The sequence below is a fragment of the Pseudomonas baltica genome (assembly GCF_031880315.1).
In the GTDB taxonomy this organism is placed as follows: domain Bacteria; phylum Pseudomonadota; class Gammaproteobacteria; order Pseudomonadales; family Pseudomonadaceae; genus Aquipseudomonas.
In genome coordinates this window covers 2125948-2240549 of the sequence record NZ_CP134771.1, presented here as the reverse complement: position 1 = coordinate 2240549, position 114602 = coordinate 2125948, and the positions used below count along the sequence as shown (strand labels likewise).

Here is a 114602-nt window from a genome sequence, read left to right as displayed (position 1 = left end):
TCGTCGGCCAGCAGCGGGTTGCCGTTGACCGGCGGCTCGACGCTGAGTACGTCGGTGGCAGCGCCGCCCAGTTGGCCGCGGCGCAGCGCGTCGGCCAGTGCTTGCTCATCGATGATGCCGCCGCGGGCAGTGTTGACGATAAAGGCGCCGGGTTTCATCAGGTTCAATTCACGGGCGCCGATCATGTGCCGGGTATGTTCGTTGAGCGGGCAGTGCAAGGTCAGTGCATCGACCTGGCCCAGCAATTCATCGAGCGGCATGCGGTCGGGGCGTGCCGGGCGGCCGGGAATCTGCCCGGGCAGCACGCGCATGCCGAAGGCTTCGGCCAGCCGCGCGACGGCGCTGCCCAGTTCGCCTTGGCCGAGCAGCCCGAGGGTCTTGCCTTCGAGCTCGACGATCGGGAAGTCCAGCAGGCAGAACTGCCTGGAGCGCTGCCACGCACCCGCAGCGATGGCCTGCTGGTAGTCGCTGACGCGGGTGGCCAGGGCCAGCAGCAGCATCAGGGTGTGCTGGGCCACCGACGGCGTGCCGTAGCCCTGGCAGTTGCTGACGCTGACACCTTGGGCGCGGGCCGCCGCCAGGTCGACGTTGTTGGTGCCGGTGGCGGCGATCAGGATCAGCTTGAGGTCGGGGCATGCCTGGAGCACAGTGGCATCGATCACCGCCTTGTTGGTGATGGCCACGCTGGCGCCTTGCAGGTGCGCGATGGTCTGCTCGGGTAGGGTGCTGGCGTGCAGCTGCAGATCGTCGAAGGCTGCATGCAGCGGGGCGAAATCGAGATCGCCCAGATCCAGTGTGCTGTAGTCGAGAAAAACCGCGCGGCGAAAATTGCTCATCAACTGTACCTGTCCTGATCCGTGGTGGAGCTTCTATGATCGTGTAACGAGGAGGCTTGGCCCTCGCTACAGGGTGTTCGAGATGGGTCATCCTACAAGAATTGTTTCTGAATGAATCGTGAGGTAGTGGCATGTATTGGGCAGAGTTTTTGACCGTGGCGCTGATTCACCTGCTGGCAGTGGCCAGCCCCGGTCCGGATTTCGCCGTGGTGGTGCGCGAAAGCGTAGCCCACGGTCGACGCGCCGGCACCTGGACCGCACTGGGCGTGGGCTCGGCGATTTTCCTGCATGTCGGCTATTCGTTGCTGGGCATCGGCCTGATCGTGTCGCAGTCCATCGTGCTGTTCAACCTGCTCAAATGGCTGGCAGCGGCCTATTTGCTGTACATCGGTTTCAAGGCCTTGCGCGCCAAGCCGGCAGTTGCGGGCGCAGAAACCGTCGCCGCGCTGCCGGTCGAGCGTTCAGCGGGCGCGGCCTACCGTGCCGGTTTCATGACCAACGGCCTGAATCCCAAGGCCACGCTGTTTTTCCTGTCGCTGTTCACCGTGGTGATCAACCCCCATACGCCGCTGGCGGTGCAGGCCGGTTATGGCGTGTATCTGGCGGTGGCCACGGCGGCGTGGTTCTGCCTGGTGGCGCTGTTGTTCAGTCAGCGGCGGGTGCGAGCCGGTTTCGCGCGCATGGGCCATTGGTTCGACCGCACCATGGGGGCTGTGCTGATTGCGTTGGGCGTGAAAATTGCGCTGACCGAGATGCATTGAGCGAGTCAGTTAAATTTGCGTTGGTGCCGATGGCCTCTTCGCGAGCAAGCTTTGCTCCCGCAGAGCAAACAGCACGAGAGTCGAACACCTGTGGGAGCAAGGCTTGCCCGCGAAGAGGCCGGTTCAGACACCATTGTCAGACAGGTCCTACGGGCGAAATTGGCATGCAGTGCTAGGGTAATCATCAGACTCTCGCACTTAGCCAAAGGACTCCCGAGATGCAGACTCGCGTTATTCCACCCGCTGACGGTGCCTATACCTTCCCCCTGCTGATCAAACGCCTGCTGCTGTCGGGCAGCCGCTACGAGAAAACCCGCGAAATCGTCTACCGCGATCGGGTGCGCTACAGCTACCCGACCCTCACCGAACGCATCTCGCGCCTGGCCAACGTACTGGTCGCCGCCGGGGTGCAGCCGGGCGACACCGTGGCGGTCATGGAGTGGGACAGCCACCGCTATCTGGAATGCATGTTCGCCATCCCGATGATCGGCGCGGTGATCCACACCATCAACGTGCGCCTGTCGCCCGAGCAGATCCTCTACACCATGAACCACGCCGAGGACAAACTGGTGCTGCTCAACAGCGAGTTCGTGCCGCTGTTTCAGGCGTTGGCGGGCCAATTGACCACGGTGGAGAAAACCCTGCTGCTGACCGATGGCAGCGAAAAGACCGCCGCGCTGCCCAATCTGGTGGGTGAATACGAGCAACTCCTCGCGGGCGCCAGCAGCCGGTACGACTTCCCGGATTTCGATGAAAACTCGGTGGCCACCACGTTCTACACCACTGGCACCACCGGCAACCCCAAGGGGGTGTACTTCACCCATCGTCAGTTGGTGCTGCATACCCTCGCAGCGGCCACCATTACCGGCAGCATCGACAGCGTACGGCTGATGGGCACCGATGACGTCTATATGCCGATCACGCCGATGTTCCATGTGCACGCCTGGGGCATCCCGTACGTGGCCACCATGCTGGGCATCAAGCAGGTCTACCCCGGCCGCTACGAGCCGGACATGCTGGTCAATCTGTGGCGCACGGAAAAGGTCAGTTTCTCCCATTGCGTGCCGACCATCCTGCAGATGCTGCTCAACGCCAAGGGGGACACCGATTTCGGCGGCTGGAAGATCATCATCGGTGGCAGCGCTCTCAATCGCGGCCTCTACGAAGCGGCCAAGGCTCGCGGTATTCAGCTGACCGCCGCCTACGGCATGTCGGAAACCTGCCCGTTGATCTCCTGTGCGCATTTCAACGAAGAACTCCAGGCCGGCACCGACGAGCTGCGCGTCACCTACCGGATCAAGGCCGGGGTGCCCGTGCCGCTGGTGGATGCCGCCATCGTCGACAGCGACGGCAACTTTCTCCCGGCCGATGGCGAAACCCAAGGTGAGCTGGTACTGCGTGCACCTTGGTTGAGCATGGGGTATTTGCGCGAGCCGCAGAAGGGCGCCGAGCTATGGGACGGCGGCTGGATGCACACCGGTGACGTCGCCACCCTGGACACCATGGGCGTGATCGATATTCGCGACCGTATCAAGGACGTGATCAAGACCGGCGGCGAATGGGTCTCGTCGCTAGAGCTCGAAGACTTGACCAGCCGTCATCCCGGCGTGCGCGAGGTGGCGGTGGTGGGCATGGCCGATGCGCAATGGGGCGAGCGGCCCTTCGCATTGCTGGTGCTGCGTGACGGTCAGACACTGGATGCGCAATCGCTCAAGGCGCACTTGCTACCGTTCGTCGAATTGGGCCTGATCAACAAGTGGGCCATCCCGAGTCAGATTGCGGTGGTCGGCGAGATCCCCAAGACCAGCGTCGGCAAGCTCGACAAGAAGCGAATCCGGGTTGAAGTCCTGGCCTGGCAGGCCGATAACAGTCCGTTCCTGTCGTCATTGTGAGCGATGCAGGTGAGGACCTGATGGCCGTGAAAACTCTTCATTGAGGACCTGCCTTCCTGCATATGGCTTGTTACAATCCCGCTTTCGGGCTTGTCATCGCTTTGACGTTGGCCAAATGACATTATCCGTGGGAGAGGGCCAATGGCCTCAGCACCTTCACTTTGGCAGCTGGCCAAGCTGCCATTGGCCATCGGCTTCGCCTCTTCGCTGGCGGCGCCGGCGTATGGCATCGCGTTCAACGTTGGCGATGTCGAGGGGCAGTTCGATTCCTCGCTGTCGATCGGCTCCAGTTGGTCGACGCAGAACCCTGATCGCCATCTGATCGGCGCCAACAATGGCGGCGTGGGGTTATCGCAGTCCGCAGACAACGGCCGCTTGAACTACAAGGCCGGCGACGCCTTCAGCAAGATCTTCAAAGGCGTGCACGACCTCGAGCTGAAATACGGCGACAGCGGCCTGTTCGTCCGCGGCAAGTACTGGTACGACTTTCAGCTCAAGGACGAAAACCAGCGTTTCGCCGATATCAGCGATTCCGGGCGCGAACAGAGCGCTCGCTCGTCGGGCGCCGAGTTTCTCGATGCCTTCGTCTACCACAATTTCGCCATTGGCGATTTGCCGGGCACCGTGCGCCTGGGCAAGCAAGTGGTCAACTGGGGCGAGAGCACCTTCATCGGCGGCGGCATCAACAGCATCAACCCGATCGATGTTTCGGCGTTTCGTCGTCCCGGCGCCGAGATCAAGGAAGGCTTGATCCCGGTCAACATGTTCTACCTGTCCCAGAGCCTGACCGACAACCTCACCGCCGAGGGCTTCTATCAAATCGGCTGGAAGGCGACGGTCAATGACAACTGCAGCACGTTTTTCTCGCAGTCCGATGTGATCACCGGCGGCTGCAACGACAACCTCGGCGTGCTCGGCACCCAGAGCGCCACGCTGGCGCGCCTGCCTGCCGGGCAGCGCACCGCTGCGGCAGCTGCCCTGGCGGCTCAGGGAGTCAGCTATGGCTCGCCGGACGAGGGCGTGATCGTGCATCGCGGCGCCGATCGCGATGCCCGCGACAGCGGTCAGTTCGGCCTGGCCCTGCGTTACCTCTATGACCCGCTCGACACCGAGTTCGGCGCCTATTTCATGAATTACCACAGCCGCCTGCCGATGTTCAGCGGCCACGCTGCGCCGGCCAGCGCCTACTCCAGCGCCAGCGCGTTGCAGGCCGCCGGGCTGTCGCCGGCCGCGGCCCGGTCGCTGGTGCCGACGGTGGTCACGGCCAACTCCAATTACTACCTCGAATACCCCGAGGACATTCGCCTGTACGGCTTGAGTTTCGCCACCACGCTGCCGTCGGGTACGGCCTGGAATGGTGAAGTGAGCTACCGGCCCAATGCGCCGATCCAGATCAACACCACGGATATTCTGTATTCCGGTCTGGCAGTGCCCGGCGTCTCGCAGTTGACCGGCACGCCGGGCAGCGATCAGCAGGGTTATCGCCGCAAGGAGATCACCCAGGTGCAGACCAGCCTCACGCATTTCTTCGATCAGTTGATGGGCGCCGACCGCCTGACCCTGGTGGGTGAAGTCGGCTGGACCCACGTCGGTGGACTGGACAGCACCTCCAAGCTGCGCTACGGCCGCGACGCCAGTTACGGCCCCGGCCCGCTGGGCAACGGCACCTGTCAGCGCCTCAACAGCGCGACCCTGGCCGGCACCGGGCAGAACGGAGTCAGCCGCTATTGCGAGAACGACGGCTACACCACCACCGATTCCTGGGGCTACCGGGCGCGGGCGATCTGGGAGTTCAACAACGTGATCGCCGGGGTCAACCTCAAACCCAACATCGCCTGGTCTCACGACGTCGACGGTTACTCGCCGGGCCCGGGGGGCAACTTCGAAGAGGGCCGCAAAGCGGTCAGTCTCGGGCTCGATGCCGAATACCAGAACACCTACACAGCGAGCCTGTCGTACACCAATTTCTTTGATGGCAAATACAGTACGGTCGATGATCGGGACTTCGCTTCACTGAGTTTCGGTGTGAATTTCTAGCGCCCGGGGGCTTGATTCGATGAACGCTACCAAAGTCCTGTTACAGATCGGCATCCTCAGCCTGGCCCTGTTCGCCGCTGACGTGTTGGCAGAGGTGTCCGCCGCCGAGGCCAAGCACCTGGGTGCCAACCTGACGCCGATGGGGGCCGAGCGTGCAGGCAATGCCGATGGCTCCATCCCGCCCTGGACGCCGATGGCGAAGACCGCCGCGCCAGTCGACAACCGTGGTTTTCTGGGCAATCCGTACGCCAACGAAAAGCCGCTGTTCGTCATCACCGCGCAGAATGTCGAGCAGTACAAGGCCCGGCTGACCCCAGGCCAGATGGCGCTGTTCAAGCGTTATCCGGACAGCTATCGGATGCCGGTCTACACCTCCCATCGCGGCGCCACGGTGCCGGAGGAGATCTTTGCCGCCATCCGCCGCAACGCGACGCAAACCACACTGGTATCCGATGGCAACGGCTTGCAGGACTTCAGCAGTGCAGTGCCTTTCCCGCTGCCGCACAACGGCCTGGAAGTGATCTGGAATCACATCACCCGTTATCGCGGTGGCAGCATCAAGCGTTCGATCATCCAGGCGATGCCACAGCAAAACGGCTCGTTCAGCCCGGTATCGCTGCAGGAGCAGTTAGTGTTCCGGGATCGCATGAAGGATTTCGATCCGGCCAATCCGGGCAATGTGCTGTTCTATTTCAAGCAGGAAGTCACTGCGCCTGCACGTCTGGCAGGCAGCGTGCTGTTGGTCCACGAGACCTTGGACCAGGTTGCCGAGCCTCGTGAAGCCTGGCTCTACAATGCCGGCCAGCGCCGCGTTCGACGGGCTCCGCAAGCAGCTTATGACGCGCCTGGGACCGCCGCCGACGGTTTGCGCACCTCCGACAACCTCGACATGTTCAATGGCGCCCCGGATCGCTACGACTGGCAATTAGTGGGCAAGCAGGAGTTGTACATCCCGGAGAACAGTTATGCGCTGGATTCGCCCAGCTTGAAATATGCAGACATACTTCAGGCTGGGCATATCAATCAGGATTTGGCGCGCTACGAGCTGCGCCGGGTCTGGCACGTGGTCGCCACACTCAAGCCCGGACAGCGGCATGTGTACGCCAAGCGTGACTTCTACTTCGACGAAGACACCTGGCAAGCGGCGATCATCGATCACTACGATGGCCGCGGGCAGCTGTGGCGGGTGGCCGAAGCCCATGCCGAAAACTACTACAACAACCAGGTGCCCTGGTATGCGTTCGAGGTGCTCTACGACCTGCAGGCCGGGCGCTACGTGGCCTTGGGCCTGAAGAACGAAGAGGCCCGTGGCTACCAGTTCGGCGTGCCGGCCAGCACCAGCGAGTTCACGCCTGCAGCGTTGCGTCAGGAGGGTGTGCGCTAGCAGGCCCGGCCCCTTCGCGAGCAAGCTCGGCTCCCACAGAGGCGGTGTCGTACTCAGGTGCGAGCAAGGCTTGCCCGCGAAGGGGCCGCAACGGACACCCTGATCCTCCATCCATAAATATTTTTTTACCTGCCCGACCCCTCTCCATAGTGGCACCCCGCCCACTGTCACAAAAGCATTCGACTGACTGTCATCAAACTTACACATTCAAAGCATTAAATCTGCAACGTCTTCTCCAGTGGGCTTTCCCACAAATCCCTTGACTGAGGTGTTGCCGTGATTCTGCTGACCAAAAATCGTCTCTCGATTTTGCTGGCTTCGTTGTGCCTGAGTGGCATGGCGCATGCGACTGATGTAACGGGTGCAGGTTCGAGCTTCGTATTTCCGGTGGTGTCCAAGTGGTCCCAGGACTACAGCAAGGCATCGCCTAACCGCATCAACTACCAGTCCATCGGTTCGGGTGGCGGTATCGCGCAGATCAAGGCAGCCACGGTCGATTTCGGTGCTTCCGACGCGCCGTTGTCGGCAGAGGACCTTCAGGCCGCCGGCCTGGGTCAATTCCCTAGCGTCATCGGCGGTATCGTACCGGTCGTCAACATCGAAGGCGTCGAGCCGGGCAAGTTGAAACTGGACGGCCCGACCCTGGCCAAGATTTTCATGGGCGATATCAAGAAGTGGAACGACCCTGCCATCGTCGCGCTGAACGCTGGCGTGACGCTGCCTGACCAGGCCATCACCGTCGTGCACCGCTCGGACGGCTCGGGTACCTCTTTCAACTTCACCAACTACCTGTCCAAGGTCAGTCCCGAGTGGAACGAAAAGCTCAAGTTCGGTACCACCGTGCAGTGGCCAGCGGGTGTGGGCGGCAAGGGTAACGAAGGTGTTTCGGCCTACGTGAAGCAGATCAAGGGCTCGATCGGCTATGTCGAATTCGCCTATGCACTGCAGAACAAAATGGCTCACACCCAGCTGAAAAACGCTGCGGGCAAGTTTGTCGAACCTAGCGCCAAGGCGTTCGGTGCCGCTGCCGATACCGCTGACTGGGCGAGCGCCAAAGACTTCAACCTGATCATGACCAATGCCCCGGGCGAGGCCGCATGGCCGATCACCGCTACCACCTGGATCATCATGTACAAGACGCCGAAGAACGCCGAGCAAAGCAAGGCCGCTTTCGACTTCTTCAAATGGTCGCTGGAAAACGGTCAGGAACAAGCCGCTTCGCTGGACTACGTGGCCCTGCCGAAGTCGCTGGTCGCGAAGATCGAAGGCTACTGGAAATCCGATTTCAACAAGTGATTCGATCCCGTTGAAATCCAAGACTGTAACGCTCTTTCCGGGTGCCCCCACGGGGGTATCCGGATCGGGCTTTTTCTGCGAGTGGACCTGACATGACCGAAAACACTCAATACCTGTCCACTGCGATCTCCAAGAGCGACAGTCCGGGCGACAAGCGTGCCGCCCGCGACCATCGTCATGACGTCTGGTTTCGCCGTACGATGCAAGGCGCTGCCATGCTGGTGCTGTTGTTGCTGGCCAGTATTGCCGGATCGACCCTGTGGGGTGGATTCGAAGCGTTCAAGACCTTTGGCTTCGGGTTTCTGACCAGCACCGAGTGGGACGTCGTAGGCGGCCATTTCGGCGCTGTAGTGCCTATCTACGGGACCCTGGTGACTTCTTTTCTTGCCCTGTTGATCGCCGTACCGGTCAGCTTCGGCATCGCGATTTTCCTTACTGAAGTAGCGCCGCCCTGGTTGCGCATGCCGATCGCTTCGGCCATCGAACTGCTGGCGGGCATTCCATCGATCATCTACGGCATGTGGGGCCTGTTCATCTTCGGCCCGTTCATGGCCGAGTACATGGCCCCCTGGATCAACGACAACCTCGGCGCACTGCCGCTGATCGGCAGTCTGTTTCAGGGCCCGCCACTGGGGATCGGCATGCTCACCGCCGGTATCGTGCTGGCGATCATGATCATTCCGTTCATTACCTCGGTGATGCACGAGGTGTTCCGCACCGTGCCATCGGCGCTCAAGGAGTCGGCCTACGCCTTGGGCGGCACCACGTGGGAAGTGGTCTGGGACATCGTCCTGCCATACACCCGCACCGCAGTGGTCGGCGGTATTTTCCTGGGGCTCGGCCGGGCGCTGGGGGAAACCATGGCAGTGACCTTCGTGTTGGGTAACGCTCACCAGTTCTCTTCTTCGCTGATGATGCCCAGCAGCTCGATTGCCTCGGTGATCGCCAACGAGTTCAGCGAGTCGTATACCGACCTCCACCGCTCTTCGCTGATTGCCCTGGGCTTCCTGCTGTTCGTCGTGACCTTCGTCGTGCTGGCCTTGGCGCGATTGATGCTGATGCGCCTGTCGCGCAAGGAGGGCCTGTGAGTAACGAAAGCATTTATCGCAAGCGCGCGTTGAAGAACCGCCTTGCGATGGTCCTCAGCTGCGCCGCCACGCTGTTCGGCCTGTTGTGGCTGGTGTGGATTCTGCTGACCACCATTATCAAGGGCGCCAGCGCGCTCAATCTCGCCCTGTTCACCGAAATGACGCCGCCGCCCGGCAGCGCCGGTGGCCTGGCCAACGCCTTTTACGGCAGCGCCCTGATGTCGCTGATCGCCTTGCTCATCGGTACGCCGATCGGCCTGGCGGCCGGTGTCTGGCTGGCGGAGTTCGCGCGCCACAGCAAGCTGGGCAATACCGTGCGCTTCATCAACGACATCCTGCTGTCGGCGCCGTCCATCGTGCTGGGGCTGTTCGTGTACACCGGGGTGATTCTGCCGATGAGTGCCTTGAGCAATCATCAGATCGGTTTCTCGGCCTTCGCCGGCTCGCTGGCTCTGGCGCTGCTGGTCATCCCGGTGGTCGTGCGGACCACCGACGAAATGCTCCAACTGCAACCTTCCACCATGCGCGAAGCAGCCCTGGCATTGGGTGTCCCGCAATGGAAGCTGACCTTGCAGATCGTTCTGCGGGCGGCCAAGGCCGGGGTGGTGACGGGGGTGATCCTTGCTCTGGCGCGTATTACCGGTGAGACCGCGCCGCTGCTGTTCACCGCGTTCGGCAACCAGTTCTGGAGCAGCAATCTGCTCAAGCCGATCGCCAGCGTGCCGGTGGTGGTGTTCCAGTACGCCATGAGCCCCTACGACGACTGGCACTCGCTGGCCTGGGCCGGTGCGCTGGTGCTGACCCTGTTCGTGTTGATGCTCAGCTTGCTCTCTCGCCTAATCCTTTTGCGCAATAGGTCTCACTGATGAATGTTCTTCCTGCGGCTCCGCAAACCAAGATTCAGGTCCGCGATCTGGAGTTCTACTACAACGATCAGCGTTCGTTGAAGAAGATCAACATGGACATCCCGGAAAAGCACGTCACCGCCATCATCGGCCCGTCGGGCTGCGGCAAGTCGACCCTGTTGCGCGTGTTCAACCGCATCTACGCCATGTACCCCAAGCAAGAGGCGCGCGGCCAGGTGCTGCTCAATGGCGAAAACATCCTCGACTCGCACTACTCGATGAACCGCCTGCGCAGCAACGTCGGCATGGTGTTCCAGAAGCCGGTGCCGTTCCCGATGTCGATCTATGACAACATTGCCTACGCCGTGCGCCATCACGAAAAGCTCTCGCGCCGCGAGATGGACGAGCGCGTCGAACAGGCTCTGCGTGGCGGCGCGTTGTGGGATGAGGTCAAGGACAAGCTCAAGCAAAGCGCCCAGAGCCTGTCGGGTGGTCAGCAACAACGCCTGTGCATTGCCCGCACCATCGCCTTGCGCCCGCAGGTCCTGCTGCTCGACGAACCGACCTCGGCGCTGGACCCGATCTCTACCGGCCGCATCGAGCAACTGATCACCGAGCTCAAGGAGCAGTTCACTGTGATCATCGTCACTCACAACATGCAACAAGCCGCGCGCTGCTCGGATTACACCGCATTCATGTTCATGGGCGAGCTGATCGAGCATGGCGACACCGACACCATCTTCACCAAACCCAGCAAGACTCAGACCGAGGATTACATTACCGGGCGCTTTGGTTGATGGCGCGGCCTGCCTGGCAGGCCATTCGCAATATCCGGTTAAAAATCTTGTCACGGAATTTTTCTTCACAAATGGGTCAAACTCCAAGCAGAGTTGTGCAGCATCTGTCTTCTGCCTTTCGAATTACTGCCCAGGAGTTTTCCATGTTCACCTCGCATCGCTTGTTGATCGCCGCCACCGCCGTTGCCATGCTGTCGGGCTGTGTTTCGCAGGGCAATCCCTATGACAATCAGGGCCAGGCTCAGCAGGGCGGGGGCGTGAGCAAGACCGCCAAGTACGGTGGCCTTGGGGCGCTGGCAGGGGCTGTAGCGGGTGCGGCGATCGACCATAACAACCGTGGCAAAGGCGCGCTGATCGGTGCGGCGGTGGTCGGTGCCTCGGCGGCCGGCTATGGCTATTACGCCGACCGGCAAGAGAAGGCCCTGCGTGCGAGCATGGCCAATACCGGCGTCGAGGTGCAGCGCCAGGGTGACCAGATCAAGCTGATCATGCCCGGCAATATCACCTTCGGTACTGATTCTTCCGCGATCGCCAGCAGCTTCTATGCGCCGCTCAATAATCTGGCCACCTCGTTCAAGCAGTTCAACGAAAACACCATCGAGATCGTCGGCTTCACCGACAGCACCGGCAGTCGCCAGCACAACATGGACCTGTCGTTGCAGCGCGCCCAGGCGGTCAGCACCTACCTGACCTCCCAGGGCATCGATGCCTCGCGCCTGTCGGTGCGCGGTGCCGGGCCTGATCAGCCGATCGCCAGCAACGCCGATGCCAATGGCCGGGCGCAGAACCGTCGGGTCGAGGTCAACCTCAAGCCGATCCCCGGTCAGCAGTACCAGCAGGCGCCTCAGCAGTAATCGCCGCATCCCAGAATCCCGCTTCCGGCGGGATTTTTTGTGGGCGTGTGGATTATCCGTCGCTGGTTTTCAGCGTGCGTGCGGCCGACGAAAAAGTGCGACAATAGCCCATCTATCTGCTCTGGCCCCGAGCCCCGTGCTGGCCTTGAGCTGCGCCTGCCGAAATGGCACCGCGACCGTCCCTGGAGGCAACGTTCCATGAAAATCCTTGTGGTTGAAGACAACCGCGACATCCTCGCCAACCTGGCCGATTACCTCGGGCTCAAGGGTTACACCGTGGATTGCGCCCAGGACGGCCTGTCGGGCTTGCACCTGGCCGCCACCGAGCATTACGACCTTATCGTCCTCGACATCATGTTGCCGGGTATCGATGGTTACACCCTGTGCAAGCGCCTGCGTGAAGATGCCCGCCGCGATACCCCGGTGATCATGCTCACCGCCCGCGATCAACTGGATGACCGCCTCCAGGGCTTCCGCTCCGGGGCCGACGATTACCTGCTCAAGCCGTTCGCCTTGTCGGAGCTGGCGGCGCGTATCGAAGCGGTCATGCGTCGCGCCCAGGGTGGCGGACGACGCAACCTGCAGGTCGGCGATCTGGTCTACGACCTCGATACCCTCGAAGTGACCCGCGATGGCCGCCTGCTCAAACTCAACCCGGTAGGCCTCAAACTGCTCGCCGTGCTGATGCAGAAAAGCCCCCACGTGTTGCGCCGTGAAGTGCTCGAAGAAGCCTTGTGGGGCGACGACTGCCCAGACAGCGACAGCCTGCGCAGCCATGTTCACCAATTGCGTCAAGTGATCGACAAGCCCTTCGACAAGCCGCTGCTGCACACGGTACACGGCGTGGGCTACCGCCTGACCGAGGGGCGGGATGGAGTTTAAACAAAGCCTCTCCCAGCGCATCATCATCGCTTTCGGCTTGATGAGCGCACTGGTAGCGGGGGCCTTTGCAGGCGGCATCGTGTTGACGGTTCACCTGGTGGAAGAGCGGTTGATCTCCACCGAGCTGGGCGGGGACCTGCAGCGGCTGCTGGCAGCTGACACGCTTGAGGATTGGAGCCATACCCCCGAGCCCAACCAGCTGTTCTACTTCAGTGGCGGCGAGGGCGAGTATCGCCTGCCCCACGACCTCAAGCACCTGTCCACCGGTTTTCACGAAGTGTTCCGCGGCCCGCTGTCCTATCACGCGATGGTGAAATTCGTGGACGGGCGCCGCTACGTGCTGTTGCAGGACCAGAGTGATTTCGAGGACCGCGAGCGACTGCTGTTCGCCGTGGTATTCGTGGGCTTCGTCCTGAGTTTAGGCGTGGCGGCGCTGCTGGGCTGGCTGCTGGCGCGGCGGGTCATGGCGCCGGTCATTCGTCTGTCGCGCCAGGTCCGCCATCGTGATCAGTTGCTGGGGCTGGCACCGCCACTGGGGCCCGACTACGCCGGCGATGAGGTCGGGCAACTGGCCGTAGCCTTCGATGCCGCCCTGGGTCGGCTGCGCCATGCCTTGACCCGCGAGCGGCTGTTCACCAGCGATGTCAGTCACGAACTGCGCACACCCTTGATGGTATTGGCCGGCTCGTGCGAGTTGCTGCTGGAATACCCGATGCTGGATGAGGCTTCGCGCAGCCAGGTGTTGCACATTCGCCATGTCAGCGAGGAAATGCGCGAACTGGTGCAGACCTTCCTGATGCTGGCCCGGGCCCAGAGCAACGAAGGTGTCAGCACCAAGACCAGCCTGGTTCGGGTGGCCGACGATGTGGCCGCGCTGTGGCGGGTACCCGTCGAACGCAAGGGGCTGCAGTTGGTCTACGAGCGGATCGATGTTGACGACACCCACTACAGTTCGACCTTTCTACACGCGGTCATGGGCAACCTGTTGCGCAACGCCTTGCATCACACCGAGCAGGGCATGATTCGCCTGCAGGTTCGCACGCACAGCTTCGTGGTCGAAGATGTCGGCGCCAATGTGGCCGAGTCGCAGCGCGATCTGCTGCTCTCCCAGACGAGCGCTCTGCCCATGGAACGTATGGGTTTGGGGCTGTCGCTGGTGCAACGCATCTGCGCCGACCAGGGCTGGCGCATCACCTTGACCCCACTTGCGCCCGCGGGCTGTCGTTTCCAGGTTGATTTGGAACCGCTGCACTGACATCTGCGTACTGCCTCGCTCAACGAAACTTTCACATAGGCATCACTGCGCTATCACTTCGGCGCGCCTATCGTCGGCCGGCATCATCAAGGACCCGTGGCAGGTGTGGCACCATTCGTCGCTCAGGGCTGCGTCGCGATAGGAATTAATCTACTTTTATCGGACGGCGTTTGGCAGCGTTGTCAAAGGGTTGCAGTCATGAAGCTAGAAATCGCTCGAAGTTTGTTCCTGGTAGCAGCGCTAGCGGTCACTTCGGTCGCCATGGCGGCGTGGCAGGAGCCACGTTCGCAGGTGCTGAGTGCCGAAGACGGTGAAGGAATCGGTGGGATGTCCAAGGCACCAAAAGCCCAGACCACCGAGCGGCCGGATCATAGTCTGCTGCTCCTGATGTTCGGTCTGGCGCAAGGCAAGAAGGCAGGCTGACGTGCTGTAGTCGATGCAACAACTAAAAGGCCCCGGGATGGGGCCTTTTTGCGTGGGGTCAATCACCTGTCGATCTGATCATTCGACCCGGCGGGGCGCGAACTCCAGGACTTTGTCAGGGGCGATGCTCACCACCGTGCCATTGCTCAACTCGGATTGCCCGACGGTGACCACGCGATCGCCTGGCGCCAGACCATCGTTGACCACCACCAAGCCTTCACGTGTTTCGCCGGTATCGATCGAGCGGCGCTCGACGATGTGCATCGGCTGATCGTTGCTGTCAGCTTTGTCGATCACCACGTAGACCGAGTCACCCGACAGGGTATACGCGATCGCACTTTGCGGAACCACGATCTGGCGGCCCTGCCACTGGCGTTGTTCGACGGTGGCGACACCCACGCTGACGGGGGCCTTGAAGGCACTGAACCGCTGGATCTGATGGTAGACGGTAAGGCCCTTGTAGCCTGCGAGGGCCAGCACCAGCAACAACACCACGGCCAACATGATCAGCAAACGCCGACGGAGCATATCCGCTTCCTTGGAAAGACTTTGAAAAACAACACTGCACATTATGCGCGATGAGCAAGGGTTTCCAGTAGCCCGTGTTGCTGGATATGAAACAAGGTCTGTCAGCGCAAGGCGTGCAAGTGGTTGTCCCACCAGCCTGAAGGCAGCGTGAGCGCAGTTGCGATCGGTGTATCCGGCCGGCAATCGTAATAGCGACAGCGACCCTGCCCAGAGGTCACCACAAAGCCGTCATGCACCGCGGCCACCCCTGCACAATCGGGCAGAGGCGCATCCAGGCGCACGGCTGCGGTGTCCAGGTCCCAGATAAAAAAGCGGTTGGCCCTGGGCGCTGTCAGTGCCACCAGGCGCTGGCCGTCATGCACGGCGACGCTGGCGGTGTAGTGAGCCATGGACTGCAGTTGCGCGTCGGCCACGGCAAAGGCGGCGAAGGCGGCGCCCGGTCGCTTGATCGCTAGCAGCGGTGCGACTTCTCGGGCATCGCCCATGAATTGCTGGCATGTGAGAATCGTGCCGTCATCGGCGATGGCCAGGTGGCGCACGCTGTTCATGACCTGAGGCAGGGCTTCGTGGCTGATGAGGGTACCGTCGCGGCGCATCAATACCAGGCTGGGCTGCATGGCGTGCAGGTTCATGTCCACCCGGCTTTCGGCCTCGGTGCGAATGCCGCCATTGGCCACGACCAAGGTTTCGCCATCCGGCAGCCACGCCACTTGATGAGGGCCAATACCATGGGTGGCGATTTCGCCCGTGCGTTGCAGGTGGGGCCCGTCGAAACGGTAGACGCCCAACAGGCCGCGCCCGGGGTCGGTGGTGTCGTTCTCGGTGGTGTACAGCCATTCGCCGCCTTTGTGGATCACGGCATGGCCATAGAAGTGCCGATCGGCGGGTGTGTGCAGCGTCTGCAGCAGGCGCCCGTCGCGCAGGTCCAGCAGATAGCTTTCGGTGCCTGGGCGACGGGCGACGAACAGTGCGATGGGCTGGCTGGGGTGATGGATGATGTCGTGGCACCGCTGGCCGACCTCGGTAGCGAATACCTGCCGGCCGTCCAGCCGATAGCCGACGGCGTAGTGGCGGCCGTCGCTGTCGTCCCGTGCCGACAACAGCAATGGCGACGCCTGGCGGCCCTTGAACAGTTTCCAGCCGCCGAGGGTCACCGCGCTCAGCAACGCGCTGCCCAAAGTGAGACGCTGAGGGATGGCCATATCAGTCACCGTCGTTGGCATTGAAGCCCAGTTGAATGTTCAAGGCCTTGGCCAGTTCGTTCTGGTGCAAGCGATGGACGCCATCGAGGCGCGCGTAGATATCGTCGAGCACTGGCTTGCCGGCGGGGTCCTCCAGCAGCGCGGTGAGCGAGCGGCTGTTGGCATCCAGCGCGTGCAGGGCGGCGGCGTAGGCGCTATCGATTTTTTCCGCCAGCGCTTTTTGATCCGCTGGCAGCAGGCCGCGCAAGCCCTTGCCATCGACCCCCAGCCACACGCTCTGGGCCGCCAGCAGCGAAGCCTGCAGGCTTTTCAGCGATGATTGGCTGCGCCATGCCTCGGCCTGATACGGCTGCGGCACGCCTTTGCTCTGGCGGCCCATGGGCGTGCCGAGTTTTTTCTTGAGGGTGTCGAGTGCAGTCACTTGTACGCGCAAGACTTCGGCGATGGCCTCGTGGGAATCGGCGTAACGCTGGTTGGGGAATTTCGACATCTGCGCGAGTACGCCGTCGGTGCCGGTCCAGCCCGCGAGAATGGCCTCGGCGAGGTGTTTCTGCCGTTCGCCAATGGCTACCAACAGTGGGCAGTAGCTGGCCTTGCGCGTCGCATCGGCCAGTTCCGGTTTGCTGTCGAAAAGGATGTATTCGTAAGCCGACAGGCCCTGGACCACCACGCTGGCGGTGGTCAGGGACTGGGCGTCGATGGGCTGCCCGGCGCTGATCAGCGCCTCGACCTGGCGCCCCACCAGGTTCTTCTTGTCTGGCCAGAACTGCACCGACCAGGCGCGGTTGCCCTCGGCCAGGGGGCCGATCAACAGCGGCTGCAAGGCGGCCCAGGCCTTCTGTGCGTGGAGAAAGTCAGCGCGAGCTGTGGTCAGGTCGGCGGTGCCGGCGCAGAAGGCGAGGGCGCTGATCGCCAGTTGCCGATCGGCCTCGACCCAGCGGGAGTAGGTGGGCAGGATCACCTGATTGGCGATGGCGGCACTGGTGTCGGCCTGTGGGTCCTTGGCCTGTGGCGGCGAACAGGCGCCCAGCGCCAGCGCGGCGAGGGTGGTGAACAAGAGCTTGGGGCGCAGTAACAATTTGTGTGGAGGCATGGAATGGGCGCTCGTGCGGATCACAGTGAATTGAGGAACGCCAGCAGGGCATCGCGCTGCTCGGCATTGAAGGTCAGGACGTGGCGCTTGGCGGGCTCGGCCTCGCCGCCGTGCCAAAGCACTGCTTCGAGCAGGTTGCGGGCACGGCCGTCGTGGAGGAACTGGCTGTGGCCACTGACTGTTTCGCTCAGGCCTATGCCCCATAGCGGCGGCGTGCGCCAGTCGCTGGGGCCGGCCAGGAACTCGGCACGGCCGTCGGCCAGGCCGGGGCCCATGTCGTGCAGCAGCAGGTCGGTGTAAGGCCGAATGATCTGGTTCGCCAGGGCAGGATCGTCGGCGTCGCTGGCGGTGGTGTACTGCGGCACGTGGCAGGCCTGGCAACCGGCCTCATAGAACAGATTCTTGCCGGCGAGCACCTGCGGCGCGGCGACATCACGGCGCGCCGGTACGCCCAGATGGCGGGTATGGAACTGCACCAGGCGCAGGATGTTGTCGCTCACTTCCAGACCGCCGTCCGGCGCGTTGCCATTGGCCGCAGCAATGCAGGCGGTTTGCGCGGCCGTACAGTCATCGGCCGGTTTGAGGCGGCTGGTCAAGCCCATGTCGCCTGCAAAGGCGTGGGCGTTCTGCTGCAGGAGGCTCGGTTGCCCGGCCTTCCAGCCGAAGCGTCCGAGTACGGTGCTGCCCAGGGTGTCGTCCCACACGCGATTGGCTTTGCCTTGCACGCCGTTACCCTGCTTTGCCTTGCACGCCGTTACCCTGCTTGGCCTGGGTGCTGGCGTTGGCCAGGATCGCCTCTTCAGGGATGGCTTCGAGCAGGCCCAGGCCGATCATCGGCGGTGCGATGCGTGCGGACATCTGTGTGTCGGGATGCAGGGGGCCATAGCCAAGTTGGCTGATCTGCACCTGCGGTTTGCGCAACGCCACTCGAAAACCGTCGTCGAACCACACCTCGACCGCGCTGTACTCGACCCGCACCTTGCCCTCCGCAGGCACCCCGGGGATGGCCATGTCCTGCAATTGCGTGCCATAGGTGGGTTCGGGGATCACGCCGGTGCGTTCCAGCAGCGCTTGCTGGCCGGTCGCCGGGGCGATCGAAAGGCGCACCAGCATCGATACCGCATTGAGCGCCTCGGGCCCTGGTGGATGGCCGCGACCGTCGCGGATATGGCAGTTCTGGCAAGCATTGGTGTTGAACAGCGGCCCCAGGCCATCCCGTGCTGTGGTGCTCGATGGCGCGATGACCCAAGGGTTGCGAAAGAAACTGTTGCCCACGCTGAAATCCAGGCGTTGTTCGCGAGACAGATTGGCTGACGGCTGGGAGTAGGCCAGCCGATCCTGGCGCTTGACCGTCGCCTCCCCGGCCGAACGCGCCTCACCGGGCTCGGGCTCGGTGAAGCGCGGTGGCGCATCGCAGGCGCTCAGGCATGCGCTGAGGGCCAGGGCGAATAGGCGAAACCATGAGGCGTACATCGGCGAGCCTGTTGCCGGATAACCTGTGGGAGCGAGTTCTGCTCGCGAAGCTGGCAAAGGCTTCACGGGCAGCGCCGCTCCCACAGGTATTCTCCTTGCAGGATCAAAACTCGTGATCAGCGGTATCCGGGTTCAGATCCGTGATGCCCAGTTTGCCGGCTGCCTGTTCGATGGCACCGGTCTGCTTCACCAGCGCAGCGATGGCATCGCGGACCACCTGATTGCCGGCACTGTTGCCCGGCGCAATCAACTGGTCGAAATGCTCGCCCTTGTTGGCGTGATCGACGATCACTTGCATACGCGCTTCGGTGTCGGCGAGATCGGCCTGCAAGGTGAGGTCGGTGGTCTTGTCGGCCTTGGCCACCAGCGACGACAGACTGGCGCCTGTCAGTTTGCTGCCATCGACGCGGGTGTATTCGCCCAGGTAGATATTGCGGATGCCCTTGGCGTTATAAAACGCCGAGTTGTGGGTGTTATCGCTGAAGCAATCGTGCTCGTCTTCCGGCGAGTTGGCTTCCAGCGCCACCTTCAGGCGTTCGCCGGCCAGCTCACCCAAGGACAGGCTGCCGATGCCGAACAGCATCTTGCGCAAGCCCGCGTCGACGGGTTCCTTGGCCAGGGTGGCGCGGTAGTTGTCGGCCACATTGGGCTGCCATTGGCCGACCATTTCCTTGAGGTCGCTGACCAGCAAATCGGTCACAGCCTTCAGGTAGGCACGGCGACGCTCGTTGTGACCGCCGGTGGCGCCAGCGCCTTCGAGGTAATCGGACGCCGGGCGATTGCCGGCCCCCGGGCCGGTACCGTTGAGGTCCTGGCCCCAGAGGAGGAATTCGATGGCATGGTAGCCGGTGGTGACGTTGGCTTCGGAGCCACCCAGCTCGTTGAGGCTGGCGAGTTTTTCAGGGGTGATGTCCTTGACGTCGACTTTGTCTTCGCCCACCTGGATTTCGGTGTTGGCGATGATATTGGCCGTGGCTGCGGGGTTGCCGAGGGCGTGCTCGTAGCTCTTGTCGGTGTAGTCGATCAGGCCCTCGTCCAGGGGCCAGGCGTTGACCTGGCCTTCCCAGTCATCGATGAGGGTGTTGCCGAAGCGGAAGGCTTCGGTCTGCAGATACGGCACGCGGGAGGCTACCCAGGCGTCGCGTGCGGCCTTGAGGGTCGCGTCGCCGGGCTTGGCGAGGAAGGCGTCGACAGCGCTTTGCAGGGTTTGGGCGGTACTCAAGGAATCGCTGAACGCGGCATAGGCCAGCTCGGCGTAGTGGTCGACCACGACTCTGGCGGCGCTTTCGTCGACGTTGACGGACGCTGTGGCGGTGGTCGCAGTGGCGGTGCTTGCAGCGGGTGTCGGCACCTTGTCGGCCGCTTTTTCCTTGTCGCTGCTGTCACCGCAGCCGGCGAGGGAGATGGCAATGGCCAGCAGACTGGCGCTGGCCAGGGGCATACGAATCATGGCGAAATCCTGCGTCAAAAATGGGCTCGACCGCGCGCTGCAGCACGCGAAACGGCGCCATGATGCGAAGGATTTGCATTTGCTGTAAAGGACGAATATTAAAAATATTTCATGTAACTTTATGTTACCAGGCATGTAACTGAATGTTGCAAGTCTTTATCTAAAAAATCCTTAAATTTCAGAGGGTTACATCGTTAAGGATTTCAGTCTGTCAGCCTGTTTCAGAAAGGCCAGTAATTCGCGAGCGGGCAGCGGTTTGCTGTACAGATAGCCCTGACCTTCATGGCACCCTTCGGAAATCACATAGGCTTCCTGGGCGCTGGTCTCCACGCCCTCGGCGATCACCTGCATGCCCAGGCTTTTGCCCAGTTGGATGATGGCCCGCACGATGGTGGTGTCATCGTCGTCCTGAACCAGATCCTGCACGAAGCTCTTGTCGATCTTGATCTTGTCCAGCGGCAACGATTTCAGATAACTCAGGGACGAGTATCCCGTACCGAAGTCATCGATGGCGATCAACGCGCCGGAGCGACGCAGGCTGAGTAGATGCTGGGCGGCGGTGCTGATGTCTTCCATCAGCCCAGTCTCGGTGACTTCCAGCTCCAGGCTGCGCGGCGGCAGACGGTACATTTGCAGGAAGTTGTTGACCACCCGCGGCAGCTCGTTGTGGTGCAGCTGCACGGTGGACAGGTTGACCGCCATGCGCAGGTTGCTGAAGCCCAGGTCGTGCCACTCGCGCAATTGCTTGCAGGACTGGTCGAGCACCCATTCGCCCAGGGCGATAATGGTGCCGTTCTGTTCGGCCAGTGGGATGAACTGGTCGGGCGGGACCATGCCGTGTTCCGGGTGGGTCCAGCGCAGCAAGGCTTCCACGCCGACCACACTGTGATCGCGATAGCTGATCTGCGGTTGGTAGACCAGGTGCAGCTGGTTTTTCGCCAGGGCCTCGCGCAGGTCCTTCTCGAGCTCGCGGCGCCGGCGCATTTCGCTGTCGACGCTGGCGATGTAGAACTGATAACGATTGCGCGAACGGCTTTTGGCCAGGGTCATGGTCTGTTCGGCTTTTTGCAGCAGTTTTTCGGTGCTGTCGCCGTCTTCCGGGAACAAGGTGATGCCGATGGTGGCGCGCAGGCGGATGTCTTCGAGGTCCAGACCAAAGGGCGCCTCAAGGCCGTCGAGTACATTCTGGGCCAGCTCGGCGGCCTCGTAGGGTTGTTCGATGTCGGCCTGGACCAGTGCGAACTGATCGCCGCCCAGCCGCGCCAGCGCCCCGAGACGGCCGCTGTAGCCGCGCAGACGGTCGGCCAATGCCAGCAGCAACTGGTCGCCGGTCTGGTAGCTGAACTGTTCGTTGATGCCCTTGAAATCATCGAGGCCGACGCACAGCACCGCCACCCGCCGTTGCAGGCGGCCAGCGTCGACGAGGATCTTGTCCAGTTGCTCCTGGAACTGCTGGCGGTTCGGCAGGCCGGTGAGAAAGTCGTACTGGGCCATGCGCAGCAGGCTGTTCTCGGCCTCATGGCGCAGGTGGGTGTTGCGATCGATAGAGGCCAGCAGTTGATTGGCGGTATTGACCCACACGCCCAGTTCGTTTTTCTCGTGGCCCTTGAGCAGCGGAATCTGGTGCTGGCTGGGGCGGTCGGGGTTGATCTGGGTCAGGTGCTCGATGATCTTGGACAGCGGCTTGGTCAGCAACCAGTGGTAGATCAGGTACAGCACCAGCGCCAGGGCGAGTGCCCGCAGGACGCCGGAAATGAAAATGATCACCGAGCTGGCGATGAAATCCTCGCCATAGGTGGCAGTGTCGAGGGTGATGCTGAGATCACCGTAATACTCGCTGTACTGGCCCTTGCCCACCAATTGGGTGGTGAAGGTGCGTTCCTGACCGAGGATCAGGTCGGTCATCCAGCGCAGCGGGAATTGCTGCAGCGGCCGGGATTTTTCCGCCAGCATGGTTTCGTTCGGGTGGCCGATGGAGGCCATGCGCACGGCATCGTTCTGGAACAGGCCTTCGATGACCTGCATGCCCATCTCGCGGTCCAGGCTATACACGGCCTGGGTGGAGGGATCGCGGAACATGTCGAGGACACGATTGGCATCGTTGGCCACGGCCTGACGCGTCTTGTGAATATCGAAGACGATCTGCGCACAACTGAGCACTACGCCCACGATCAATGCCGAGAGCAGCACGACCCTGAGCAGCTTGACCGACAAGCTGTGTTTAAGCTCCAGCTTCAATGGGGTATTCCTTGGTGGGTGCGCTTAACATCATTTAGCCATCATCTTTCGCAATCCCCTGCACTACGTCAAGGGATCGGTCAATGAAACCTAGGGGTTTTGCTCTGATGTACTACAAGGCGCAGCATTGGCTGTGTCTATGTGTCGGTCGCCGAGGGCAGAAACTTGAGGAGCCCGGGGGCAATATTGCCACGGGTTGATCTTAGCGTGCTATGAACTTGGGGCAAGCGTTAATTTATGCGGCTCCAGGCATGAAAAAACCCGGACATGCCGGGTTTTTTCAGGGGCTGCATCGTGATGCAGCGACGGCTTACGCCTTGAAAGTCTTGCCTTCGAACTGCTCGGCGACAAACTTCCAGTTGACCAGGTTCCAGAACGCCTCGACATACTTCGGACGGACGTTGCGGTAGTCGATGTAGTAGGCGTGTTCCCAGACGTCGCAGGTCAGCAGCGGGGTGTCGCCGCTGGTCAGCGGGTTGCCGGCGCCGATGGTGCTGGCCAGGGCCAGGTTACCGTCAGCTTTTTTGACCAGCCAGCCCCAGCCGGAGCCGAAGGTGCCGACGGAAGTCTTGGTGAACTCTTCCTTGAACTTTTCGAACGAACCGAACGCGGCATTGATGGCTTCGGCCAGGGCGCCAGTTGGAGCGCCGCCAGCGTTTGGAGCCAGGCAGTTCCAGTAGAAGGTGTGGTTCCAGACCTGAGCGGCGTTGTTGAAGATACCGCCCGAGGAAGAGACGACGATTTCTTCAAGGGTCTTGCCTTCGAACTCAGTGCCTGGGACCAGGCCATTGAGGTTCACGACGTAGGTGTTGTGGTGCTTGTCGTGGTGGAATTCCAGCGTTTCCTTGGAGATGTGCGGCTGCAGGGCATCATGAGCGTACGGCAGCGCAGGTAATTCGAAAGCCATGGTGGTTCTCCTAATCAGGTCAGTTTGCGAGATACGCTAGGCCGATCACGGGCGGCCTGAGTACGCCGGCGAGTTTGTACTCTTTGCGGCGCAAGCCAAGGATCATAGCACCGGCTGTCCGGTAGAACCACGCAACAACTGTGTGGAATAGCCGCTGCAGACACCTCGTCGCCGAAACGGGCCAAGGCACGTCGACGCGTTCAGCCGGCGATCAATTGCCCTGCCACGACGAACATCATGATGGCCACCAGCAGATCGATCAGGCGCCAGGTCGCCGGTCGTGCCAGCCACGGCGCCAACCAGGCTGCGCCGAGGGCCAAGGTGAAAAACCACAGCAGCGACGCGCTGGCGGCGCCGGCCACATAGGCGCTGGGCGCCGCCTGTTGGGCGCCGAGCGAGCCGATCAGCAGCACCGTATCGAGGTACACGTGGGGGTTGAGCAGGGTCACGGCCAGCGCGCTCAGCAATACCGCCTTGAGCGAGCGCACGCCAGTGTTTTGCCCTTCTTGCAAGCTCTGCCGGCTGAGCGCGCGGCGCAGTGCCTTGCTGGCGTACCAGAGCAGAAACGCGGCGCCGCCCCAGCGTGCGATCGACAGCAGTAGCGGGCTGTGCGCCAGCACCGTCGCCAGGCCGAATACGCCGGCGGTGACCAGCAGCGCGTCGCAGACCACGCATAGCGCCGCTACCGGCAGGTGATGTTCGCGGCGCAGGCTCTGCGCGAGCACGAAGGCGTTTTGTGTGCCGATGGCCATGATCAGCCCGGCGGCCACCAGCAGGCCATTGAGATAACTTTGCAGCATGTTGGCAGGCTCCTTTGAATGGGGGCAGTCTGCGCAGATGAGCGGAATAAGAAAAATCAATGTTGCTGATATCTCATTAGAAAATATGATAACGGCGAGAGCGCTGGGCATCTTCGTTGTCATCAAGCATCATTCCCGGCCCGCGGCGCTGTCGACCCAGCGCGAGCGCCGCACTGGGCCAGGCGCTTGCAGATGCAAGCGCCAGCTCGTTGAAATACTGCAACCGAAACACAGGCGGAGCGCTTCATGAAAATTCTGGTCACCGGCGCGAGCGGGTTTATCGGCGGACGTTTTGCCCGTCACGCCCTGGAGCAGGGCTTCGAGGTGCGCGTCAATGGCCGTCGCGCCGAGGGCGTCGCCCATCTGCTGCGTCGCGGTGCACAGTTCGTCGAAGGTGATCTGAGCGATCCGCATCTGGCCCAGCGCCTGTGCATCGGTGTCGACGCGGTGGTGCATTGCGCAGGCGCCACGGGGCATTGGGGGCGCGCGCAGGATTTCCAGCAGAACACGGTGCAGGCCACCGAGAACATCGTCGAGGGCTGCCTCAAGGAACATGTGCGGCGGCTGGTGTACCTGTCGTGCGCATCGATCTATCGCAATGGCCGCTCGCAGCTGGCGATCAAAGAAGAGCCGCTGGCGCGACGCTTTGCCGATGCGGCTACGCGCAGCCGCCACCTGGCCGAGCAGAAGGTGTTCGGTGCGGCGGAGTTCGGCCTCGAAGTGATCGCCCTGCGCCCGGCCACCGTCATTGGGGCGGGAGACGTCAGCTGGTTGCCGCCTTTGATCGATCTGCAAGCCAGGCGGCGCCTGTCGATTGTCGGCAATGGCTTGAACAAGGTCGATTTCACCAGTGTGCACAACCTGACCGAAGCGTTGCTGAGCAGTGTGCTGGCAGACCCTGCTGCACTGGGCAAGGCCTACAACATCAGCAACGACACGCCGATACCGCTGTGGGACGTGGTCAATTATGCCTTGCGCCAGTTGCAGATGAGTCAGGTGACCCGTTATCGGGGGTATCGCTCGACCTGGCTCAAGGGCGCCGTCAACGAGGGTGCTTGTCTGCTTTGGCCGGGTCGCCCCCGGCCGCAGTGGTCGAGGCATGGCGCGCACAGCCTTAATGCGGATTTCACCCTCGATATTGCACGGGCACGGCATTATCTGGATTATCAGCCGCAGACCACGCTGTGGGCGGCTCTGGATGAGTTCTGCGCCTGGTGGCAGGCGCAGTGAACATCGGGTAACCCGAGCGGTTTATACTGGCGCCCCTGTAGCGAGGGGGCTTGCTACCGAAGTAGCGTCAGCACCCTCTATACGGCTGACGTACTGCGATCGGCGTCGCACGCGCAGCCCTCACGCTACCGATGTTATCGTTTGTCAATTTTCCAAAGGGCTTTTTCAATGCGTAACGATGCTCACGACGATTTCGACGACGTACCCAGCTTGAGCGCCAGGCAGGGTGATGACGACGATGACCTCGTGCCGGCTGCGGCCTTGCGCGATCGCAACAGCGTGACGTCCCGCACCACGCCAGTGGTCAAGGTCAAGGCGCCGGCCAGCGGCCCGTTGTGGGCCTTGGTGGTGGCGTTGTTCATCGCTCTGGGCGGCCTGGGTTGGTGGAGCTTCCAGCAGATATCGCTGATGGAGCAGCAACTGGTGGCGACCCAGGAAAGCTTCGCGCGCATCAGCGAAGACGCGGCCGGGCGCCTGCAGGCGATCACTGGCAAGGTGGCAGCCACCGAGAACCTCTCCAGCACCGACAGCGAAGCCATGAAGCTGCAACTCAAGACGCTGCAAACGCGCATGGACGAGCAGACGCGCCAGCAGGCGGGCGTTGGCACGCAGCAGAGCAGCCTGGACAAGCGTCTGGATCAGGTCTTGGCGCAAGCCGCCAACCAGCAGGCCAGTAACGACCAGGTGCAAGCGCAGCTGAAGTCGCTGGCAGCGGACATGAGCAGCCTGAAGGCGGCGCAGGGTGATCAGGCGCGTTTGAGCGCCGACTTGAAATCGCTGTCCACCGATGTGGCCGCGCTGAAGAAGCAAGGCAACAACAATGACCGGCTGAGCAGCGTCGAGCAGGACCTGATCGTGCTCAAGAGCGAGCAGGACAACCGCCCGGCCGCAGCGGCGCAGGCGGGGCCCAGCACGGCAGAGTTCGACAGCTTCCGCGGCCAGACCACTCGCAATATCACTACCCTGCAAAGCCAGATGCAAAATTTGCAGCAGCAGATCAACGCTCGGCAGTGAGCGCTCAGGCAATCCCTGGGGGACCGGGCTGTGCCCGGGAAGAGGCCATCATGAGCGCTGCATCTCCAGCTATATAGCCTGGAGGTGTATTGCGCGTGATGGCCCTTTCGCGAGCAGAACTCGCTCCAACAGGGAGTGTGTTCGCAGTGGAATCTGAATTTACAACGCCGGGTAGTCGGTATAGCCCGCAGGGCCATCGGCGTAGAACAGTTCCGGACGCGCTTCATTCAACGGCGCACCGGCTTGCAGTCGAGCTGGCAGGTCCGGGTTGGCAATGAACGGCACGCCGAAGGCCACGGCATCGGCGGTGCCGTTGGCCAGCGCGGCATTGGCGGTTTCGGCGGTGAAGCGTTCGTTGACGATGTACGGGCCTTGGAATGCGTCACGCAATTGCGCCGCCAGGCTGTCGTCAGCTTCGCGCTCGCGCGCGCAGATGAACGCGATGCCGCGCTTGCCCAGCTCGCGCGCTACGTAGGTGAAGGTCGCCGCCAGGTCTTCGTCGCCCATGTCGTGCAGATCGGCCCGTGGCGACAGGTGCACGCCCACGCGCTGGGCGCCCCACACTCCAATCACTGCATCGGTCACTTCAAGCAGCAGACGTGCACGGTTTTCCACCGAACCGCCGTACTGGTCGGTGCGCTGGTTGGTGCCGCTTTGCAGGAACTGATCCAGCAGATAACCGTTGGCGCCGTGCACTTCGACTCCGTCGAAGCCGGCGGCCTTGGCGTTCTCGGCGCCGGCGCGGTAAGCCTCGACCACGTCGCTGATCTCTTCGGTATCCAAGGCGCGCGGCGTCGGGAAATCGGCCAGCGGACGCACCAGGCTGACATGCCCGGCCGGCTGGATCGCGCTCGGGCCGACCGGCAGTTCACCGTTCAGGTAGCTCGGGTGGGAGATGCGGCCGACGTGCCACAACTGCAGGAAGATGCGCCCACCTGCGGCATGAACGGCGTTGGTGACCTGGGTCCAGCCGCGCACTTGCTCGTCGTTCCAGATGCCCGGGGTGTTGGGATAGCCGACGCCCATGGGCGTCACCGAGGTGGCTTCGGAAAGAATCAGCCCGGCGCTGGCGCGTTGCACGTAGTACTCGGCCATCATCGCGTTGGGCACGCGGCCTTCGTCGGCACGGCAACGGGTCAGCGGCGCCATGATGATGCGGTTGGGCAGTTGCAGGTCACCGAGGGTGATAGGGTCGAAAATCGTGGTCATGACAAGCTTCCTGGGGAATGGACAAGGGTTATCGAGTCGGTGAATCACCTGAGCCAGCTCAGAGCTGCTGGCTCAGGTGTTCGAGAAACTGCCGGATGGCGTCCTCGTTACGTTTGAAAAAGTGCCACTGCCCGACCTTTTGACTGGTGATCAGCCCCGCGCGCTGCAGCGTGGCCAGGTGCGCCGACACGGTGGACTGCGATAAGCCGCAGCGCTGGTCGATCTGCCCGGCACATACGCCATGGTCATGGCCGTAGTACTGCTCGGGGAATTGCTGAAGGGGGTCCTTCAGCCAATGCAGAATGTCGCGCCGCACAGGGTGGGCGATGGCTTTTATTATGTCGTCGAGGGGCATGGCAGTCGGTCTCGGCTGTTTGAGGCAGGAGCGAATAACGTTATATCGCGATAGGGCGAAATATAAATCGGCACTCGACGATATACAAATACCCATCGCTGCTAAGGTCATTCCGTTTGACGCTATAAGGTTCTAAGTGAGGGGTGTGACAGGAATGCTAAGCTCGCCAGCATGAATTATCTCGCGCACCTGCACCTGGGCGGCCAGAGCCCGGATCACTGGCTCGGCAGCCTGTATGGCGATTTCGTCAAAGGCCGTCTTGAAGGCCGTTTCAGCCCTGAGCTGGAGGCGGGTATCCGCCTGCACCGGCAAATCGATGCCTACACCGACAGCCATCCTCTGGTGCTGACCGCGCTGGAACGTTTCCCAGTAGCGCGGCGGCGTTATGCAGGCATCCTCCTCGATGTGTTCTTCGATCACTGTCTGGCATTGCACTGGCGCGATTATGACGATCGGCCGCTCGCCGGGTTCACTTCGCAGGTGTACGCCGTGCTGGCCGCGCAGGACGAACTGCCGGGGCGGCTGGCGGGGGTGGCGCCTTACCTGATTGCCGGCGACTGGCTTGGGTCCTATGCCGAGTTTGCGGTGCTGGAACAGGTGTTCAACGGCATTGCGCGGCGGTTGAGCAAGCCCGAGGGGCTGGCGGGGGCATTTGCCGAGGTGAAGGCGCTGTATGGGCCGCTGACCGAGGATTTTCGGCGGTTTTATCCGGTGTTGCAGCAGTTTGCGCGAGTGCCTGAGTCGAGGTGAGCCGTTGCGGCCTCTTCGCGAGCAAGCGTTGCTCCCACAGTGTGTCCAGTGCCAGAGTCTTACGCTTGTGGGAGCAGGGCTGGCCCGCGAACCTCTTGAGGCCCTGTGGCCAACCGCGGCTCTTCGCGACTGTCACCAAACAACGCCACCCGCACCGCTTCCTGCGCCTTGAACGCCAGGGCCGCGCGCTCAACGGCGCGAGTCTCGATGGGCTCCAGCAGATAGATATCCACTTCCCCGGCATCGGCCCGGAGCAGGCGCATCAGGTGCGACAGCAGGTCGTCGTCGCCAATGAAGGGCGCGATCGGGTCCAGCTTCGTCCCGCGACCATAGCGGATTGCCACCGGCTGCACTGCCACGCCGACATCGGCCGCACAGGCCAGCAGCCGACCATGGAAGGTCCGCAACTGGCGGCCGTCGGTAGTCGTTCCCTCGGGGAAAATCATCAGCGGGCAGCCGTCCTCCAGGCGCAGGGCCATTTCCCGGCGCAGGCGTTGACTGTCGTTGGCGCCGCGGCGGATGAACAGGGTCCCGGCGTGCTGCGCCAGCCACCCGGCGATTGGCCAGTGGCGCACCTCGGCCTTGGACAGAAACGACAGTGGCGCGATTTGCCCGAGCAAGGCGATGTCGGTCCAGGACACATGATTGCTGACCCACAGCATCGGCTGTTGCGGCACCACACCATGGACCCGTACGGTGAACGGCAGGGCGCGCGTCAGGCGGCCCATGAAACTGCGCGTCCAACGCTGGCGCCGAGTCATCGAGCCTGCCAGCCCCAGCCGTTCGCCGACGATAAAGGCCGCCGCCAGCACCAGGCCGTAGGCCACCACCAGCACGATCCGCCCGACCCGCACTGCCAACCGCAGCGCGCGCATCACACGGCCGCCCGGAAGTGACGGGCGTAGCGCGGGCACAGATCGTCGCGCTTTAGCAGGATGAACACATCGGCGACCTGGAAATCCTCGTCCCAGCAGGGCTCGCCGCAGACTTTGGCGCCCAGGCGCATATAGGCCTTGAGCAGCGGCGGCATCTGCGCCGTGACGTTACTCGGGATCTGCGCCGCCGGCAGGGGCTTGCGCGGTTCGGCGCGCAGGTTCTGGGTGCACAGATGGCGCTCGCGCAAGCGTTGCATGATTGCCTCGGCCTGCACGCCGCCGTCCTGCATCGGAATGCTCGCGCAGCCCATCAGGTAGCTGTAGCCGCCTTCGTTGAGGACTTCTGCCAGTTCGCCCCAGAGTACGGCGATGGTGCCGCCGTTGCGGTAGGCGGGATCGACGCAGGTGCGGCCGATTTCCAGCACCGGGCCTTGCAGGCCGCCCAAGCCATGGAGATTGAATTCCTCTTCGCTGTAAAAGCGCCCCAGATAACGCGCCGCGCGATGATCGAGCAGGCGGGTGGTGGCCACCAGACGACCGTTGCTCAGGTCTCGCACGCCGATGTGCCAGCAGTGGCGGTCGTAGTCGTCACGGTCCAGTCCGTCCTCGGCGCCTTGCAGGCAGGCATTGAATTCGCGGCTGAACACCTCGAAACGCAGGGCCTGCGCCTCCTGCAGGGCGCGGCTGCCGAGCAGGCGTTCGGCGACCAGACGGCGCGCTGCGGGGGTGTCGCCTGAGCATGCGATGTGAGTCATTGCGAGTCTCCAAATTCGGACTTGGGGTTGCAGCCAATGAACTTTGTTGTGCAATCTCAGGCTAAGTAGCAGCAGTGTCGTCACCATGACGTTTGGGTGATGCTTGTATGACAGCCTCCGAGGACCACACGCCATGACCTGGCTCACTTTGCTGAACCTGCGTGAACGCCTGCCGGCGGGCGCTGAAAATACCGAACCCGAAGCCCATCTCGCCGGCGGCGCGCTGGTCAGCGGCGGGGGTGTTTCCATCGCCGACACTTATGCCGCGTTGCTGCAACGCTGGGGCAATCGTTCGCCGTTCGAACTGGCGGTGCTGGGCGGGCATCTGGCGAGCACCCCGGGCTTGGCGTTTCTGTTCGGTTATCAAGCGGCCCTGCGCGCGCTGTGGCCCAGCGCGCCGTTGAGCCTGGGGGCGATCTGCGCTACCGAGCAGCGCAGTTTGCGCCCGGCCGATCTCACTACCCGTCTGCACAACCTGCGGTTGAGCGGGCAAAAGGATTTCGTCACGGCGGGCCATGCCGCCGACTGGCTGTTGGTAGCGGCGCGCAGCGAGGCTGTCGGCGAGGCGCCGCGCTTGAGCCTGGCGGTGGTCTATCCCGGCGAGGTCGGGGTGCGCCTCGAGGCCTTGCCCGCGCTGCCGCTGATCCCGGACATCAGCCATTCCCGCCTGCACCTGGACAACGCGGCCTGCGACCTGCTGGCGGGCGATGGCTGGGACGCTTACGTCAAACCGTTCCGCAGCCTCGAAGACCTTTACGTGCTCAGTGCTCTGGTAGCTTGGCTGTATGGCGTCGGTCAGCAACAGCAATGGCCGCACTCCTTGCAACTGCGCCTGCTCGGTCTACTCGGCGGCTGCGCTGAAGCCACCCGCCAGTGCCCCGATGCCGCCGTCAGTCACCTGTTGCTCGGCGGCCTGTTCGCCCAGTTCGACGCCCTGCAGGATGACCTGGGTGTAGCGCTGGCCAGCGGTGAAGCGGCCAGCGCGCCGATGTGGCAGCGTGATCGTGGCGTACTGACCCTGGCGGCCAGCGCGCGACAGCAGCGTCTGGACAAAGCCCTGCAGGCGCTGGGGTACTGATGGCCGGTCCGATTTTTCCATGGCGCAGCACCAACCGTTTTCAACTGCTGGTCGATGGCCCGCAGTTTTTCCCGCGCATGCTGGCGGCGATCGATGCCGCGCAGACGCAAGTCGATCTGGAACTGTATCTGGTGGAGGCGGGGGCCTGCGCCGATGAAGTCGTGGAGGCGCTGGCCAGGGCGGCCGAGCGTGGCGTCACGGTGCGTTGCCTGTTCGACGGTTATGGCAGCCTGGCGTTTGGTCAGGGGCAGCGCGAGCGGCTGCTGGTCGCTGGCGTCGAGTTGCGCCTGTACAACGCTGTGCGTCTGCATCGCGGGCTGCGCAATCTGTACCGCGATCACCGCAAGCTGCTGCTGGTCGACCAAGCCTTGGCGGTGGTCGGCGGCACCGGTGTGACCGATCAATTCTGGACCCCAGGCGAAACGTCCAGCGAATGGCACGAGGTCATGGTCGAGATGCACGGCCCGCTGGTGCTCGATTGGCAGGCGCTGTTCGACCGCCAATGGCGCGCCAACCTGCGCCGCACTGCCTGGCGCCCGGCCACCCATTTCGGCCTGCCGCACCTGCCGCCCACGCCAGTCACCGGCAGTGGCCTGGGCCGCGTGGCCTACGCCGACTCGCGCCAGCACCGCGATATCCTCCGCTCGCTGGTGCGCAATCTCAACAGCGGGCAAAAACGCATCTGGCTGGCGACCCCGTACTTCCTCCCGACCTGGTCGGTGCGCCGTTCTCTGCGCCGCGCGGCCGCGCGCGGGCTGGACGTGCGCCTGCTGCTCACCGGCCCGCGTACCGATCATCCGTCGGTGCGCTATGCGGGGCATCGCTACTACCCGAAGTTGCTGCGCGCGGGAGTGAAGATCTTCGAGTACCAGCCGTGCTTTTTGCACCTGAAGATGGTGCTGGTGGACGACTGGGTGAGCCTCGGCTCGTGCAACTTCGATCACTGGAACCTGCGCTTCAACCTCGAAGCCAACCTCGAGGCGCTGGACCCGGACTTGACCCGCGACGTGGAGGCCAGCTTCGAGCGCGATTTCGCCGCCAGTCACCTGATCAGCCTCGACGCCTGGCACTCCCGGCCACTGTGGTGGCGAGTGCAGCAGCGTATCTGGGGGTGGCTGGATCGGCTGGTGGTCAACTTGCTGGATCGCCGCGGCTGAACGCCAACTGCGGCGCACTGAAGCCTCACCAGCGATAGGTGACCGAGCCGATCAGGCTGCGCTCATCGCCATAGCGGCAGGTGGTGTTGCAGTACAGGTACTTCTTGTCCATCAGGTTCTGGGCCTTGGCCTGCACCTGCCAATGGCTGTCGACGTCATAGCTGATCAAAGCGTCCACCAGCGTGTAAGCGGGAATCTTGCCGTCGTAGGCGCTGGGCGTGGTCCGGGTGGTGCCGGTATAGCGCGCGCCGCCAGCGACTTTCACCGCCGGCAGGCCGAGGGCCGCGAGGCGATAGCTGGCCCACAGGCTGGCACTGTTGTAGGGCACACCCTCGATGCGCTTGCCGACGTTGCTGGCAGTCTGGTCCTGCAGCACGTGGGTGTCGGTATAGGCATAGCCGGCGCTCAGTTGCAGGTTGTCTGTGAGGTTGCTCTTGGCCTCCAGTTCGACGCCCTTGGAGCGTGTCTTGCCGTATTGCACGTAGGTGTTAGTGGCGGCGTCCAGGCTCAAGGCGTTGTCCTGATCCAGGCGATAGACCGCAGCGCTCAGCAGGGTGTCGCTACCGGGGGGCTGATAACGCAGGCCGGCTTCGTATTGTTCGCCTTCCAGCGGCGCAAAGGCATTGCCGAAGGCCGGGTTGCTGACGCTGGCGGGCTGGAACGACTGGCTGTAACTGACGTAGGGCGCCAGGCCGTTGTCGGCCAGATACACCAGACCGACGCGCCCGGTGGCTTTCTGATCGGTGCGGCCGGCGCGGGCACCGCTGGCGAACGTGGTGGTGACGCTGTCGGCCCAGTCCTGACGGCCCCCCAGCAACAGCACCCATTTGTCGTCGAAGGTGATCTGGTCCTGCAGGTACATGCCCGCCTGGGTGCTGTGTAGGTCCGAGCCACTGTCGGCGGCGGTGTTGGCACCGACGCCGGTGTACTGCGGGTTGGCCAGATTCAGCGACGGCGCCAGCTGCGCCACGGTCGAGCTGATATAGCGATGCGAGTCGTAGGTCTTGTGGTAGTAGTCCACGCCCACCAGCAGGTCATGCTGCCAGCGGCCTTGCTCGAAGGTGAAATTCAGATTGTTGTCGGTGGTCCAGCCGGTTGAGCGTTCCTCGCGGGCGCTGTAACGGCGTAGCAGGCGGGTACCGGAGATCGCCTGGGGGATCAGATAGTCCCAGTCGGTATTGGCCTGGAAGTACCGCAGGCTGTGATTGATGCTTAGGTGTTCGTTGAACTGGTGTTCGAACAGATAGCCCAAGGTGTCCATGCGGTTGTTGAAGTGGTCGTAACCGGGCTCGCCGACGAACTGGTCGCGGCCGATCCTGTAGCCGGGCGTCGAGCTGTAGGTACTCATGCCGTAGCTCATGGGCGGGGCGAAGCCTGTGTAGGTGTCCTGATGGCTGGCAAGCACGGTCAGGGAAGTATCCTCATCAGGCTTCCAGGTCAGCGCCGGGGCGATATAGCGGCGATCGTCACCGATATGATCGACCTGAGTGCCGCTGTCGCGCCACAGGCCGGTCAGGCGATAGCTGAACTGGCCTTGATCGTCGAGGGGGCCGCCGAGGTCGACGGTGTACTGGCGCCGATCATAGTTACCGACCTCCACGCCGATTTCGTGCAGCGGCGTGTCGGTGGGCCGCTTGCTGACGGTGTTGATCATGCCGCCCGGCGACAGCTGGCCGTAGAGCACCGAGGACGCACCCTTGAGCACTTCCACGCGCTCCAAGCCATAGGCATCGACACTGCCGTCATAGGGGTTGGATTGCAGCTTCATGCCATCGCGCAGAATTCCGCCTGTGCCGGACCCGACATTGAAGCCGCGCAGCGTGTAATCGTCGGCGGTACGGCTGAAACCACTGGGCTGGCTGCTGAAACCGGGGGTGTACTTGAGCGCGTCGGACAGGTTGTCGCTCTTGCGGTCATTGAGTTCGTCGCGGGTGACCACCGAAACCGACTGCGGTATTTTCACCAGCTCGGTGCGCGTCTTGGTGCCGACGCTGGAGCGGTGGGCCACATAGCCGCTGCTCTGGCTGTCGTCGGTGTTGCCATTGGCGTTGATGCTGGTGGCGTCCAATGTCAGGGCATCGCTGACCACCGGTTGTACGTTGAGCGCACCGCTGGCCGTCTCCCGCAGGCTCAGATTGTTACCGCGCAGGGCCATGCGCACCGCATCGGCCGCACTCAGACGGCCTTGAACGGCGTGGGCCTGATAACCGCTGACATCGCTGGGGATGAATAGCACTTGGCGACCACTGAGCTGGCCGATGGCGATCAAGGTCTGGGCCAGCGGGCCGGGCGCGAGGCTGAAATCCTGGGAGGATTCGGCGGCCATTGCGCTGCCGCTGAGCAGGCAGCTACCGATCAGCAAGGGAAAGATGAAATGGTTGTGCATGGTCAAGGCTCTGTAGGGCAGTCGGGTTTGCACGCTCGGTGCGCTTCTAACTGTTCTGTGAACCGCGGCCGGGATTTTTTCAGGGGGCGGTGAACATATTTATTCGACCTTGGTTCATGCGTGGTCGACCCGTGTCCACCAGCCCAGGTACTGATCGATGCGTAACGGCAGTACATCCTTGAGTGCGGCCAGCGCCTGCTGGCTGTCGTCCAAAGTGAACACGCCGGAAATTCGCAGTCCGGCGGCCCGCGAGGAGACTTGCAACAGGCCCGGATGATAAGGACGCAAGGCATCGATCACGGCAGAAAGAGGCTGGTCGTGCACTTCGAGCAGCCCCGATACCCACGCACGCTGATCGATATAGGCATCAGACAGTGGTTGCCAGCCATTGCCCGAGGTGTCGAAGCCGCGCCCCTGGCCGGCCTTCAGGCGTTGCCGGGTGCCTTGAGCGCGCAATTCCAGTTCGCCCTCCAGGGCCCACACTTGCGCGCTGTGAGGTTGCAGGCTGAGCAGGCAACGGCCGCCGTCGAGCCATACTTCAGCCCATGGGCACTGCACAACGAAGGCGCGTGAGGCTTCTGCCTGAACTTGAGCGAGAACGTCACCGCGTAATAACTGCACGCGTCGTTGCTTGGCGCTGTAATGCAGATCCACGGCGCTTTGCGCGTTGAGCAGCAGGTCTGAACCATCCGCCAGAACGAAGTGCCGACGTTCGGCAGTCGCCGTGCGCAGATCCGCGCCCCAGCGCTCGTGCAGTGGCCAGCCGGGACGGGTCAGCAGGTGGCTGCCCACCGCCAGAGTGCCCAGTCCCAGTGCGCCACGCAGCAAGGCACGACGCTGGCGCCCGGAGTGGCTGAGGGCCTGGCGCGCACCTTGCTGGCGGGCCAGCGGCGCGAGGTTGCGATTCAATTGTTGATTCAGTGCGTGCCAGGCTTCGCGATGGCTAGGGTCCGACTCGAGCCAGCCTTGAAAGCGCTGTTGCGCCTCCTGATTGAAACTGCCGGAGCCCTGCAGCGCGTACCACTCGATGGCTTGGGCGATGGACGGCGGTACCGCGTTCAAGCGGTGGCCCGGTAGCAGGCGGTCAGCCCTTGTACAACGTACTGATGCACACGGGTCACCGATACACCCAACTCCTGGGCGATGTGCGCATAGGTCAGGCCATCGAGCTGGCTGTAAAGGAAGGCGGCGCGGGCCTTGGTCGACAGTCCGTCGAGCAAGCGGTCGATCTCCATCAGCGCTTCCATCACCACCCAGTGTTCCTCGGCGCAAGGGGCCACTGCCTGGGGTTCAGCGGCCAGGGCGTCAAGGTAGGCGCGTTCGATGTCGCTGCGTCGCCAGCGGGCGAAAATCAGGCGCTTGCCGATGGTGCTTAACAAGGCGCGGGGTTCGCGGATGGCATGCGGGTCCGGCAGGGCCACGACCTGAGCGAAGGTTTCTGCCGCCATGTCCGCCGCATCGTCACGACAGCCCAGCCGCGCACGCAGGCGCTCGAGCAGCCAACTGTGGTGCTCGCCGAAGAGGCGGTGAAGAACGAGATTGCGCGAAGCCAGCCCGGATGCGCTTGAGGAAGACGCCGTCATGGCAGTTCCGCTAATGAAAATGATTATCAATAGTGGCGTTTTTGCCGGCGAATAGCAATATACCGTGCAGATGTAGCGAGGGGGCAACGCAACCGCGCCCGCCAGGGCCCGGTCGCGTCGATACAACGCTGTGTTACTTGATTTCGACCGCCAGGCTTTCAGCGATCTTCTTCTGCCAGATCGCAGGACCGGTGATGTGCACCGACTCACCTTTGCTGTCCACGGCAACCGTGACGGGCATGTCCTTGACCTCGAACTCGTAGATGGCTTCCATCCCCAGCTCTTCGAAGGCCACCACGCGCGATTTCTTGATCGCCTGAGCGACCAGGTAGGCGGCGCCACCGACGGCCATCAGGTACACGGCCTTGTAGTCCTTGATCGCTTCGATCGCGGTGGGGCCGCGTTCGGATTTGCCGATCATGCCCAGCAGGCCGGTTTGATCGAGGATCTGACGGGTGAACTTGTCCATCCGCGTGGCGGTGGTCGGGCCGGCTGGGCCGACCACTTCTTCGCGTACCGGGTCGACCGGGCCGACGTAGTAGATGAAGCGGCCCTTGAGGTCCACCGGCAGCTTCTCGCCGCGGTTGAGCATCTCGACCATGCGCTTGTGCGCGGCGTCGCGGCCGGTGAGCATCTTGCCGTTGAGCAGCACGGTCTCGCCTGGCTGCCAGCTTTGCACGTCTTCCGGGGTCAGGGTGTCGAGGTTGACGCGGCGTGCCGATGGGCCGGCTTCCCAGACGATTTCCGGGTAGGCGTCCAGGTCCGGCGCTTCGAGCTCGGCCGGGCCGCTGCCATCGAGCACGAAGTGCGCGTGACGGGTGGCGGCGCAGTTGGGGATCATGCACACCGGCAGGGACGCGGCGTGGGTGGGGTAATCCATGATCTTGACGTCGAGCACGGTGGTCAGGCCGCCGAGGCCCTGGGCGCCGATGCCCAGTTGGTTGACCTTGTCGAACAGCTCCAGGCGGATCTCTTCGATACGATTGGACGGGCCGCGGGCCTTGAGCTCGTGGATGTCGATGGACTCCATCAACACTTCCTTGGCCATGACCGCGGCTTTTTCGGCGGTACCGCCGATGCCGATGCCGAGCATGCCCGGCGGGCACCAGCCCGCGCCCATGGTCGGGACGGTCTTGAGCACCCAGTCGACGATCGAGTCGGACGGGTTGAGCATGGCCATCTTGGACTTGTTCTCGGAGCCGCCACCTTTGGCCGCCACGTCCACTTCCACGGTGTTACCCGGGACGATGGAGTAGTGGATGACCGCCGGGGTGTTGTCCTTGGTGTTTTTGCGGGCACCGGCCGGGTCGGCCAGAATCGAGGCGCGCAGGACGTTTTCCGGCAGGTTGTAGGCGCGACGCACGCCCTCGTTGATCATGTCATCGAGGCTCATGGTGGCACCGTCCCAGCTGACGCTCATGCCGACGCGCACGAACACGGTAACGATACCGGTGTCCTGGCAGATCGGCCGATGGCCGGTGGCGCACATGCGCGAGTTGATCAAAATCTGGGCGATGGAATCACGGGCTGCGGGCGATTCTTCGCGCAGGTAAGCCTCGTGCATGGCCTGGATGAAATCCACGGGGTGATAGAAGGAAATGAACTGCAAGGCATCGGCGACGCTCTGTATCAGGTCGTCTTGTTTGATCACGGTCATGGCGCGCGCTCCTCTTTAAGGCGGGAACATTCATTAAGGTGACTCAGCCAGGGCCGACTCATCCTTCAAGGTGCGCCGACCCCTAGTGGTCAACGCAAAAAGGCGCGGCAGTATACCGCGCATCCATTCGTCGCACACGCGCCTAAGGTCTTGTTGCGGGCGTTTATCGGTCCTGTCGTGAGGGTGTACGGCAGGAGGCAGGGAGCACAGAAGTTGTACAGAAGGTTAAAAATTGGATAGTTATTTTCGGGCCACGGCACTAAAGTGGCATCTGGCCATAAGCCCATCGGCTGCCAATCAGGGATGGAGTCCCTTAGCGTACGGTGAGTCAACGAGTGACCGAAAAAGCCACACAAAAACTACTTCTGAAACGCTTTATCCTTGCCGCAGGCACCTATTGCATGGTGCTGGTGCTGATGTGGGTAGCGATTCTAGGCGATTACTTCCAAGCCGCCATTTTCACTGCCGTTGTGGGCAGCGGCCTAGTGCTGCTCAGCCAATCGGTGCTGCTGGTGTTGTTCCTGCGCGGTGACAACCAGCGTTTCAGCGACCCCAGCCTGACCGAGATCCAAGTGGTCATGGCGGTGTGCTGGCACACCTGGTTCCTGGCCCAGTTGCAGGCAGCTCGGGGTTCGTTGCTGGTGTTCTACGTGCTGATCCTGCTGTTCGGCCTGTTCCACCTCAAGCAGCGGGTGTTCATGCGTTGCGCGGTGTTGGTATTCCTGGCGTTCTCCGGCCTCAACCTGTGGGAAGGCTACGCGGGAAGCCTGGGCGATCCGGGGCTGGCGTCGCTGCAGGTGTGCGTGCTGTTCGTGGTGCTGGTGTGGCTGTGTCTGTATGCCAGCTATGTGCAGGCCTCTCGCCATCGCATGCGCCAGCGTCGCTTTGCCTTGCAGGCTCACCAGGACACCTTGCGCGGCATGATGCGCCAGCTCGAGGACCTGGTGGCCACCGACGAACTGACCGGCCTGTTCAACCGGCGTCATTTTCTGCGTCTGGCGTCCCGCGAGTTGATGCTGTTAAGCAACGGCGCGCGCCACGGCATGGCGCTGATCGACCTCGATCACTTCAAGCGCATCAACGATATGCATGGCCACGCGGCGGGCGATCAGGTGCTGCAGGCCTTTGCCGAGGTCGCCGCGGGCTGTCTGCGCGAAGGCGACATCCTCGCCCGTTACGGTGGCGAGGAGTTCGTGCTGTTGCTGCCCAACTGCGACAGCGCGCACCTGGTGGCCTGCTGCGAGCGGTTGCGGCTGGCCTTTGCTGGCTCGATGCCGCTGGGTGACAAGATCGATGGCTTGAGCCTTTCGGCGGGTATGACGATGCTGGCTCCCGGCGACGATCTTGATGATGCCTTGCAAAGGGCCGATCAGGCGCTTTACCGTGCCAAGCGAGGGGGGCGCAATCGGTGCGCCGCCGCCTGGGAAACCGCGGATGCCTGAATTGAGTGTGGGCCCGCAGCGTTGGCCGGTCGCACCCGGCAGCAACCTGCTCGATGCCCTTAACGATGCCGGCCTGAATGTGCCGTACAGTTGCCGCGCCGGCAGTTGCCACGCGTGTATGGTGCGCTGCGTGGCCGGCGAGCCGCTGGACAGCACCCCTGGGGCGCTGACGGCTGCCCAGCGCCAGGCGGGCTGGCGGCTGGCCTGCCAATGCCGAGTGACGGACGATCTTGAAGTGGCGCTGTTCGACCCACGCCGCGATGGCCTGGATGCCGAACTCATCGCCTGCGACTGGCTCAGCGCCGGGGTGCTGCGTCTTCGCGTGCGCCCGGAACGGCCCTTGCGCTATCACGCCGGTCAGCATCTATTGCTCTACAGCGGCGTGGTGGCCCGACCGTACTCGATCGCCAGCCTGCCCCAGCAAGACGATTTTCTGGAATTCCACCTCGACTGCCGCCGGCCGGGGGCTTTCATTGATCGTGCGCGCAGCTTTCAGGTAGGCGACCACCTGCGCTTGGGTGAATTACGCGGTGGGGCGCTGCATTATGACCCCGACTGGCAGCAGCGCCCCTTGTGGTTGCTGGCCGCCGGCACCGGACTGGCGCCGCTGTGGGGCGTGTTGCGCGAGGCTTTGCGTCAGGAACACCAAGGGCTGATTCGCCTGGTGCATGCGGTGCAGGAGGACGGTGAGTACTACCTGGCCGAACCGCTGCGTGCGCTCGCGGCGCAATACCCACAACTGGAAGTCGAGTTTCACGCTCCGGCAGATCTGCCTTCGGCGCTCAGTCGGCTGCGCTTGCCGTCGCGCCAGACCCAGGCGCTGGTGTGCGGTTCACCGGCCAGCGTCGAAGCCTTTTCACGCAGGCTATTCCTGGCGGGACTGCCCCGTAACCAGTTGCTGAGCGACGTTTTTACCGGCCGAGCCTGAGCGGGGGCTGCAGCCAACAATGGCGGGTGTGGTTTACCTGTCAGTTCTGCTAGTTACGTCGATCTTCCATAGCCGCTTGAATAGACGGGCAATTTCTTGCCCAACTACTCAAGGATTCGACATGACCACTGTGACCGCCCCGCGCTCGAAAACCCGCGCTGATGGAATGCTGCCGATTGACGGCGACATCGTTTCCATTCTGCAACTGCCCGAATCGACTAAAAAAATTCTGGCGATCAATCAGGGCTACGAATATTGCGTAGCCCGCGTCGATGATCAATTGAACCTGGACCCTTCATTCGGTCCCAATGGCACCGGCTTTCTGGAAGACACCTTTTCCCAGGACAGCTTCGGCTTCCCGGCGCTGGCTACGGTCTCTCGGCAAGGCGACAAGTTGCTGGTCGTCGGTGCCTTTTTCGATCTGATGACCTCCCTCGACTGCCTGGCGCTGGCCCGCTATGACAGCGAAGGCAATGTGGATAGCAGCTTCGGTGACAACGGCAAGGTGATCGTCAACCTGCCGCACGCTAGCCGCCGACGTCGACAGGCGGGCGTACAGCGTGCTCCCGGGGTGCAAATCTGCCGAGATCCCGTGGTACAGGCCGATGGCAAGATCGTGTTCTTCTTCCTCGAGGTCAGTGACGAGTACCGCGACGGCCGGGCATTCCTGATTCGCCTGACCGCCGAAGGCGACCTGGATTCAAGCTTCAACGCGCAGGGTTTCACCCATGTCACCTTTGGCGAGGATGAACTCAATCCCAAGGGTGTGTGGGTCCAGGCTGACCAGAAGCTGTTGGTCTACGGTGGAACCCAGCCGGACGCCGGTGGTACCAGCACCGCTATCATCGGTCGATTCAACAGCGATGGCAGCCTGGATCGCACCTTCAATGCTACCGGTTACGTGGCCGTGGGCACGGTGGGCGTCGTCTCGCGCTTCACTTCGCTGCTGATCGACGGCCAGCAGCGAATCGTCGCGATCGGCAATGATGATGATTACCTGCTGATGACGCGTCGTCTGGCCAATGGCCAAGCCGACGGTGACTTCAACGGCGGTGCACCATTGGTGCTCGATCTGCCGATGGCCGTGCAGGCGCTCCCAGGCTTGCTGGAGCAAGACGGTGCGCTACTGGTCGCCGGGACGTGCTCCACCGTCGATGGCCGCGAGGACAGAGGGGTGCTGTTGCGTCTGTTACCGACTGGCGAGCTGGATGGCCGCTTTGCTGACGGCGCAGGCTATCGTATGGCCGAGCAGGAGTCGGAGTGGCTGGATCTGGCCATTGAGCCTGGCGGTAAGATCGTCACTGCTGGCTATGCTTACGAGCAAGGCTATGTCGCGTGGATTCAGCGGGTTGGCAAGGACGGTTGAGCCTGGGCTGGTCGTCGTGAAGATGGCCATGGTTGCAGGGCTTTTTTATCGGCGCATACAGGGTCTGGGGAACTTGAGGAGGCTGGGGTCGCCGCCCCCACCATTGGCCCTTCGCTGACGCTCCGGGTTCCCGCGTGAAGGCACGCTTGCGGCCTGCTGAAAGGGGACGGCGACCCCAGTGGCCGACTCGAAAGCAGAACACCCAAATCCCAAACTCCCAAGCCAGCGGGCCAAAAAGAAAAAAGCCCTGACACTCACGCGTCAGGGCTTCTTTCGTTACAGCATGTGCATCAATCCAACTTGTCACCCACGTGGAGGATCTTCATGCCATTGGTGCCACCGATCGTGTGATAGGTATCACCCTTGGTGAGGATCACCCAATCGCCTGGCTCGACCACGCCACGCTTGAGCAGCTCGTTGACCGCTGCCTGGCTGACTTCGCTGTGGGGCATCGACGACGGATCGAAAGCCACCGGGTACACGCCGCGAAACATGGCCGCGCGGGCCTGGGTGCCACGGAGCGGCGAGAACGCGTAGATCGGCACCGAGGAACGCAGGCGCGACATGATCAACGGAGTGTAGCCGCTCTCGGTCAGGGCGATGATGGCCTTGACGCCCTTGAGGTGGTTGGCCGTGTACATGGCCGCCAACGCGATGCTTTCGTCCGGACGGGTGAACTCGGTGTACAGGCGGTGGCTGGATTTCTTGCCGGTAGGGTGCTTTTCGGCGCCCAGGCAAACACGGGCCATGGCCTGAACCGCTTCGATCGGGTACGAACCTGCAGCGCTTTCAGCCGACAGCATCACGGCGTCGGTGTTGTCCAGCACGGCATTGGCGACGTCGGACACTTCGGCACGGGTCGGCATCGGGTTCTGGATCATCGACTCCATCATCTGAGTCGCAACGATCACCGCCTTGTTGTGGCGACGGGCGTGCTGGATGATCTTTTTCTGGATGCCAATGAGCTCGGCGTCACCGATTTCCACACCCAGGTCGCCGCGGGCAACCATGACCGCATCGCTGGCCTTGATCAGGCCGTCGAGGGCTTCGTCGTCGGCGACCGCTTCGGCGCGTTCGATCTTGGCCACCAGCCAGGCAGTGCCACCGGACTCGTCACGCAGGCGACGGGCGTATTCCATGTCGGCAGCGTCACGGGGGAAGGACACCGCGAGGTAATCGACTTCCATTTCCGCAGCGAGCTTGATGTCAGCCTTGTCCTTTTCGGTCAGGGCGGGCGCGGTCAGGCCGCCACCCCGGCGGTTGATGCCTTTGTGGTCGGACAGCGGGCCGCCGACCAGTACCGAGCAATGCAGGGCATCGCCAGTCGCAGTCTCGACACGCATGACCACGCGGCCATCGTCGAGCAGCAGCTCGTCGCCCACGCCGCAGTCCTTGACCAGGTCCGGGTAGTCGATACCGACGACTTCCTGGGTGCCTTCGGTCAGCGGATGGCTGGTGGAAAAGGTGAACAAGTCACCGACTTTAAGCTCGATCCGCTTGTTGGCGAACTTGGCAATGCGGATTTTCGGGCCCTGAAGGTCACCGAGAATCGCCACATGCCGGCCGTGCTTGGCCGCGATTTCGCGAATCAGGCGCGCGCGAGCCTTATGCTCGTCTGGCGTGCCATGGGAAAAATTCAGACGGGCGACATCCAGGCCAGCCAGAATCAACTGTTCGATCACTTCCGGCGAGTTGCTCGCAGGGCCAAGGGTGGCAACGATTTTTGTACGGCGAACGGTCATGCACTGACTCCTTTATTGAAGCGCAGCGCAAGGCTACTCCTCAATCGCCCTGTAGTCATTGTTGTGCTGCACTACGAGGCATTGATTGTGATGATGGAAGTGGGGCAACGGCAATTGACGAGCCATTATGGCTGAAGTTTTTCCCGGATGAGTCGATACACTGCCAAGTACAGGAGAACCCCCATGCGCCTTTTTCTCGTTTTTGCCGTCACCCTCAGCCTGGTGGGCTGCACCCGCTATGCGATGAACACCCATCTGAACAAAGCCTATCTAGCTTACGACTCGGGTGATTGCGCGACTGTGACACTGGAATTGTCCAAGGTCGACCGCGACAGCCGTGCGCGCCCTTATGTATGGCCGGAGGTGTCGATGCTGCGAGGCCAATGCCTGGAGCGCCAGAACCTGTTCGTCGATGCCGCCCAGACCTATCAATACATCATTACCCAGTTCCCGCAGAGCGAATATGCCTATCGCGCCCAGGCGCGACTGGTAACGCTGGAGCAGCTGGGGCACTATCGTCCTGGCAGCAGCCCGGTACAAGTCCGACCAGTGGCGTACTAGAGAGCTGCATTGGCAGATGGCATTAGGCTAGCTATGCGCTAGTCTCTCTATCAGGATGTATTGACCGAGGTTGCACTTTTCGGTGGGCCGTATGGTCCACTTTACTATTCAGACCCCCAACACAGTGACGCGAGCATGTTTATCGAACGCCGAATCGAACGACATCAGTTGCCGTATTTTCTGAAAGTCTTCAACCGTCATACCGACCAGCCCATGGGCTACCTGGGCAATGTCTCGGAAACCGGGCTGATGCTCATCAGCCAGTTGCCATTGCTGGTAGGGCCCGTGTTCGCCTTGCAGATCAAGGTGCCCGAGAATGATGGCAGCGTGAAGCTCATCGATCTCGATGCCCATTGCCTGTGGTCCCGCGAGGATGCCACGCCTGGCAACTACGACTCCGGGTTCAAGCTGGTCAGCACGCCCCCGGAATACGAGCAGTTGGTCAGCGCCCTGCGCGGGTATTTCAGCTTTCGCCCCATGAGCGCCTCCGCCTGATTGGTGCTTGCCGAGCCGCTATAGCAGTCCGGCTTTCTTCCAGCTCAGATACCGGCTGATCAGTCCAGCCCCCAGCTCGGCTGGTCTGGCGTCCATGAGCGCCACGCCGTGGGCCTTGAGGCTGTCGTTAAGCGTGTCGCGAGTCTGCAGATAATCCACCGCCCCGCAGTAATCCAGTGCCTGCTGCCAGGTGTGCAGTGGCGCTTCCCGGATCTGATCCAGTACGCCTTCGCGCAGGCTGGCGACCAATACTCGATGGTAGCGCCCGATCTGCTTGACGGCGCTGAGCAGTTGTTCGTCGTCTTCGTCACCCAGGTTGCTGACCAGTACCACCAAAGCGCGACGGCGCTGGCGCTGCAGTAACTGGCGAGCGGCTTCGCTGAAGTCGGCCTGGTGCCGAGAGGTTTCGAGGTCGTGGACGGCATCGAGCAGGACGTTGAGTTGGCGTTGGCCTTTTTGCGGCGGTACGAAGCGCCGCGGCTCGCTGGCGAAAGTCAGCAGGCCGACCGCGTCGCCCTGACGCAGCGCCACGTGACTGAGCAGCAGACAGGCGTTGAGGGCGTGGTCGAAATGGCTGAGGCTGTCGTCCTGGCTGCGCATGCGCCGACCGCAGTCGAGCAGGAAGATGATTTGCTGGTCTCGCTCGTCTTCATATTCGCGCACGATCGGTCGGCTGTGCCGCGCCGTTGCCTTCCAGTCGATCTGGCGCAGGCTGTCGCCGTCGCGCAGTTCACGCAGTTGATTGAACTCCATGCCCTGACCGCGGCGCGGTTGCTGGCGTACGCCCAGTTGATTCAGCCAGCTGTCCACGGCTGACAGGCGATCGCCTTGCAGGCCGGCGAAGTCGGGGTACACGCGCGGCTGGTCGGCGAGGGGCAACGCCCGTGCCTGGCGCCAAAGCCCCAAGGGGCTAAGCAGCTCCACCTCGCAGTGGCTGAAAGGCTGGGGGCCGCGTCGTTGTGGGCAGATGCGGTAACTCACGCGAGTGGATTGTTCCGGTTGCAAGGTCACCGCGCGGGGCAAGCCCTCGAACTGCAGGCCGGGGGGCACGTGATCGAAGACGCTGACCTGCAGTGGGCGTTTGCCCGCAGGCTGCAGGGTCAGCTCGACCTCGGCCCACCGCGCCAACGCCAGGCTTGCGGGCAGCCGGCGGGTGGCAAGGGGCGAGGGCAGGCGTGCCAGCCACAAGGCATCGCCCAAGGCCGCCAGCAGCAATAGCACGAGCGCGCTCCAGACGACCGCATCCATGGTGGTTTCGTCCAGCCAGCCCAGGGCCTTGGCGCTGCCTATCGATATCAGCACCAGCAGGGGCACAAGCAGCCAGGCGAGCAGTCGGCGGGCGGGGCGGATCAGCATGGGCGGCGCCTCACACCCGCGGCGCCGGCACTTGGTCGAGCAGCTGTTGCAACAGCTGATCGACTTCCATGCCGTCGATTTCCAGCTCTGCCGACAGCCGCACGCGGTGGCGCAGCACTGCCAGTGCACAGCCCTTGACATCGTCCGGCAGCACGAACTCGCCACCGCGCATCAGCGCCCGCGCCCGCGCACCCCGCACCAGCGCGATGGAGGCACGCGGGCCAGCGCCGAGGATCAGCCCTGGCCAGGTGCGGGTCGCGCGGGCCAGACGCACGGCGTAATCGAGCACGCGCTCGTCCATCGGCAATTCGCTGGCCAGGCGCTGCAGGATGACCACGTCCTTGGCCACCAGGACCTGACGCACCGGCTGCACATCAAGCATGTCGGCACGGGTCGAGCGGGTGACCTGGCGGACCATGGCCAGCTCCTGCTCGGCATCGGGATAGCCCAGACGCAACTTGAGCATGAAGCGGTCGAGTTCCGCCTCGGGCAGCGGATAGGTGCCTTCCTGCTCGATGGGGTTCTGGGTCGCCAGCACCATGAACGGCTGGGCGATCGGCAGGGCCGTGCCTTCCAGAGTGACTTGGCGCTCCTGCATGGCTTCGAGCAGCGCGGCCTGGGTCTTGGCCGGCGCGCGGTTGATTTCGTCGGCCAGCAGCAGATGGGTGAACACCGGGCCCTTGCGCAGGTTGAACTGCTCGCTCTGGCGGTCGTACACGGCATGCCCGGTGATGTCGCTGGGCATCAGGTCGGGGGTGAACTGGATGCGCGCGAAATCGCCGGCGAAGCAGCGCGCCAGGGCTCGTACCAGCAGGGTCTTGCCCAGGCCGGGGACGCCTTCGATCAGCACGTGGCCGCCCGCCAGCAACGCGGTCAGGACGTCATCGATCACCGCATCCTGGCCGATCAGCACCCTGCGCAATTCGTGTTGCAAGGCGTGGATGCGCTTGGTGGCGCGCTGACGTTGTTGGGCGGCATGTTCTTCTTCGGTTTCTGGAGCGGCGGGTTGCGGTGCGGAAGTCTGGTGATCGCTAATATCTGCCGCCTCGGCATCCACGGGCGCAGGTGCCTCATCGACCGCAGGCGCGCCGGACTCGCCGTCCAGATGCGCGTCGGGTGCGGCGACGCTGTGCTCGGGGGCATCCAGGCCGGTGTCGGTCAGGTGTTCGTGGTGCTCGTGTGGCGCATCGCGCTCGCTGGGCTCAGCGTGCTCATCGAGTGGCGGCTTGCGGTCGTCGGTCATAGGGCATTCCTGATGCGTTGCAAATAGCCCACTTGGCGGGTGAATTCGCTTTGGGACATCTTTTGCGCCGGACGCGGGCGCAAGGCCTGGCCCACCGCGCTGGGAGTTTCGCCGGTCAGCCGGGCCAGGACGTGCCATTGCTCGGCGATGGGCAGGCGTTCGAAGCCAGGATGACGCTGGCGCGCGCGGCGCACGATGTCGTGCTGCAGGCTGCGCAGCAGGCGCTGATGGCCACCGTGGCGGAGCATGAATTGGGCGCTGGCGTGCAGGTATTCGCGCAGTTGTCGGCGCGCCAAGGGCGCGGGCTGGCTAACCGGGCCATGGCGCGCGCCGCTGTACCAGGCAAACAGCAGCAGCCACACCAGCGACAGCGTCAGAGCTTGTGGGAAATAGCGCCACAGCTGGTTGGCCAGCGTGTCGTGCTCGGTCTGGTAGATCAGCGCCACGTCGCGGTTCTGGTTCAGGTACCAGAGCAGCCAGGCGTTGTCGTAGCGAATCAGCGAAGAGTTGCGCCATAGATCGGCATCGGTGACCACGGTGATCAGCCCGGCGCCGTAGTCCAGCTGCATCAGGTGGGTGGAATCGCTGCTGTTGGCCCACGAGCGAGTGATGTCGGTGGGGTCTTCGAGGTGGAAGGCCGGATTGAAGCTGAAGTACGCCGGCGCCTCTTCGTTGTCCAGATACAGCTTGGTCAGGCGCGGATAGGGATCGTCGGTCGGCTCGGCGGGCGGCAGCTTGCGGGTCTCATATTGGCGCAGTTGCAGGCGGTCAAGCAGCAGATCGCCGCTGCGGCCCTTGCGCTCGTCCCAGAGCGCTTCGGCGACGAACAGCAGGCGCCCGCCCTGGCGCACCCAGGCGAGGACTTGCTCGGCCTGGCGGGGTGTCATGCGACTGCGATCGCCCAGCAGCAACAGGCTGGTGGTGGCCGCGGGCAGGCGCGGCAGGATGTCGAGGCGGTTGGCCTGATCGACCCGCAAGCCGCGTTGGCGCAGGAAGCTCTGCGCTGCCAGGTACGGGTTGGCGGCTACTGCAGGGGCGGCGCCCTTGTCGACGGTTTCGCTGTAGCGCTCCAGATGCAGGGACAGGTAGATGCCCAGGGCGAGCAACGCCAGGGCAAGCATTAGCGTCACTATCAGATAGCGTGGCTGCGATCGCCAGGCCGAGCTGCTCATGCCTGTACCTTCTTGTCGTGACTCGGCTTGTCGAACAGCGCTCGCCAGTCGGCCAGCAATTGCTGTTGCTGGATGATCGTGACTGGCCGGTGGCCATAAGCGAGGGCCTGCCAATGCTGGGTCAGGCGACGGCTGAAGTCTTCCAGCGCAGGCTGTCGCAGGCGGACGACCTGGGCGAGCACCTGGCCCTCGGTGTCAGCGCTGCGTAGCAGCAGATGATGATCGGTCTGCAGGCGCGACAGCAACCCGCGGTACAACAGGCTCAAGGCTTCCCGTGGCTGGCTCGCCCACAACTGTTCGGCGGTGGCCGCGATGTCCAGGGGCAGCACGCTGTCGGACACGATTGCCTGATGCTGTACCAGACTGGCAACAGGGCGAGGCTTGCGTCCTGCCTGCAGACGGCTGACCAGGGTCGCCAGCCATTCGCGCCGACGCCACACCAGTAGGATCGCCAGCGCCAGCAATAGCCCCCACAGCAGCACCTCGACGACCTTGGCCAGCCGTTGCGGCCAGACGGGCAAGTGCGGTGTCAGCGTTGCCGCGGGCAGGTGGGTGTCGTTGTTGTCGTCGGATTTCCAGCGCCAGCGATTGACGGTCTGCATGTTCTTGAACGGCGGCGCCTGCACGATGGACTGCGCCGTCTGCCGCGCTACCTCGCTGGTCAGCGCCTGGTGCAGCAGGCGCGGGCTTTGCGGGCCAGCGACGGTGTCAGCCGGGGCCAGCGGCGAGGGGGGCAAAGGCACCGTGGTCAGGGGCGTCGGGTTCAAGGGCGTCGGCGCCGCTGCCTGGGAGGGGGCCGTCGACGCTGGAATGGTCATCAGCGGGACGGGTTGCGCCCAGGCTTCGTGGCTAGGATTGGTCAGGGCGGTCAGCACTGCCAGTGTCGCCAGCAGGGCTGGGGTTTTGCCGACGCCGCTGGTGAGGCGCTGGCGCAAGCGCCGGAACTGCAACTCGATGTCCCAGGCTTCAAGTACGGTGCGCCGATTGAGGTAGAGGGTAAAGCCACAGGCCACGTAGATCGGCTCCCAGATCAGCAGGATCACTACATAGAAGGCGTTGCGCAGGTGGATCAGCCAGGGCGCTTCGACATACTTCGCATCGAGTACCAGTTGCTGGTCGGCGAAAGAGCTGAAGGCATGGGGCGTGAGCATGTACAGCAAGCCCACGGCGCCCAGGCTCAGGATCAATTCCAGATGAATGCCCACCAGCGTCAGCCAGCGCGCGGCGCCACCGTTCTGACGGCGTAACACTGCCAGGCGGCGCAAACGCTGTTGGCCGCCCAGGCCTTCGAGTTGCAGCACCGGCAGGGTAAAACTGCGGCTCAGGCTCAAGCGCCGCCAGGTCAGGCTGGCCACCAGTTGCGGGCGCAGCAGGCGCACCCATTGGCGTAAAGCCTGGCGTACGCTGGGCGCGGCCCCGAACAGCGACTGCGCGAGAATGTGCAGCGGCAAGCGCTCGAAAGCGGGCTTGAGCCACCAGATCAGGGCAATGACGATGCTCGGGTGATCCCACAGCAGCAGCGTCAGCAGCGCGAACAACGGCACGGTGGCGATCGCCCAGCTGCTCAGTAACAGGCGCCAGTGCCGCGCCGCGAGCAGTACGCCGAGGTCGATGGCTTCCCATGGATTGCGCGGGCGGATGACCAGGGTGGTTTCATTCAGCTGCATGCTGACCTCGGCCGGCACGGCTCAAGTAAAGCATCAGCAACAGCCACAGCGTGGCCCCTACGGCATATTTCAACGCGGGCGCTATGGCCGTCTTGGCCGACCAGTACGCCTCGACGAATGCTGCGAGCAGGAGCATCAACAAGGCGCCGTAGACCAGCTGCATGCTGGCTTTGGCGGCCACCCGCAATGCCTCGCCGCGGGTAAGCCGCCCCGGGGCGATCAGCGCCCAGCCGATGCCCAGCCCGGCGGCGCCGGCCAACACAATGGCGGGCAGTTCGAACGCACTGTGGCCGATCACGAACGACCAGAAGGTCTGGCCCGAGCCGATGTGGGTGAGATGGCCCGCAGCGGCGCCGATGGTCAAACCATTGAACATCAGGAAAAACACACTGCCCAGGCCCGCGAGCAAGCCGCCGGCGAACGTCTGGAAGGCAATGCCGACGTTGTTCATCACGTAAAAGCCGAACATCTGCCAGTCCTGAGCAGCAGGGCGCTCGGCACCTAGGCCCAGACGACTCAGTTGCGGATCATATTGATGCTCCATGGCGCTGACCTGGGCCGGGTCGAGCAGGCTGTAGACTTGTTCCGGGCAGCAGTAGATCCACAGCGCCGAGCCCAACAGCGTCAGCCCCAGCAGCAGCCCGGCCAGCAGTACCAGGCGCCATTGGCTGCGCACCTGGCGAGGGAAGTCGGCCAGCACGAAGGCGACTATCTGCGTGCCAACCTGGCTGCGGTGGCGGTAGAGCTGGCGATGGCCACGCAGCACCAACTGCTCCAGGTGGTCGACCAGGCGGCTGCTGTAGCCGCGCGAACGGGCCAGCGCCAGATGTTGGCACAGGCGCCGATAGTCGTGGCTGAAACCCTCGCTGTGGGCGGTGCGTGCCTTGCCGCTCTCCAAGGCCTTAAGGCGCAGGCTGAAGGCTTGCCAGAGTGGTTGATGGCGAGTTTCGAAAGGCTGCTGTTTCATGTCGGCCCCAACAAGCCCTGTGCCAGGCTGTCGAGCCGGGTGCGGGCGAGGGACGCCGAGCTGACGCCCAGCGGTTCGGCCAGAATGATTGCCAGTTCATCGGCGCGGGCACGGCTCAGTTGCTCCTGGCGTTCGGCGAAACCCAGGATCGCGCGCTGATCGGCCAGTGTCAGGGTAAAGGTCGGCAGCAGTGGCGCGGCAGCCAGCCGGGGCGGTGCCGGGCTGGGTGGCTGATCCTGGTAGACCACCATACTGCCCGCCGCGAGGTCTCCGAGGCGTCGAAAAGCCGGCTGATACAGGCAGCACAGCGCACCCAGGCAATAGCCGAGGGGCAGCAGGTCGACGACGCGCAGCAGATTGCGAATCAGCGACGCCGACCAGCCCACGGCGGTGCCGTCTTCCATGACCACCGCGAGCTTCATCCATTGCTTGCCCGGTGTACGTCCTTGATTGAGTACTTCGAACAGCACCATGTACCACCAGTTGAGCAGAAACAACAGCAAGGCACCCAGGCCCATGCCAAACTCGCCCAAGGCGTCCAGCAAGAAATACAGGCCGATCAGCAAGGCGCCGCGAATCAGCAGGTCGATGCTGAACGCGATGGCCCGGACCACCAGCCCGGCCGGCCTCAGGATCAAATCGATCCCCTCGGGGGTTTCCACCGCCTGGCGGGTATCCAGGGGCAGCGTTGCATTCCTTGGCGTTGCTGAAGTCTGGGGCATCGGAGTCTTGGCGTCTGCGCAGAGGGCACTCAAGTCACCGACGATACCTGTCTGCGCGCCCGCTGCCCAGCGCCCGCTGGCCCTGTCACCGGGCAAAGCCTAGAATTCCCGCAAACTTTGTACAGGACCACCCCGTGACCACGAGCATTTTCTGGTACGACTACGAAACCACCGGTATCAACCCGCGCAGCGACCGGCCGTTGCAGGTGGCGGGTATTCGTACCGATGTCGACCTCAACGAAATCGCCGCCCCGGTCAATCTCTACTGTCGGCCCAGCGACGACATCCTGCCCCATCCCATGGCCTGCATGATCACCGGTATCACCCCCCAGCGCCTGGCCGAGTCCGGGCTGGGCGAAGCCGAGTTCATGACTCGGGTGCATGCCGAACTCTCGGCGCCGGGGACCTGCGGGGCCGGTTACAACACCCTGCGTTTCGATGATGAGATGACCCGTTACAGTCTTTATCGCAACTTCTTCGATCCCTATGCGCGGGAGTGGCAGGGCGGTAACAGCCGCTGGGACCTGATCGACGTGGTGCGCACCGCTTATGCCTTGCGTCCCGAGGGTATCGAATGGCCGCAGCATGACGGCCGCGTCAGTCTCAAGTTGGAGCTGTTGACGGCGGCCAATGGCCTTGAACATGGCCAGGCCCACGATGCCTTGTCGGATGTTCGAGCGACCATTGCCATGGCGCGACGGGTACGCGATCGCCAGCCGCGGTTATATCAATGGCTGTTCGAGTTGCGCAGTAAACACAAAGTGCAAGAGCAAATACGCTTGTTGCAGCCATTGGTACATATTTCCGGGCGCTTCTCGGCGGCGCGTCATTACTTGGGGGTGGTATTGCCACTGGCCTGGCACCCGCGCAATCGCAACGCCCTGATCGTCTGCGACTTGCACCTGGACCCGCAGGGCATGTGGCAAGACAGCGCCGACTCTTTGAAGGCGCGCTTGTACACCCGAAGCGAAGACCTGCCAGAAGGGCAACTGCCAGTGCCTTTGAAGTTGGTACAGATCAATCGTTGCCCTGTGTTGGCGCCACTCAGTGTGTTGCGCCCTGAAAATATCGAGCGATTGCAACTGAACTTGCCGTTGTATGAAGCACGGGCCGCCGCGTTGCGCGAACATCAGGCTGTTTGGCAGGAGCATCTCGGATTGATTTATCAGGACGAGAAGTTCGATGCGGTCGAAGACCCCGAGCAGCAGTTGTACGATGGATTTATTGGGGATCGTGACCGTCGGCTATGCGAGCAGCTGCGATTGGCTGAACCGGAAACACTTTCTTCGTCGCGCTGGATGTTCGATGACGGGCGTTTGCCGGAGCTGCTCAAACGTTATCGGGCACGTAACTTTGCCGATACCTTGAATAGCGCTGAACATGAGGCATGGCTGGCATTCTGTCGCGATCGCCTGACCCGTCCGCAGGCGGGGGCGCCTCATACGCTGGAGGCGTTCGACCTGGCCATGCTGGAGGCGCTGCCCCGTGCTGATGGCGAGCAGCAGGCTGTATTGCAACAGTGGCAGGCCTATGCCCAGGCATTGCGCACCAAGTTGCAGATATGAACAGCAGTCATTGAGGCAATAAAAAACGCCAGCAAGCTGGCGTTTTTTATCAATTGTAACCAGCTGAATTAACCCAGCAGGTTTGCCCAGCTTTCAACCACATCACCGCCCCACTTGGCTTTCCATTCTTTCAGGGTCTTGTGGTTGCCGCCTTTGGTTTCGATGATTTCGCCATTGTGCGGGTTTTTGTACTGCTTGACCTTGCGCGCGCGCTTGGTGCCAGTGACTTTGACAGCGCCGCTACGGGGTGCCTTGTTGAACTTGGCTTCTGGGTCCAGCAGGGCAACGATGTCACGCAGCGATTTTTGATATTCGCCCATCAGCGTGCGCAGCTTGCCTTCGAATTCCAGTTCGGTTTGCAGTTTGTCGTCTTGCGACAGGTTCTTCAAACGCGCTTGCAGTTCTTTGATGGCTTCTTCTGTGGCGCGGTATTCGTTGATCAGGGACATATTGATGACCTTCGCAATTCAGGGTGGCAGGGAGTCGATGACTCAATAATAGACACTGTATTTAATGAAGTAAACATCCAATCAGCAACGCGACAAAATAAGCTGCCTGCGCTAATTACAGGCGACTCTGCTGAGAAATGAATGTTGCTAAAAAATAATTGCAAAAGGTTTCACGTTGCGAACGGGTTGAAGGGTCGATTAAACAATCTGTTCAGATCGTTTATACGCGCGGCTACCCTTGCAATCAGGTCCGTCCTGCGCATTGATCGCAGCGGGTCGTCGGCACCGCTGGAGTTTTGCCCCGCAGTCGCTAGAATGGCGGCCTTTGCGAAGTTCTGGAGTTTAGCTAATGCGCACTTTTCGGCTGGTCATCGCGTGCCCCGACCGCGTCGGCATCGTGGCCAAAGTCAGTCACTTTCTGGCGTCCCATAATGGCTGGATCACCGAAGCCAGCCACCACTCCGATGATCAGAGTGGCTGGTTTTTCATGCGTCATGAAATTCGCGCCGACAGCTTGCCATTTGGTATCGAGGCATTTCGAGAGGCTTTCGCGCCGATCGCCGACGAGTTCTCCATGGTCTGGCGGGTCACCGATACCGATCAGAAAAAACGCGTGGTGCTGATGGCCAGTCGCGAGTCCCACTGCCTGGCAGATCTGTTGCACCGCTGGCACAGCGACGAACTGGACTGCGCTATCGCCTGTGTGATTTCCAACCACGACGATCTGCGCAGCATGGTCGAGTGGCATGGCATTCCTTACTACCATATTCCTGTCGACCCCAAGGACAAGCAGCCGGCCTTTGCCGAGGTGTCGCGCCGTGTTGCCGAGCATCAGGCCGACGTGGTGGTGCTGGCGCGCTACATGCAGATCCTGCCGCCACAGCTATGCCAGGAATACGCGCAGAAGGTCATCAACATCCACCACAGCTTCTTGCCGTCGTTCGTGGGCGCCAAGCCTTACCACCAGGCGTCGATGCGCGGCGTGAAGTTGATTGGCGCGACCTGCCACTATGTAACCGAAGAGCTCGATGCCGGGCCGATCATCGAGCAGGACGTGGTGCGTGTCAGCCATAGCGACAGCATCGAGGACATGGTCCGCTTCGGTCGCGATGTCGAGAAGATGGTGCTGGCGCGCGGCTTGCGTTATCACCTCGAAGACCGTGTACTGGTGCACGGCAACAAGACGGTGGTGTTCTAACCGATGTGAAGCGAGGAGGTTGCGATGAGTGATCCACGTGACAAGGCAGCCTCCAAAGCCCCACCCACCCTGGGCGAGGGCTGCTTGAGCCGCTACGACCCCGAGGCCCTCTCGGAAGACGACGGCACCGAGTTCCCTGGTGCCGCTGAACTCTGGGAGCGCACCCAGCGTCCCCAGAAGCCTGCCGACTCCGACGACAGCACCGCCTAGCCGCGCTTGCGGCCCATCAATTTACTCAGCAGCGGGCGCCCGAGCATCAGCACGAAGATCGGGCCGCCGACGATCAGATAGAAGTAATAGGTCACGCTGCGCCAGATCAGAATGGCGGCGGCCGCTGTCGATTTGCCGACCATCGGTGCCAGCAGCGCTGCGCTGGTGAGTTCGGCCGTGCCGGCGCCGCCGGGCAGCAGACTGAATTGCCCGGCGCTGAGTGAAAGGATCTGGATCAAAAAGCTCCACGCCCATTGAAAATCGACCCCCAGGCCCTGCAGCGCCAGGTACAGGATGCTGTAGCGCAGCCCCCAGTGCACGCAGGTCAGGCTGAACACCATGATCAGCGTGCTGCGCGGCAGCTTCAGGGCGTTGGTGAACGCCGCGATGAAGCGCAGCCATTTGCGGGTCCAGCGCCAGCGCGTGGAGGATTTGAGCCTTACCCGGCGCATCAGGCGGCCGATCAGCAGCATCACCTGGCGGTGCCAGAGCCCCAGCGCCACGCAACCGACCAGACTGCCCGCAACCAGGCAGGTGCTGATCACCAGCATCATCTGCTGGCTTTGGCTGATGCTATGGGCCAGCGCGTAAAACAGCACGCCGATGAGCGCACAGAGGAAGAACAGCAGATCGCTGAGTTGATCCATGGCGAACACCGCGCTGGCCTGGGCAGGCCGCACGCCATAGCGGCTCAGCAAGGCCATGATGGTCAACGGGCCGCCACTGCCGGCCGGGGTCGCGCACCAGGCGAACTCGGCGGACATCACCACGCCCAGGCTCTGCAGACGAGTGACCTGGTCGCGTTGATCGCCCAGCAGCAGGCGCAGGCGCAAGGTATTGAGGACCCAGCACCCAAGGATGATGCCGATCAGGCCGAGCATCCACGACAATGGAAAACTGCGCAGGCGCGCGAAGATCGCCGTGCCGCCCAGCAGCATGGGGATCAGTACCGCAGCGACGATCGCCACCAATAACCACGGCAGGCGCCTCATGCGAAGGTTCCGGTGATCGACACCGGCCACAGGGCGTTTGGCAGACAGACTGGGCGGGCGGGTAATAGGGGAAGAATCATCAGCACGGTTCGGCAAACTCTCGAGTCGGGGCAGTCCACAGGATTGACCTCCGGCAGACGTACATGTTCGCCATGATACATCGCGCGAGTCTCGGACGACTGCCCGGCTGTGCCTATAATCGGATATCGCTGCAGTGCGCCATTCGTTGGCAAGCGGGTCTTTCAACCGGATACAAGGATTTGAAACATGGCCGATAGCGCACAACTTCTGCTGGGTGCCGACCTCGATGGAACGCCTGTGGCGCAGGCCATGCGCCTGAGCAATCGCCACGGTTTGATCGCCGGCGCGACCGGTACGGGCAAGACGGTCACCTTGCAGCGCCTGGCCGAAGCCTTCAGCGACGCCGGTGTGGCGGTGTTCGCCGCCGACATCAAAGGCGATCTGTGTGGTTTGGGGGCGCCCGGCCAACCCACGGGCAAGATTGCCGAGCGGATTGCCGGCATGCCGTGGCTTGGGTATCGGGCCAAAGCCTGCCCAGTGACGCTTTGGGATGTGCACGGCGAGAGCGGCCACCCGTTGCGCACCACCCTCAGCGAGATGGGCCCGCTGCTGATCGGCAGCCTGCTGGAGCTGACCGACAGCCAGCAGGCGGCCCTGTATGCGGCATTCAAGGTGGCTGATCGCGAAGGTTTGTTGTTGCTCGATCTCAAGGACCTCAAGGCGCTGCTCAATCATCTCAAGGACAATCCGCAGTTGCTGGGCGATGACGCGGCCCTGATGACCACCGGTTCCAGCCAGGCCTTGTTGCGGCGCCTGGCGACGCTCGAGCAGCAAGGCGCCGAAGCGCTGTTCGGCGAACCGGCCTTGCAACTTGAAGATCTCCTGCAACCCGATGCCGACGGGCGCGGGCGTATTCATCTGCTGGACGCCAGCCGCCTGGTGCACGAGTCGCCCAAGGTCTACGCGACGTTTTTGCTGTGGTTGCTGGCCGAGTTGTTCGAGCAGCTCCCGGAGCGGGGCGATGCCGACAGGCCGTTGCTGGCATTGTTCTTCGACGAGGCCCACCTGTTGTTCGCCGATACCCCCAAGGCGCTTCAGGACCGGCTCGAGCAAGTGGTGCGGCTGATCCGCTCCAAGGGCGTCGGGGTGTATTTCGTCACTCAGTCGCCCAGCGATTTGCCCGATGGCATCCTCGCCCAGTTGGGGTTGCGCTTGCAGCACGGCTTGCGGGCGTTCACCGCCAGGGAGCAGAGATCCCTCAAAGCCGTGGCAGACGGCTTTCGACCCAATCCGGCGTTCGACACCCTCACCGTGCTCACCGAACTGGGCATTGGCGAGGCGCTGGTGGGGACGTTGCAGGACAAGGGCACGCCTGCGATGGTGCAGCGCGTACTGATCGCGCCCCCGCAGTCGCGTATCGGCCCGCTGACCGCGGCCGAGCGCTCGGCGTTGCTGGCGAGCTCGCCGTTGCGAGGCCGTTACGACAAGCCTATCGACCGCGAGTCGGCCTATGAAATCCTATCTGCACGCAGGCTGCAGCCGCCCACGGAGGAAGCCAAGGCGGCTGCGGGCGACAGCCTGGTGGACAAGGCCACGGAGTTTCTCGGGACAGCGGCGGGGCAGGCGATCAAGTCGGCGGTGCGCCAGGCTGCCGGGCAGTTGGGGCGGCAGCTGGTGCGTGGTCTGATGGGGTCGTTGCTGGGCGGCAACAAGCGTCGATAGGCGTGAAAAAGCGCCCCGTGGGAGCAAGCCTCGCTCCCACGGGTGTACGGCTCAGGTCCGGATTGTGAAAGCAAGGTTGCGCGTTCGGCGGCGCGGAGGCCAGTCGCATGGATGCAACACCCGCGGCCAGCCATGAAAGCGCCTACGACAGGCCGCGTATCAACCCGAGATCAGGTCCCGAGCACCTTGGAGGCCAGCCAGAACAGCCCGGCCGCCAGTGCCATCGAGGCTGGCAGGGTCAGCACCCAGGCCAGCAGGATGGTCTTGATGGTGCCCCCCTGCAGGCCGCTCTTGTTGGCCACCATGGTACCGGCGACCCCCGACGACAACACATGGGTAGTCGACACGGGGAGGGCGAAGATGTTGGCCAGGCCGATCATCGATGCCGTGACGATCTGCGCCGACATGCCCTGGGAGTAGGTCATGCCTTGCTTGCCGATCTTGGTACCGATGGTCAGGACCACGCGCTTCCAGCCCACCATGGTGCCGATACCCAGGGCCAGGGCGACAGCGACCACCACCCAGAACGGGGCATACTCGGTGGTTCCGGTCAGGTCCTTGCGCAGCTTGTCGAGGTCGGCCTTCTCGCGAGCATCGAGTACCGGCAGCTTGCTGACTTTTTTCGCGGTGTCATCCAGGCACAACAGATAGCGGCGCACTTCGATGCGCTTTTCTGGCGCGAGCGTGTGGTAATCCGCTACGCCCTCGAGGTTGCCCAGCAGCGCGTGGATGGTCGGCTCGGTCTGCTTCGGGTTACAACTGGACTGGGCCGGCAGATCGCTGTCGGACGCCTTGCCGAGGGCCAGAAACTCGCCCAGGGTGGCGCTGTTGCGCTGATAGAACTGGTTCAGGTGCACGGTAGCGTCGCGGGTGCGTTCGATCTGATAGGTGGTGCTGGTGAGGTCCAGCACGAACTGGCTCGGCACGATGCCGATCAATACCAGCATGATCAGGCCGATGCCCTTCTGGCCATCGTTGGAACCGTGCACGAAGCTCACGGCCATCGCCGAAATCACCAGTACCAGACGATTCCAGAACGGCGGGTGCTTCTTGTCGTCGAGCTTTTTGCGCTGGTCCGGGGTCTTGTGCATCTTGGATGCCGGGCGCCATTTTTTCAGGATCAGCAACCCGACGGCCGCGGCCAGGAAGCCGGCCACCGGCGAGAACACCAGCGAAGCGCCGATGTCGATAGCCTTCTGCCAGTTAACGCCGTCGGCCAACGGAATGTTGTTGAGCAAGGCGTTGGCCAGGCCCACACCCAGTATCGAGCCGATCAGGGTATGGGAGCTGGAGGCCGGAATGCCGAAGTACCAGGTCCCCAGGTTCCAGGCGATCGCGGCAGCGAGCAGCGAGAACACCATGGCCAGCCCATGGCCGGTGTTGACGTTGATCAACAGTTCCACCGGCAGCAGATGGACGATGGCATAGGCCACGCCGACACCGCCCAGCAACACGCCGAGGAAGTTGAATAGCCCCGAGAAGAGTACCGCCAGTTGTGGTGGCATGGCCTTGGTATAAATGACTGTGGCCACCGCGTTGGCAGTGTCATGAAAGCCATTGATGAACTCGAAGGCGAGGACGAACGTCAGGGCGAGAATGAGGCTTATCACCACCCAGGCGTCGAGGCCGCTGAATAATTCGATCATGAAGGTTTTGTGACCAGTTCAAAGGGGGCGCGATTATGCCAGAAATCCTTGGCGTTCGATGCACCACTGACCCACCGTTCGAGCGGTTCGGAGTTTTCCGAGCGAGACACTGCGTTGCACTGATGTGCAGGGCGGGGCACTCGGATACCTGGAATACCCCTTGAAATCGGGGGCTCGACTCAGGTGGATCGCTTTCAAACGGCCGTATGAAAAAAGTGTCGAGACCGCTTACTTCATGACCTTAAAAATGTTGTTGCATTCAGCGGCCTGCAGGCAGTCAACGACAAATCTGCCGCACCCGCCTGTGGCCATCGCGGCGCAGTGTCATTGCTCAGCCGGCTCCTGCTTGAGTTCCTGCTCGATCTTTTGCAGTTCTTGCTGAAACGCTTGATCCTGGACCGTTGCCCTTTTACGCCAAGGTTTACGCTCAGGGTCCGGTTGGGCCGCATAAGTGGTGATCTCACCGCCGTAAACATCCTTGTAACGTTGTTCCTGGCGCTCGAGTTCTGCGCGCAGTTCGTCTTTTGTCACGTTAATACCTAATAGATTAATAAAACCATTTCGGACGTATTGTCCTTGCGCCTTGCCCACCCGCGGAACTAATGGCGGGGATGGTCGAGGCTGCACGGGCTGCGGCGTCCAAGGGAATTGCTGTCGCAGCGACAGAGTAGGTCGTCGCCGATAGGGCATGTGCAACTCCGGATGTTTTCCAGGAAGCGCTGCATGCAGATCGGTCGAACGTGCCCGCGATAACCATTGATGAGCTGATGATGGGGTATCGCGGAGGTTCTTTGTCCAGGCGCCGATTATAGCAAGGGCGCTGTGGAACACTATCCTCACACCGGCGTGGAAGGTAATCCAAACGCTGCATTTTGTTTCAGCGTGCCGGACAAGTCGTAACTTAATCCGTAAACCCTTGCCTTGTAAAGTTTGAGGTCAAAGGTATTTAAAAGTTTCAGTTTATTAGCGGATGTTTCATCGACAGAAAACATCCATTCTTCAAGTCCGCTGCCGGTCGCTGGCCTGGGGTGTTGCGATAATCGGCCGGTGGTTCGATAATCGCCCAAAGCTGCCAGGTGCCTTCGCGCACCTGGATGATATTCGAGCCGTCAGGAATTGCGCATGAACGACAAATTACGTAGCGCCTTCACTTCTTTGGCGCCGCCCATCGTCGCGTCGGCCGCCAAGCGCATTCAGGCGTTTGCTGGCGATCCGGACTTCATGACATCGCTGGCCCGGGGGCTTGCCGTGGTGCAGGCGTTTCAGGAACGCAAGCGTCACCTGACCATCGCCCAGATCAGCCACCGTACCGAAATCCCTCGGGCGGCCGTGCGTCGCTGCCTGCATACCCTGATCAAACTGGGCTACGCCACCACCGATGGGCGCACCTATTCGCTGCTGCCCAAAGTACTGACCCTCGGCCATGCATACCTGTCATCGACGCCGCTGGCGGTGTCGGCGCAGCCCTATCTGGACCGTACCAGCGAGCAACTGCACGAAGCCTGCAACATGGCTACGCTCGAAGGCGACGACATTCTCTATATAGCGCGTTCCGCCACGACCCAACGGTTGATCTCGGTGGACCTGTCGGTGGGTGGGCGTCTGCCGGCCTATTGCACGTCCATGGGTCGCATCCTGCTCTCGGCGCTGGATGATGCGACCCTGCAGGATTATTTGCAAAACGTCGAATTGCAGCCCAAGACCAGCCGCACCCTGACCGACCCAGAGGCGCTGTTCGCCTGTCTGCAGCAAGTGCGCGAGCAAGGCTGGTGCATCGTTGACCAAGAACTCGAGCAAGGCCTGCGCTCTATTGCAGTGCCGGTCTATGACGCCTCGGGCCAAGTACTTGCAGCGCTTAATGTGAGTACCCATGCGGGTCGGGTCCCGCGCAGCGAACTGGAAACCCGATTCTTGCCGATTCTGCTCAGCGCCAGCCGTGAACTGAGCGCACAACTGTTCAGGTAGGCGTGTTCAGGTAAGCGCGCCGCAAACAGGTCGCGACTCGATGGGGCAGCATGGCTATGGCCGGCAGGTCAGCGATTGATGTCCGATAAACGCACGGATACGCGTTTGTCGAATTGACGGCCCCGAGCCCGGCTTATTAATGTCGTCGCCACGGATCGTTGCTGCGCGGTCCACAATAATAATGAGCGAGAGGCAAGCCCCACCATGATCCATCTCCAGCACGTGTATCGCCCACGTCCACCAGATATCGGTTCCCAAGGGAGCTGATCAAAGCTTTTGCATCGCAATACCTGTGCCGCGCCACGCTCGGTACGGACGCCCTGTGCGTCACTCTATAAAACGGATAAAAACCATGAACAGTCCCGAAAGCAAAGTCGGACAGTGCCTCGACGTACAGTCCTTCATCAATGCCAGTCCGATCTCTCGCTATCAGTGGCGAGTGGTCATTCTGTGCTTCCTGATCGTTTTTCTCGATGGCCTGGACACTGCGGCCATGGGTTTCATTGCGCCTGCGCTGTCCCAGGACTGGGGGATCGACCGCGCCAGCCTGGGGCCGGTGATGAGTGCCGCGCTGATCGGCATGGTCTTCGGTGCTTTGGGTTCCGGGCCGTTGGCCGACCGCTTCGGGCGCAAAGGCGTGCTGGTTGGCGCGGTGCTGGTGTTCGGCGTGTTCAGCCTGGCCTCGGCATTCAGCGGCAACGTTCAGGAACTATTGATCCTGCGCTTCCTCACTGGGCTCGGCCTGGGGGCGGGTATGCCCAATGCCACCACGCTGTTGTCCGAATACACCCCTGAACGCAAGAAGTCGCTGCTGGTCACCAGTATGTTCTGCGGCTTCAACCTGGGGATGGCCGGTGGCGGGTTTATCTCTGCCAAGTTGATTCCCGCGTTTGGCTGGCACGCCTTGCTGCTGCTGGGTGGCATCCTGCCGTTGATCCTCTGCGTAGTACTGCTGTTCTGGCTGCCAGAGTCGGCGCGTTTTCTGGTGGTGCGCAATCGCGGTACCGACAAGGTGCGCAAGGTGCTGGCGCCTATCGAGCCGATCCAGGTGGCACAGGCGGGCAGTTTCAGTGTGCCGGAGCAGCAGACGGTCAAATCGCGTAACGTGCTGGCGGTCATTTTCTCGGGCACCTACAGCGCCGGCACCTTGCTGCTGTGGCTGACGTATTTCATGGGCCTGGTGATCGTCTATCTGCTGACCAGTTGGCTACCGACGCTGATGCGCGAAAACGGCGCGAGCATGGAACAGGCAGCCTTCATCGGCGCCCTGTTCCAGTTCGGTGGCGTATTGAGCGCGGTAGGCGTGGGCTGGGCCATGGACCGCTTCAATCCGCACAAGGTCATCGGCACCTTCTATTTGCTGGCCGGTGTCTTCGCCTACGCCGTGGGGCAGAGCCTGGGACATATCACGGTCCTGGCCACGCTGGTGCTGGTCGCCGGTATGTGCGTCAACGGCGCGCAGTCGGCGATGCCGTCGCTGGCCGCGCGTTTCTATCCGACCCAGGGGCGTGCCACGGGCGTCTCGTGGATGCTCGGTATCGGTCGTTTCGGCGCGATTCTCGGAGCCTGGATCGGCGCGACGCTGCTGGGCCTGGGCTGGAATTTCGAGCAGGTACTCACTGCGTTGGTGGTGCCTGCCGCAGTGGCTTGCACCGCCGTGGTGATCAAGGGGCTGGTCAGCCACGCCGATGCCACCTGAGCATCTTTGTTCGATAATCGAACTGATAGTCGATTATCGGATTGTTTGCCGTGCAGCAGACGCTTACTCTGCTGCACTTTGCGGCGCATGCCTCGCGCCTTTTTTATTCTGCACGGTCTAATCTGCCTCGGGCCTGTAAAGGCCCAGTATCAGGAGAAGCATGATGCGTGATGTTTTTATCTGTGATGCCATTCGTACCCCTATCGGTCGCTTCGGCGGTGGTCTGTCCGGCGTGCGCGCCGATGACCTGGCGGCGGCACCGATCAAGGCGCTGATCGAGCGCAACCCCTCGGTGCAATGGGATCAGGTGGATGAAGTGTTCCTCGGCTGCGCCAACCAGGCCGGTGAAGACAATCGCAACGTCGCGCGCATGGCCGCCTTGCTTGCCGGCCTGCCGGAGAGCATCCCGGGTGTGACCCTCAATCGCCTGTGCGCTTCGGGCATGGACGCCGTGGGCACCGCCTTCCGCGCCATCGCCAGTGGCGAGATGGAGCTGGCGATCGCTGGCGGCGTCGAGTCGATGTCCCGTGCGCCGTTCGTGATGGGCAAGGCCGATGCGGCGTTCTCGCGCAACATGAAGCTCGAAGACACCACCATCGGCTGGCGCTTCGTCAATCCGCTGATGAAGGCCCAATATGGTGTCGACGCGATGCCGCAGACCGCCGACAACGTTGCCGACGATTATCAGGTGTCGCGCGCCGATCAGGACGCTTTCGCCCTGCGTAGCCAGCAACGCACGGCCGCCGCGCAGGCTGCGGGTTTCTTTGCCGAAGAGATCGTGCCGGTGCGTATCGCCCATAAGAAGGGCGAAACCATCGTCGACACCGATGAGCATCCCCGCGCTGATACCAGCCTCGAGACCCTGGCCAAGCTCAAGCCGGTCAATGGCGCTGACAAGACCGTTACCGCCGGCAACGCGTCGGGCGTGAATGACGGCGCTGCGGCGATGATCCTGGCCTCGGCCGAAGCGGTGAAAAAACATGGGCTGACCGCACGTGCTCGGGTGCTCGGCATGGCCAGCGCTGCGGTCGCCCCTCGGGTCATGGGTATTGGCCCGGTGCCAGCAGTGCTCAAGCTCACTGAGCGCCTGGGCCTGGCAGTCAGCGATTTCGACGTCATCGAGCTCAATGAAGCCTTCGCCAGCCAGGGCCTGGCGGTACTGCGCGGCCTGGGTTTGGCCGACGATGCGCCGCAGGTCAATCCGAACGGCGGCGCCATTGCCTTGGGCCACCCGTTGGGCATGAGCGGCGCTCGGTTGATCCTCACCGCACTGCATCACCTGGAAAAAACCGGCGGTAAGAAGGGATTGGCGACCATGTGTGTCGGCGTTGGTCAGGGTTTGGCGCTGGCGATCGAACGGGTTTGAGTCATTGTGGGCTGTGCCGACCTCTTCGCGGGCCGGCCTGCTCTTACAGGTGACAGGCCAACGCTCTGAGAGCAAAGCTTGCTCGCGAACAGGCCCTCGAAATCCCCGATAACAAGCAGCAACAACGCCGGTGCCTTCAGGCGCTGGCGTGTTCACCCCAGCTCGACCGGGGTGAACTAGTCGATCGCCCGAACCCTTTTGTGCCTCCACGCAAGGCAGAAACGGGTTTGGGTAATTGCCTTGTGCCATGAGGATGTTACGGTATATGTCTAAACCGTTAGTACCCTCAACGAGTGAGCAAAAAATGACAACAACTCATTACACGGGAGAGGAGCGCAAGAAGCGCATCTTCGCTATCGTCGGTGCCTCTTCGGGCAACCTGGTGGAGTGGTTCGACTTCTACGTCTACGCCTTCTGCGCCATTTATTTCGCCCCTGCGTTTTTCCCCTCCGACAACCCGACGGTTCAGCTGGTCAACACCGCAGGTGTGTTCGCCGCGGGCTTTTTGATGCGGCCCATTGGCGGCTGGCTGTTTGGCCGCGTGGCCGACAAGCACGGGCGCAAGAACTCGATGATGATTTCGGTGCTGATGATGTGCTTCGGCTCGCTGGTCATCGCCTTTCTGCCGACCTACGCCACCATCGGCGTATGGGCGCCGATCATCCTGCTGCTGGCGCGCCTGTTCCAGGGGCTGTCGGTGGGCGGTGAGTACGGCACCACCGCCACCTACATGAGTGAAGTGGCATTGCGCGGCCAGCGCGGCTTCTTCGCCTCGTTCCAATACGTGACCCTGATCGGCGGTCAGTTGCTGGCGGTGCTGACCGTGGTGATCCTCCAGCAGTTTCTCGACGAGCCCGAGCTGAAGGCCTGGGGCTGGCGCATTCCGTTCGTGGTCGGTGCCGTTGCCGCAGTGATCTCGCTGCTGCTGCGTCGCACGCTTGAAGAAACCAGCACCGCCGAAACACGCGCCGACAAGGACGCCGGCAGCATTGCCAGTTTGTTCAAGAATCACACCGCGGCCTTCATCACCGTTCTCGGCTACACCGCCGGTGGCTCGCTGATTTTCTACACCTTCACCACGTACATGCAGAAGTACCTGGTCAACACGGCGGGCATGCACGCCAAGACCGCCAGCTACATCATGACCGGCGCACTGTTCTGCTATATGTGCATGCAGCCGTTGTTCGGCATGTTGGCCGACAGGATCGGGCGGCGTAAATCCATGCTGTGGTTCGGTGCTCTCGGCGCGCTTTGCGTATTCCCGATCCTGATTGCGCTGAAAACCGTGACCAGTCCGTTCCTGGCATTCGTGCTGATCACCCTGGCACTGGCCATCGTCAGCCTCTATACCTCGATCAGCGGCCTGGTCAAAGCCGAGATGTTCCCGCCGCAAGTACGTGCGCTCGGAGTTGGCCTGGCCTACGCGGTGGCCAACGCGATCTTCGGTGGCTCGGCAGAATACGTCGCCCTGCAGCTCAAGGCCGGAGGCAGCGAAAACACTTTCTACTGGTACGTGACGGTAATGATGGTGATTGCTTTCCTGTTCAGCCTGCGCTTGCCCAAAGAGCCCAAGTACCTGCACCAGGATCATTGATCCATCCGCGCACCCGATAGTCGGGCGCGCCTAGAGAGGTTGAGTTATGAGCGACAGACCGAGCAATCAGTTGTTCGATGCCTACTTCACCCGCCGCGACATGCGCGAGGTATTTTCCGACCGCGGGCGGGTCCAGGGCATGCTGGATTTCGAGGCCGGTCTGGCGCGTGCCGAAGCCGAGGTGGGGGTAATCCCCAGCGAGGCCGTGGCACCTATCGAGGCGGCGTGTGACGCCAGCCTCTACGATTTCGAGGCGCTGGGCGAGGCGATCGTCAGTGCTGGCAACTCGGCTATTCCACTGGTGAAGATGCTCGGCAAGCGAATTGCCGACAAGGACGCCGGCGCCGAGCGTTTCGTGCACCTGGGCGCTACCAGTCAGGACGTGATGGACAGCGGCCTGGTGCTGCAACTGCGCGCCGCGCTGGGGCTGCTGGAAGCCGACCTCGGCGAGCTGGCCACCGTGCTGGCCGCGCAGGCGCAACGCTATGCGGCCACGCCGATGGCCGGGCGCACCTGGCTGCAGCACGCCACGCCAGTGACCTTGGGGATGAAAATCGCCGGCTGGCTGGGCGCCGTCACTCGTCACCGCGAGCGCCTGGCTGAAATCAAGCCGCGCCTGCTGGTGCTGCAGTTCGGTGGCGCCTCAGGTAGCCTCGCGGCGCTGGGCGACAAGGCCCTGCCGATCGCCGAAGCGCTGGCCCGCACGCTGGATCTGACCTTGCCCGAGCAACCCTGGCACACCCAGCGCGATCGGCTGGTGGAGTTCGCAGCGCTGCTCGGGCTGATCGCCGGCAGCCTCGGCAAGCTGGGCCGCGACGTCAGCCTGCTGATGCAGACTGAGGCCGCCGAGGTGTTCGAGCCGTCGGCACCTGGCAAGGGCGGTTCGTCGACCATGCCGCACAAACGCAATCCGGTCGGTGCCGCGGTGCTGATCGGTGCCGCCAGCCGAGTGCCGGGGCTGGTCTCTACCATGTTCGCCGCCATGCCCCAGGAGCACGAGCGCAGCCTCGGCCTGTGGCACGCCGAATGGGACACCCTGCCGGAGATCTGCTGCCTGGTCTCTGGCGCGCTGCAGCAGGCCCTGCTGTTTGCCAAGGGGCTGGAAGTGGATGCCGCGCGCATGGCCAAAAACCTCGACCTGACTCAGGGCCTGGTACTGGCCGAAGCGGTCAGTATCGTCCTCGCCCAGCGCCTGGGGCGTGACACCGCCCACCACTTGCTGGAGCAGTGCTGCAAGCGCGCGGTGGCCGAAGGTCGGCACCTGCGTGCGGTGCTGGGCGACGATGCCCAGGTCACGGCCGAATTGTCGGCCAGCGAACTGGACCGCCTGCTGGATCCGGCCCACTACCTCGGTCAGGCGCAAGTCTGGGTCGAGCGCGCGGTGGCCGAGCACACTCGTTTCGAACACTCAAGCCACGCCTGATCAATGCCTGAAGGAGACTGCCCGTGGGAAGCGTACAACTCGCCGATGGCGAACTGAACTACCAACTCGATGGCCCGAGCGATGCGCCAGTGCTGGTGTTGTCCAATTCGTTGGGTACCAACCTGCACATGTGGGACTCCCAGGTCCCGGCTTTTACCGAGCACTTTCGCGTGTTGCGCTACGACACCCGCGGCCATGGCCAATCATTGGTCACGCCGGGGCCCTACAGCATCGAGCAACTGGGCAAGGATGTACTGGCGCTGCTCGACGCGCTGAACATCGACCGCGCGCATTTCTGCGGTCTGTCCATGGGCGGGCTGATCGGGCAGTGGCTGGGCATCAATGCCGGCTCGCGCCTGCGCCGTCTGGTGGTCTGCAACACGGCCGCCAAGATCGGTACCCCGGACATCTGGAATCCGCGTATCGAAATGGTCCTGCGCGATCGCGAGGCCGCCATGGTCGGCCTGCGCGATGCTTCCATTGCCCGCTGGTTCACCCCGGACTACGCCGAGGCGCATCCGGATCAGGCCAAGCGCATCACCGATATGCTGGCCTCGACCAACCCTGAGGGCTATGCGGCCAACTGCGGTGCGGTGCGCGATGCTGATTTCCGCGAGCAACTGGGTGCCATCAAGGTGCCGCTGCTGGTGATCGCTGGCACCGAAGACGCGGTGACGCCACCCGCCGGCAGCCTGTTCATCAAAGAGCACGTCAAGGGCGCCGAATACGCCGAGTTCCACGCGGCGCATCTGTCCAACGTGCAGGCGGGCGACGCGTTCAGCCAGCGTGTGATCGAATTCTTGCTGAGCAAGAACCTTTAAAAGACCATCTGGGAGGTCCGTTGTGGACGAGAAAGAACGTTACGAAGCCGGCATGCAAGTGCGTCGCGCCGTCCTGGGCGAAGCCCATGTCGATCGTAGTCTGAAGAACCTCACCGAGTTCAACTCGGAATTTCAGGAAATGATCACCCGCCACGCCTGGGGTGATATCTGGACGCGCCCGGGCCTGCCGCGTCACACCCGCAGCCTGATCACTATCGCCATGTTGATCGGCATGAACCGCAATGACGAACTCAAGCTGCATCTGCGGGCTGCTGCCAACAACGGGGTGACCCGTGCCGAGATCAAGGAGGTGCTGATGCAGAGCGCGATCTACTGCGGTATCCCGGCCGCCAACGCGACGTTCCACCTGGCCGAATCGGTGTGGGACGAGCTGGGCGTCGAGTCCCGTGAGGGCTGACTTTTGTCTGCTCCAACAAGAACCCCCGCTGAATGCGGGGGTTCTTGTTTATGCCGCCTGGGCGCTTACAGGAACGAAATCGGGTACTGGATGATCACCCGATTCTCGTCGAAGCTGTTGGTGTTGCCATAGTTGCGGCGCAAGGTGGAGTTCCTCCAGCGCAGGGACAGGTTCTTGAAGGTACCGCTTTGCAGCACGTAGGCGACCTCGGTTTCGCGACCGCGATCTTCACCATCGGTGACGCCGTTGGAATGCACGTTGGAGCCTTCGATAAAGCGGTTCATCAAGGTCAGGCCCGGTACGCCGAGGCCGGCGAAGTTGTAATCATGGCGGACCTGCCAGGACTTCTCGTCCTTGAGCTCGTAACTCCAGCCGTAGCTGTCGTTCGCCAGGGTGCCGCCGCTGGTGCCCGCAATGCGCTGCCAGGCGGCTTCGCCCATGACTTTCTGCAAGCCGACGTAGAAGGTGTTGAAGCCGACCTTGAGCGAGAACAGCCCGGACATGGTGCGGTTGTCCTGATCGCCTGCCAGTGCCGAGCCATCGGTATCACCGATGAAGTAACCGAGGTTGGCGCCTGCGGTAATGTTGTCGGTGATCGGTTGCGAGTGCAGGATCTGGAAGTATTTCTGGTGGTAGATGTCTTCCAGCTGACCGTACCAGGCGCCCACCAGAGTACGTTTGTCGTTGAAGGTGTACTCGGCGCCGGCAAAGTTGTAGTGGTCGCTGCTGATGCTCGGTTTGCCGTGGATCGTGGTGCCGGCGGTGTTGAGCGACAGGCGCTCCATGCTGGCGTCGTTACGCTGGCTGTTGCCGCTGAACTGGCCGGCGTACAGGGTCACGTCCTTGATCTCCTTGGAGGTGATCTGGCCACCTTTCAAAGTTTGTGGCAGCGAGCGGCCATCGTCGGCACGGACGATCGGCAGCACTGGCATCCATTCGCCGATTTTTAGTTCGGTCTTGGAGATCTTCGCCTTGCCAGCGATCGCCAGGCGGCCGAATGAGTCGGCCGGGGTGTTGTTGTCATGCACCGGCAGCAGTTGCGAGCCATAGGTGCCTCTACCGCCATCAAGTTTGTATGACATCAACCCCAATACGTCGACACCGAAGCCAACGAAGCCGTTAGTGAAGCCGGACTTGGCGTCGAGGATAAAACTTTGGGTCCATTCATCTGCCGCGCCGCGTTTGGTCGCGCCCGGCACGACGAGCGATTTGCCGTTGTCGACGAAGTTGCGGTTGAAGTAGAAGTTGCGCAGGTTGAGGTTGACCTTGGCGTCTTCAACGAAGCCATGGGCGTCGTCAGCGAAGCTCGGGGCGCCGGCGCCCAGGGTCGCCAGCGTCAGGAGGCTGAGGGTAACGCGGTGTTTGCCTGTGTGTTTGCTCATTTTTATTGTGTGCTCTTTTGGTGATCTGAATGCAGGTGCAAGCCGCAACGTCGATGTCGCAATCGTGATGTTCAGTCGTTCGGATGCCGTCAGCGCAAAACGCTGGCGCATCTTGAAGAGATCAATCGGGTAGGGGAGTGCGCATGGACATGGGGCTCAACCTTTTGTTATTTATTGTTGGTTATCGTGTGGTCTGACGCTTTCTTTAGCCTCTGCTCCGCGAAGGTACAGGAGGATGTTTCGGTAAGCGGATGGTGCAATCTCGACCCGGAGTGGGTCAATTCGCCGCACGGGAATCTGGGCGATAAGCGAACACTAACTGTTTGGTTAATTTTGTGTCAAGTTGTCGGACAGGTACGGTTGTGGAATTTGTAGCAGGGGAATCTGACGGCGTCCAGTCTTTACTCTAATTTGGGTCGGCCGCCCTCAGCGATATCGTTTCAGCCCAGTTACAGTGGGTATCAAATAGGAGTTGATCGTCGTACAAGCAAAAAAAAGCCCACCAGAAGGTGGGCTTTTTCAGTCCGCAAAGGCCGTTATCGGGTCTTTGTGGGCTGCGCATCGGCCGCCTGAATCGGTTGCCCGGTCTGTTCGACCCAGCCACCGCCCAGTGCCTTGTACAGGGTGATCTCGGCGCTCAGTTGCGACAGGCGATCGGTAATCAGTGTCTGTTGGGCACTGAACAGCGAGCGCTGGGCATCGAGGAAGGTCAGGTTGCTGTCCACACCGATACGATAACGACGCTCGGCCAGGCGGTAGTAATCCTGGTTGGCCTGGACGAAGTCACGCTGAGCTTGCAACTGATCGTTGTAAGTCTTGCGTGCGGTCAAGCCGTCCGAGACTTCCTGGAAGGCGGTCTGGATGGCTTTCTCGTAGTTGGCGACGTTGATGTCTTTTTGCAGCTTGGCGTAATCCAGATTCGCCTCGAGCTGGCCGAAGTAGAAGATCGGGACGTTGATGGTCGGGGTGAACGACCAGCTGCCTTGCCCGCCCTTGAACAGGTTGCCCAGTTCGGCGCTGGACGAGCCGGCGCCTGCGGTCAGAGTGATGCTCGGGAAGAACGCTGCACGTGCCGCGCCAATGTTGGCGTTGGACGCCTTCAAGGTGTATTCGGCCTGGAGAATGTCCGGGCGACGGGTCAGCAGGTCCGACGGCAGGCCTGCAGGCACTTCGGTGAGCATATCCCCGTCCAGAGGCTGGTTGGGTGCCAGGTTGGCCGGCAGGCCGGTGCCCAGCAGCAACACCAACGAGTTTTCGTCCTGAGCGACCTGGCGCTGGTAGCGCGCCAAGGCTGCGCGGGCGCTCTCGACCGAGGTCCGAGCCTGAGCAAGATCCAGTGCGGAGGAGACGCCGACTTCGCTGCTGCGCGAGGTCAGGCGCAAGCTTTCTTCGTAGGTCTTGAGGGTGTCCTGAGTCAGCTTCAGCAGTTCGCGGTCAGCTTCCCAGGTCATGTACGCCGTCGCCACGCTGGCAACCAGGCTGATCTGGGTAGAGCGCCGCGCTTCTTCGGTGGAGAAGTAGCTCTGCAACGCTTGCTCGGTGAGGCTGCGAACCCGGCCGAACAAGTCCAGCTCGTAGGAGGAGATCCCCACCTGGGCCGAGTAGCTGCCGCTGGTGGTGGTCTGTTGCGAGATGCTCAGGTCGGCGGGCGTACGCTGACGCGTCCCCGTGATCGTGCCACCGATGGCCGGGAACAGGTCAGCACGCTGAATGCGGTACTGGGCCTGGAAGGCTTCGACGTTCAGGGCCGCGACCTTGAGATCGCGGTTGTTGGTCAATGCCACCTGGATCAGCTGCTGCAGCGCCGGGTCGCGGAAAAACTGCCGCCAGCCCTGTTCGGCGGCGGCGACGTTGGCCGCTTGGGCTGGCGCGTACGCCGGCCCTTGCGGGTACTGATTGACGACCGGCGACTGCGGCGTCTTGTAATCGGGGATCAACGAGCATCCGCTGAGGATGACGGCGGTCACCGCGATGGAGATCAGTGACTTGCTCATTGGCCAGCCTCATCGTGTGAAATTTGGTTCTTTGGCTGGTTGTCCTTGTCCTTGTCCTTGCCCTTGAAGAGCGACGACACGGCCACGAAGAACATTGGCACCCAGAAGATCGCCAAGGTGGTGGCTGTGAGCATACCGCCGATCACACCGGTACCGATGGCGTGCTGGCTGCCTGAGCCGGCGCCACTGGAGATGGCCAGCGGCACAACACCCAGGATGAACGCCATGGACGTCATCACGATAGGGCGAAGTCGCATGCGGCAGGCCTCGACAGCAGACTCCACCAGGCCCTTGCCCTGTTCGTGCAGCTCTTTGGCGAACTCGACGATCAGGATGGCGTTTTTCGCCGCCAGCCCCACCGTCACCAGCAGGCCTACCTGGAAGAACACGTCGTTGGACAGGCCGCGCAAGTGCGTTGCGATCAGCGCACCAACCACGCCCAGCGGCACCACGAGGATGACCGCGATCGGGATCGACCAGCTTTCATACAGCGCTGCAAGGCAGAGGAAAACCATCAGGATGGAGATCGAATACAGGACTGGCGTCTGCGAACCGGAGAGTTTTTCCTCGTAGGACAGACCGGTGAACGAGTAACCGATGCCGGCCGGGAGTTTCTTGGCGATGGCTTCGACTTCATCCATGGCCTGGCCAGTACTGTAGCCCGCTGCCGGCGTACCGAGGATCTCGACCGCCGCTACACCGTTGTAACGCTCCAGTTTCGGCGAGCCGTAGACCCACTTGCCGGTCGCGAATGCCGAGAACGGCACCATGGTCCCGGAGGAGTTGCGTACATACCACTTGTCCAGGTCTTCCGGGCTCATGCGCGCGCTTGGAATGCCTTGCACGTAAACCTTCTTGACCCGACCGCGATCGATGAAGTCGTTCACATACGAGCTACCCAGCGCGGTAGAGATGGTAGTGTTGATGTCAGCAATGGAGAGGCCCAGAGCACGGGTTTTCTCATCATCGAGTTCAAGCTGGTATTGCGGTTCGTCGGCCAGGCCGTTCGGACGGGTCGCGGCCAGGATCTTGCTCTGGGCCGCCATGCCGAGGAACTGGTTACGCGCTTCCATGAGCTTTTCATGGCCCACGCCACCCTGATCCTGCAGGTAGAAGTCGAAACCGGTCGCGTTACCCAGTTCCAGTACCGATGGCGGCACCACCGCAAACATCATGGAGTCGCGGAAGGAGAAGAACTTCTGCTGGGCGCGTTTGGCAACTTCGAACACGCTCATGGTGGAGTCGCGGTCTTCCCACGGCTTGAGCAGTACGAACGCCAGGCCGGAGCTCTGGCCACGACCGGCGAAGTTGAAGCCGTTGACGCTGAAGACCGAGCCTACCGCCTTGCCTTCACCGTTCTTCTCGTCCAGCAGATACTCGCGCATCTTGTCCAGCTGTTGCTGCGTGCGCTCGGCCGAGGAGCCGGCAGGCGTCTGCACCTGGGCAAAGATCACGCCCTGGTCTTCATCGGGCAGGAAGGCTGCCGGGATGATGGTGAACAGGTAGACCATCGCCGCGATAATGCCCCCATACACCAGGAAGGCCGGGATGCGATGGGTGACGATCTTCTTCACGCCGCCTTCGTAGTGGTCTACGCCGCGGTCGAACATGCGGTTGAACCAGCCGAAGAACCCACGCTTGGGTTGGCCATGCTTGTCTGCATCGATCGGCTTGAGCATGGTGGCGCACAGCGCCGGGGTGAAGATCAGGGCAACCAGTACCGACAGTGCCATCGCCGAAACGATGGTGATCGAGAACTGCTTGTAGATCACGCCGGTGGAACCGCCGAAGAACGCCATCGGCAACAGTACCGCCGAGAGCACCATGGCGATACCGACCAGGGCGCCCTGGATCTGCCCCATGGACTTCTTGGTGGCCTCCTTGGGCGTCATATGCTCTTCAGCCATTACCCGTTCGACGTTTTCCACCACAACGATGGCGTCGTCCACCAATAGACCGATGGCCAGGATCATACCGAACATGGTCAGGGTGTTGATGGTGAAGCCGGCCGCCGCGAGGATGCCGAACGTACCCAGCAATACCACCGGTACCGTCATGGTGGTGATGAGGGTGGCACGCAGGTTCTGCAGGAACAGGTACATCACCAGGAACACCAGGATGATCGCCTCGACCAGGGTTTCTACTACACCGCTGATCGATTCCTTGACCACTGGCGTGGTGTCATACGGGTAGACCGCTTTCATGCCTGGCGGAAAGAATGGCTCCAGGGTGGCGATGGTCTTGCGGATCGCTGCGGCGGTGTCCAGGGCGTTGGCGCCCGGTGCCAGCTTGATGGCCATACCCGAGGCAGGCTTGCCGTTGAACTGTGCGTCGATGGCGTAGTTCTGGCCACCCAGGGCGACGTCGGCGACATCCTTGACGCGCACTTGCGAGCCGTCAGGATTGACCTTGAGCAGGATGTTCTTGAACTGATCGGCAGTCTGCAGGCGCGTCTTGCCGATGATGGTCGCGTTCAGCTGCTGGCCTTTCACCGCAGGCAGGCCGCCGATCTGGCCGGAGGACACCTGCACGTTCTGGGAGGAAATCGCAGTGGAGACATCACCTGGATTGAGCTGATAGTTGTTCAGCTTGGCCGGGTCGAGCCAGATGCGCATGGCGTACTGCGAACCGAACACCTGGAAGTCACCCACGCCGTTGGTACGCGAGATCGGATCCTGAATGTTGGAAACGATGTAGTTGGACAGGTCGTCCTTGGTCAGGCTGCCGTCGGTCGACACCAGGCCGATCACCAGCAGGAAGTTTTTCACTGCCTTGGTGACCCGGATGCCCTGTTGCTGTACTTCTTGCGGCAGCAGCGGGGTGGCCAGGTTGAGCTTGTTCTGCACCTGGACCTGGGCGATGTCGGGGTTGGTACCCTGGTTGAAGGTGGCGGTGATGGTCATGCTGCCATCGCTGTCACTTTCCGACGATACGTAACGCAGGTTGTCGATACCGTTGAGCTGCTGCTCGATGACCTGAACCACGGTGTCCTGCACGGTTTGCGCCGAGGCGCCCGGGTAGGTGACCTGGATCGCGATGGCCGGCGGTGCGATCGACGGGTACTGGTTGATCGGCAGGTTGAAGATCGAGATCGCTCCGACCAGCATGATCACCAGGGCAATTACCCAGGCAAAGATGGGGCGGTCGATAAAAAATTTCGACATGGTTTACTTCCCTTGGCCGCCGACGGCATTAGCGTCTGCGGGGGTGGCTGCCTTGGCATTGGTGGCTTCGGTGGCCTTCACTTCAGCGCCGGGCTTGACGTATTGCAGGCCTTCGGTGATGACGCGGTCACCCGCGGTGAGGCCCTTTTCCACCAGCCAGAACGTACCGGCGGTCTGGGTGGCCTGCAGTTCACGCGCCTCGACCTTGTTGTCCTTGTTCACCACCATCGCGGTAGGAATACCGCGGATATCGTGGGTCACGGCTTGCTGTGGTACCAGCAGGGCCTGGGCGGCTACGCCGGTCTGCAGGCGCGCATGGACGAACATCCCCGGCAGCAACTGGTGGTCGGGGTTGGGGAACTTGGCGCGCAGGGTCACGGAACCGGTGGTCTGGTCGACCGAGACTTCGGAGAACTCCAGGGTGCCGTCCTGGCCGTACTCGCTGCCATCTTCGAGGGTCAGCTTGATCTTCGCCCCGTTTGCCCCGGCTTTCTGCAGCTGGCCGCTGGCCAGTGCACGGCGCAGCTTGAGCATGGCGGTGCTGGATTGAGTCACGTCAACGTAGATCGGATCCAGCTGTTGTATGGTCGCCAATGCGGTGGTCTGGCCGTTGGTCACCAGCGCGCCTTCGGTCACGGCGGAGCGGCTGATGCGCCCGGAAATAGGCGCCAGCACCTTGGTATAGCGCACATTGATCTGTGCAGTCCGCAGGGTGGCTTCGGCTTGCAGGGAGGTGCTGCGTGCGTTGTCGTATTCCTGGCGGCTCACGGCCTGTTCATCGATCAACTGCTTGTAGCGATCGGTCAGGGACTTGGCGGCCTGCAGGCTGGCTTGCGCGCTTGCCAGGGTGGCCTCGTAGGTGGCCGGATCGATCTGATAGAGCTGCTGACCTTCCTTGACGTCGGTGCCCTCGGTGTACAGGCGTTTGAGGATGATGCCGTCGACCTGCGGGCGGACCTCGGCGACGCGGAAGGCCGTGGTGCGGCCTGGCAGATCGCTGGTCAGGGTGTAGGACTGGGGTTGCACGGTAACCACGCCGACCTGAGGAGCAGGAGCGGGGCCGGGGGCCGCCGCTTCTTCCTTCTTACAGCCACTGAGCACGGAGGCCAGGGCGATGGCGGATACCAAGGCGGTAACAGCTGGCTTGAATTGCATGAAGATCCTCGGTCATGAGCACGCATGGGGGCTCATAGGATAGTGGAATTGAGTAAAAAAATGTTTCGACTAGATAAGTAGCTTACTAACGAATATACTTACGTTCACGGCTGTTTGTAAACACCTTTATCGGATACATCCACCCGCCGAAACCGTTTGTTCAAAAAGCCCGGGAAGAAAGCGCAACAACGGCTCACCCGGTTCCGATCTCAGGGCGCTTCAAGGCCCGCCCGAGATATCCTGATCGAGGTTCTACTGCCATGGTTCGTCGTACCAAAGAGGAAGCGCTGGAAACACGCCGGCAAATTCTCGAAGCGGCAGAAAAAGCGTTCTACGACCGTGGTGTCGCACGCACGACGTTGGCAGATATCGCTGCCATGGCGGGTGTCACGCGCGGTGCCATCTATTGGCACTTCAGCAACAAGGCGGATCTGGTGCAGGCGATGCTCGACAGCTTGCACGAGCCGCTGGACGAACTGGCACGTGCCAGTGAGGATGAGCAGGAGCTTGACCCGCTGGGATGCATGCGCAAGCTGCTGGTGCAATTGTTTCAACAAATCGCCATGGACCCGCAGACCCGACGTATCAACGAAATCTTGTTTCATAAGTGCGAATTCACCGATGAAATGTGCGACTTGCGCCGTCAGCGCCGCGAAGTCAGCGCAGACTGTAATGTGCGCATTGATTTGTCATTGCGCAATGCGGTGAATCGCGGCCAATTGCCGCAGGAGCTGGATACGGCACGTGCTGCGATGAGCCTGCATGCCTTTATCGACGGTAATATTGCGCAGTGGTTGTTGCTGCCTGACAGCTTTGATTTGTATGTCGAGGCTGAGCGCTTGGTAGATACGGCGCTCGACATGCTGCGATTGTGCCCGGCGTTACGCAAATGAATGTTTTTTTCCAGATGTAACAATTTGCGCCAACGCCTGCCTGTACCCACGAAAAACGCCGCCTGCTGAGTCCACAGCAGGCGGCGTTTTTCGTGTGCCAGTCGCGAACGTCAGTCGTTCGAAGGGTCCACCGCCTCGTAGGGCAGGCCCACGTAGTTCTCGGCAATGGTGGTACGGCCGGCGGCAGAGCTGACGAAATAATCCAGTTCGGTCTGCTGCATGCGCTGGGTAAAAGGATCGGCATCCGGGAAACGGTGCAACATCGATGTCATCCACCAGGAAAACCGCTCGGCCTTCCACACGCGGCGCAGGCAGATGGCCGAGTAACGCTCCAGCAGGTCGGTACGGCCGTGCTCATAGACTTTGCGCAGGATGTCGAACAGGGTACTGACATCGCTGGCGGCGAGGTTCAAGCCCTTGGCGCCGGTGGGCGGGACGATATGCGCCGCATCGCCTACCAGAAACAGCTTGCCGTATTGCATGGGCTCGACGACGAAACTGCGCAGCGGCGCGATGCTCTTCTCGATCGAGGGTCCGGTCACCAAGCGTTCGGCCAGGTCTGCTGGCAGACGGGCCTTGAGTTCGTTCCAGAAGCGATCATCCGACCAGTCCTCGACTTTGTCCTCGGCGTCCACCTGCACGTAATAACGGGTGCGGGTGGGCGAGCGCATGCTGCACAGGGCAAAGCCCCGTTCGTGGGTGGCGTAGACCAACTCTTCGTTGACGGGGGGCGTATCGGCGAGGATCCCCAGCCAACCGAACGGGTAGACGCGCTCGAACGTCTGCAGCACTCCGGCGGGGATCGATTGCCGGGCGATGCCATGATAGCCGTCGCAACCGGCAATATAGTCGCAGTCCAGGCGACAGGTTTCGCCGTCCTTTATAAAGGTGACATAGGGCTGTTCGGCTTTCATGTCGTGCAACTGCACGTCACTGGCCTCGTAGACGGTTTGCGCGCCGACCTCCTGACGCGCGGCCATCAAGTCGCGGGTGACTTCGGTCTGGCCGTAGATCATCACTGCTTTGCCGCCGGTCAGCCCGGCCAGATCGATATGCACGCGACGGCCCTTCAAGGCCAGCTCGAACCCATGGTGAGGCAGGCCTTCGATGTCCATGCGCTGGCTGACGCCTGCTTTGCGCAGCAGGTCGACCATGCCCTGTTCGAGCACGCCGGCACGGATGCGACTGAGCACATAATCGGGGCGTTGGCGTTCGATGATGATGTTGGCGATCCCGGCGTTGTGCAGCAACTGGCCGAGCAAGAGTCCGGACGGACCGGCACCGATGATTGCGACTTGAGTCTTCATTATTGTTGTCTCGGGCAAATTCGCTGCGGGCGTGTCGCGGCCCGGCGAAGGTATTGTTATGATTGGTCTGCCGGTATTTTTCGCTTGTGGCCTAGGCTTTAATAGAGGAAATTGGCGTATTTCTCTGTACTTTTCGCCAATCGGGGCGATTATCGGATGGGAGGTTAGTGGTGCTGTCGACAGTGATCCCGGTGTTCAAACTCTATGGAGAAGGCCAGGACTGGGCCACGCCTGATTTGCTGCATTGCGAAACCATCCCCAAACGCAGCCGCGTGCACCACTGGGAGATCCAGGCCCACCGTCATGCCGACCTGTGCCAGTTGCTGTACTTGCACAAGGGCGTGGCGCAGATCGAAATCGAAGGGCAATCCTTCACCCTGGACAAACCCGCCCTGCAGGTCGTCCCGCCGCTATGCGTGCACGGGTTTCGGTTTTCCGAGAACGTCGACGGTTTTGTCCTGACCCTGGCGGCACCGCTGGTGACGCAGTTGCACGCGCAACCCGGCGTGAGTAGCGATGTGCTGGGTAGCGCGGCGACCTATCCGGCCGGGCGGGATCGCGCCTACCTCAGCCGGTTGTTCAGCACCTTGCAGCATGAATATCAGAGCGAGCAGCCCGGACGCGATCTGTTGATGTTGTCGCTGGTCAACGTGCTTGGCGTCTGGGTCGGGCGGCAGTTCATCGAGCGCCACGCGGCCGCGCAGGCGCCAGAGCGCGGGCGTGAGTACTTCAGCCGTTTCAGTGCACTGGTCGAGCGTCGTTATGTGCAGCACCGCAGCATCGAGCAGTTGGCGCACGAGGTCGGTATCTCGGTCGCGCACCTGAATGTCATCTGCCGGGAATTGGCGGGGCAGTCGGCCTTGCAGGTAGTCCATCAACGCCTGCTGTTGGAGGCCAAGCGCAACCTGATCTACACCAACATGACCATCAACCAGCTGGCCGAGCGCCTGGGGTTTGCCGATCCGGCTTATTTTTCGCGGTTCTTTCGACGCCTGACCGGTGTATCGCCCAAGGTCTTCCGGCAGCAGGACGTCAGCCTTCGTCGTTGAGCGGGCGTCGTGTGCCGACCTTGGAGCAGGTAGAATGCGCGGCAATTTCCCGGTCAATGTTGGAGCACAAAGATGGCACGCAAAGCATTCAAGTGGCACGAGGCCGTATCGGCGGTGGTCCCCGGCGAAGGCGGTTATCGCGCAGCCATTGCTGTGAAAAACCTGGAGGGCGGTGGCGCCCCGCAATTTCACAAGGTACTGGACGGTCAGACTTTCAAGACCGCCTTTGATGCCGACGTGGCTGCTTGCGAGGTGCTGGCGCAACTGACCGATGTCGATGACGAAGGGCAGCTGCACTGGCAACCCTGATGTATCAGGCCTTGGGGCGATACATCTGGAACAGCGCCTCGGGGCCCAGCTGGAAATAATCCGCCGGACCGCCACCGCGCAGGATCGGCTCGGCCGCTGCAGTGTCGTAGATGCCGTCCTTCAGCAGCGACTGGGCAATATGCACGGCGACGACTTCGCCGAGTATCAACCAGCTCGGCACCAACTGCTGATCGGCGCGTTGCAGTTGAATGATCTGGGTGACCTTGCACTCGAACGCCACCGGCGTCTCCTTGACCCGCGGCACGCCGACGATCTGCGAGGGCACTGCCGTCAGGCCGCTCAATTCGAACTCGTTGACATCGGGGGCCACCGGTGCGCAGCTCTGGTTCATCGCCTCGGCCAGCGGCCGTGTGGCAAGGTTCCAGACGAACTCGCCCGTCGCTTCGATGTTGTTGAGGCTGTCCTTGCGGCCGATGCTGCAGAAACCGATGATCGGCGGGATGTAGTTGAAGGCGTTGAAGAAGCTGTAAGGCGCCAGGTTGAGTTTGCCGTCGGCGCTTTGCGAGGAGATCCAGCCGATGGGCCGTGGGCCGACGATGGCGTTGAAGGGGTCGTGGGGCAGGCCGTGGCCGTTGGCGGGTTGGTAGCTATAGATGGTGTCTGTCACGATGGCGGATCCTCATGGCGGCGAATGCCCCAGTGTACGCCAACATCGGGGCAGACGACGCTCAAGTGCGGACGGTCAGTCGGCGTCGATCCTTGAGTTGTCGCGGGTGTCCTTCATGAACACATACACCAGCAGCGAGCAGGCGATGCAGGCGGTGACATACCAGTAGTAACCGCTTTCCATGCCGGCTTGCTTGAACCACAGCGCGATCAGCTCGGCGGTGCCGCCGAAGATCGATACGGTCAGTGCGTACGGCAGGCCGACCCCCAGGGCGCGGATCTGAGCCGGGAACAGCTCGGCCTTCACGATCGCGTTGATCGAGGTGTAGCCGCTGACGATGATTAGCGCCGCCATGATCAGGAAGAACGCCCCCCACCAGGTTTCGATGGTGTGCAGGGTGGTCAGGATCGGCACCGTGAACAGCGTGCCCAGTACCCCGAAGGCGATCAGGATCGGCCGGCGGCCGATCTTGTCCGACAGTGCGCCGATCACTGGTTGCAGGCACATGAACAGGAACAGCGTGGCGGCGGAAATCGCCGTCGACTCACCCTTGCTGAAGCCCACGGTGTTGACCAGATACTTTTGCATGTAGGTGGTGTAGGTGTAGAACGCCAGGGTGCCGCCCATGGTCAGGCCGACCACGGTGAGCAACTCCTTGGGGTGGCGCATGAGGATGGTGATGGTGCGTTCTTTCTTTTTGCTCTGTTGCGTCTTGGTGAAGGATTCGGTTTCTTCCATGCCGCGGCGCAGGTACAGGGCGACCACCGCGCACATCGCGCCGATCACGAAGGGCACGCGCCAGCCCCAGCTGATCAGTTGCTCTTCGGTGAGGGTCTGTTGCAGGACGATCAATACCGCCAGAGCAATGAGCTGGCCGGAGATCAGCGTCACGTACTGGAAGCTGGAGAAGAATCCGCGATGTTCCTTGCTGGCCATCTCGCTGAGATAGGTCGCCGAAGTACCGTATTCGCCCCCCACCGACAGGCCCTGCATCAGGCGCGCGAGCACCAGCAGAATCGGCGCGGCGACACCGATGGTTTCATAACTCGGGGTCAGGGCGATGACCAGGGAGCCGAAGCACATCAACAGTACCGAGGCCATCAGCGCTGCCTTGCGGCCTTTGCGGTCGGCGTACAGGCCCATCAACCAGCCGCCCAGCGGGCGCATCAGGAAGCCGACGGCGAAGATCGCGGCGGTATTGAGCAGTTGGGCGGTGAGGTCCCCCTTGGGGAAGAACACTTGAGCGAAGTACAGCGAAAACGCAGCGTAGACATACCAGTCATACCACTCGACCATGTTGCCCACCGAGCCGCTGAATATGGAGCGCAGGCGACTTGAAGTGGTGCGGGTGGTTGTCGCATCGGCAGATGCAGGTGCAGGGCTCTGCATAAAATTTCCCCAGGGGTTGTTTTTTTAAGGCGCGCAAACTAACACGGTCGATGACCAGGGCCTGGGAGGCATATTTACAAGTTGTTTCAGCGAGTGCCGAGGAAGGGCGGGAAGTGCGCCACAGCGCTGTTACAGCAAGGGAGGGGGATTTGTAGGCAATTATGTAACAAGATTTCTGGAGCCGCACATGCAAGCGCAGGAGGCCCTGCGCTTGCGCTTGGCGACTTACAGCAGTTCGAAACTCTGTTGCTTGACGGTCTGCGAATCCAGGCCGATCTGCACGTTGAACTGCCCTGGCTCGGCCACATACTTGAGCTGAGCGTTATAGAACTTCAGATCGTCCTCACTGATGCTGAAGTGCACGACTTTCTGCTCGCCTGGCGCCAATTGCACCTTCTCGAAGTTTTTCAGCTGCTTGACCGGGCGGGCGATGGAGGCGGTGACATCGCGCAAGTACAACTGCACCACCGTCGCACCGGCGACCTTGCCGGTATTGGTGACGGTCACGCTGGCGTCGAGCTTGCCGCCTTTCTTCAGGGTCTGTGCCGAGAGGGTCACGTCCGACAGGTTGAAGTCGGTGTAGCTCAGACCGTAGCCGAACGGATAGAGCGGGCCGGTTTCATCATCGAAATACTGGGACTTGTAATTGCCAACCTGTCCCGCCACGACCGGGCGGCCAATGCTCACGTGGTTGTAGTAGGTCGGGATCTGGCCGACGGAACGCGGGAAGGTAATGGGCAACTTGCCCGACGGGTTGTAGTCGCCGAACAGCACGTCGGCGATGGCGTTACCGCCTTCAGTGCCGCTGAACCAGGTCTCGAGCATTGCGTCGGCCTGGTTGCGCTCATTGACCAGCGACAACGGCCGACCGTTCATGAGCACCAGCACCAGGGGCTTGCCGGTGGCCTTGAGCGCCTTGATGAGATTGCGCTGGACCTCGGGAATTTCCAGAGTAGTGCGGCTGGCGGATTCATGGGACATGGGGCGCGCCTCACCGACCGCTGCGACGATGACATCGGCCTGTTGGGCCGCTTGCACCGCTTCGGCGATCATCTGCTCATCAGAGCGCGGATCGTTCTGGACCTCGACACGGTCCTGGGTAATGCCGTTGAGGAAATCGATGGTCTTTTTGTCGTCGGTGATGTTGGCGCCGCGTGCATAGACCACCTTGGCCTTGTCGCCGACCGCATTTTGCAGGCCTTGCAGCAAGGTGACGGTCTGCTCGTAACGGCCCGCGCCCGACCAGCTGCCGAGCATGTCGGCGTGGGAATCGGCCAGCGGCCCGACCAGGGCGATGGTGCCTTGTTTCTTGAGGGGCAGGGTCTGGTTGCGGTTTTCCAGCAGCACCATGCTCTTGCGGGCGACCTCGCGGGCAGGTTCGCGATGCAGGCGGCTTTCGGCATTGATGTCCACCGGATCATCGCTGGCCTTGCCGATGCGGCGGTAAGGGTCGGCGAACAGACCCAGGTCCCACTTGGCGCCGAGGACTTCGCGCACGGCGTTGTCGATCTTGCGCTCCGGCACCGCACCGGACTTGACCAGCGCCGGCAGTTCGGAGCCGTACAGCGAGTCGTTCATGCTCTGATCGATACCGGCGGTGATCGACTGCTGCGCCGCGTCGGCGCCGTCGCGGGCGACACCGTGCTTGATCAGTTCGGCGATAGCGCCATGGTCACTCACGGTCAGACCCTTGAAGCCCCAGTCCTTGCGCAGCAGATCCTGCATCAGCCAGGTGTTCGAGGTGGCTGGCACGCCGTTGATCGAGTTCAGCGCCACCATGACGCCACCAGCGCCGGCATCGAGGGCGGCGCGGTAAGGCGGCAGGTAATCGTTGTACATGCGCACTGCGCTCATATCGACGATGTTGTAGTCGCGTCCACCCTCGACCGCGCCGTACAGGGCGAAATGCTTGACCACCGCCATCAGGCTGTCCGGATCGCTGAGTTGCTTGCCTTGATAGCTCTGCACCATGACCTTGGCGATGCGCGACACCAGGTAGGTATCCTCGCCGAAACCTTCGCTGGTGCGGCCCCAGCGTGGATCGCGTGCGATGTCGACCATCGGCCCATAGGTCATGTCGAGGCTGTCGGAGGTGGCTTCGATTGCCGCAGTACGCGCGCTCAGGGCAATGGCGTCCATGTCCCAGCTGGACGCCAGGCCCAGGCTGATCGGGAATACCGTACGCTGGCCGTGGATCACGTCATAGGCGAACGACATGGGGATTTTCAGACGGCTGTGCTTGACGGCTGCGTCCTGCATCATGCGGTTGTCGGGCCGGTTGACCGAGTTGAACGTGGCGCCGATATGACCGGCGGCGATTTCTTTGGCGATCTGCTCGCGGGTCATCTCCGGGCCGATGCTGATAAGGCGCAACTGGCCGATCTTTTCTTCCAGGGTCATGCGTTTCAACAGATCGTTGATAAACGTGTCCTTGTCTTTGTTCGCAACGGTCGAAACTGCGGCCTGGACCGGTTGAAAGGCCAGGCCAACGCACAGGGCAAGCAAACACAACTTGTTCATTGAATATTCTCGGGGCGTACTGCGGTATCGATAGGGATACGGCGCCGCCAAAGTGAAAAAGGCAAGCGGCAGTTATTGTTCGAAGCTGGGCATCTTTTAGCCGATTGCGCGGCCGCAATCCAGCCCCGACGCATCATGGCTTGCCGTGTGAAGGCCTGACGCCCGCAAACACGGCACCTTGGCGCGAGTGAAAAGTGACTGAACGTCGGCGTGCGGCATTTACCCCGTGCTCGCGAACGCGCAGCGCCGTAAAATACCCGGCTTTACCCGTGCGCGGGCGTCCGAGGTTTTGCTGTATATGTCTGCTTCCCTGCCTTCTGCCAAAAACAGCGCTGCCCAGAGCCTTGGCGCCGAGGATCCCTGCGCGCAGTTTCTGTCGGTGCTCGACACCAGCCTGCACCACAATGCCCTTATCAAGATGGTGTTCTCCCGCCACGTTGGCCCGGAGGCGGAGTTGCAGCGCGTCAGCGTCAAGCCGCTGATGGTCAAGGACCAGCCTTGCCTGTCGTTCGTCTATCGCTACAAGACGCGCGATATCACCCGCAACCTGAGCCTGGCAGAGGGCGTTGCGCAGGTGGCCGAGTGGTTGCCGCTGGTGTTCAAGACCGCGCATTTGCTGACCCTGACCGACGAGTTGCAGCTGGAATTCAGCAAGAAGGGCAAGGCCATGCTCCATCGCAGCAAGGCCGCCCAGGCCCGGACGCTGCCATCGGCCGAGCACGATCGCGAGAAAAAGCGCTTTCTCGAATTGTCTCGACCCTTCCTGCAGGACCTGGGCGTGACCAATGGCCAGCACGAGCTGATTCCGGCAATGTCGCGCAAATGGAAGCAGATCAACAAGTTCATCGAAGTGTTCGCTCACGCACTGAGCACCTCCAGCCTGCCCACCGACAGACCACTCAAAGTCGCCGATTTCGGTTCGGGCAAGGGTTACCTGACGTTCGCGATCCACGATTATCTGCGCAATACCTTACAGCGAGAGGCCGAGGTCACGGGCGTGGAGTTGCGCCAGGACATGGTTACCCTGTGCAACAGCGCCGCCGCTCGACTGGAGCATCCGGGGCTGGTGTTCGAGTGTGGCGACGTGCGCAGCGTGGTGCCCAGCCAGATCGATGTGATGATCGCGCTGCATGCCTGTGACATCGCCACTGACTACGCGATCCATACCGGCATTCGTTGTGGCGCGGCGATCATCATGTGCTCGCCTTGCTGTCACAAGGAGATCCGCCTGCAAATCCAGAGCCCTGGCCTGCTCAAGCCAATGCTGCAATATGGTCTGCACCTCGGGCAGCAGGCCGAAATGGTCACCGATGCGCTGCGGGCCCTGTATCTGGAAGCCTGTGGCTACGAGACCAAAGTGTTCGAGTTCATTTCGCTGGAGCACACCAACAAAAACAAGATGATTCTGGCGGTCAAGCGCGCCACACCGCAGAACGTCGAGGCCCTGCTGGAAAAGATCCAGGCGTTGAAGGCCTTCTATGCGATCGAGTCGCAGTCTCTGGAATCCCTGCTGCGCGCCGATGGCCTGCTGCCAGGCCCGACGGTTTTGTCGCCTGTGCAGTGACAAGCGCAACTGATGGGACGGGGCTGTCCCGTTGTTCAAGATGATTCGGTCTTGAACAATAGGGAGCCAGGCTTATGGCATCTCGACTCATCGAAGCTTGCGACCCCGTGTACCTGACCCCTCGGGAGCGTGAAGTGCTGTACTGGTATGGCAAGAGCAAGACGTCCTGGGAAATCGCGCTGATCCTGGGATGTGCCGAAACCACGATCAATTTCCATTTCGCCAATATCCGCAGCAAATTCGCCGTGGGCAGCCGCGGTGCGGCCTGGCATCTGGCGCAGGCGCGGGGAATGCTGCGTACCGATTGACACTTGTGCCACGCCTACGCCAACGCCCATCCCTTGATGGGCGTTGGCGTTTTTGTGTGCGTTGTTGAACCTGTTTGTACGCGTGGTGCGGACAAACCCGGGGCGTTGTTCCAAGACAGAGCGGACAACACTATAGGGGCATGCGGCACCGCATCCGGTGCCCCCTTCGTTTGGTGAGCGTCAAGCATGCAGACCTTATTCGAGGACGCCTCGGCACTACTCCCGCCGTGCCGTTTGCGTCATGACCCTTTCTGGCCGCCGGTGCACTGCACGCAGGTGCGTCAGGCCTTGAACCTCGGGCAGACAATCAGCGACCAGCGCCTGGCGGTTGCCCTGCACAGTGCATTGATCCGGGTGGAGCGCGATTTGGCGGGCGCCCGCTGTCTGTGGCGACGCCAAGGCTACAAGGCGCTGGAACAGGTCCCATGTGCGCTGGATGGCGAACTCCCGGTGGTCGTGCGCCAGTATCTTGAAACACTCTACGAAAACGTGCGGATGTTGCTGGCAGAGCAGTTGCACATCAGGGAGTGCTGGCATGGCTAACAGCCTCGCGACTCTTTATGTGGGCCTGGGCCTGGCCACGCTTGCACCGCTGATCGATGGCGACGCCTTGTTCGGCGCCTTGCTCGGCGGCTGGCTGGTCACCACCACCCAAAGTGAACTCAAGGCTTGGCAACGACTGGCGTCGTTGCTGATGTCGGCAGGGGTGGGCTATCTGTTCACGCCGGTGGCACAGCCCTTGTTACCGGTACTGTCCAATGGCGCCGCGGCGTTTTTCTGCGCGATGCTGGTCATTCCGGTCAGCGTCAAGATCATGCACTGGACGCACTCCGCCGATTTGCGCGACATCGTCCAGAAACTGCGAGGTGGACGACCATGACCCTTGGATTGATTGTGCCGTTGATCACGGCCAGTGCGTTTCTGGTGAGCGCGTTGCTGCTGGTCTGCGGTCGGCAGACTGCGCCGAGGCCTTCGAGGCGGGTCAAGCTGTTCAGCAGCTTGCTGGGGGTCTCATTGTGCCTGGCCAGCCTGGAAATCCTGCTGTTCCAGCCCTCGGTGAGTTTGTGGCATGCGACTACCAGCGTGCTGCTGTGCTGCCTGATTATTCGGGTGCGGGGTCAGATGGCGCTGCTGCTGGGGGGGGCGGATGATGAGTGATCAGAGGCCAGGGTCAGGATCAGGCGTTCGGCCCGCGCGAGCCTTGTTCGTACAGGCTGTCCAGGCGTTGCTCCAGGTCGCGCAAGCGTTGGCGCTCCTGGGCCATTTGCTGAACGAACTGCTGGTCGGCTGCCGTCAGCGTACGAAAGATCGCCAGCATCCGCTGTTCTGGTTCCGACGCCGGTTCTTCGAGTTGGGCCGTGCGCCGCATGGGGCCCGCGCCGGTCAGCAACCAGTCGAGGCTGATGCCGTGCTGCTCGGCCAGATCTATGCAAACTGAGTAAGGCATGCGCTCCCGGCCTTTCCAGCTGCTAAGGGTCTGCGGGCTGACGCCTAGCTGCTCGGATAGGCCGCTATCGGTGCTCGTAGCGGTTATCTGCTTGAGCCGTGCGATGATCTCGGTCGACTTGGAAATACTCATATTGAATACACTCGTTTGACTTATCCACATTTTGTAGCATAATTTTACTCGGGGTGCGTACATTCCCCGATCCATGGATAGGCGAAGTTGAGCTGGGAAGCACCGCATTGAAACGAACTACGCAAGTTGAAGAAAATTCCTACAGATTCCGAGGAAAAGTCCTGTGAGCAGAATCTACTTTCAAGCCTTTGCTTGTTACAGCTTACAAGAGACGACTCTTCGGAAAAAGAAAACTCAGGGGCCGCTGAATAAGGCCCTGCTGTCCTGACTCATCAATCGGAGCTATCCATGAGCACATACAAGATGGTCTGTCCGCATTGCGCGAGCCGCATGCGTATTCGTACCAGTGAAGGCCGCCATATCTTTCTGCGAGTGGCTTACCTGCAATGCACCACCGAAGCCTGTGGCTGGTCGGTGCGTGCGGAATTTGAAATGACCCACGAACTGTCGCCCAGTGGCATGCCCAACCCAGAGGTCAGGCTACCGCGAGCCGATTGCGATTTGCGCCGGGCGGCGATCAAGCCTGTCGTACCGGCTCCGGCCTTGGCGGCGACGGATTAGCACTTCGCCTCAACGGCGCGGGCGTACGGGCTTGTCTTTGATCACCGGCACGTTGAGCTCCGGCAGGCCCAGGGGATGGGACGTCGCATCGAAGAATTCGAGGGCGGTGGGGGACTCGCGAAAGAGCGTCGCGTAATGCCGCTTCTGGCTGATGATCCAAGCGTCGCTCAGCGGGAAAATGGCAATCGCCAGGTGCTCGACCTTGGCGCTGAGCAGGCTGTCGATGATGTGCTGATCCTGTGCGTTGAGGTTATGTCCAAACAGGCAAAGAGGGCCTTGATGTTGCCGCAACTGTTGCAGGCAGTTGCTCAAGTAAGCGCAATCACGAATGCTCGCCAGTTTGTCGTGGCTCGGGCCTTCGGCGACGAACAGCGGGACGTCCCCCGGAGTGTTGATGGCAAAGCCATCGAGCAGCGCGCTGTCGACCGCCGTGCGCCGCCGGATGCTGCCGTCGGCATGCTTGATCAGATGCAATCCACCGTGCAGGTAGAGCAGGCGCGTCGTACCGGGCGTGGCGGCTTGCGGATCAAACTCGCCCTCGGCGTCCATCCAGTCATCGAAACCCTCGGGGGCGTGCAGCATCGCCCAGTGGCAGAGCAAGTCGTAATTGCTCGAGTAGACGGTCGGGTACTGACGCAGTGCCTGATTCAAGTGAGCCAGGGTCTTGGTGCTGACCAGTTGCCACGGAATATGCACGCTGCGCATGGCATGGATCAGCGCTTCCTTGATCGCGTAATAGCGATTGAGCGGTGCGGTCGAGCTGATGGCGAGCGCGGCGTTGATGCGTACTGTGGTGTTCAAGCCGCTGAGCACGCGCTCGAAGTTCTCGGTGTTCAGGTGCTTGAACAATGCCAGGTCGGATTGCCCCAATGGCCGACTGCGCACTTTTTGCGCTCGTTCGAACAGCGAGTCATAGCCGAAGTTGCGCCATATCGCGCGGCTGCCACCGTTACCCAGTAACAGGCCGGTGCACGTGTTGGCGAGGGGCAGACTTTGCCATTGAGGCAGGTGGGCGTCGAAATCTTGCTGATCCATGGGAACGTTCGTCGGGCTCGGCGATGGGCGAGGCGCGACTTTAACATGGGCGCCAGTGCGCACGGGGACTGTTCAAGACAACGCTTGAGCAACCGCGCGAGGGTCACGATGTAATCGGCAGTTCCTTGAGCTGATGGATCATCTTGCCGATCTGCTCGGCGTTGCGATCCAGTGTCTCCAGGGCGCCGCGTACATTGTCGGCCACAGCAACATCGTCGCCGCGGACCTCGACCCACAGTGCCAGCTCTTCGATGGCTGCCGCCAGGGCGACCTGATTTTCGTAAAGCTTGTCCAGAACCGCCGGAACTATCTGTTTTTCCGTCATGGCGTGCATCTCTTGGGCATCTAAAAGAACTCATCACAGAGGACTGGCCAATTACTGCAGAGTTCTATTTATTTCGTAAAGCCCAAAAAGTCCATCGGTTTACCCGATGGACTTCAATCGCTGCTTCGGCAACTACGGCATACGTGGCAGTTCCTGCGGGCGCAGATCGAACACCAGCACCTCGGCATCGATACCGCGGGCCAGGTGCAGCGCGGTTTCTTCGCGGACTCTCACGCCGTCGCCCTCGTTGAGCCGTTCACCGTTGAGCTCGACACTACCGCAGGCGACATGCACGTAGGCATAGCGACCCGGATCGAGGTTGAGCGTGGCCTGCTCTTCACCATTGAACAGCCCTGCATAGACGCGAGCTTGCTGACGAACGGTCAGCGAGCCATCGGCGCCGTCCGGTGAAATGATCAACTGCAGGCGACCGCGTTTCTGCTCGGCGCTGAAATGCTCCTGCTGATAGCGCGGTTCGGCACCGGCTTCGTCGGGCACGATCCAGATTTGCAGGAAGTGCACCCCTTCGGTCTGCGAATGGTTGTACTCGCTGTGTGCCACGCCGGAGCCTGCACTCATCAGTTGCACGTCACCAGGGCGGATCACCGAGCCGGTACCCAGGGTGTCCTTGTGTTCCAGAGCGCCTTCCAGCACATAGGAAAAGATTTCCATGTCGCGGTGCGGATGCTGGCCGAAGCCTTTGCCGGCGATGACCCGGTCATCGTTGATCACCAGCAGGTCGGAAAACCCCTGCTCGCGGGGATTGCGGTAATGCCCGAAGGAAAAGGTGTGGAAGGATTTCAACCAGCCGTGGTTGGCAAGGCCGCGTTCAGAAGCTTTACGAAGGGTCAGCATGATCGTCTCCAGAGTGGGTGGGCGAGCGGCCGAGGCGTTTCGCCGGTTCGACGGCAAGAGGTTTGCGTCGCGTTGGAAGAAGATTAATGCTTTTGTGGGTTACTAATAAGGCGCTGAAACAGGTATCACTGTCTCTATAGGGTTGACAGTCATTTATTCTGTCTGCGTGAGGTATCTACAGGGATAATTGCGGCCGTGCGTCGGGCGCTCTAACCTGCCATTCAATTGATGTTGTCGGCGCGGGGCAGGCCGTTATCACCCCCTCTTTATTTGCGAGATGCCCAATGATCCGCATCGCACAGGTGACCGTGTCACTGGAACGGCGCGAGCTGTTCGCCGGTTCCCAGCCGATCAAACTGGGCAGCCGCGCCTTCGATATTCTTGAGTTGCTGATCAATGCCAGAGGGCAGTTGGTCACCAAGGATGAACTGTTGGCAAGGGTTTGGCCGCACTCGGTGGTCGAGGAAAACAACCTGCAGGTGCACATTTCGATGTTGCGCAAAGTGCTGGGGGGCGGTCGGGATCTGATCAAGACCGTCCCCGGTCGCGGCTATCGGTTGCTGCTCGACGACGAACACGATTCAGCGCCAGCAGCGCTGGATCGCCCGCCCATCGATGCGGCGCTGCCGACGACCGAGCCTACCGGGCGCGATCACTTGTTGATTGCCCTGCTCGAGCGTCTGGGGCTGCAGGACATGCTCGACGAAAGCCGTGGCCAGCCCAGCGTGGTGCCACTCCCTGCCGCAGAAGAGCCCGCCGGACCCTGGTGGCAGGGCTCGGGAGTCACAGTGAACACTCCTTTGAACAGCATGGATGCGGTGGTCTATATAGTCGACGATGAAAGCTCGGTGCGCTCGGCGCTGGCGCGCTTGTTGCGTTCGGCGGGTGTCGCGTCGAAAGCCTTCGCCTGCGCCGAGGATTTTCTTCAGGAGCCCTACGCCGAGCAGTTGGCGTGCCTGGTGCTCGACGTCAACCTGCAGGCCGGCAGTGGTTTCGATCTGCAGCAGGAGTTGCGTCGACGCGGCTGCGAGATGCCGATCATCTTCATGACCGGTTACGGCACCATCCCCATGTCGGTCAAGGCCATCAAGGCCGGTGCGCAGGAATTTCTCACCAAGCCTTTCGATGAGGGGCAATTGCTCGAAGCTGTCGACAACGCCCTGGCCTACGCGCGCCGGACCTATGCGCTGACCACCCGGACCCGAGAGATCCGCCGGCGCTTCGAAACGCTTACCCCGCGCGAGCGGCAAGTGCTGGCGCTGCTGATCACCGGGCGCATCAACAAGCAGATCGCCCATGAGTTGGGCACGCGGGAGGTTACCACCAAGGTTCACAAGAAACACATCATGACCAAAATGCACGCTGCCACGCTCATCGAGCTGGTGCAGATGTGTGAGTTGATCGGTTTCAACGCCGCCCTGCAGCGGCCCAATGTCATCTGATGCCCAGGTTGTGCGGCGGCCCCCATCAGCGCGCGATCACCTTGGCTGCCGTGAAGATGCCCTTATGATCCAAATCTGTATCGTCGATGATGACGCCTCGGTGCGCAAAAGCCTGGCCAACCTGCTCAAGTCGGCGGGCTTCGCGACGCTGTCCTTCGCCTCCGGTGAAGCTTTCCTGGCCTCCACGGCGGCCGACGACTCGGCCTGCGTGCTGCTCGACTTGCGCATGCAAGGCATGCAGGGGCTCGAGGTGCAACGCTGCCTGCAGGCGGCGGGCAAGCGTCTCGGGGTGATCTGCATGTCGGCACACAACGATGAAGAGTCCATCGACGCCGCGTTGCAAGGCGGTGCCGCGTGTTTCTTGCGCAAGCCCTTTTCCGAAGACGTCCTGCTGACGGCCATTGCGCGACTGGTCGAGGCTGGCTGAGTGACCATACCCTCGGCCCCCCCTTCATCAACCCCCGGCACTGAGGCGGCGCACGTGGCCAGCCTGGCCTCGATTCGGCGTGATGTCGGCGGCTTCAACGACCAGTGGCTGCAACACCTGTCGTGGACCTTGCTGCTGGTGGACGGTGAGGTCGCGCGCTACCGTGTGCGGTCGCCCATTTCGGTGCGCGACTGGCTGATCGTGCGGCCCGTCGCCGCGCCATCCGAGCAGGTATTCCGGCGTATCCAGCACGAGTACGGCTTTCGCCAGTATCTGGATCCGGCGTGGGCGATCATTCCGGTTGCGCTCATCAGCACCGTCGACGGCCCGTTCATGGTGCTCGATGAAACCGCCGGTTCGAGCCTGCACGAGGTGCTTGGCGAGCGACTGTCGATCACGCGGTTCCTGCGTCTGGCCATTGGTGCCGCGCAAGCCGTGGCCAACGCCCATGCCGCCGGTCTGCTGCACCACGACATCAAGCCGTGCAACCTGATCGAGGGCAGCGACGGCGTGGTCCGCCTCACTGCGTTCGCGCTCAGTCGCTACCGGCATGCCGCCCATGTCGATACCGGGGAGGCCATCTCGGGCAGCTTCGCCTATATGCCCCCCGAGCAGGCCGGGCGCCTGCAGCATCAAGCCGATGAGCGCAGTGATCTGTACGCCCTGGGGGTGAGTTTCTACGAGTTGCTGACCGGCCGTCTGCCCTTCGAAGGCAACGACCCGGTGGAGTCGCTGCATCAGCATCTGACCCAGCCACCGCCGCCCATCGAACAATGGCGCGCGAGCGTGCCGCCACCGTTGCGGCGTGTGGTACTCAAGCTGCTGGCCAAGGAACCGGCCGCTCGCTACGCCTGCGCCGGTGACCTGGCGGACGACCTGCGCTTGTGCCTGGTGCAGTGGAGCGAGTTTCAGCATATCCGCCGCTTCGAGCCCGGTGGCAAGGGCCCCCGCGGGCTGGACCTGCCGGTGGCGGTGCTGGTGGGGCGCGAGCGCGAACTGGCGCAGTTGCATGGGGCGTTGGCCCGTTGCATCGCCAGCGGGCAGGGCGAGATGGTTCTGCTCAGCGGTCAGACCGGCACCGGTAAAAGTGCCTTGGTGCGGCAACTGCATCAGGACCTGATCATCGGCCGCGTACTGTTCGCGACCGGCAAATTCGACCAGTCCAGCAAGACCACACCCTATGCTTCCCTGTCCTTGGCGCTGCGGTCGCTGGCCTTGCGGATACTGGGCGAACCGCCGTTGGTGCTCGATCAATGGGGGACGCGCTTGCGCGAGGCGCTGGGCGCCGATGGGGCGCTGGTAGCGCCGCTGGTGCCGGAGCTGGAACTGATCACCGGCCCCTTGTCGCCACTCACTGATGCCGCCGCACATGGTGCCCGTCACCGTTTCAATGACGTACTGCGTACCTTCATGGGCGCCTTCGCTCGTGCCGACACGCCATTGGTGCTGTTTTTCGACGACGTGCAATGGCTCGATCATGACACTCTGAGCTTCATGCGTTCGTTGATCGAGGCGCCGCTCCCGCACTTGCTGCTGATCGCCGCCTGCCGCGAAGTCTGCAGTGAGCCGACCCAGGCGTTCTACGGTTTTGTCGAATCCGCCAGGGCCCGGCCGGCGCACCTCACCGAATTGCAGCTCAATCCCCTGAGCCCGGCGGCCCTGCATGACATGGTCTGCGCCTTGCTGGGCTGGAATGCCCCGCAACTGGCGCCCTTGAGCGTCATCATTCACGACAAGAGCGCCGGTAACCCGTTCTTCGTTCACCAGTTGTTGCGCACCTTGCTCGAAGAAAAACTGCTCTGGCCCGATCCTGTCGGCGAAGGCTGGCTGTGGGACACAGACGGCCTTGCGGGTTTCCCGGTGGCCGACAATGTCGTCGATCTGATGGTCGCTCGTATCGCTCGTTTCCCGCGCCGTACCCAGTATCTGCTGGGCCTGTTGGCGATGGTCGGCAATCGCGCCGACAGCAGTGATATTGCGCGTATCAGCGCATTGAGCCTGAGCAAGATCCAGCGGTTACTGGCCCCGGCCGTCGAAGCCGGGCTGTTGATCGAGGATCGCCAGGGCTTGACCTTCAGCCACGACCGGGTGCGCGAAGCCGCCTACCAACTGATCGCCCCCGAACGTCGCGCCGCCGAGCACACGCGCCTGGCGCGCTCGCTGCTCAAGACCCTGCCGGCGCAGCGCGTGCAGGGCGATCTGTTCCGCATCGCCCTGCACATCCAGCAGTCGGCCCATGACGCGTTGATGGAGCACGAAAAGCCGCATTTCATCGATGCGTTGCTGAGCGCCGCCGAGCGCGCCCGGGAAACCGCCGCGCTGCCGTTCGCGTTGCAATACTTGCGTCTGGCCAGGGAGCTGGGCGGCCCTCAGCGCTGGAGCGACAACCCTGCGCAGAGCTACGCCGTCGATTACCTGCATGCGCAGTGCCTGGTGCACACCTGCGATTACATCAACGCCCATGCCTGCATCGACCAGTTGCTGGAGCGAGTGTCTTCGCTGCCTCAGGTGTCGTCGCTGTACGTGCTCAAGATCGAGGCCTTGTCGCTGGCGGGTGATTATGCCGCCGCGCTGCGCACTGGGCTCGGCGGCTTGACGCTGTTCGGCATCGACTTCCCGACGCAGCAATTGCTGGTCGATCTGCAAGGGCCCTACCAGCAGCTGCGCCAAGCCCAGGGCGAGCGCACGATTTTCTCTTTCATCGATCACTTCGCGCTGAACAACGCGTTCATCAAAGCCGCGCTCGATCTGATGGCGGCGATGCTGATACCGGTGTCGTTCAGTGACCGCGACATGATGTTCCTGCTCAGCTGCCGAATGGCCGAAATGACCTTGCGCCACGGTGTCTGCACCTCGGGTGTGCGCGGCCTGTCGTGGTTCGGGGTGGTCTTGGCCGAGCGCTTCGATGCCCCGGAGGACGGCCTGCGTTTCACTGATCTGGCTTCGCGGCTGGCGGGGCAGCCGGCCTACGCGGCGGCGCAGGCATCCACCGACCTGGCGCTGGGGCGCATCAGCCTGTGGCTGCGCACCCCCAGTTTTGCCTTGGAGTGCAGTGAGCGGGCGTTCAATGCCAGCCGTGCGCAAGGACGCCCGGGCCTGGGCTGTTACGCCAGCCATCAGGCGGCGGCCACGCAGCTGTTCATGGGCGCGCCGCTGGCGCAGGTGCAGGTGCAGCTCGAACGTGGCCGGGCGCTGGCGGGCCTGCTGGATTTTCGCGACAGCCAGTTGTTGTTGGACCTGCTGGGTTGGTGGCTGCGAGCGTTGCGCGAAGGGCTGATAGCCGATGCTGAGCGGCCCGCGCTGGCGGACGAGATCGTGGCGCTGGAAGCGCGGGTGCATAGCAGCAGCATGACCCCCGCGCACTTCTGGCTCTGGCTGGTCAAGGGCATGCACGCGTACTTCGCTGGCGAACATCTGGCCGCGCGGGAGTTTTTCGCTCAGGCGCAGCGCTGCAGCTGGAGCGTACCGGGCCATGTACCCTTGGCCGACCTGGCCTTGTACAGCGCGCTCAACCATGCACAGCTGTGCGCCGGGGCAGAGGACATCGAGCCGACCTTGCAGGCCATCGCCCCGCACCTGCATCTGTTGCGGCGTTGGTCGCATCTGAACCCGCAAAGTTTTCGCGCCCGCTTTTTGCTGGTCGATGCCCAGGTCGCGAGTCTGCGGGGTGACGGTCTGCGCGCCTTGGGGCTGTTGGAGTCGGCCGTGGCCCAAGCGGCGAGTGCCGGCTTCGTGCACCTGCAGGCGCTGGCCCATGAAGTGGCGGCGCAGTGCAATGCCGCGCTGGGCCTGAGCACGGCGGCGCGGGCTCACCGAGTCAATGCTCGCGATAACTGGCAGCGCTGGGGCGCAGCGAGTCAGGTGAAGCGCCTGGAAAGTGCCCATCTGTATCTGCAGAGTCGCACCCCGGACTCCCGTGCCTCCGTCGACCTGCTGCGCGGCCAGCAGTACCTGGATCTGGTCTCGGTGACCAAGGCGTCGCAGGCCTTGTCCCGGGAAATCGTGTTCGAGCGGCTGGTGGAAACCCTGGTTGCCAACACCCTGGTGCACGCTGGTGCACGCCGGGGGCTGTTGATGCTGTTGCGCGATGGCGAACCCTGGATCGTCGCCACCGGTCGCAGTGCCGGCACTGGCGTCGAGGTGATGCTGGAGCGCAGCGCGGTGCAGGGGCATCTGCCGTTGTCGATCCTCTACCGGGTCATGCGTACCGGCCAGACCGTCGCCCTGGAGCGTGCCGAGCGCGACGACAGCTTTGCTGCCGACCCGTATTTTCTCGACCATTGCGGTGGCTCGGTGCTGTGCCTGCCGCTGCTCAAGCAGGGCGAAGTGATTGGCGTGCTGTACCTGGACAATTCCTTGGCGGCAGGGGTGTTCACCCATGCGCGAGTGGCAATGATAGAGCTGCTGGCGGCGCAGGCGGCGATCTCCCTCGAGACCTCAAGGTTGTATGGTGAGCTGCTGGAAGAAAACAGCCGTCGGCGAGAAACCGAGGCTTCGTTACAGATGGCTCGGGCCGAGCTGGCCCAGGTCAGCCATTCCACGGTATTGGGTGAACTGGCGGCGTCCATCGCTCATGAAATCAACCAGCCGCTGGTGTCGATCGTGTCCAATGCCAGCGCCAGTGTGCGCTGGTTGCAGCGCGCGCACCCGGAGGTCCAGGAAGCCCTTGAGGGGCTGCGCGATATCACCAAGGACGGCAAGCGCGCGGCGGACATCATCCACGCCTTGCAGGCGCTGGCGCGGCAGAAAGCCTCCAACCGGCGGTTGCTGTCGATCGATGAAGTGATCCGCCATGTATTGCTGCTCACCGCCGTGGAAATAGAGCAGCAGGGCATCACCGTCAAGGCGCGTCTCGAAGCGGGTGAGTGCCAGGTCATGGCCGATGGCGTGCAGATGCAGCAGGTGGTGTACAACCTGATCGTCAATGCCTGTGATGCCATGGCCGGGGTATCGCCGCAGCAGCGCTGGCTGACCATTGGTTCCAGCCTGCCGTGCCGGGATCAATTGGTGGTAACCATCGAGGACACCGGTACCGGGATCAGCCGGGAGAACCAGGAGCAGATCTTCAACGCGTTCTTTACCACCAAGAGCAGCGGCATGGGCATGGGCCTGGCGATCTGCCGGTCGATCATGAACGCGCAGGGCGGCACGTTGCACATGCTGCAAGGGCGCCAGGGGCAGACGATTTTCGTGTTTACTTTGCCGTGTTGAAGCAGGGGCCTTGCGGCGGGGTGGCTGACGTCTTCGCGAGCAAGCTTTGCTCCCACAGAGTCGACTGGACGTGAGTCGTACAGCTGCGCGAGCAAGGCTCGTCCGCGAAGAATTTACCGCAGCGCTACCGGCTGCCGGCAGCGCGCACGCTTACTTGCTGGCGAAGGCCAGCAGATCCTGGTTCAGCTCGTCCTTGTGGGTGAAATAGGTGGCGTGTGGCGCGCCGGCGTACACCTTGAGTTCGGCGCCGGGTACCAGTGCAGCCGCCGCCTTGCCGGTGACGTTGAAATCCACCACCGCATCGCCGTCGCCATGGATGACCAGTGTGGGGATATCGATGGCCTTGAGGTCAGGCCGAAAATCGGTTTCGGAGAAGGCCGCGACGCAGTCGTAGGTGCCCTTGATACCGGCCTGCAGGGCCAGGAACTGGGTCCATTCGAGCATAGGTTTGCCGACCTTGGAGCCCGGCTTGTCGCTGCCGGTGAACACCGGTCCGAAGGCGTCGAGAAAGCCTGCGCGGTCGTTGAGCAGCCCGGCGCGGATGCCGTCGAAGACCGCCGGATCAATGCCTTCAGGGTGATCGTCGCGACGAATCATCAGCGGCGTCACGGCGCTCAGCAGCACGGCTTTGGGCACGCGAGCGGTGCCGTGGCGAGTCAGGTAGCGGGCCACTTCGCCGCCGCCCATGGAGAAGCCCACGAGCACGGCGTCCTTGATGTCCAGGTGGGTCAGCAGGGTCTGCAGGTCATCGGCGAAGGTGTCGTAATCGTAGCCGCTCCAGGGCTGGCTCGAACGACCGAAGCCCCGGCGGTCGTGAGCGATCACGCGAAAGCCGTTGGCAGCGAGGAAGTGCATCTGGTAGTCCCACATGTCGGCGTTCAACGGCCAGCCGTGACTGAGCACGATAGGCCGACCGCTGCCCCAGTCCTTGTAGTGGATTGCGGTGCCATCGGTGGTGGTGATGTAAGGCATGTCTGACTCCTGGGGCGTTGAATTGAGTTGAGGATCAAACCTAAGCGCATGACGCGACAAAGTACTTTAGCTGAGCCTGAATCCTTCTGAAGGGTTCCCCTTGAGGTGTGTTGGAAGTACCGGCCCATCGGCCAGCACAGATTTCAGAACGTTTAACCTTTGCCAAAGTACAGCGGCCAGGGGGGCAGGGGAGACTGGCGTCGTTGACCTGTCTTCGCAAAGGAACGTCACCCATGAATACGTTGACCCTTGCCGCCCCGGCCGCGCTGGACTCTGTCGCCCTGCAACTGGTGCAGGCCCTTGCCACCGCGCTGGCGCAAGCCAATCATGCCCAGCAGGAGGTGCTGTACACCACCTCCCGCGCCCTGTGCAGCCATCTGCTCGACCGCTACGCCGGCGAATCCGCCGAGGCCTCCCAGCAACGGGTGGCGCTCTCGCCCTGGCAGGAGCGCCTGGCCAAGCAGACGATGCTCGAACACATGGCCCACGGCCTGTCGATCGCCGAAGTTGCCAGCCAATGCTCGCTGTCGCGCAGTCACTTTTCCCGGGCTTTCAAGAAAACCACCGGCATGGCGCCGCGCGACTGGTTCCTGCAGGCACGTCTGGACAAGGCCCGGACTTTGCTGGCCGAAAGCCCTGCGTCGATTTCGCAGATCAGCCTGGAATGCGGTTTTGCCGATCAGTCGCACTTCACCCGGGTGTTCACTCGCAGCATCGGCACCACGCCATTCACCTGGCGTCGCGCGGCGGCGGCTCGCAGCGCCTGATGCGGGCGGGCCGGGATGGTATTGGCCCTGTGGGTAACACCAGCAGGGATCGGGGCCGGGCCGATGTTGAAAAAAGCACATTCGTTCAAGGCGCCGTTACCGGCGCCGTGCTTGACTCGCAGCCGACATCTGACCGCCCCTCGCTGGAGCTCGCTCCCTCGCCAAGGACGCCCCCTGGAGCCTCGCCATGAATCGTAATGACCTGCGCCACGTAGACATGAATCTGCTGGTGATCTTCGAAGCGCTGATGTTCGAGCGCAACCTGACCCGTGTGGCCGAAAAGCACTTCATGGGCCAGCCGGCGGTCAGTGCCGCGCTCGGCCGTCTGCGCGATCTGTTCGACGACCCGTTGTTGATCCGCAACGGCCGCAGCATGGATCCGACGCCGCGGGCACTGGCCATCCTCGAAGAGCTGCAGCCGGCCCTGGACACCATCTCGGGTGCCGTCAGCCGCGCCAAGGACTTCGACCCGGCCAGCAGTTGCAGTGTGTTCCGCATCGGCCTGTCGGATGACGCCGAATTCGGCCTGTTCCCGCCATTGCTCAACACCCTGCGCGAGGAGGCGCCGGGGATCGTCATCGTCGTGCGCCGCGCCAATTATCTGCTGATGCCGACCCTGCTCGCCTCGGGAGAAATCTCCGTGGGCGTGAGCTACACCACCGACCTGCCGGCCAACGCCAAGCGTCGCAAGATGCGCGATATCGGCTGCAAGGTGTTGCGTGGCGATTCACGGCCCGGGCCGCTGACACTGGATGAGTACTGCGAACGGCCGCACGCCATGGTGTCGTTTTCGGGCGACCTGAGCGGCAATATCGACCTGGATCTGGCCAAGGTCGGCCGCTCGCGCCGAGTGGTGCTTGGCGTGCCGCAATTCAACGGCCTGCGCGCGTTGCTCAAAGGCACCGACTTGATCGCCACCGTGCCGGATTATGCCGCCTGCGCGCTGGTCGACGACGGCATGTTGCGCGCCGAGGAGCCGCCGTTTCCGATCGTGCCGGCGGAGTTGTCCATGGCCTGGAGCGGGGTGCATGACAACGATCCGGCCGAGCGCTGGTTACGTGGCCATATTGCCCGATTCATGTCAGCGCCATTGCCGGGGTCGCCGGCCTGAACGTTGTGGGCAAGCCATGCCGGCCTCTTCGCCAGCAAGCTGTGCTCCCACGGGTGCAAGACTTAGCGCCTGCTTGCTTTGTGGGAGCGAGGCTTGCCCGCGAAGAACGGTGTGGGCAAGCCATGCCGGCCTTCGCCAGCAAGCTGTGCTCCCACGGGTGCAAGACTTAGCGGATGCTTGCTTTGTGAGAGCGAGGCTTGCCCGCGAAGAACGGTGTGGGCAAGCCATGCCGGCCTCTTCGCCAGCAAGCTGTGCTCCCACGGGTGCAAGACTTAGCGCCTGCTTGCTTTGTGGGAGCGAGGCTTGCCCGCGAAGAACGTTGTGGGCAAGCCATGCCGGCCTCTTCGCCAGCAAGCTGTGCTCCCACGGGTGCAAGACCTAGCGCCTGCTTGCTTTGTGGGAGCGAGGCTTGCCCGCGAAGAACGGTGTGGGCAAGCCATGCCGGCCTCTTCGCCAGCAAGCTGTGCTCCCACGGGTGCAAGACTTAGCGCCTGCTTGCTTTGTGAGAGCGAGGCTTGCCCGCGAAGGGGCCGGTGAGAGCACGGGGCAATACCAGGCAGCACGGCAGTTCCAAAGGCAGCACGCTCATGCAAGCCGTGCTTGCCTGGCTGATTCATGATGACTTGCATCGACAATGGCCCGAAGGCGGGCCGCTTGCCCCAGGGATGAACCAATGAGTGTCGGCAATCTGCAGCCCAGTGAGTTTGATGATCCCGCCAAGGAGCTGGGCTTGTTGTGGCTGCGTGTCAGCGCTGCCTTGTTCCTGCTGTGTGTGCACGGCTTGCCCAAGTTGCTGCATTTCTCCCAGCAACTGCAATTGATCGAAGACCCTTTCCACCTGGGCCCGGCTGTGACCCTGAGCCTGGCCATTTTTGCCGAAGTCGCCTGCCCGCTGCTGATCATCGCCGGCGTGCTGACGCGCCTGGCCTGTTTGCCGGTGCTGTGCGTACTGCTTATCGCCGTTGGCGTGGTGCACCCCGATTGGACCCTGGACCAGGGCCAGTTCGCCTGGCTGCTGTTGATTCTGTTCAGCGCGATTCTGCTGGCCGGCCCGGGGCGTCTGTCGCTGCGCCTGAGCATGCCCGGGCGTCTGCGCTACGCCTGACATATAGCCGTTGGCCGGGCCGCGATGATGGCGGCGCCGTGCTCTTGCGAATTCAGTTCAAGGAGTCACCGTACATGTCCAATTCATCCATCGTCGAGCCTGCGCTGGGCAGCACTGCCAGCAGCAAGGACGAAATGGTCACCCTGGTGGTCAAGCACCGGGTCAAGGCGGGCACCGAGCAGGCCTACGAGGCTTGGCTGCGACGCATCGTCTCGACCGCCCGCACCTTCCCCGGTCATTTGGGTGTCGACGTCATGCCGGGCAAAGAGGCCGGTCTTCGTACCTTCACCAGCGTGCTGCGGTTTTGCTCTACCGACCAGGTGCAGCAATGGCTCGACTCGCCGCAGCGTCTGGCGCTGGTCAAGGAGGCCGAGCACATGCTGGCCGACGGCGACGTCACTGAGATCGCCGACGCTGGGGAGTTCTGGTTCACCCCGCCCAGCGAGCAGGGCGCAGCGCAACCACCGCGCTGGAAGCAGGCGGTGCTGAGCTTGTTGGTGATTCTGCCGCAAACCCTGCTGCTGCCGATCATCTGGTCGCCGGTTTTCAGCCTCAACAGCTTCTTTGGCAACTACGTGGTCAGCACCTTTCTCGTCACTATCACTATCGTGATGCTGGTGGTGTACGTGGTGATGCCGCCCGCCACCCGCCTGCTTGCACCTTGGCTCAACGCTTCTTCCTCTGCAGAAAAGGACCCGCAATGAACGCCGATCTGATTCTCTTCAATGGCAAGTTTCACACGGTCGACCGTGAAAAACCCCGCGCTACCGCGGTCGCCATCAGCGCCGGCCGCTTTGTCGCTGTCGGCAACGACGCCGAGGCCATGGCACTGCGTGGCACCGGCACCCAGGTGATCGACCTCAAGGGCCGCACCGTGATCCCCGGCCTCAACGACTCGCACTTGCACCTGATTCGTGGCGGCCTGAACTACAACCTCGAGTTGCGCTGGGAAGGTGTGCCGTCGTTGGCCGATGCCATGCGCATGCTCAAGGAGCAGGCCGACCGCACGCCAACGCCACAGTGGGTGCGGGTGGTGGGCGGCTGGAACGAATTCCAGTTCGCCGAAAAACGCATGCCGACCCTGGCCGAACTCAACCAGGCCGCGCCCGACACACCGGTGTTCGTCCTGCACCTGTATGACCGCGCCTTGCTCAACCGCGCCGCCTTGCGCGTGGCCGGTTACACCCGCGATACGCCCAACCCGCCCGGTGGCGAGATCCAGCGCGATGCCAACGGCGACCCGACCGGCATGCTGGTGGCGCGCCCCAACGCGATGATCTTGTACTCGACCCTGGCCAAGGGCCCGAGCCTGCCGCTGGAGTACCAGGTCAACTCGACCCGCCAGTTCATGCGCGAGCTCAACCGCCTGGGGCTGACCAGCGTGATCGACGCCGGGGGTGGTTTTCAGAACTACCCCGACGACTACAAGGTCATCGAGGAGCTGGCCAAGGCCGAGCAGCTGACCATCCGCATCGCCTACAACCTGTTCACGCAAAAGCCCAAGGCCGAGTTGCAGGACTTCAAGAACTGGACCGGCAGCGTCACCCTGCACCAGGGCGATGACTTTTTGCGCCACAACGGCGCCGGCGAGATGCTGGTGTTCTCGGCCGCCGACTTCGAAGACTTCCTCGAGCCGCGCCCGGACCTGCCGCAGACCATGGAGCAGGAGCTGGAGCCGGTGGTGCGCCATCTGGTCGAGCAGCGGTGGCCGTTCCGCCTGCACGCCACCTACGACGAATCCATTTCGCGCATGCTCGACGTGTTCGAGAAGGTCGATCGCGACATTCCGTTCAATGGCCTGCCGTGGTTCTTCGACCACGCCGAGACCATTTCGCCGAAGAATATCGAGCGTGTACGGGCCTTGAACGGCGGCATCGCGATTCAGGATCGCATGGCGTTCCAGGGTGAGTACTTCGTCGATCGCTACGGTGCGCAGGCGGCTGAAGCGACGCCGCCGATCAAGCGCATGTTGGCCGAGGGCGTGCCGGTCGGCGCCGGTACCGACGCCACGCGGGTGTCTAGCTACAACCCGTGGACCTCGTTGTACTGGATGGTCAGCGGCCGTACCGTCGGCGGTCTGGAGCTCTATCCGGAGGGCTTGTCGCGGGACACCGCCCTGGAACTGTTCACCCATGGCAGCGCCTGGTTCTCGTCCGAGCAGGGCAAGAAGGGCCAGATCAAGGTCGGGCAACTGGCCGACGTGGTGGCCTTGTCGGCGGACTTCTTCAGCGTCGAAGAAGAAGCCATCAAGTGGATCGAGTCGGTGCTGACCGTGGTCGGCGGCAAGGTCGTGCATGCCGACGCGGAGTTCGGCGACCTCGATCCCCCGCGCCTGCCGGTGCTGCCGGACTGGTCTCCGGTGGCGCGCGTGCCGGGCCATTGGCGTCCCAACGCACCACTGCAGGCCCAGGTACACCAGTGCAGCGGCCCCTGCGCCGTGCATTCCCATAGCCATGAGCGAGCACGGCAGTCGAGCGTTCCCGTGAGCGACTTCCAGGGCTTCTGGGGCGCCTTTGGCTGCTCCTGCTTCGCGTTCTGATGGCCTGGTCGCCTTGTTCGCTGATCTGTAGCGAGGGGGCTTGCCTCCGACGGGCGACCCCCAGCCTGGCAACTGGCTGTAAGACTTTTCGGGGGCAAGCCCCCACTCTGCAACTAACCCGTAACCCCTGAGGATTGCAAAATGAGCAACGCTCCCCGTTACAACCGCCTGAACAAAGACGACGCCGTGGTCTTGCTGGTCGACCACCAGGCCGGCCTGATCTCGCTGGTGCAGGATTTCTCGCCCAACGAATTCAAGAACAACGTGCTGGCTCTGGCCGATTGCGCAAAGTTCTTTGGCCTGCCGACCATCCTGACCACTAGCTTCGAAAAAGGCCCGAACGGCCCGATGGTCCCCGAGCTCAAGGAGATGTTCCCGGACGCTCCGTACATCCCGCGCCCTGGTCAGATCAACGCCTGGGACAACGATGATTTCGTCGCTGCCGTCAAAGCTACCGGCAAAAAGCAGCTGATTATCGCCGGTGTCGTGACTGACGTGTGTGTGGCGTTCCCGACCTTGTCCGCATTGGCTGAAGGGTTTGACGTATTCGTGGTGACCGATGCTTCCGGTACGTTCAACGAAACCGTGCAACAAGCGGCCTGGGCGCGTATGAGCGCTGCCGGCGCGCAGTTGCTGAACTGGTTCGCGGTGGCTTGCGAGCTGCAACGCGACTGGCGCAACGACATCGAAGGCCTGGGCAATCTGCTGTCCAACCGCCTGCCGAACTATCGCAACCTGATGAACAGCTACTCGGCCAATACTGCCAAGTAACTGGGTCCTCAGCCTGCGCTGACGCTAGCATCGCGTTCGCGGGCAAGCCTTGCTCCCACAGGTGTACGCATTGTAGGAGCAACGCTTGCTTGCGAAGAGGCCAGTCGCCGTGGCGCAGGAGCATCAGGCCACTGCGCAGTTTCAGGAATTTTCAGCTTTGCCACCGCCTCAACGCTTCTGCAACCAACTCAAGAATCCCCCTTTCCTGATGGTCACCGGCTTGTGCAGCAACAGCGCATGACTGGTTTGCTGCCTGAACGCCTGCAATTTGTTCAGGGCCTTGCCCACTGCGCTGCTTTGCTCGACACAGTGTTGGGTCAGCGTCTTGTCGATGCGGTACACCAGGCTCGACGTCAGCGCGGTGAAGCGCGCCTCGGACGGTGTGTCGCCAAGGATGCTCTGCTCGCCCATGATTTCGCCAGGGCCCATGCGCCCGACCTCCAGCCAGCCGTCGCCATCGGCCACGTCTGCGGTGATCACACCGGTACCGATGACCATCAGCACCTCTGCCACTTCGCCGACATCGAGAATCCGCTGACCCGCCGCGAACTCTTTGGCGACCATGGCCGCCGCCAGTTGGTCTTTGGCGTCGGCACTCAGGCCCTGGAAAATCTTCACTTCGTCGAGCAGTTCCCGCGTGCGCGTCGTGCCTTGCACGGGGGCCGTCCCCTCGGCCAGGCGGCTGATGCCGGCGGCTTCGAGATGCCGGTGGGCCAGGTCGAACAACTGATTGCGCACCTCGCCACGCTTGGCCAGGTCGGCGATAAAACCACTGGCCACATACTCGGTGACGGTCTCGCCAGAGGCTTTGACCAAGGCTTTGGGCGCTGGCGCAGACAGCAGCAGACTGGTGCCGCGCAGGCTGCGCTCCAAGGCGTCGAGCACGCGTCGCGGGCGCACGTGATTGGGCAACTGCAGGCTGATGGACACGCCGTGCAGGTTGCTGGGGCGGCTGAGGTTGATGAGCTTGGCCTTGGCCGCGACCGAGTTAGGCACCACGGCGGTGCTGCCGTCGACGGTCAGCAGGTAGGTAGCGCGCCAGTTGATGTCCAGGACCTTGCCTTCGACGCCGTCGATGCTGATCGAGTCGTCGACCTGATAGGGCTTGGTGGTGTTCAGCACGATGCCGGAAAACACATCGCTCAGGGTGCTTTGCAACGCCAGGCCGACGATGATCGCCATGGCGCCGGAGGTCGCGAGCAGGCCCTTGACCGGCAGCTGCATGACATAACCGGCGGCAGCGACAATGGCAATCAGAAATACCAGCGCGCCGATCACGTCCTGCAACAGGCGCCCGCTATGCCCGATGCGGTGGGTGAGCAGCAGGCCGAGCAATTCGGTGAGCACCCGTGCCAGGTACAGCCACCAGAAGATCGCCAGCGCCGTGGCACACATCTGCAGCAGTGTGTCGTCTGGCCAGGGCGGCGCCAGCAACGGGCTGACGCCACCGCCGATGATCATCCAGCTGTACAGCAGGAACAGGCCCAGGCGCATGCCGACCTTGGCGATAGGGTGTTGCACGGGCGCCAGTTGCCAGACCAGCAGGTCGACCACCAGCACCAGCGCGCTCCACAGCAGGAGATGATTGAACACAAGCGTTGTCATGGCGTTATCCGCAAAAGGGCAGGCTTGATGGTAGGAGGGCGCGGGGTATTGCGCCATTGCCTAAAGGTTGGGCCATTCCCAGCGCTGCGAACCCATAGGCCGCGCCAGATTAATCTGCAGCCAAACAGCCAAAAAGCCGCTATAACGAGCTTGACTGTCTACCGAGGCGAGACAATGAATGCGTTTGAAGACATGCGCCTGTTCGTACAGGTCATGGAATCCGGGAGTTTCACTGCGGCAGCCGACAAGCTCGGGCTGTCCAAGCAATACGTCAGTCGGCGCCTGATGCAATTGGAGGGCCGCCTGGGCACTCGTCTGCTCAATCGCTCGACCCGGCGCCTGGACGTCACTCCGCCAGGCCAGAGTTACTATGAATCGGCTGTGCGCCTGCTGGGCGAGGTCGAGCAGGTCGAGCAGGGCATCGCCGGCCAGAACGCCGAGCCGCGCGGCAAGATCCGCCTGAGTGCGCCGCTGTCGTTTGCCGTCGCTCATCTGGGCTGCATCCTGCCGCAGTTTCTGCAGCGCTATGCGCAAGTGTCGGTAGAAGTCGATCTCAGCGATCGCCCGGTGGATCTGCTGGGTGAGGGCTACGACGTGGTGCTGCGCATCGGCGTGCTCGAGGATTCCTCGCTGATTGCCCGGCGCATCGCGTCGATCCCGCGGGTGTACTGCTGCAGCCCGGCCTATCTGGCCGAGCACGGCGAGCCGCAGACCCCGGAGGACCTCGTCGACCATCAATGCCTGCCCTACGGCCACAGCCGCCAGGTGCAGTGGCAGTTTCAGAACCGGGGCAAGCCGCTGGCGCAGGCGGTCAGCGGGCGTATTCGTGCCAACAACGGCGAGCTGCTCAAGGACGCGGCGGTCGCCGGGTTGGGGATTACTTACCTGCCGTTGTTCATCGTCGGTGACGCACTGGCCGATGGCCGTCTGGTCAGAGTGCTGGAAACCTACGCCCCCGAAGCACTGCAGTTGTCGGCGGTGTATCCGCAGCATCGGCAAAGCTCGCGAGCGGTGCAGGTACTGGTGGAATTTTTGCGTGAATGCCTGGCCCACAACGTGGCCTTGCAGGAGAGCGTGCGATGAAGACGGTGGCCATGCTGCTGTATCCCGATTTTCTGCTGCTGGACATGGCAGGGCCGCTGGAAGTGTTCTCCATCGCCAATCGTTATCTCGATCCGGGTCAACGGTATGAAATCACCACGGTGGGCCCTGATGAAGACCTGACTCGCGCGTCCAACGGCATCAAGGTCCAGCCCGACCTGACCCTTGCCCAGGCCGATGGCGCCTATGACCTGTTGCTGGTGCCCGGTGGTCCGGGAGCCTATACCACGCAGCACGAGGGCATCACCGCGTGGCTCCGGGGCACAGCGCACAAGGCCCGGCGCTATGGTTCGATCTGTACCGGGGCGTTCATTCTCGGCCATGCCGGCTTGCTTGACGGGCATCGGGTCACCACCCACTGGCATTACACCGAGCGGCTGCTCAAAGCGTTTCCCAAGGCCCAGGTGGGCACCGATCAGATCTACATCCATGATCGCCAGTTGATCACGTCGGGGGGCGTGACCGCAGGTATCGATATGGCGTTGTCGATCGTTGCCGAAGACCATGGCCGCAAGGTTGCGCTGGATGTAGCCAAGGTGCTGCTGGTCATCATGCGCCGCCAAGGGGGACAGGCGCAGTTCAGCCCGCTGGTAGCGGCGGTGGCGACTCAGGCTTCGCCGATCACTCGGGTACAGCATTTCATTCTGGAAAACCTCGAACAGGAACTGACCATCGAGCGTCTGTCCGGCCTCGCAGCCATGAGCGGTCGACATTTTGCTCGGGTGTTCACCCGGGAGGTGGGCATGACCCCCATGGAATTTGTCCAGAGTGCACGGATCGACCGGGCCCGCAGCTTGCTGGAGAGCACCGAACTGCCGCTCAAGACCGTGGCCTACAAGAGCGGTTTCGGCAGCGTCAGGCACATGCGGGTGTTGTTCAGCGAGCGATTGGGGCGCACGCCGACGCAATATCGCCAGCAATTCACCTGATTGCAGGGAGCTTGGCCGAAATGCGCATTCGAATGGCCGTGCAAGGCCCCTCGCGAATGATTTGTTTTCTCGCCAGGCTGCCAAGATAGCGCCATCTGAGATATTCCCGGGAGGCACTCCATGACCAGCAACAGCGTGACCGACGAGATCGCCGCAGCGCTGCGCGACAGCATGAGCCCGCGTGACCGTTTGGCCAGTTGGACTTTTCGCTGGTCACTGCTGTGCGGTCAACTGGTGTGCGCTCAGTGTCAGGCTTCGCAGTCTGCCAATCTGCCCGAGGCCAGTTTCGTCCATCGCCCCGGATGCCGGGCGCGGCGCGAAAATCAGCCCTGGCAGGAGCTGGAAACCTTGCTGGGTGCGGTGGCGATGCGTGAGCCGCCGCACCGGTAGCCTTCGTTCAAGGATGTTTCGCCTTGGGCGCCGCGATGGCCCCATCCCACTCGGTAACTACCGCTTTTTGCGTGGCGCGCTGGAACAGGCACAGCTCCGTGCCGCTGCGGTTGTTCATGAACTTTTGTGGGTAGGTGCCTTTGAGCAGCAGCGCGGTGTAGCCGATGCTGTCATCGAACAGCGCCGGGCTGCCGGCGGCGTGGGGGTTCTTGAGTTGGCTGGCTTGCAGGCATTTGGCGAGCAGGGTCTGGTCGTGGACGGCCCAGGCTTGCGAGGTGGCGGCTTGGGTGGTGGTGCAGGCGAGCAGGGTGATGGTCGCGAGAGATATATTGCGCAAGGTCATGGATGTTTGCCTCTGAAGTCGGATCCAGGGCTACTTCCCGGAAACGGAGCTGGGGAAATAGAAACCTATGACAAGCGTAACCAATGGAAGCGCGCCGATCTTTACCAGCTCGAACATGTTTTCCCAGGCTTCATTCGCCGGCTCCAGGCCGTAACCAATGATGACGATCATGCAAAGTACAAACAGGAACAGCAGAATCTGTTTGGCAAACCGCAGTCTATGGCCTTCATGGAAACGCACGACGTGTTCGGGTGAATGATGTATGAGGTCGATCATGTCGGCGCCCATTGACGGCCTTATATCCACTTTTTCCGTCATAGGACACGCACCTCGCAAACTGCCTGCAATCCGGTGTGTGCGTCGGCTTTCACTATCCCCATCGAACGGCCATCTCGAAGTGCGTCATCAGCGACTGAAAGCAGTGCGAAGGCGCGGCGTATCGCTTCCTCTTTGCTGATGCGGTAGCGCAGCGCAATATCCACGAGCGCGGCATCGATGTTATCGCTGACGTATAGGTCGAACCTTGCCATTGGCTTGTCTTCCCTGGGCAGGTGGAAAGTCGTCCAGTTTAGATGGGCCGCGCCAGCAAAGTCATGGGCAAGGTTGCTTTTGTCAGTAAGCAGATATTGCTAGGACCAACTAGCGAGCCGCCTGTGTTGCCGAAGGCTTCGCTCCGGCCTCGATCGCGGCGCTGAACGAATCATCGAACAAGCGCGCCGCCGGGTACGGCTTGACCAGGCCCACTTCACCGAAGAAATCCACGGTCTGTTGCGCCTGGGCGATGGCCTTGGCGTCGATCGGCCGCAAGTTGGTGGCGGCGCGGGCGAACCAGCTTTGGGCGATGTTGACGTCGGCGTGGGTCAGGTCGGCCCAGGCCGTGGCGTAGGCCTGGGTGTGCGCGGGATCGGCTGCGGCCCATTCGCGGGCCACACGCAGGCGGGTGAGGAAGTCGGCGATGGCGGTGCGCTTGCTGGCGATGGCCTTGTCGGTAGCGACGAGAAAGGTCTGCGCGGGGATCAGTCCCTTGGCCGTGGCGATGACACGGGCGCCTTGGCGTTCCTGCTGGGTGACATAGGGTTCCCACGTGGCGATCACGTCTACCGAACCACCGTCCAGAGCGTGCGAGGCATCCAGTGCGCTGAGGTAGTTGAGCTGTACCGAATCGCGCGGGATACCGGCCTTGGCCAGCGCTGTCAGCAACAATTGCTGGCTCCACGAACCTTTCCAGATGGCAGCGCGTTTGCCCTTCAAATCAGCGAGGGTTTTGATCGGCGAATCCTTGGGCACCAGGATGGCGACGCCGTCGGGGTTCTGCTGGCTGATGCCGACCACTTTGATCGGCGCCCCCAGTGCACCGAGAAACAGCGGCGGTGCGTCACCCAGCATGCCGACATCGAGGCTGCCCGCGTTCAACGCCTCGGCCACCGGCGACCCGGCGGTGAACTGTTTCCAGTCCAGGGTGTAAGGCAGGTCCTTGAGCACCCCGGCGGCCTCCATTACGGTGCGGGTGTTGTAGCTCTGATCGCCGACGATCAAGGTCTCGGCCTGGGTGGTGAAGCTCAGGGTGGCGGCCAGCAAGGTGGCGGCGGTGGTCAGCAGTCTGCGCATGGGGCTCTTCCGGTGGGCTCGTTGGCGAGCGAAATAGGGCGAGTCCGGTCCGCTGGTGCGGTGGCAGACACTGATTCAGTGTGGGACGCAAAAGGGCGTGCATCGCAGGTGCGGTAGGGCGCGCCGGGGGATTTGCTTAGAAGCTGAATCGCGGTAATTCGATATTTTTATAATCTACAGCGATTTCGTTATGGTTTGAAATTCATTTTCTTCATAAGTTAATATGATTTTTTGTTATCTAATCCGCCCGGTCGGATGTCTCGCAAACGTCTGACACTCATCTGGGACAGGCCTGATATCGATTTCAATGCGCCTGCGCAGGCGGTATGGCCGGCCACACCGCCATCAGCTGCGTTACTGCCGCATCCAGTACTGAAGGCGCGATCCCGTCCCTGGCCAATGGGGTCAACCCGAGCAAAAAAACCTCGAACACCGCTGCCAATACGTCTGGCTCGGTGTCGGCGGGGAGTTCGCCGGAGGCGATGGCGCGTTCGATACAGGCCGCGATGCCCGCACGATTATCGGCGCGAGCAGCGGCCAGCGGGGCGCTGACCTGGGCGCTTTCGGCTGAGCAGCTGCTCATTGTGCCCAAGGCCACCAGGCAGCCTTTAGGGTGGTCTGCTTCGCACTGCATGCGCGCGGATCGGCGCAACGCTAATTCGATGGCCTGGCGCGGCGGCAACTGGGTATCGAACAGGCTCTCGGTCACGCGTCCGTGGGTGGCCAGGTAGCGCGTCATGACCTCTTTGAACAGCGCCTCTTTGGAGCCGAACGCCGCATAGAAGCTGGGCGCCGAGATGCCGCCCCCGAGGTGGGTCTTGAGTTGGCTGAGCGAGGTCGAGTCGTAGCCATGCTCCCAGAACAGGTGCATGGCCTGAGTGATAGCCGTATCGCGGTCAAAGGTGCGTGGACGTCCCATCGTGGCCATGTGCGTTTCTCCTCTGCAGGACTTAAATACTAATCGATACAAAAGTCATTGACCATCGCCAGTGCGTCGACTTACATTTGTACCGATCGATATATAAATTGGAGTGAGGCATGACACGACACGAACACGACACCGGCAAGCTGCCGATGGGGGCTTTGTTGGCGCTGGCGATGACCGGTTTCACCTGCATCGTGACCGAAACGCTGCCGGCCGGGTTGTTGCCGGCAATGGGCGAGGGCTTGCAGGTGTCGCCGTCGTTGGCAGGGCAGAGCGTCACGGTATATGCCCTGGGCTCGATGCTGGCGGCCATTCCGCTGACGATTGCTACCCAAGGCTGGCGTCGCCGCAACGTTCTGCTGCTGGCCATCTTCGGGTTTCTGTTGTTCAACTCCATCACCGCCTGGTCGCCCAGTTACACCGTGATGCTGATCGCACGGTTTTTCGCCGGGGTGTCGGCGGGCCTGGCCTGGAGCCTGGTGGCCGGGTATGCCCGACGCATGGTCGAACCTGCATTGCAGGGTCGGGCGCTGGCGGTGGCGATGGTCGGCACCCCCATCGCCTTGTCGGTCGGCGTGCCGTTGGGTACCTGGCTGGGCAATCTGCTGGGCTGGCGAGCGGCGTTCGCCTCGATGTCCGGGCTGACCTTGATCCTGATCATCTGGGTGCTGCTCCGGGTGCCGGATTACCCAGGGCAGGCGGCAAGCGAACGCATTCGCTTGCGGCCGGTATTGCTAACGCCGGGAGTGCGCCCGGTGCTGGCGGTGGTGGTGACCTGGATGCTCGCCCACAACCTGCTTTACACCTATGTGTCGCCCTTCGTCACGCCGGCGGGCCTGGGTGATCGGGTCGACGCGGTACTGCTGGTGTTCGGGCTGGCGGCCTTGCTGGGCATCGCAATGACCGGTCGGCTGGTGGATCGCCATCTGCGTAGCGCGGTATTGCTCAGCCTGGTCGCGTTCGCATTCACCACGCTGCTGTTCGGTCTGTTCGCGCACTCGGCCGCAGTGGCCTATGTCGGCGTATTCGTCTGGGGGATCAGCTTTGGAGGCGCCGCGACCTTGCTGCAGACCGCCCTGGCTGACAGCGCCGGTGACGGTGCAGACGTAGCGTTGTCGCTGAATGTGGTGGTGTGGAACGGTGCCATCGCTGGCGGCGGTGTGCTTGGCGGCATACTGCTGGACCAGCTCGGCGTGGGCGCCTTCGCCTGGGCGGCACTGGTGCTGATACTGGTCAGCCTGGGGATAGCTGCAGCCGCCCGTGAACATGGCTTCCCCGGCGGCCATCGACAGGCGCGAACCGAAGCGCAGGCCGCCACGGTCTAGGCTCAACTCACCCATGCCGAACCGCGGATCACACTGCAGAAATTACCCGGCTGGAACGCCGGGTCCTTGTCGACGATCACGTCGGCCTTGACGTTGCCGAAGGTGCTGCCGGGCTTGTGCTTGATGCCGTCATAGAACGCCTGAATGATGTCTTCCTTGAACTGCTCGCCGCGTGGGTGGGCCCGCACGATGGCTTCACGCTGGGCATCGCTGTACTGCGCATAGGTCAGCCCCAGCACGTCCATTTCTACCCCCGCCGTCACCAGCGCCACCACCGGATGCATATGTTGGGGAATGCCCGGCGTGGTGTGCAGGGCGATGGCGGTCCATACCGTGTCGATGTCCTGCTGAGCGATGCCGCGCGCTTGAAGAAAGTCCCGCGCGCAGTCGGCGCCGTCGACTTCGAAGCGTTCGCAGGCGCTGCTGTGTTGATGCGTCAGGCCCATGTCATGGAACATGCAGCCGCAATACAGCAGCTCGGGGTCGAAGCGCAGGCCCCGTTGCTGGCCTGCCAGCGCGGCGAAATAGAACACTCGGCTGGAGTGATGGAAGAGCAGCGGCGACGCGGTGTCGCGGACCTGCTCGGTGATTTCCCGTGCCAGTTGGCTGTCAGGGATCTTGATGCCGTCGATGTTCAGGCTCATGGTCTTGCTCCGCACGCTGAATGTGGGTCCATTGTCGGTGGCCAATGATCTGGCCTCAATCGGCGTGATACGTCATATACTGCCATTTCCAGTGCAAACACGACGCCCTCCACCATGTCCAGAACCATCGCCATGCTCGCCTTGCCCGGCGTGCAACTGCTCGACATCTCCGGCCCCCTGGACGTGTTCGCCCAAGCCAACATCGAGGTGGGGCGCGCGGCCTACCGCTTGGAGATCATCGCCTGCGAAGCGGGGCCGATCCGCAGTTCCTCGGGGGCGCGGCTGCTGCCGGATCGGGTGGCGGGCGAGGCGGGCCCATCGATCGACACGCTGCTGGTGGCCGGCGCCCCTCACGCCGCGAGCCTGCGTTTGAGCCCGCCGCTGCTGGGGTGGATCCACGCCACCAGCCAGCAGGTACGACGCTTCGGCTCGGTGTGTACCGGTGCCTTTGCCCTCGCCGCCAGTGGGCTGCTGCAGGGGCGGCGGGTGACCACTCACTGGGCGTGCGTGAGCGAGCTGCAGCGCCAATA

103 protein-coding genes and 2 pseudogenes (2 of these 105 only partly in view) are annotated in these 114602 nt (G+C 62.3%); 56 read left to right on the top strand and 49 right to left on the bottom strand.

Features of this window, described 5'->3' with window-relative positions:
• Positions 1-836: the 5' portion of a 2-hydroxyacid dehydrogenase gene (locus tag REH34_RS09785; RefSeq protein WP_311971512.1), read on the bottom strand. 130 nt of this gene lie to the left of the window's left edge; only the first 836 of its 966 coding nucleotides appear in the window; it begins with the start codon at positions 834-836; the stop codon falls past the left edge of the window.
• Positions 837-967: 131 nt separating this feature from the next.
• On the opposite strand from REH34_RS09785, the gene REH34_RS09780 reads away from it, so the two are divergent.
• The 12 genes from REH34_RS09780 to REH34_RS09725 all read left to right on the top strand — a co-directional run bounded on the left by REH34_RS09780 (position 968) and on the right by REH34_RS09725 (position 14350).
• Complete coding sequence (locus REH34_RS09780) at positions 968-1597, top strand: LysE family transporter (RefSeq protein WP_226506775.1); 630 nt, start codon at positions 968-970, stop codon at positions 1595-1597.
• A 218-nt stretch (positions 1598-1815) separates the two neighbouring features.
• Complete coding sequence (locus REH34_RS09775) at positions 1816-3489, top strand: fatty acid--CoA ligase (protein ID WP_311971511.1); 1674 nt, start codon at positions 1816-1818, stop codon at positions 3487-3489.
• Positions 3490-3630: 141 nt separating this feature from the next.
• Entirely contained in the window at positions 3631-5526 is a 1896-nt protein-coding gene (locus tag REH34_RS09770; protein ID WP_311971510.1) for a DUF1302 domain-containing protein, read from the top strand.
• Positions 5527-5545: 19 nt separating this feature from the next.
• Positions 5546-6910, top strand: a complete 1365-nt coding sequence (locus tag REH34_RS09765; RefSeq protein ID WP_311971509.1) for a DUF1329 domain-containing protein — start codon at positions 5546-5548, stop codon at positions 6908-6910.
• Positions 6911-7186: 276 nt separating this feature from the next.
• On the top strand, positions 7187-8206 hold the full coding sequence (gene pstS / locus REH34_RS09760) for a phosphate ABC transporter substrate-binding protein PstS (RefSeq protein WP_226506779.1): 1020 nt from the start codon (positions 7187-7189) through the stop codon (positions 8204-8206).
• 92 nt (positions 8207-8298) lie between these two features.
• Complete coding sequence (gene pstC / locus REH34_RS09755; protein WP_226506780.1) at positions 8299-9294, top strand: phosphate ABC transporter permease subunit PstC; 996 nt, start codon at positions 8299-8301, stop codon at positions 9292-9294.
• Between the two features lie 47 nt (positions 9295-9341).
• Positions 9342-10160, top strand: coding sequence for a phosphate ABC transporter permease PstA (gene pstA / locus REH34_RS09750; protein ID WP_226506888.1), 819 nt, complete (start codon positions 9342-9344; stop codon positions 10158-10160).
• Positions 10160-10936 carry a phosphate ABC transporter ATP-binding protein PstB gene (gene pstB, locus REH34_RS09745; RefSeq protein ID WP_226506781.1) on the top strand — a complete coding sequence of 259 codons (777 nt, stop codon included), beginning with the start codon at positions 10160-10162 and terminating at the stop codon, positions 10934-10936. The genes pstA and pstB overlap by 1 nt, the downstream gene beginning before the upstream one ends.
• A 143-nt stretch (positions 10937-11079) precedes the next feature.
• Entirely contained in the window at positions 11080-11790 is a 711-nt protein-coding gene (locus REH34_RS09740; protein WP_226506782.1) for an OmpA family protein, read from the top strand.
• A 198-nt stretch (positions 11791-11988) separates the two neighbouring features.
• Positions 11989-12672, top strand: coding sequence for a two-component system response regulator ColR (gene colR, locus REH34_RS09735; protein WP_226506783.1), 684 nt, complete (start codon positions 11989-11991; stop codon positions 12670-12672).
• Positions 12662-13927 (top strand): HAMP domain-containing sensor histidine kinase, encoded by a 1266-nt coding sequence (locus tag REH34_RS09730; RefSeq protein ID WP_311971507.1) that lies wholly within the window; start codon positions 12662-12664, stop codon positions 13925-13927. The genes colR and REH34_RS09730 overlap by 11 nt, the downstream gene beginning before the upstream one ends.
• Before the next feature lie 198 nt (positions 13928-14125).
• Positions 14126-14350, top strand: coding sequence for a hypothetical protein (locus REH34_RS09725; protein ID WP_226506785.1), 225 nt, complete (start codon positions 14126-14128; stop codon positions 14348-14350).
• A 357-nt stretch (positions 14351-14707) separates the two neighbouring features.
• Here REH34_RS09725 and REH34_RS30170 read toward each other — a convergent pair.
• The 8 genes and pseudogenes from REH34_RS30170 to REH34_RS09685 all read right to left on the bottom strand — a co-directional run.
• Positions 14708-14878: pseudogene (locus REH34_RS30170) on the bottom strand (efflux transporter periplasmic adaptor subunit); the annotation flags it as partial.
• A gap of 101 nt (positions 14879-14979) precedes the next feature.
• On the bottom strand, positions 14980-16080 hold the full coding sequence (locus tag REH34_RS09715) for a DUF1513 domain-containing protein (protein ID WP_311971505.1): 1101 nt from the start codon (positions 16078-16080) through the stop codon (positions 14980-14982).
• 1 nt (position 16081) lies between these two features.
• Positions 16082-17173: an imelysin family protein gene (locus REH34_RS09710; protein WP_311971504.1), complete on the bottom strand. Its 1092-nt coding sequence runs from the start codon at positions 17171-17173 to the stop codon at positions 16082-16084.
• Between the two features lie 20 nt (positions 17174-17193).
• A pseudogene (locus REH34_RS09705) lies at positions 17194-18646 on the bottom strand (di-heme oxidoredictase family protein).
• A gap of 103 nt (positions 18647-18749) precedes the next feature.
• On the bottom strand, positions 18750-20096 hold the full coding sequence (locus REH34_RS09700; RefSeq protein WP_311971503.1) for an imelysin family protein: 1347 nt from the start codon (positions 20094-20096) through the stop codon (positions 18750-18752).
• Between the two features lie 186 nt (positions 20097-20282).
• The gene (locus tag REH34_RS09695) at positions 20283-22334 is read right to left on the bottom strand and encodes an EAL domain-containing protein (RefSeq protein WP_311971502.1); all 2052 of its coding nucleotides are present in this window, start codon (positions 22332-22334) and stop codon (positions 20283-20285) included.
• A gap of 310 nt (positions 22335-22644) precedes the next feature.
• A complete protein-coding gene (locus tag REH34_RS09690; protein ID WP_226506792.1) occupies positions 22645-23241 on the bottom strand; it encodes a superoxide dismutase in 597 nt (198 codons plus the stop codon).
• A gap of 200 nt (positions 23242-23441) precedes the next feature.
• Positions 23442-24041 carry a LysE/ArgO family amino acid transporter gene (locus REH34_RS09685; RefSeq protein ID WP_311971501.1) on the bottom strand — a complete coding sequence of 200 codons (600 nt, stop codon included), beginning with the start codon at positions 24039-24041 and terminating at the stop codon, positions 23442-23444.
• 246 nt (positions 24042-24287) lie between these two features.
• Here REH34_RS09685 and REH34_RS09680 point away from each other — a divergent pair, with 246 nt between their 5' ends.
• Both REH34_RS09680 and REH34_RS09675 read left to right on the top strand, forming a co-directional pair.
• Complete coding sequence (locus REH34_RS09680; RefSeq protein ID WP_311971500.1) at positions 24288-25271, top strand: NAD(P)-dependent oxidoreductase; 984 nt, start codon at positions 24288-24290, stop codon at positions 25269-25271.
• Positions 25272-25439: 168 nt separating this feature from the next.
• Positions 25440-26285: an ATPase gene (locus REH34_RS09675; protein WP_311971499.1), complete on the top strand. Its 846-nt coding sequence runs from the start codon at positions 25440-25442 to the stop codon at positions 26283-26285.
• 159 nt (positions 26286-26444) lie between these two features.
• Here the strand turns inward: REH34_RS09675 and REH34_RS09670 are convergent, their stop codons facing one another.
• Positions 26445-27494, bottom strand: coding sequence for an alkene reductase (locus REH34_RS09670; RefSeq protein ID WP_311971498.1), 1050 nt, complete (start codon positions 27492-27494; stop codon positions 26445-26447).
• 58 nt (positions 27495-27552) lie between these two features.
• Complete coding sequence (locus REH34_RS09665) at positions 27553-27849, bottom strand: helix-turn-helix transcriptional regulator (RefSeq protein ID WP_226506797.1); 297 nt, start codon at positions 27847-27849, stop codon at positions 27553-27555.
• A gap of 171 nt (positions 27850-28020) precedes the next feature.
• On the opposite strand from REH34_RS09665, the gene REH34_RS09660 reads away from it, so the two are divergent.
• On the top strand, positions 28021-28599 hold the full coding sequence (locus REH34_RS09660; RefSeq protein WP_311971497.1) for an ACP phosphodiesterase: 579 nt from the start codon (positions 28021-28023) through the stop codon (positions 28597-28599).
• 59 nt (positions 28600-28658) lie between these two features.
• Here the strand turns inward: REH34_RS09660 and REH34_RS09655 are convergent, their stop codons facing one another.
• Positions 28659-29474: a lysophospholipid acyltransferase family protein gene (locus tag REH34_RS09655; protein ID WP_311971496.1), complete on the bottom strand. Its 816-nt coding sequence runs from the start codon at positions 29472-29474 to the stop codon at positions 28659-28661.
• A complete protein-coding gene (olsB, locus tag REH34_RS09650; protein WP_311971495.1) occupies positions 29474-30229 on the bottom strand; it encodes an L-ornithine N(alpha)-acyltransferase in 756 nt (251 codons plus the stop codon). Before olsB ends, REH34_RS09655 begins: the two co-directional genes overlap by 1 nt.
• A 133-nt stretch (positions 30230-30362) precedes the next feature.
• Here olsB and REH34_RS09645 point away from each other — a divergent pair, with 133 nt between their 5' ends.
• Complete coding sequence (locus REH34_RS09645; RefSeq protein ID WP_311971494.1) at positions 30363-31307, top strand: acyl-CoA dehydrogenase; 945 nt, start codon at positions 30363-30365, stop codon at positions 31305-31307.
• Positions 31307-32464, top strand: a complete 1158-nt coding sequence (locus REH34_RS09640) for a phosphatidylserine/phosphatidylglycerophosphate/cardiolipin synthase family protein (protein WP_311971493.1) — start codon at positions 31307-31309, stop codon at positions 32462-32464. Before REH34_RS09645 ends, REH34_RS09640 begins: the two co-directional genes overlap by 1 nt.
• A 25-nt stretch (positions 32465-32489) precedes the next feature.
• Here the strand turns inward: REH34_RS09640 and REH34_RS09635 are convergent, their stop codons facing one another.
• The 4 genes from REH34_RS09635 to REH34_RS09620 all read right to left on the bottom strand — a co-directional run bounded on the left by REH34_RS09635 (position 32490) and on the right by REH34_RS09620 (position 38090).
• Complete coding sequence (locus REH34_RS09635) at positions 32490-34850, bottom strand: TonB-dependent siderophore receptor (protein ID WP_311971492.1); 2361 nt, start codon at positions 34848-34850, stop codon at positions 32490-32492.
• 114 nt (positions 34851-34964) lie between these two features.
• Positions 34965-35912, bottom strand: a complete 948-nt coding sequence (locus tag REH34_RS09630) for a FecR domain-containing protein (RefSeq protein ID WP_311971491.1) — start codon at positions 35910-35912, stop codon at positions 34965-34967.
• On the bottom strand, positions 35909-36433 hold the full coding sequence (locus REH34_RS09625) for a sigma factor-like helix-turn-helix DNA-binding protein (RefSeq protein WP_311971490.1): 525 nt from the start codon (positions 36431-36433) through the stop codon (positions 35909-35911). The genes REH34_RS09630 and REH34_RS09625 overlap by 4 nt, the downstream gene beginning before the upstream one ends.
• 133 nt (positions 36434-36566) lie before the next feature.
• Positions 36567-38090 carry a fumarate hydratase gene (locus REH34_RS09620; RefSeq protein ID WP_226506803.1) on the bottom strand — a complete coding sequence of 508 codons (1524 nt, stop codon included), beginning with the start codon at positions 38088-38090 and terminating at the stop codon, positions 36567-36569.
• Positions 38091-38425: 335 nt separating this feature from the next.
• On the opposite strand from REH34_RS09620, the gene REH34_RS09615 reads away from it, so the two are divergent.
• The 3 genes from REH34_RS09615 (at position 38426) to REH34_RS09605 (ending at position 41826) form a co-directional block, all read left to right on the top strand.
• Entirely contained in the window at positions 38426-39532 is a 1107-nt protein-coding gene (locus REH34_RS09615; protein ID WP_311971489.1) for a GGDEF domain-containing protein, read from the top strand.
• A complete protein-coding gene (locus REH34_RS09610) occupies positions 39525-40460 on the top strand; it encodes an iron-sulfur-binding ferredoxin reductase (protein ID WP_311971488.1) in 936 nt (311 codons plus the stop codon). The genes REH34_RS09615 and REH34_RS09610 overlap by 8 nt, the downstream gene beginning before the upstream one ends.
• Before the next feature lie 121 nt (positions 40461-40581).
• Positions 40582-41826: a hypothetical protein gene (locus REH34_RS09605; protein WP_311971487.1), complete on the top strand. Its 1245-nt coding sequence runs from the start codon at positions 40582-40584 to the stop codon at positions 41824-41826.
• Positions 41827-42116: 290 nt separating this feature from the next.
• Here REH34_RS09605 and pyk read toward each other — a convergent pair whose 3' ends face one another.
• Positions 42117-43568, bottom strand: coding sequence for a pyruvate kinase (pyk, locus tag REH34_RS09600; protein WP_226506807.1), 1452 nt, complete (start codon positions 43566-43568; stop codon positions 42117-42119).
• 183 nt (positions 43569-43751) lie between these two features.
• Between pyk and REH34_RS09595 the strand changes: the two genes are divergently transcribed.
• Together REH34_RS09595 and REH34_RS09590 are read left to right on the top strand one after the other, a co-directional pair.
• On the top strand, positions 43752-44129 hold the full coding sequence (locus REH34_RS09595; protein WP_226506808.1) for a tol-pal system YbgF family protein: 378 nt from the start codon (positions 43752-43754) through the stop codon (positions 44127-44129).
• A 135-nt stretch (positions 44130-44264) separates the two neighbouring features.
• Entirely contained in the window at positions 44265-44624 is a 360-nt protein-coding gene (locus REH34_RS09590) for a PilZ domain-containing protein (protein ID WP_226506809.1), read from the top strand.
• An 18-nt stretch (positions 44625-44642) separates the two neighbouring features.
• Here REH34_RS09590 and REH34_RS09585 read toward each other — a convergent pair whose 3' ends face one another.
• The 6 genes from REH34_RS09585 to REH34_RS09560 are packed head-to-tail and all read right to left on the bottom strand — an operon-like array spanning position 44643 to position 51751.
• Positions 44643-45974 carry a DUF58 domain-containing protein gene (locus REH34_RS09585; RefSeq protein WP_311972065.1) on the bottom strand — a complete coding sequence of 444 codons (1332 nt, stop codon included), beginning with the start codon at positions 45972-45974 and terminating at the stop codon, positions 44643-44645.
• Positions 45975-45990: 16 nt separating this feature from the next.
• The gene (locus REH34_RS09580; protein WP_311971486.1) at positions 45991-47223 is read right to left on the bottom strand and encodes a MoxR family ATPase; all 1233 of its coding nucleotides are present in this window, start codon (positions 47221-47223) and stop codon (positions 45991-45993) included.
• Positions 47220-48395 carry a DUF4350 domain-containing protein gene (locus tag REH34_RS09575; protein ID WP_311971485.1) on the bottom strand — a complete coding sequence of 392 codons (1176 nt, stop codon included), beginning with the start codon at positions 48393-48395 and terminating at the stop codon, positions 47220-47222. The genes REH34_RS09580 and REH34_RS09575 overlap by 4 nt, the downstream gene beginning before the upstream one ends.
• The gene (locus REH34_RS09570; RefSeq protein WP_311971484.1) at positions 48392-50062 is read right to left on the bottom strand and encodes a DUF4129 domain-containing protein; all 1671 of its coding nucleotides are present in this window, start codon (positions 50060-50062) and stop codon (positions 48392-48394) included. The genes REH34_RS09575 and REH34_RS09570 overlap by 4 nt, the downstream gene beginning before the upstream one ends.
• Positions 50049-51029, bottom strand: coding sequence for a stage II sporulation protein M (locus REH34_RS09565; protein ID WP_311971483.1), 981 nt, complete (start codon positions 51027-51029; stop codon positions 50049-50051). Before REH34_RS09565 ends, REH34_RS09570 begins: the two co-directional genes overlap by 14 nt.
• The gene (locus REH34_RS09560) at positions 51026-51751 is read right to left on the bottom strand and encodes an RDD family protein (RefSeq protein ID WP_226506814.1); all 726 of its coding nucleotides are present in this window, start codon (positions 51749-51751) and stop codon (positions 51026-51028) included. Before REH34_RS09560 ends, REH34_RS09565 begins: the two co-directional genes overlap by 4 nt.
• 134 nt (positions 51752-51885) lie before the next feature.
• Between REH34_RS09560 and sbcB the strand changes: the two genes are divergently transcribed.
• Positions 51886-53316: an exodeoxyribonuclease I gene (gene sbcB / locus REH34_RS09555; RefSeq protein ID WP_226506815.1), complete on the top strand. Its 1431-nt coding sequence runs from the start codon at positions 51886-51888 to the stop codon at positions 53314-53316.
• Positions 53317-53384: 68 nt separating this feature from the next.
• Here the strand turns inward: sbcB and mvaT are convergent, their stop codons facing one another.
• Positions 53385-53765, bottom strand: a complete 381-nt coding sequence (mvaT, locus tag REH34_RS09550; protein WP_311971482.1) for a histone-like nucleoid-structuring protein MvaT — start codon at positions 53763-53765, stop codon at positions 53385-53387.
• Between the two features lie 349 nt (positions 53766-54114).
• On the opposite strand from mvaT, the gene purU reads away from it, so the two are divergent.
• Positions 54115-54963 carry a formyltetrahydrofolate deformylase gene (gene purU / locus REH34_RS09545; protein ID WP_226506817.1) on the top strand — a complete coding sequence of 283 codons (849 nt, stop codon included), beginning with the start codon at positions 54115-54117 and terminating at the stop codon, positions 54961-54963.
• Between the two features lie 24 nt (positions 54964-54987).
• Positions 54988-55173: a hypothetical protein gene (locus tag REH34_RS09540; RefSeq protein WP_226506818.1), complete on the top strand. Its 186-nt coding sequence runs from the start codon at positions 54988-54990 to the stop codon at positions 55171-55173.
• Here the strand turns inward: REH34_RS09540 and REH34_RS09535 are convergent.
• Positions 55170-56165, bottom strand: coding sequence for a lysylphosphatidylglycerol synthase transmembrane domain-containing protein (locus REH34_RS09535; RefSeq protein WP_311971481.1), 996 nt, complete (start codon positions 56163-56165; stop codon positions 55170-55172). The genes REH34_RS09540 and REH34_RS09535 overlap by 4 nt on opposite strands.
• Before the next feature lie 267 nt (positions 56166-56432).
• On the opposite strand from REH34_RS09535, the gene REH34_RS09530 reads away from it, so the two are divergent.
• Positions 56433-57908: a helicase HerA-like domain-containing protein gene (locus REH34_RS09530; RefSeq protein ID WP_311971480.1), complete on the top strand. Its 1476-nt coding sequence runs from the start codon at positions 56433-56435 to the stop codon at positions 57906-57908.
• A gap of 170 nt (positions 57909-58078) precedes the next feature.
• Here the strand turns inward: REH34_RS09530 and REH34_RS09525 are convergent, their stop codons facing one another.
• The 3 genes from REH34_RS09525 to REH34_RS09515 form a co-directional block, all read right to left on the bottom strand.
• The gene (locus REH34_RS09525) at positions 58079-59554 is read right to left on the bottom strand and encodes an inorganic phosphate transporter (RefSeq protein WP_311971479.1); all 1476 of its coding nucleotides are present in this window, start codon (positions 59552-59554) and stop codon (positions 58079-58081) included.
• Positions 59555-59878: 324 nt separating this feature from the next.
• A complete protein-coding gene (locus REH34_RS09520) occupies positions 59879-60085 on the bottom strand; it encodes a hypothetical protein (RefSeq protein WP_226506890.1) in 207 nt (68 codons plus the stop codon).
• A 305-nt stretch (positions 60086-60390) separates the two neighbouring features.
• The gene (locus tag REH34_RS09515; protein ID WP_311971478.1) at positions 60391-60621 is read right to left on the bottom strand and encodes a hypothetical protein; all 231 of its coding nucleotides are present in this window, start codon (positions 60619-60621) and stop codon (positions 60391-60393) included.
• A gap of 55 nt (positions 60622-60676) precedes the next feature.
• Here REH34_RS09515 and pcaR point away from each other — a divergent pair, with 55 nt between their 5' ends.
• The 7 genes from pcaR (at position 60677) to pcaC (ending at position 68840) form a co-directional block, all read left to right on the top strand.
• The gene (gene pcaR, locus REH34_RS09510; RefSeq protein ID WP_226506823.1) at positions 60677-61519 is read left to right on the top strand and encodes a pca regulon transcriptional regulator PcaR; all 843 of its coding nucleotides are present in this window, start codon (positions 60677-60679) and stop codon (positions 61517-61519) included.
• Positions 61520-61871: 352 nt separating this feature from the next.
• Positions 61872-63218: an MFS transporter gene (locus REH34_RS09505; RefSeq protein ID WP_226506824.1), complete on the top strand. Its 1347-nt coding sequence runs from the start codon at positions 61872-61874 to the stop codon at positions 63216-63218.
• Between the two features lie 160 nt (positions 63219-63378).
• Positions 63379-64584: a 3-oxoadipyl-CoA thiolase gene (pcaF, locus tag REH34_RS09500; RefSeq protein ID WP_226506825.1), complete on the top strand. Its 1206-nt coding sequence runs from the start codon at positions 63379-63381 to the stop codon at positions 64582-64584.
• A gap of 304 nt (positions 64585-64888) precedes the next feature.
• Entirely contained in the window at positions 64889-66178 is a 1290-nt protein-coding gene (locus tag REH34_RS09495; RefSeq protein ID WP_226506826.1) for an MFS family transporter, read from the top strand.
• A 46-nt stretch (positions 66179-66224) separates the two neighbouring features.
• Entirely contained in the window at positions 66225-67601 is a 1377-nt protein-coding gene (locus tag REH34_RS09490; protein ID WP_311971477.1) for a 3-carboxy-cis,cis-muconate cycloisomerase, read from the top strand.
• 23 nt (positions 67602-67624) lie between these two features.
• On the top strand, positions 67625-68422 hold the full coding sequence (gene pcaD / locus REH34_RS09485; protein ID WP_311971476.1) for a 3-oxoadipate enol-lactonase: 798 nt from the start codon (positions 67625-67627) through the stop codon (positions 68420-68422).
• A 22-nt stretch (positions 68423-68444) separates the two neighbouring features.
• Positions 68445-68840: a 4-carboxymuconolactone decarboxylase gene (gene pcaC, locus REH34_RS09480; RefSeq protein ID WP_226506829.1), complete on the top strand. Its 396-nt coding sequence runs from the start codon at positions 68445-68447 to the stop codon at positions 68838-68840.
• A 65-nt stretch (positions 68841-68905) separates the two neighbouring features.
• On the opposite strand, the gene REH34_RS09475 is transcribed toward pcaC, so the two are convergent.
• From REH34_RS09475 to REH34_RS09460, 4 genes are all read right to left on the bottom strand, one after another.
• Positions 68906-70222 carry an OprD family porin gene (locus tag REH34_RS09475; RefSeq protein WP_226506830.1) on the bottom strand — a complete coding sequence of 439 codons (1317 nt, stop codon included), beginning with the start codon at positions 70220-70222 and terminating at the stop codon, positions 68906-68908.
• Between the two features lie 536 nt (positions 70223-70758).
• Positions 70759-72216: an AdeC/AdeK/OprM family multidrug efflux complex outer membrane factor gene (locus REH34_RS09470; RefSeq protein WP_311971475.1), complete on the bottom strand. Its 1458-nt coding sequence runs from the start codon at positions 72214-72216 to the stop codon at positions 70759-70761.
• Positions 72213-75380 carry an efflux RND transporter permease subunit gene (locus REH34_RS09465; RefSeq protein ID WP_226506832.1) on the bottom strand — a complete coding sequence of 1056 codons (3168 nt, stop codon included), beginning with the start codon at positions 75378-75380 and terminating at the stop codon, positions 72213-72215. The genes REH34_RS09470 and REH34_RS09465 overlap by 4 nt, the downstream gene beginning before the upstream one ends.
• 3 nt (positions 75381-75383) lie before the next feature.
• Positions 75384-76535, bottom strand: a complete 1152-nt coding sequence (locus tag REH34_RS09460; protein WP_311971474.1) for an efflux RND transporter periplasmic adaptor subunit — start codon at positions 76533-76535, stop codon at positions 75384-75386.
• 260 nt (positions 76536-76795) lie between these two features.
• Here REH34_RS09460 and REH34_RS09455 point away from each other — a divergent pair, with 260 nt between their 5' ends.
• A complete protein-coding gene (locus REH34_RS09455; RefSeq protein WP_226506834.1) occupies positions 76796-77428 on the top strand; it encodes a TetR family transcriptional regulator in 633 nt (210 codons plus the stop codon).
• Positions 77429-77538: 110 nt separating this feature from the next.
• Here the strand turns inward: REH34_RS09455 and pobA are convergent, their stop codons facing one another.
• Positions 77539-78735 (bottom strand): 4-hydroxybenzoate 3-monooxygenase, encoded by a 1197-nt coding sequence (gene pobA, locus REH34_RS09450; protein WP_311971473.1) that lies wholly within the window; start codon positions 78733-78735, stop codon positions 77539-77541.
• Positions 78736-78905: 170 nt separating this feature from the next.
• Between pobA and REH34_RS09445 the strand changes: the two genes are divergently transcribed.
• Positions 78906-79784, top strand: coding sequence for a helix-turn-helix domain-containing protein (locus tag REH34_RS09445; RefSeq protein WP_409373269.1), 879 nt, complete (start codon positions 78906-78908; stop codon positions 79782-79784).
• 72 nt (positions 79785-79856) lie between these two features.
• Entirely contained in the window at positions 79857-80093 is a 237-nt protein-coding gene (locus tag REH34_RS09440; protein WP_226506837.1) for a hypothetical protein, read from the top strand.
• A 4-nt stretch (positions 80094-80097) separates the two neighbouring features.
• Here REH34_RS09440 and REH34_RS09435 read toward each other — a convergent pair whose 3' ends face one another.
• The 3 genes from REH34_RS09435 to bglX all read right to left on the bottom strand — a co-directional run bounded on the left by REH34_RS09435 (position 80098) and on the right by bglX (position 84630).
• On the bottom strand, positions 80098-80721 hold the full coding sequence (locus REH34_RS09435) for a flavin reductase family protein (RefSeq protein ID WP_311971471.1): 624 nt from the start codon (positions 80719-80721) through the stop codon (positions 80098-80100).
• 75 nt (positions 80722-80796) lie between these two features.
• The gene (locus tag REH34_RS09430) at positions 80797-82110 is read right to left on the bottom strand and encodes an MFS transporter (RefSeq protein ID WP_311971470.1); all 1314 of its coding nucleotides are present in this window, start codon (positions 82108-82110) and stop codon (positions 80797-80799) included.
• A gap of 225 nt (positions 82111-82335) precedes the next feature.
• Positions 82336-84630, bottom strand: a complete 2295-nt coding sequence (bglX, locus tag REH34_RS09425; protein ID WP_311971469.1) for a beta-glucosidase BglX — start codon at positions 84628-84630, stop codon at positions 82336-82338.
• A gap of 298 nt (positions 84631-84928) precedes the next feature.
• Between bglX and REH34_RS09420 the strand changes: the two genes are divergently transcribed.
• The 5 genes from REH34_RS09420 to REH34_RS09400 all read left to right on the top strand — a co-directional run bounded on the left by REH34_RS09420 (position 84929) and on the right by REH34_RS09400 (position 87660).
• On the top strand, positions 84929-86194 hold the full coding sequence (locus REH34_RS09420) for an SAM-dependent methyltransferase (RefSeq protein ID WP_311971468.1): 1266 nt from the start codon (positions 84929-84931) through the stop codon (positions 86192-86194).
• Between the two features lie 74 nt (positions 86195-86268).
• Positions 86269-86502 (top strand): helix-turn-helix domain-containing protein, encoded by a 234-nt coding sequence (locus REH34_RS09415; protein WP_226506842.1) that lies wholly within the window; start codon positions 86269-86271, stop codon positions 86500-86502.
• A gap of 186 nt (positions 86503-86688) precedes the next feature.
• Complete coding sequence (locus REH34_RS09410) at positions 86689-87045, top strand: head completion/stabilization protein (protein ID WP_311971467.1); 357 nt, start codon at positions 86689-86691, stop codon at positions 87043-87045.
• The gene (locus REH34_RS09405) at positions 87038-87382 is read left to right on the top strand and encodes a putative holin (RefSeq protein WP_226506844.1); all 345 of its coding nucleotides are present in this window, start codon (positions 87038-87040) and stop codon (positions 87380-87382) included. The genes REH34_RS09410 and REH34_RS09405 overlap by 8 nt, the downstream gene beginning before the upstream one ends.
• On the top strand, positions 87379-87660 hold the full coding sequence (locus tag REH34_RS09400; protein ID WP_226506845.1) for a phage holin family protein: 282 nt from the start codon (positions 87379-87381) through the stop codon (positions 87658-87660). The genes REH34_RS09405 and REH34_RS09400 overlap by 4 nt, the downstream gene beginning before the upstream one ends.
• Positions 87661-87679: 19 nt before the next feature.
• On the opposite strand, the gene REH34_RS09395 is transcribed toward REH34_RS09400, so the two are convergent.
• Positions 87680-88081, bottom strand: a complete 402-nt coding sequence (locus REH34_RS09395) for a helix-turn-helix domain-containing protein (RefSeq protein WP_311971466.1) — start codon at positions 88079-88081, stop codon at positions 87680-87682.
• 288 nt (positions 88082-88369) lie between these two features.
• Between REH34_RS09395 and REH34_RS09390 the strand changes: the two genes are divergently transcribed.
• Positions 88370-88642, top strand: a complete 273-nt coding sequence (locus REH34_RS09390; protein WP_226506847.1) for an ogr/Delta-like zinc finger family protein — start codon at positions 88370-88372, stop codon at positions 88640-88642.
• A gap of 9 nt (positions 88643-88651) precedes the next feature.
• Here the strand turns inward: REH34_RS09390 and REH34_RS09385 are convergent, their stop codons facing one another.
• From REH34_RS09385 to REH34_RS09375, 3 genes are all read right to left on the bottom strand, one after another.
• Positions 88652-89677, bottom strand: a complete 1026-nt coding sequence (locus REH34_RS09385) for a DUF4917 family protein (RefSeq protein ID WP_311971465.1) — start codon at positions 89675-89677, stop codon at positions 88652-88654.
• Between the two features lie 103 nt (positions 89678-89780).
• Complete coding sequence (locus tag REH34_RS09380; RefSeq protein WP_226506849.1) at positions 89781-90002, bottom strand: hypothetical protein; 222 nt, start codon at positions 90000-90002, stop codon at positions 89781-89783.
• Between the two features lie 132 nt (positions 90003-90134).
• A complete protein-coding gene (locus REH34_RS09375; protein WP_311971464.1) occupies positions 90135-90857 on the bottom strand; it encodes a pirin family protein in 723 nt (240 codons plus the stop codon).
• Between the two features lie 284 nt (positions 90858-91141).
• On the opposite strand from REH34_RS09375, the gene REH34_RS09370 reads away from it, so the two are divergent.
• The 3 genes from REH34_RS09370 (at position 91142) to REH34_RS09360 (ending at position 97937) form a co-directional block, all read left to right on the top strand.
• Positions 91142-92299: a response regulator gene (locus tag REH34_RS09370; protein WP_311971463.1), complete on the top strand. Its 1158-nt coding sequence runs from the start codon at positions 91142-91144 to the stop codon at positions 92297-92299.
• A 73-nt stretch (positions 92300-92372) separates the two neighbouring features.
• Positions 92373-92726 (top strand): response regulator transcription factor, encoded by a 354-nt coding sequence (locus REH34_RS09365; RefSeq protein ID WP_226506891.1) that lies wholly within the window; start codon positions 92373-92375, stop codon positions 92724-92726.
• A gap of 54 nt (positions 92727-92780) precedes the next feature.
• Positions 92781-97937: an AAA family ATPase gene (locus tag REH34_RS09360; RefSeq protein WP_311971462.1), complete on the top strand. Its 5157-nt coding sequence runs from the start codon at positions 92781-92783 to the stop codon at positions 97935-97937.
• Between the two features lie 150 nt (positions 97938-98087).
• On the opposite strand, the gene REH34_RS09355 is transcribed toward REH34_RS09360, so the two are convergent.
• Positions 98088-98909, bottom strand: coding sequence for an alpha/beta hydrolase (locus REH34_RS09355; protein WP_311971461.1), 822 nt, complete (start codon positions 98907-98909; stop codon positions 98088-98090).
• A gap of 233 nt (positions 98910-99142) precedes the next feature.
• Between REH34_RS09355 and REH34_RS09350 the strand changes: the two genes are divergently transcribed.
• The 6 genes from REH34_RS09350 to ycaC all read left to right on the top strand — a co-directional run bounded on the left by REH34_RS09350 (position 99143) and on the right by ycaC (position 105202).
• A complete protein-coding gene (locus REH34_RS09350; protein WP_226506854.1) occupies positions 99143-99676 on the top strand; it encodes a helix-turn-helix domain-containing protein in 534 nt (177 codons plus the stop codon).
• A 187-nt stretch (positions 99677-99863) separates the two neighbouring features.
• Positions 99864-100787 (top strand): LysR family transcriptional regulator, encoded by a 924-nt coding sequence (locus REH34_RS09345; RefSeq protein WP_226506855.1) that lies wholly within the window; start codon positions 99864-99866, stop codon positions 100785-100787.
• 688 nt (positions 100788-101475) lie between these two features.
• Positions 101476-101892: a DoxX family protein gene (locus REH34_RS09340; RefSeq protein WP_226506892.1), complete on the top strand. Its 417-nt coding sequence runs from the start codon at positions 101476-101478 to the stop codon at positions 101890-101892.
• Between the two features lie 74 nt (positions 101893-101966).
• Complete coding sequence (locus REH34_RS09335) at positions 101967-102596, top strand: antibiotic biosynthesis monooxygenase (protein WP_311971460.1); 630 nt, start codon at positions 101967-101969, stop codon at positions 102594-102596.
• Complete coding sequence (locus tag REH34_RS09330) at positions 102593-104431, top strand: amidohydrolase (protein ID WP_311971459.1); 1839 nt, start codon at positions 102593-102595, stop codon at positions 104429-104431. The genes REH34_RS09335 and REH34_RS09330 overlap by 4 nt, the downstream gene beginning before the upstream one ends.
• A 141-nt stretch (positions 104432-104572) precedes the next feature.
• Complete coding sequence (gene ycaC, locus REH34_RS09325) at positions 104573-105202, top strand: isochorismate family cysteine hydrolase YcaC (RefSeq protein WP_226506858.1); 630 nt, start codon at positions 104573-104575, stop codon at positions 105200-105202.
• A 168-nt stretch (positions 105203-105370) separates the two neighbouring features.
• On the opposite strand, the gene REH34_RS09320 is transcribed toward ycaC, so the two are convergent.
• A complete protein-coding gene (locus REH34_RS09320) occupies positions 105371-106807 on the bottom strand; it encodes a mechanosensitive ion channel family protein (RefSeq protein ID WP_311971458.1) in 1437 nt (478 codons plus the stop codon).
• A gap of 174 nt (positions 106808-106981) precedes the next feature.
• On the opposite strand from REH34_RS09320, the gene REH34_RS09315 reads away from it, so the two are divergent.
• The 3 genes from REH34_RS09315 (at position 106982) to REH34_RS09305 (ending at position 109227) form a co-directional block, all read left to right on the top strand.
• Entirely contained in the window at positions 106982-107890 is a 909-nt protein-coding gene (locus REH34_RS09315; protein WP_226506860.1) for a LysR family transcriptional regulator, read from the top strand.
• Positions 107887-108837, top strand: a complete 951-nt coding sequence (locus REH34_RS09310) for a GlxA family transcriptional regulator (RefSeq protein WP_311971457.1) — start codon at positions 107887-107889, stop codon at positions 108835-108837. The genes REH34_RS09315 and REH34_RS09310 overlap by 4 nt, the downstream gene beginning before the upstream one ends.
• Before the next feature lie 120 nt (positions 108838-108957).
• Positions 108958-109227, top strand: a complete 270-nt coding sequence (locus REH34_RS09305) for a hypothetical protein (protein ID WP_226506862.1) — start codon at positions 108958-108960, stop codon at positions 109225-109227.
• Positions 109228-109234: 7 nt separating this feature from the next.
• Here REH34_RS09305 and REH34_RS09300 read toward each other — a convergent pair whose 3' ends face one another.
• The 5 genes from REH34_RS09300 to REH34_RS09280 form a co-directional block, all read right to left on the bottom strand.
• Positions 109235-109570, bottom strand: coding sequence for a hypothetical protein (locus REH34_RS09300; RefSeq protein WP_226506863.1), 336 nt, complete (start codon positions 109568-109570; stop codon positions 109235-109237).
• A gap of 30 nt (positions 109571-109600) precedes the next feature.
• Positions 109601-109888 carry a hypothetical protein gene (locus REH34_RS09295; RefSeq protein WP_226506864.1) on the bottom strand — a complete coding sequence of 96 codons (288 nt, stop codon included), beginning with the start codon at positions 109886-109888 and terminating at the stop codon, positions 109601-109603.
• Positions 109885-110100, bottom strand: coding sequence for a hypothetical protein (locus REH34_RS09290; protein WP_311971456.1), 216 nt, complete (start codon positions 110098-110100; stop codon positions 109885-109887). The genes REH34_RS09295 and REH34_RS09290 overlap by 4 nt, the downstream gene beginning before the upstream one ends.
• A gap of 109 nt (positions 110101-110209) precedes the next feature.
• Positions 110210-111178, bottom strand: a complete 969-nt coding sequence (locus REH34_RS09285) for an ABC transporter substrate-binding protein (protein WP_311971455.1) — start codon at positions 111176-111178, stop codon at positions 110210-110212.
• Between the two features lie 304 nt (positions 111179-111482).
• The gene (locus REH34_RS09280) at positions 111483-112106 is read right to left on the bottom strand and encodes a TetR/AcrR family transcriptional regulator (protein WP_311971454.1); all 624 of its coding nucleotides are present in this window, start codon (positions 112104-112106) and stop codon (positions 111483-111485) included.
• Between the two features lie 110 nt (positions 112107-112216).
• On the opposite strand from REH34_RS09280, the gene REH34_RS09275 reads away from it, so the two are divergent.
• Positions 112217-113428, top strand: a complete 1212-nt coding sequence (locus REH34_RS09275; RefSeq protein ID WP_311971453.1) for an MFS transporter — start codon at positions 112217-112219, stop codon at positions 113426-113428.
• A 2-nt stretch (positions 113429-113430) separates the two neighbouring features.
• On the opposite strand, the gene REH34_RS09270 is transcribed toward REH34_RS09275, so the two are convergent.
• A complete protein-coding gene (locus REH34_RS09270; RefSeq protein ID WP_311971452.1) occupies positions 113431-114072 on the bottom strand; it encodes an HD domain-containing protein in 642 nt (213 codons plus the stop codon).
• A 114-nt stretch (positions 114073-114186) separates the two neighbouring features.
• Here REH34_RS09270 and REH34_RS09265 point away from each other — a divergent pair, with 114 nt between their 5' ends.
• Positions 114187-114602: the 5' portion of a GlxA family transcriptional regulator gene (locus REH34_RS09265; RefSeq protein ID WP_311971451.1), read on the top strand. Its footprint extends 574 nt past the window's final position; only the first 416 of its 990 coding nucleotides appear in the window; it begins with the start codon at positions 114187-114189; the stop codon falls past the right edge of the window.

Excerpts from the sequence above, each read along its gene's own strand:
- REH34_RS09780 (WP_226506775.1), top strand. The coding sequence starts at position 968 with ATGTATTGGGCAGAGTTTTTGACCGTGGCGCTGATTCACCTGCTGGCA.
- REH34_RS09775 (WP_311971511.1), top strand. The coding sequence starts at position 1,816 with ATGCAGACTCGCGTTATTCCACCCGCTGACGGTGCCTATACCTTCCCC.
- REH34_RS09770 (WP_311971510.1), top strand. The coding sequence starts at position 3,631 with ATGGCCTCAGCACCTTCACTTTGGCAGCTGGCCAAGCTGCCATTGGCC.
- REH34_RS09765 (WP_311971509.1), top strand. The coding sequence starts at position 5,546 with ATGAACGCTACCAAAGTCCTGTTACAGATCGGCATCCTCAGCCTGGCC.
- pstC (WP_226506780.1), top strand. The coding sequence starts at position 8,299 with ATGACCGAAAACACTCAATACCTGTCCACTGCGATCTCCAAGAGCGAC.
- pstA (WP_226506888.1), top strand. The coding sequence starts at position 9,342 with ATGGTCCTCAGCTGCGCCGCCACGCTGTTCGGCCTGTTGTGGCTGGTG.
- pstB (WP_226506781.1), top strand. The coding sequence starts at position 10,160 with ATGAATGTTCTTCCTGCGGCTCCGCAAACCAAGATTCAGGTCCGCGAT.
- REH34_RS09740 (WP_226506782.1), top strand. The coding sequence starts at position 11,080 with ATGTTCACCTCGCATCGCTTGTTGATCGCCGCCACCGCCGTTGCCATG.
- colR (WP_226506783.1), top strand. The coding sequence starts at position 11,989 with ATGAAAATCCTTGTGGTTGAAGACAACCGCGACATCCTCGCCAACCTG.
- REH34_RS09730 (WP_311971507.1), top strand. The coding sequence starts at position 12,662 with ATGGAGTTTAAACAAAGCCTCTCCCAGCGCATCATCATCGCTTTCGGC.
- REH34_RS09725 (WP_226506785.1), top strand. The coding sequence starts at position 14,126 with ATGAAGCTAGAAATCGCTCGAAGTTTGTTCCTGGTAGCAGCGCTAGCG.
- REH34_RS09715 (WP_311971505.1), bottom strand. The coding sequence starts at position 16,080 with ATGGCCATCCCTCAGCGTCTCACTTTGGGCAGCGCGTTGCTGAGCGCG.
- REH34_RS09710 (WP_311971504.1), bottom strand. The coding sequence starts at position 17,173 with ATGCCTCCACACAAATTGTTACTGCGCCCCAAGCTCTTGTTCACCACC.
- REH34_RS09700 (WP_311971503.1), bottom strand. The coding sequence starts at position 20,096 with ATGATTCGTATGCCCCTGGCCAGCGCCAGTCTGCTGGCCATTGCCATC.
- REH34_RS09690 (WP_226506792.1), bottom strand. The coding sequence starts at position 23,241 with ATGGCTTTCGAATTACCTGCGCTGCCGTACGCTCATGATGCCCTGCAG.
- REH34_RS09685 (WP_311971501.1), bottom strand. The coding sequence starts at position 24,041 with ATGCTGCAAAGTTATCTCAATGGCCTGCTGGTGGCCGCCGGGCTGATC.
- REH34_RS09680 (WP_311971500.1), top strand. The coding sequence starts at position 24,288 with ATGAAAATTCTGGTCACCGGCGCGAGCGGGTTTATCGGCGGACGTTTT.
- REH34_RS09675 (WP_311971499.1), top strand. The coding sequence starts at position 25,440 with ATGCGTAACGATGCTCACGACGATTTCGACGACGTACCCAGCTTGAGC.
- REH34_RS09670 (WP_311971498.1), bottom strand. The coding sequence starts at position 27,494 with ATGACCACGATTTTCGACCCTATCACCCTCGGTGACCTGCAACTGCCC.
- REH34_RS09665 (WP_226506797.1), bottom strand. The coding sequence starts at position 27,849 with ATGCCCCTCGACGACATAATAAAAGCCATCGCCCACCCTGTGCGGCGC.
- REH34_RS09660 (WP_311971497.1), top strand. The coding sequence starts at position 28,021 with ATGAATTATCTCGCGCACCTGCACCTGGGCGGCCAGAGCCCGGATCAC.
- REH34_RS09655 (WP_311971496.1), bottom strand. The coding sequence starts at position 29,474 with ATGCGCGCGCTGCGGTTGGCAGTGCGGGTCGGGCGGATCGTGCTGGTG.
- olsB (WP_311971495.1), bottom strand. The coding sequence starts at position 30,229 with ATGACTCACATCGCATGCTCAGGCGACACCCCCGCAGCGCGCCGTCTG.
- REH34_RS09645 (WP_311971494.1), top strand. The coding sequence starts at position 30,363 with ATGACCTGGCTCACTTTGCTGAACCTGCGTGAACGCCTGCCGGCGGGC.
- REH34_RS09640 (WP_311971493.1), top strand. The coding sequence starts at position 31,307 with ATGGCCGGTCCGATTTTTCCATGGCGCAGCACCAACCGTTTTCAACTG.
- REH34_RS09635 (WP_311971492.1), bottom strand. The coding sequence starts at position 34,850 with ATGCACAACCATTTCATCTTTCCCTTGCTGATCGGTAGCTGCCTGCTC.
- REH34_RS09625 (WP_311971490.1), bottom strand. The coding sequence starts at position 36,433 with ATGACGGCGTCTTCCTCAAGCGCATCCGGGCTGGCTTCGCGCAATCTC.
- REH34_RS09620 (WP_226506803.1), bottom strand. The coding sequence starts at position 38,090 with ATGACCGTGATCAAACAAGACGACCTGATACAGAGCGTCGCCGATGCC.
- REH34_RS09610 (WP_311971488.1), top strand. The coding sequence starts at position 39,525 with ATGCCTGAATTGAGTGTGGGCCCGCAGCGTTGGCCGGTCGCACCCGGC.
- REH34_RS09605 (WP_311971487.1), top strand. The coding sequence starts at position 40,582 with ATGACCACTGTGACCGCCCCGCGCTCGAAAACCCGCGCTGATGGAATG.
- pyk (WP_226506807.1), bottom strand. The coding sequence starts at position 43,568 with ATGACCGTTCGCCGTACAAAAATCGTTGCCACCCTTGGCCCTGCGAGC.
- REH34_RS09595 (WP_226506808.1), top strand. The coding sequence starts at position 43,752 with ATGCGCCTTTTTCTCGTTTTTGCCGTCACCCTCAGCCTGGTGGGCTGC.
- REH34_RS09590 (WP_226506809.1), top strand. The coding sequence starts at position 44,265 with ATGTTTATCGAACGCCGAATCGAACGACATCAGTTGCCGTATTTTCTG.
- REH34_RS09580 (WP_311971486.1), bottom strand. The coding sequence starts at position 47,223 with ATGACCGACGACCGCAAGCCGCCACTCGATGAGCACGCTGAGCCCAGC.
- REH34_RS09575 (WP_311971485.1), bottom strand. The coding sequence starts at position 48,395 with ATGAGCAGCTCGGCCTGGCGATCGCAGCCACGCTATCTGATAGTGACG.
- REH34_RS09570 (WP_311971484.1), bottom strand. The coding sequence starts at position 50,062 with ATGCAGCTGAATGAAACCACCCTGGTCATCCGCCCGCGCAATCCATGG.
- REH34_RS09565 (WP_311971483.1), bottom strand. The coding sequence starts at position 51,029 with ATGAAACAGCAGCCTTTCGAAACTCGCCATCAACCACTCTGGCAAGCC.
- REH34_RS09560 (WP_226506814.1), bottom strand. The coding sequence starts at position 51,751 with ATGCCCCAGACTTCAGCAACGCCAAGGAATGCAACGCTGCCCCTGGAT.
- mvaT (WP_311971482.1), bottom strand. The coding sequence starts at position 53,765 with ATGTCCCTGATCAACGAATACCGCGCCACAGAAGAAGCCATCAAAGAA.
- purU (WP_226506817.1), top strand. The coding sequence starts at position 54,115 with ATGCGCACTTTTCGGCTGGTCATCGCGTGCCCCGACCGCGTCGGCATC.
- REH34_RS09540 (WP_226506818.1), top strand. The coding sequence starts at position 54,988 with ATGAGTGATCCACGTGACAAGGCAGCCTCCAAAGCCCCACCCACCCTG.
- REH34_RS09535 (WP_311971481.1), bottom strand. The coding sequence starts at position 56,165 with ATGAGGCGCCTGCCGTGGTTATTGGTGGCGATCGTCGCTGCGGTACTG.
- REH34_RS09530 (WP_311971480.1), top strand. The coding sequence starts at position 56,433 with ATGGCCGATAGCGCACAACTTCTGCTGGGTGCCGACCTCGATGGAACG.
- REH34_RS09525 (WP_311971479.1), bottom strand. The coding sequence starts at position 59,554 with ATGATCGAATTATTCAGCGGCCTCGACGCCTGGGTGGTGATAAGCCTC.
- pcaR (WP_226506823.1), top strand. The coding sequence starts at position 60,677 with ATGAACGACAAATTACGTAGCGCCTTCACTTCTTTGGCGCCGCCCATC.
- REH34_RS09505 (WP_226506824.1), top strand. The coding sequence starts at position 61,872 with ATGAACAGTCCCGAAAGCAAAGTCGGACAGTGCCTCGACGTACAGTCC.
- pcaF (WP_226506825.1), top strand. The coding sequence starts at position 63,379 with ATGATGCGTGATGTTTTTATCTGTGATGCCATTCGTACCCCTATCGGT.
- REH34_RS09495 (WP_226506826.1), top strand. The coding sequence starts at position 64,889 with ATGACAACAACTCATTACACGGGAGAGGAGCGCAAGAAGCGCATCTTC.
- REH34_RS09490 (WP_311971477.1), top strand. The coding sequence starts at position 66,225 with ATGAGCGACAGACCGAGCAATCAGTTGTTCGATGCCTACTTCACCCGC.
- REH34_RS09475 (WP_226506830.1), bottom strand. The coding sequence starts at position 70,222 with ATGAGCAAACACACAGGCAAACACCGCGTTACCCTCAGCCTCCTGACG.
- REH34_RS09470 (WP_311971475.1), bottom strand. The coding sequence starts at position 72,216 with ATGAGCAAGTCACTGATCTCCATCGCGGTGACCGCCGTCATCCTCAGC.
- REH34_RS09465 (WP_226506832.1), bottom strand. The coding sequence starts at position 75,380 with ATGTCGAAATTTTTTATCGACCGCCCCATCTTTGCCTGGGTAATTGCC.
- REH34_RS09460 (WP_311971474.1), bottom strand. The coding sequence starts at position 76,535 with ATGCAATTCAAGCCAGCTGTTACCGCCTTGGTATCCGCCATCGCCCTG.
- REH34_RS09455 (WP_226506834.1), top strand. The coding sequence starts at position 76,796 with ATGGTTCGTCGTACCAAAGAGGAAGCGCTGGAAACACGCCGGCAAATT.
- pobA (WP_311971473.1), bottom strand. The coding sequence starts at position 78,735 with ATGAAGACTCAAGTCGCAATCATCGGTGCCGGTCCGTCCGGACTCTTG.
- REH34_RS09440 (WP_226506837.1), top strand. The coding sequence starts at position 79,857 with ATGGCACGCAAAGCATTCAAGTGGCACGAGGCCGTATCGGCGGTGGTC.
- REH34_RS09430 (WP_311971470.1), bottom strand. The coding sequence starts at position 82,110 with ATGCAGAGCCCTGCACCTGCATCTGCCGATGCGACAACCACCCGCACC.
- bglX (WP_311971469.1), bottom strand. The coding sequence starts at position 84,630 with ATGAACAAGTTGTGTTTGCTTGCCCTGTGCGTTGGCCTGGCCTTTCAA.
- REH34_RS09420 (WP_311971468.1), top strand. The coding sequence starts at position 84,929 with ATGTCTGCTTCCCTGCCTTCTGCCAAAAACAGCGCTGCCCAGAGCCTT.
- REH34_RS09415 (WP_226506842.1), top strand. The coding sequence starts at position 86,269 with ATGGCATCTCGACTCATCGAAGCTTGCGACCCCGTGTACCTGACCCCT.
- REH34_RS09410 (WP_311971467.1), top strand. The coding sequence starts at position 86,689 with ATGCAGACCTTATTCGAGGACGCCTCGGCACTACTCCCGCCGTGCCGT.
- REH34_RS09405 (WP_226506844.1), top strand. The coding sequence starts at position 87,038 with ATGGCTAACAGCCTCGCGACTCTTTATGTGGGCCTGGGCCTGGCCACG.
- REH34_RS09400 (WP_226506845.1), top strand. The coding sequence starts at position 87,379 with ATGACCCTTGGATTGATTGTGCCGTTGATCACGGCCAGTGCGTTTCTG.
- REH34_RS09395 (WP_311971466.1), bottom strand. The coding sequence starts at position 88,081 with ATGAGTATTTCCAAGTCGACCGAGATCATCGCACGGCTCAAGCAGATA.
- REH34_RS09390 (WP_226506847.1), top strand. The coding sequence starts at position 88,370 with ATGAGCACATACAAGATGGTCTGTCCGCATTGCGCGAGCCGCATGCGT.
- REH34_RS09385 (WP_311971465.1), bottom strand. The coding sequence starts at position 89,677 with ATGGATCAGCAAGATTTCGACGCCCACCTGCCTCAATGGCAAAGTCTG.
- REH34_RS09380 (WP_226506849.1), bottom strand. The coding sequence starts at position 90,002 with ATGACGGAAAAACAGATAGTTCCGGCGGTTCTGGACAAGCTTTACGAA.
- REH34_RS09375 (WP_311971464.1), bottom strand. The coding sequence starts at position 90,857 with ATGCTGACCCTTCGTAAAGCTTCTGAACGCGGCCTTGCCAACCACGGC.
- REH34_RS09370 (WP_311971463.1), top strand. The coding sequence starts at position 91,142 with ATGATCCGCATCGCACAGGTGACCGTGTCACTGGAACGGCGCGAGCTG.
- REH34_RS09355 (WP_311971461.1), bottom strand. The coding sequence starts at position 98,909 with ATGCCTTACATCACCACCACCGATGGCACCGCAATCCACTACAAGGAC.
- REH34_RS09350 (WP_226506854.1), top strand. The coding sequence starts at position 99,143 with ATGAATACGTTGACCCTTGCCGCCCCGGCCGCGCTGGACTCTGTCGCC.
- REH34_RS09345 (WP_226506855.1), top strand. The coding sequence starts at position 99,864 with ATGAATCGTAATGACCTGCGCCACGTAGACATGAATCTGCTGGTGATC.
- REH34_RS09335 (WP_311971460.1), top strand. The coding sequence starts at position 101,967 with ATGTCCAATTCATCCATCGTCGAGCCTGCGCTGGGCAGCACTGCCAGC.
- REH34_RS09330 (WP_311971459.1), top strand. The coding sequence starts at position 102,593 with ATGAACGCCGATCTGATTCTCTTCAATGGCAAGTTTCACACGGTCGAC.
- ycaC (WP_226506858.1), top strand. The coding sequence starts at position 104,573 with ATGAGCAACGCTCCCCGTTACAACCGCCTGAACAAAGACGACGCCGTG.
- REH34_RS09320 (WP_311971458.1), bottom strand. The coding sequence starts at position 106,807 with ATGACAACGCTTGTGTTCAATCATCTCCTGCTGTGGAGCGCGCTGGTG.
- REH34_RS09315 (WP_226506860.1), top strand. The coding sequence starts at position 106,982 with ATGAATGCGTTTGAAGACATGCGCCTGTTCGTACAGGTCATGGAATCC.
- REH34_RS09310 (WP_311971457.1), top strand. The coding sequence starts at position 107,887 with ATGAAGACGGTGGCCATGCTGCTGTATCCCGATTTTCTGCTGCTGGAC.
- REH34_RS09305 (WP_226506862.1), top strand. The coding sequence starts at position 108,958 with ATGACCAGCAACAGCGTGACCGACGAGATCGCCGCAGCGCTGCGCGAC.
- REH34_RS09300 (WP_226506863.1), bottom strand. The coding sequence starts at position 109,570 with ATGACCTTGCGCAATATATCTCTCGCGACCATCACCCTGCTCGCCTGC.
- REH34_RS09295 (WP_226506864.1), bottom strand. The coding sequence starts at position 109,888 with ATGACGGAAAAAGTGGATATAAGGCCGTCAATGGGCGCCGACATGATC.
- REH34_RS09290 (WP_311971456.1), bottom strand. The coding sequence starts at position 110,100 with ATGGCAAGGTTCGACCTATACGTCAGCGATAACATCGATGCCGCGCTC.
- REH34_RS09285 (WP_311971455.1), bottom strand. The coding sequence starts at position 111,178 with ATGCGCAGACTGCTGACCACCGCCGCCACCTTGCTGGCCGCCACCCTG.
- REH34_RS09280 (WP_311971454.1), bottom strand. The coding sequence starts at position 112,106 with ATGGCCACGATGGGACGTCCACGCACCTTTGACCGCGATACGGCTATC.
- REH34_RS09275 (WP_311971453.1), top strand. The coding sequence starts at position 112,217 with ATGACACGACACGAACACGACACCGGCAAGCTGCCGATGGGGGCTTTG.
- REH34_RS09270 (WP_311971452.1), bottom strand. The coding sequence starts at position 114,072 with ATGAGCCTGAACATCGACGGCATCAAGATCCCTGACAGCCAACTGGCA.